This window comes from Pseudomonas sp. YJ42 (assembly GCF_047225135.1).
Classification (GTDB): Bacteria; Pseudomonadota; Gammaproteobacteria; order Pseudomonadales; family Pseudomonadaceae; genus Stutzerimonas; species Stutzerimonas stutzeri_E.
Genome location: NZ_CP178378.1, coordinates 4,628,162 through 4,740,066 on the forward strand (window position 1 = coordinate 4,628,162; position 111,905 = coordinate 4,740,066).

104 protein-coding genes and 4 pseudogenes (1 of these 108 cut by a window edge) are annotated in these 111,905 nt (G+C 61.1%); 62 read left to right on the plus strand and 46 right to left on the minus strand.

The features are described 5' to 3' along the window. On the plus strand, window positions 1–187 hold the 3' end of the coding sequence (locus ACL0K2_RS21495) for a thiolase family protein (RefSeq protein ID WP_413043389.1). The gene continues 998 nt to the left of window position 1, outside the view; 187 of the gene's 1,185 nt are visible here — the last part of the coding sequence; its start codon lies beyond the left edge, outside the window; the stop codon is at window positions 185–187. An 80-nt stretch (window positions 188–267) separates the two neighbouring features. Here ACL0K2_RS21495 and ACL0K2_RS21500 read toward each other — a convergent pair whose 3' ends face one another. After that, on the minus strand, window positions 268–1,659 hold the full coding sequence (locus tag ACL0K2_RS21500; protein WP_045161732.1) for a class II fumarate hydratase: 1,392 nt from the start codon (window positions 1,657–1,659) through the stop codon (window positions 268–270). Window positions 1,660–1,806: 147 nt separating this feature from the next. Here ACL0K2_RS21500 and ACL0K2_RS21505 point away from each other — a divergent pair, with 147 nt between their 5' ends. The 8 genes and pseudogenes from ACL0K2_RS21505 to ACL0K2_RS21540 all read left to right on the plus strand — a co-directional run bounded on the left by ACL0K2_RS21505 (window position 1,807) and on the right by ACL0K2_RS21540 (window position 9,809). Continuing rightward, on the plus strand, window positions 1,807–2,331 hold the full coding sequence (locus ACL0K2_RS21505; protein ID WP_045161386.1) for a DUF2059 domain-containing protein: 525 nt from the start codon (window positions 1,807–1,809) through the stop codon (window positions 2,329–2,331). Window positions 2,332–2,346: 15 nt separating this feature from the next. Further along, on the plus strand, window positions 2,347–2,646 hold the full coding sequence (locus ACL0K2_RS21510; RefSeq protein WP_045161387.1) for a BolA family protein: 300 nt from the start codon (window positions 2,347–2,349) through the stop codon (window positions 2,644–2,646). Window positions 2,647–2,792: 146 nt separating this feature from the next. After that, window positions 2,793–3,728, plus strand: coding sequence for a rhodanese-related sulfurtransferase (locus tag ACL0K2_RS21515; protein WP_413043390.1), 936 nt, complete (start codon window positions 2,793–2,795; stop codon window positions 3,726–3,728). A gap of 65 nt (window positions 3,729–3,793) precedes the next feature. Then, complete coding sequence (locus ACL0K2_RS21520) at window positions 3,794–4,426, plus strand: DsbA family protein (protein ID WP_239611993.1); 633 nt, start codon at window positions 3,794–3,796, stop codon at window positions 4,424–4,426. Continuing rightward, window positions 4,419–6,200 (plus strand): ABC transporter ATP-binding protein, encoded by a 1,782-nt coding sequence (locus ACL0K2_RS21525; RefSeq protein ID WP_045161390.1) that lies wholly within the window; start codon window positions 4,419–4,421, stop codon window positions 6,198–6,200. Before ACL0K2_RS21520 ends, ACL0K2_RS21525 begins: the two co-directional genes overlap by 8 nt. A gap of 1,120 nt (window positions 6,201–7,320) precedes the next feature. Beyond that, a pseudogene (locus ACL0K2_RS21530) lies at window positions 7,321–7,452 on the plus strand (HAMP domain-containing protein); the annotation flags it as partial. 144 nt (window positions 7,453–7,596) lie between these two features. Further along, window positions 7,597–8,310 (plus strand): methyl-accepting chemotaxis protein, encoded by a 714-nt coding sequence (locus tag ACL0K2_RS21535; protein WP_413044502.1) that lies wholly within the window; start codon window positions 7,597–7,599, stop codon window positions 8,308–8,310. A gap of 182 nt (window positions 8,311–8,492) precedes the next feature. Then, window positions 8,493–9,809 (plus strand): APC family permease, encoded by a 1,317-nt coding sequence (locus ACL0K2_RS21540; RefSeq protein ID WP_045161733.1) that lies wholly within the window; start codon window positions 8,493–8,495, stop codon window positions 9,807–9,809. On the opposite strand, the gene ACL0K2_RS21545 is transcribed toward ACL0K2_RS21540, so the two are convergent. Beyond that, a complete protein-coding gene (locus tag ACL0K2_RS21545) occupies window positions 9,810–10,850 on the minus strand; it encodes a metal-dependent hydrolase (protein ID WP_413043391.1) in 1,041 nt (346 codons plus the stop codon). It abuts the gene before it with no gap. Window positions 10,851–10,985: 135 nt separating this feature from the next. Between ACL0K2_RS21545 and arfB the strand changes: the two genes are divergently transcribed. After that, window positions 10,986–11,399 carry an alternative ribosome rescue aminoacyl-tRNA hydrolase ArfB gene (arfB, locus tag ACL0K2_RS21550; RefSeq protein ID WP_045161394.1) on the plus strand — a complete coding sequence of 138 codons (414 nt, stop codon included), beginning with the start codon at window positions 10,986–10,988 and terminating at the stop codon, window positions 11,397–11,399. A gap of 109 nt (window positions 11,400–11,508) precedes the next feature. Here the strand turns inward: arfB and ACL0K2_RS21555 are convergent, their stop codons facing one another. After that, complete coding sequence (locus tag ACL0K2_RS21555) at window positions 11,509–12,819, minus strand: MFS transporter (protein ID WP_045161395.1); 1,311 nt, start codon at window positions 12,817–12,819, stop codon at window positions 11,509–11,511. 281 nt (window positions 12,820–13,100) lie between these two features. Next, entirely contained in the window at window positions 13,101–13,991 is an 891-nt protein-coding gene (locus ACL0K2_RS21560) for a LysR family transcriptional regulator (protein ID WP_413043392.1), read from the minus strand. A gap of 122 nt (window positions 13,992–14,113) precedes the next feature. Between ACL0K2_RS21560 and ACL0K2_RS21565 the strand changes: the two genes are divergently transcribed. From ACL0K2_RS21565 to ACL0K2_RS21595, 7 genes are all read left to right on the plus strand, one after another. Continuing rightward, a complete protein-coding gene (locus ACL0K2_RS21565) occupies window positions 14,114–14,935 on the plus strand; it encodes a MaoC family dehydratase N-terminal domain-containing protein (protein ID WP_045161397.1) in 822 nt (273 codons plus the stop codon). A 132-nt stretch (window positions 14,936–15,067) separates the two neighbouring features. After that, the gene (locus tag ACL0K2_RS21570) at window positions 15,068–16,231 is read left to right on the plus strand and encodes an acyl-CoA dehydrogenase family protein (RefSeq protein WP_413043393.1); all 1,164 of its coding nucleotides are present in this window, start codon (window positions 15,068–15,070) and stop codon (window positions 16,229–16,231) included. 120 nt (window positions 16,232–16,351) lie between these two features. Next, entirely contained in the window at window positions 16,352–16,768 is a 417-nt protein-coding gene (locus tag ACL0K2_RS21575; RefSeq protein WP_045161399.1) for a VOC family protein, read from the plus strand. Then, window positions 16,765–18,117 carry an MmgE/PrpD family protein gene (locus ACL0K2_RS21580; protein ID WP_413043394.1) on the plus strand — a complete coding sequence of 451 codons (1,353 nt, stop codon included), beginning with the start codon at window positions 16,765–16,767 and terminating at the stop codon, window positions 18,115–18,117. Before ACL0K2_RS21575 ends, ACL0K2_RS21580 begins: the two co-directional genes overlap by 4 nt. 125 nt (window positions 18,118–18,242) lie before the next feature. Continuing rightward, window positions 18,243–19,448 (plus strand): CaiB/BaiF CoA transferase family protein, encoded by a 1,206-nt coding sequence (locus ACL0K2_RS21585; RefSeq protein ID WP_413043395.1) that lies wholly within the window; start codon window positions 18,243–18,245, stop codon window positions 19,446–19,448. A 44-nt stretch (window positions 19,449–19,492) separates the two neighbouring features. Next, complete coding sequence (locus tag ACL0K2_RS21590) at window positions 19,493–20,320, plus strand: HpcH/HpaI aldolase/citrate lyase family protein (protein WP_413043396.1); 828 nt, start codon at window positions 19,493–19,495, stop codon at window positions 20,318–20,320. Between the two features lie 57 nt (window positions 20,321–20,377). After that, window positions 20,378–21,367 carry a TRAP transporter substrate-binding protein gene (locus tag ACL0K2_RS21595; RefSeq protein WP_045161404.1) on the plus strand — a complete coding sequence of 330 codons (990 nt, stop codon included), beginning with the start codon at window positions 20,378–20,380 and terminating at the stop codon, window positions 21,365–21,367. Window positions 21,368–21,486: 119 nt separating this feature from the next. Here the strand turns inward: ACL0K2_RS21595 and ACL0K2_RS21600 are convergent, their stop codons facing one another. Both ACL0K2_RS21600 and ACL0K2_RS21605 read right to left on the minus strand, forming a co-directional pair. After that, a complete protein-coding gene (locus tag ACL0K2_RS21600) occupies window positions 21,487–21,894 on the minus strand; it encodes a PA2817 family protein (RefSeq protein WP_045161405.1) in 408 nt (135 codons plus the stop codon). 186 nt (window positions 21,895–22,080) lie between these two features. After that, window positions 22,081–24,528, minus strand: a complete 2,448-nt coding sequence (locus ACL0K2_RS21605) for an acyl-CoA dehydrogenase (protein WP_413043397.1) — start codon at window positions 24,526–24,528, stop codon at window positions 22,081–22,083. Between the two features lie 273 nt (window positions 24,529–24,801). Between ACL0K2_RS21605 and ACL0K2_RS21610 the strand changes: the two genes are divergently transcribed. From ACL0K2_RS21610 to queF, 3 genes are all read left to right on the plus strand, one after another. After that, window positions 24,802–25,734 carry an ABC transporter ATP-binding protein gene (locus ACL0K2_RS21610; RefSeq protein ID WP_045161407.1) on the plus strand — a complete coding sequence of 311 codons (933 nt, stop codon included), beginning with the start codon at window positions 24,802–24,804 and terminating at the stop codon, window positions 25,732–25,734. Then, window positions 25,731–26,510, plus strand: a complete 780-nt coding sequence (locus ACL0K2_RS21615; protein ID WP_045161408.1) for an ABC transporter permease — start codon at window positions 25,731–25,733, stop codon at window positions 26,508–26,510. Before ACL0K2_RS21610 ends, ACL0K2_RS21615 begins: the two co-directional genes overlap by 4 nt. Window positions 26,511–26,624: 114 nt before the next feature. Then, window positions 26,625–27,455 (plus strand): NADPH-dependent 7-cyano-7-deazaguanine reductase QueF, encoded by an 831-nt coding sequence (queF, locus tag ACL0K2_RS21620; RefSeq protein WP_045161409.1) that lies wholly within the window; start codon window positions 26,625–26,627, stop codon window positions 27,453–27,455. A 68-nt stretch (window positions 27,456–27,523) separates the two neighbouring features. Here the strand turns inward: queF and ACL0K2_RS21625 are convergent, their stop codons facing one another. Then, window positions 27,524–27,790: a DUF4404 family protein gene (locus ACL0K2_RS21625; RefSeq protein ID WP_045161410.1), complete on the minus strand. Its 267-nt coding sequence runs from the start codon at window positions 27,788–27,790 to the stop codon at window positions 27,524–27,526. Window positions 27,791–28,008: 218 nt separating this feature from the next. Between ACL0K2_RS21625 and ACL0K2_RS21630 the strand changes: the two genes are divergently transcribed. Continuing rightward, window positions 28,009–28,710 (plus strand): VacJ family lipoprotein, encoded by a 702-nt coding sequence (locus ACL0K2_RS21630; protein ID WP_045161412.1) that lies wholly within the window; start codon window positions 28,009–28,011, stop codon window positions 28,708–28,710. A 79-nt stretch (window positions 28,711–28,789) separates the two neighbouring features. On the opposite strand, the gene ACL0K2_RS21635 is transcribed toward ACL0K2_RS21630, so the two are convergent. Next, the gene (locus tag ACL0K2_RS21635) at window positions 28,790–29,089 is read right to left on the minus strand and encodes a PilZ domain-containing protein (RefSeq protein WP_239612004.1); all 300 of its coding nucleotides are present in this window, start codon (window positions 29,087–29,089) and stop codon (window positions 28,790–28,792) included. 204 nt (window positions 29,090–29,293) lie between these two features. On the opposite strand from ACL0K2_RS21635, the gene rssB reads away from it, so the two are divergent. Then, on the plus strand, window positions 29,294–30,478 hold the full coding sequence (rssB, locus tag ACL0K2_RS21640; protein WP_045161414.1) for a two-component system response regulator RssB: 1,185 nt from the start codon (window positions 29,294–29,296) through the stop codon (window positions 30,476–30,478). Then, window positions 30,475–30,957, plus strand: a complete 483-nt coding sequence (gene rssC, locus ACL0K2_RS21645) for an anti-sigma factor antagonist RssC (RefSeq protein ID WP_025241276.1) — start codon at window positions 30,475–30,477, stop codon at window positions 30,955–30,957. The genes rssB and rssC overlap by 4 nt, the downstream gene beginning before the upstream one ends. Here the strand turns inward: rssC and tal are convergent, their stop codons facing one another. After that, window positions 30,958–31,884: a transaldolase gene (gene tal / locus ACL0K2_RS21650; RefSeq protein WP_413043398.1), complete on the minus strand. Its 927-nt coding sequence runs from the start codon at window positions 31,882–31,884 to the stop codon at window positions 30,958–30,960. A gap of 124 nt (window positions 31,885–32,008) precedes the next feature. Then, on the minus strand, window positions 32,009–32,986 hold the full coding sequence (gene dusA, locus ACL0K2_RS21655; protein ID WP_413044503.1) for a tRNA dihydrouridine(20/20a) synthase DusA: 978 nt from the start codon (window positions 32,984–32,986) through the stop codon (window positions 32,009–32,011). Between the two features lie 523 nt (window positions 32,987–33,509). On the opposite strand from dusA, the gene ACL0K2_RS21660 reads away from it, so the two are divergent. Then, the gene (locus ACL0K2_RS21660) at window positions 33,510–35,660 is read left to right on the plus strand and encodes an FAD-dependent oxidoreductase (RefSeq protein WP_413043399.1); all 2,151 of its coding nucleotides are present in this window, start codon (window positions 33,510–33,512) and stop codon (window positions 35,658–35,660) included. 11 nt (window positions 35,661–35,671) lie between these two features. On the opposite strand, the pseudogene ACL0K2_RS21665 reads toward ACL0K2_RS21660, so the two are convergent. The 4 genes and pseudogenes from ACL0K2_RS21665 to imuA form a co-directional block, all read right to left on the minus strand. Beyond that, a pseudogene (locus ACL0K2_RS21665) lies at window positions 35,672–35,844 on the minus strand (Rieske 2Fe-2S domain-containing protein); the annotation flags it as partial. Window positions 35,845–35,874: 30 nt separating this feature from the next. Beyond that, complete coding sequence (locus tag ACL0K2_RS21670) at window positions 35,875–38,958, minus strand: error-prone DNA polymerase (RefSeq protein WP_413043400.1); 3,084 nt, start codon at window positions 38,956–38,958, stop codon at window positions 35,875–35,877. Next, complete coding sequence (locus tag ACL0K2_RS21675) at window positions 38,955–40,367, minus strand: Y-family DNA polymerase (RefSeq protein WP_413044504.1); 1,413 nt, start codon at window positions 40,365–40,367, stop codon at window positions 38,955–38,957. Before ACL0K2_RS21675 ends, ACL0K2_RS21670 begins: the two co-directional genes overlap by 4 nt. Window positions 40,368–40,374: 7 nt before the next feature. Continuing rightward, a complete protein-coding gene (gene imuA / locus ACL0K2_RS21680) occupies window positions 40,375–40,992 on the minus strand; it encodes a translesion DNA synthesis-associated protein ImuA (RefSeq protein ID WP_413043401.1) in 618 nt (205 codons plus the stop codon). 360 nt (window positions 40,993–41,352) lie between these two features. Here imuA and ccoN (ACL0K2_RS21685) point away from each other — a divergent pair, with 360 nt between their 5' ends. From ccoN (ACL0K2_RS21685) to rpsA, 11 genes are all read left to right on the plus strand, one after another. Next, window positions 41,353–42,789 carry a cytochrome-c oxidase, cbb3-type subunit I gene (gene ccoN / locus ACL0K2_RS21685; protein WP_239612010.1) on the plus strand — a complete coding sequence of 479 codons (1,437 nt, stop codon included), beginning with the start codon at window positions 41,353–41,355 and terminating at the stop codon, window positions 42,787–42,789. Between the two features lie 141 nt (window positions 42,790–42,930). After that, complete coding sequence (locus ACL0K2_RS21690) at window positions 42,931–43,512, plus strand: RBBP9/YdeN family alpha/beta hydrolase (protein ID WP_413043402.1); 582 nt, start codon at window positions 42,931–42,933, stop codon at window positions 43,510–43,512. Between the two features lie 68 nt (window positions 43,513–43,580). Further along, window positions 43,581–44,222: a peroxiredoxin gene (locus ACL0K2_RS21695; RefSeq protein WP_045161424.1), complete on the plus strand. Its 642-nt coding sequence runs from the start codon at window positions 43,581–43,583 to the stop codon at window positions 44,220–44,222. 237 nt (window positions 44,223–44,459) lie between these two features. Beyond that, window positions 44,460–45,536, plus strand: a complete 1,077-nt coding sequence (gene mtnA, locus ACL0K2_RS21700) for an S-methyl-5-thioribose-1-phosphate isomerase (RefSeq protein ID WP_045161425.1) — start codon at window positions 44,460–44,462, stop codon at window positions 45,534–45,536. A gap of 123 nt (window positions 45,537–45,659) precedes the next feature. Beyond that, entirely contained in the window at window positions 45,660–48,467 is a 2,808-nt protein-coding gene (gyrA, locus tag ACL0K2_RS21705; RefSeq protein ID WP_239612011.1) for a DNA gyrase subunit A, read from the plus strand. A 146-nt stretch (window positions 48,468–48,613) separates the two neighbouring features. Continuing rightward, a complete protein-coding gene (gene serC, locus ACL0K2_RS21710) occupies window positions 48,614–49,699 on the plus strand; it encodes a 3-phosphoserine/phosphohydroxythreonine transaminase (RefSeq protein ID WP_045161735.1) in 1,086 nt (361 codons plus the stop codon). Beyond that, window positions 49,699–50,796 (plus strand): prephenate dehydratase, encoded by a 1,098-nt coding sequence (pheA, locus tag ACL0K2_RS21715; RefSeq protein ID WP_045161427.1) that lies wholly within the window; start codon window positions 49,699–49,701, stop codon window positions 50,794–50,796. Before serC ends, pheA begins: the two co-directional genes overlap by 1 nt. A 104-nt stretch (window positions 50,797–50,900) precedes the next feature. Then, entirely contained in the window at window positions 50,901–52,010 is a 1,110-nt protein-coding gene (hisC, locus tag ACL0K2_RS21720) for a histidinol-phosphate transaminase (RefSeq protein WP_045161428.1), read from the plus strand. After that, on the plus strand, window positions 52,007–54,253 hold the full coding sequence (locus ACL0K2_RS21725; RefSeq protein ID WP_413043403.1) for a bifunctional prephenate dehydrogenase/3-phosphoshikimate 1-carboxyvinyltransferase: 2,247 nt from the start codon (window positions 52,007–52,009) through the stop codon (window positions 54,251–54,253). The genes hisC and ACL0K2_RS21725 overlap by 4 nt, the downstream gene beginning before the upstream one ends. Further along, window positions 54,250–54,936: a (d)CMP kinase gene (gene cmk, locus ACL0K2_RS21730; RefSeq protein ID WP_045161430.1), complete on the plus strand. Its 687-nt coding sequence runs from the start codon at window positions 54,250–54,252 to the stop codon at window positions 54,934–54,936. Before ACL0K2_RS21725 ends, cmk begins: the two co-directional genes overlap by 4 nt. 173 nt (window positions 54,937–55,109) lie before the next feature. After that, complete coding sequence (gene rpsA, locus ACL0K2_RS21735; protein WP_019339331.1) at window positions 55,110–56,795, plus strand: 30S ribosomal protein S1; 1,686 nt, start codon at window positions 55,110–55,112, stop codon at window positions 56,793–56,795. 151 nt (window positions 56,796–56,946) lie between these two features. On the opposite strand, the gene ACL0K2_RS21740 is transcribed toward rpsA, so the two are convergent. Then, a complete protein-coding gene (locus tag ACL0K2_RS21740) occupies window positions 56,947–57,390 on the minus strand; it encodes a MarR family winged helix-turn-helix transcriptional regulator (RefSeq protein ID WP_045161431.1) in 444 nt (147 codons plus the stop codon). Between the two features lie 79 nt (window positions 57,391–57,469). Here ACL0K2_RS21740 and ACL0K2_RS21745 point away from each other — a divergent pair, with 79 nt between their 5' ends. Both ACL0K2_RS21745 and ACL0K2_RS21750 read left to right on the plus strand, forming a co-directional pair. Further along, window positions 57,470–58,636, plus strand: a complete 1,167-nt coding sequence (locus tag ACL0K2_RS21745; RefSeq protein WP_413043404.1) for a PLP-dependent aminotransferase family protein — start codon at window positions 57,470–57,472, stop codon at window positions 58,634–58,636. A gap of 38 nt (window positions 58,637–58,674) precedes the next feature. Next, window positions 58,675–59,277 carry a glutathione S-transferase family protein gene (locus ACL0K2_RS21750; RefSeq protein ID WP_045161434.1) on the plus strand — a complete coding sequence of 201 codons (603 nt, stop codon included), beginning with the start codon at window positions 58,675–58,677 and terminating at the stop codon, window positions 59,275–59,277. A 45-nt stretch (window positions 59,278–59,322) separates the two neighbouring features. Here the strand turns inward: ACL0K2_RS21750 and folE are convergent, their stop codons facing one another. From folE to ACL0K2_RS21770, 4 genes are all read right to left on the minus strand, one after another. Beyond that, window positions 59,323–59,868: a GTP cyclohydrolase I FolE gene (gene folE / locus ACL0K2_RS21755; protein WP_025241301.1), complete on the minus strand. Its 546-nt coding sequence runs from the start codon at window positions 59,866–59,868 to the stop codon at window positions 59,323–59,325. Window positions 59,869–59,982: 114 nt separating this feature from the next. Beyond that, entirely contained in the window at window positions 59,983–60,540 is a 558-nt protein-coding gene (locus tag ACL0K2_RS21760; RefSeq protein ID WP_045161435.1) for a Smr/MutS family protein, read from the minus strand. A 92-nt stretch (window positions 60,541–60,632) separates the two neighbouring features. After that, a complete protein-coding gene (locus ACL0K2_RS21765; protein WP_045161437.1) occupies window positions 60,633–60,950 on the minus strand; it encodes a hypothetical protein in 318 nt (105 codons plus the stop codon). 84 nt (window positions 60,951–61,034) lie between these two features. Then, window positions 61,035–61,628 carry a cysteine hydrolase family protein gene (locus tag ACL0K2_RS21770; protein ID WP_045161438.1) on the minus strand — a complete coding sequence of 198 codons (594 nt, stop codon included), beginning with the start codon at window positions 61,626–61,628 and terminating at the stop codon, window positions 61,035–61,037. 188 nt (window positions 61,629–61,816) lie between these two features. Between ACL0K2_RS21770 and prmB the strand changes: the two genes are divergently transcribed. Beyond that, window positions 61,817–62,737 carry a 50S ribosomal protein L3 N(5)-glutamine methyltransferase gene (gene prmB, locus ACL0K2_RS21775; protein WP_413043405.1) on the plus strand — a complete coding sequence of 307 codons (921 nt, stop codon included), beginning with the start codon at window positions 61,817–61,819 and terminating at the stop codon, window positions 62,735–62,737. A gap of 36 nt (window positions 62,738–62,773) precedes the next feature. Here prmB and ACL0K2_RS21780 read toward each other — a convergent pair whose 3' ends face one another. Both ACL0K2_RS21780 and ACL0K2_RS21785 read right to left on the minus strand, forming a co-directional pair. Beyond that, on the minus strand, window positions 62,774–63,562 hold the full coding sequence (locus ACL0K2_RS21780) for a hypothetical protein (RefSeq protein WP_413043406.1): 789 nt from the start codon (window positions 63,560–63,562) through the stop codon (window positions 62,774–62,776). A 67-nt stretch (window positions 63,563–63,629) separates the two neighbouring features. Further along, entirely contained in the window at window positions 63,630–64,595 is a 966-nt protein-coding gene (locus ACL0K2_RS21785; RefSeq protein ID WP_045161441.1) for an alpha/beta hydrolase family protein, read from the minus strand. Between the two features lie 155 nt (window positions 64,596–64,750). Between ACL0K2_RS21785 and aroC the strand changes: the two genes are divergently transcribed. The 8 genes from aroC (at window position 64,751) to ACL0K2_RS21825 (ending at window position 70,050) form a co-directional block, all read left to right on the plus strand. Then, entirely contained in the window at window positions 64,751–65,842 is a 1,092-nt protein-coding gene (gene aroC / locus ACL0K2_RS21790; RefSeq protein WP_239612018.1) for a chorismate synthase, read from the plus strand. Window positions 65,843–65,932: 90 nt separating this feature from the next. Then, window positions 65,933–67,084 (plus strand): MFS transporter, encoded by a 1,152-nt coding sequence (locus ACL0K2_RS21795; RefSeq protein WP_045161444.1) that lies wholly within the window; start codon window positions 65,933–65,935, stop codon window positions 67,082–67,084. Next, window positions 67,081–67,701, plus strand: coding sequence for a methylthioribulose 1-phosphate dehydratase (locus ACL0K2_RS21800; protein WP_045161446.1), 621 nt, complete (start codon window positions 67,081–67,083; stop codon window positions 67,699–67,701). The genes ACL0K2_RS21795 and ACL0K2_RS21800 overlap by 4 nt, the downstream gene beginning before the upstream one ends. 87 nt (window positions 67,702–67,788) lie before the next feature. Next, the gene (locus ACL0K2_RS21805) at window positions 67,789–68,334 is read left to right on the plus strand and encodes a 1,2-dihydroxy-3-keto-5-methylthiopentene dioxygenase (RefSeq protein ID WP_045161448.1); all 546 of its coding nucleotides are present in this window, start codon (window positions 67,789–67,791) and stop codon (window positions 68,332–68,334) included. 2 nt (window positions 68,335–68,336) lie between these two features. Further along, window positions 68,337–69,020 (plus strand): acireductone synthase, encoded by a 684-nt coding sequence (gene mtnC / locus ACL0K2_RS21810; RefSeq protein ID WP_045161449.1) that lies wholly within the window; start codon window positions 68,337–68,339, stop codon window positions 69,018–69,020. A gap of 69 nt (window positions 69,021–69,089) precedes the next feature. Beyond that, on the plus strand, window positions 69,090–69,299 hold the full coding sequence (locus tag ACL0K2_RS21815; RefSeq protein WP_021207933.1) for a PLD nuclease N-terminal domain-containing protein: 210 nt from the start codon (window positions 69,090–69,092) through the stop codon (window positions 69,297–69,299). A gap of 3 nt (window positions 69,300–69,302) precedes the next feature. Continuing rightward, a complete protein-coding gene (locus tag ACL0K2_RS21820) occupies window positions 69,303–69,494 on the plus strand; it encodes a PLDc N-terminal domain-containing protein (protein ID WP_045161451.1) in 192 nt (63 codons plus the stop codon). Window position 69,495: 1 nt separating this feature from the next. Continuing rightward, window positions 69,496–70,050 (plus strand): histidine phosphatase family protein, encoded by a 555-nt coding sequence (locus ACL0K2_RS21825; RefSeq protein ID WP_080890567.1) that lies wholly within the window; start codon window positions 69,496–69,498, stop codon window positions 70,048–70,050. Here the strand turns inward: ACL0K2_RS21825 and ACL0K2_RS21830 are convergent. Then, a complete protein-coding gene (locus tag ACL0K2_RS21830; RefSeq protein ID WP_080890573.1) occupies window positions 69,947–70,954 on the minus strand; it encodes a DNA-3-methyladenine glycosylase family protein in 1,008 nt (335 codons plus the stop codon). The two genes, ACL0K2_RS21825 and ACL0K2_RS21830, sit on opposite strands and share 104 nt — an antisense overlap. A 164-nt stretch (window positions 70,955–71,118) precedes the next feature. Here ACL0K2_RS21830 and speE point away from each other — a divergent pair, with 164 nt between their 5' ends. Both speE and ACL0K2_RS21840 read left to right on the plus strand, forming a co-directional pair. Next, complete coding sequence (gene speE, locus ACL0K2_RS21835) at window positions 71,119–71,979, plus strand: polyamine aminopropyltransferase (RefSeq protein ID WP_045161453.1); 861 nt, start codon at window positions 71,119–71,121, stop codon at window positions 71,977–71,979. Window positions 71,980–72,337: 358 nt separating this feature from the next. After that, window positions 72,338–72,679, plus strand: a complete 342-nt coding sequence (locus ACL0K2_RS21840; protein ID WP_045161454.1) for a ribonuclease E inhibitor RraB — start codon at window positions 72,338–72,340, stop codon at window positions 72,677–72,679. A gap of 12 nt (window positions 72,680–72,691) precedes the next feature. Here ACL0K2_RS21840 and ACL0K2_RS21845 read toward each other — a convergent pair whose 3' ends face one another. Next, on the minus strand, window positions 72,692–73,648 hold the full coding sequence (locus ACL0K2_RS21845) for a LysR family transcriptional regulator (protein ID WP_045161455.1): 957 nt from the start codon (window positions 73,646–73,648) through the stop codon (window positions 72,692–72,694). A gap of 104 nt (window positions 73,649–73,752) precedes the next feature. On the opposite strand from ACL0K2_RS21845, the gene ACL0K2_RS21850 reads away from it, so the two are divergent. Beyond that, entirely contained in the window at window positions 73,753–74,508 is a 756-nt protein-coding gene (locus ACL0K2_RS21850; protein ID WP_045161456.1) for a sulfite exporter TauE/SafE family protein, read from the plus strand. A 21-nt stretch (window positions 74,509–74,529) separates the two neighbouring features. On the opposite strand, the gene ACL0K2_RS21855 is transcribed toward ACL0K2_RS21850, so the two are convergent. Then, window positions 74,530–75,918 (minus strand): MATE family efflux transporter, encoded by a 1,389-nt coding sequence (locus tag ACL0K2_RS21855; RefSeq protein ID WP_045161457.1) that lies wholly within the window; start codon window positions 75,916–75,918, stop codon window positions 74,530–74,532. A 121-nt stretch (window positions 75,919–76,039) separates the two neighbouring features. Between ACL0K2_RS21855 and pdxB the strand changes: the two genes are divergently transcribed. From pdxB to ACL0K2_RS21895, 8 genes are all read left to right on the plus strand, one after another. After that, window positions 76,040–77,185: a 4-phosphoerythronate dehydrogenase PdxB gene (pdxB, locus tag ACL0K2_RS21860; RefSeq protein ID WP_045161458.1), complete on the plus strand. Its 1,146-nt coding sequence runs from the start codon at window positions 76,040–76,042 to the stop codon at window positions 77,183–77,185. 115 nt (window positions 77,186–77,300) lie between these two features. After that, the gene (gene dnaX, locus ACL0K2_RS21865; protein ID WP_413043407.1) at window positions 77,301–79,346 is read left to right on the plus strand and encodes a DNA polymerase III subunit gamma/tau; all 2,046 of its coding nucleotides are present in this window, start codon (window positions 77,301–77,303) and stop codon (window positions 79,344–79,346) included. A 15-nt stretch (window positions 79,347–79,361) separates the two neighbouring features. Further along, a complete protein-coding gene (locus ACL0K2_RS21870) occupies window positions 79,362–79,688 on the plus strand; it encodes a YbaB/EbfC family nucleoid-associated protein (RefSeq protein WP_025241324.1) in 327 nt (108 codons plus the stop codon). A gap of 133 nt (window positions 79,689–79,821) precedes the next feature. Beyond that, a complete protein-coding gene (recR, locus tag ACL0K2_RS21875; RefSeq protein WP_045161461.1) occupies window positions 79,822–80,421 on the plus strand; it encodes a recombination mediator RecR in 600 nt (199 codons plus the stop codon). Between the two features lie 197 nt (window positions 80,422–80,618). Then, window positions 80,619–81,608 carry an ABC transporter substrate-binding protein gene (locus ACL0K2_RS21880; protein ID WP_045161462.1) on the plus strand — a complete coding sequence of 330 codons (990 nt, stop codon included), beginning with the start codon at window positions 80,619–80,621 and terminating at the stop codon, window positions 81,606–81,608. A gap of 96 nt (window positions 81,609–81,704) precedes the next feature. Continuing rightward, complete coding sequence (locus ACL0K2_RS21885) at window positions 81,705–82,448, plus strand: ABC transporter ATP-binding protein (protein WP_045161463.1); 744 nt, start codon at window positions 81,705–81,707, stop codon at window positions 82,446–82,448. After that, entirely contained in the window at window positions 82,448–83,221 is a 774-nt protein-coding gene (locus ACL0K2_RS21890) for an ABC transporter permease (protein WP_045161464.1), read from the plus strand. The genes ACL0K2_RS21885 and ACL0K2_RS21890 overlap by 1 nt, the downstream gene beginning before the upstream one ends. Window positions 83,222–83,231: 10 nt before the next feature. Next, complete coding sequence (locus ACL0K2_RS21895; protein WP_052679278.1) at window positions 83,232–83,939, plus strand: transporter substrate-binding domain-containing protein; 708 nt, start codon at window positions 83,232–83,234, stop codon at window positions 83,937–83,939. 28 nt (window positions 83,940–83,967) lie between these two features. Here ACL0K2_RS21895 and ACL0K2_RS21900 read toward each other — a convergent pair whose 3' ends face one another. From ACL0K2_RS21900 to hemN, 4 genes are all read right to left on the minus strand, one after another. Next, window positions 83,968–84,585 (minus strand): SCO family protein, encoded by a 618-nt coding sequence (locus tag ACL0K2_RS21900; protein WP_413043408.1) that lies wholly within the window; start codon window positions 84,583–84,585, stop codon window positions 83,968–83,970. A 2-nt stretch (window positions 84,586–84,587) separates the two neighbouring features. Next, window positions 84,588–85,136, minus strand: coding sequence for an adenine phosphoribosyltransferase (locus ACL0K2_RS21905; RefSeq protein ID WP_045161465.1), 549 nt, complete (start codon window positions 85,134–85,136; stop codon window positions 84,588–84,590). Window positions 85,137–85,146: 10 nt separating this feature from the next. Then, on the minus strand, window positions 85,147–85,881 hold the full coding sequence (gene fnr, locus ACL0K2_RS21910) for a fumarate/nitrate reduction transcriptional regulator Fnr (RefSeq protein ID WP_045161466.1): 735 nt from the start codon (window positions 85,879–85,881) through the stop codon (window positions 85,147–85,149). A gap of 95 nt (window positions 85,882–85,976) precedes the next feature. Next, window positions 85,977–87,359: an oxygen-independent coproporphyrinogen III oxidase gene (gene hemN, locus ACL0K2_RS21915; RefSeq protein ID WP_045161467.1), complete on the minus strand. Its 1,383-nt coding sequence runs from the start codon at window positions 87,357–87,359 to the stop codon at window positions 85,977–85,979. 191 nt (window positions 87,360–87,550) lie between these two features. Here hemN and nadE point away from each other — a divergent pair, with 191 nt between their 5' ends. Further along, window positions 87,551–88,378: an ammonia-dependent NAD(+) synthetase gene (gene nadE, locus ACL0K2_RS21920; protein WP_045161468.1), complete on the plus strand. Its 828-nt coding sequence runs from the start codon at window positions 87,551–87,553 to the stop codon at window positions 88,376–88,378. 57 nt (window positions 88,379–88,435) lie between these two features. On the opposite strand, the gene ACL0K2_RS21925 is transcribed toward nadE, so the two are convergent. The 12 genes from ACL0K2_RS21925 to ccoN (ACL0K2_RS21980) form a co-directional block, all read right to left on the minus strand. Further along, the gene (locus ACL0K2_RS21925) at window positions 88,436–89,164 is read right to left on the minus strand and encodes a sulfite exporter TauE/SafE family protein (protein ID WP_045161469.1); all 729 of its coding nucleotides are present in this window, start codon (window positions 89,162–89,164) and stop codon (window positions 88,436–88,438) included. After that, window positions 89,157–89,366, minus strand: a complete 210-nt coding sequence (gene ccoS, locus ACL0K2_RS21930; protein ID WP_239612028.1) for a cbb3-type cytochrome oxidase assembly protein CcoS — start codon at window positions 89,364–89,366, stop codon at window positions 89,157–89,159. The genes ACL0K2_RS21925 and ccoS overlap by 8 nt, the downstream gene beginning before the upstream one ends. Before the next feature lie 49 nt (window positions 89,367–89,415). Further along, window positions 89,416–91,860: a heavy metal translocating P-type ATPase gene (locus tag ACL0K2_RS21935; protein ID WP_413043409.1), complete on the minus strand. Its 2,445-nt coding sequence runs from the start codon at window positions 91,858–91,860 to the stop codon at window positions 89,416–89,418. Window positions 91,861–91,867: 7 nt separating this feature from the next. Then, the gene (locus tag ACL0K2_RS21940; protein WP_045161472.1) at window positions 91,868–92,371 is read right to left on the minus strand and encodes a FixH family protein; all 504 of its coding nucleotides are present in this window, start codon (window positions 92,369–92,371) and stop codon (window positions 91,868–91,870) included. Between the two features lie 11 nt (window positions 92,372–92,382). After that, a complete protein-coding gene (ccoG, locus tag ACL0K2_RS21945; RefSeq protein WP_413043410.1) occupies window positions 92,383–93,795 on the minus strand; it encodes a cytochrome c oxidase accessory protein CcoG in 1,413 nt (470 codons plus the stop codon). Window positions 93,796–93,931: 136 nt separating this feature from the next. Then, the gene (gene ccoP / locus ACL0K2_RS21950) at window positions 93,932–94,849 is read right to left on the minus strand and encodes a cytochrome-c oxidase, cbb3-type subunit III (RefSeq protein WP_045161474.1); all 918 of its coding nucleotides are present in this window, start codon (window positions 94,847–94,849) and stop codon (window positions 93,932–93,934) included. Beyond that, on the minus strand, window positions 94,850–95,032 hold the full coding sequence (locus tag ACL0K2_RS21955; RefSeq protein WP_413043411.1) for a cbb3-type cytochrome oxidase subunit 3: 183 nt from the start codon (window positions 95,030–95,032) through the stop codon (window positions 94,850–94,852). A gap of 6 nt (window positions 95,033–95,038) precedes the next feature. Then, a complete protein-coding gene (gene ccoO, locus ACL0K2_RS21960) occupies window positions 95,039–95,650 on the minus strand; it encodes a cytochrome-c oxidase, cbb3-type subunit II (RefSeq protein ID WP_045161476.1) in 612 nt (203 codons plus the stop codon). A gap of 12 nt (window positions 95,651–95,662) precedes the next feature. After that, window positions 95,663–97,090, minus strand: a complete 1,428-nt coding sequence (gene ccoN / locus ACL0K2_RS21965) for a cytochrome-c oxidase, cbb3-type subunit I (protein WP_045161477.1) — start codon at window positions 97,088–97,090, stop codon at window positions 95,663–95,665. Window positions 97,091–97,445: 355 nt separating this feature from the next. Beyond that, window positions 97,446–98,381, minus strand: a complete 936-nt coding sequence (ccoP, locus tag ACL0K2_RS21970; RefSeq protein ID WP_239612032.1) for a cytochrome-c oxidase, cbb3-type subunit III — start codon at window positions 98,379–98,381, stop codon at window positions 97,446–97,448. A gap of 99 nt (window positions 98,382–98,480) precedes the next feature. Continuing rightward, window positions 98,481–99,092, minus strand: a complete 612-nt coding sequence (gene ccoO, locus ACL0K2_RS21975; protein ID WP_045161479.1) for a cytochrome-c oxidase, cbb3-type subunit II — start codon at window positions 99,090–99,092, stop codon at window positions 98,481–98,483. A 10-nt stretch (window positions 99,093–99,102) separates the two neighbouring features. Next, window positions 99,103–100,527, minus strand: a complete 1,425-nt coding sequence (ccoN, locus tag ACL0K2_RS21980) for a cytochrome-c oxidase, cbb3-type subunit I (RefSeq protein ID WP_413043412.1) — start codon at window positions 100,525–100,527, stop codon at window positions 99,103–99,105. An 82-nt stretch (window positions 100,528–100,609) separates the two neighbouring features. Here ccoN (ACL0K2_RS21980) and ACL0K2_RS21985 point away from each other — a divergent pair, with 82 nt between their 5' ends. Then, window positions 100,610–101,293, plus strand: a complete 684-nt coding sequence (locus ACL0K2_RS21985) for an alpha/beta family hydrolase (RefSeq protein ID WP_045161482.1) — start codon at window positions 100,610–100,612, stop codon at window positions 101,291–101,293. A 78-nt stretch (window positions 101,294–101,371) separates the two neighbouring features. On the opposite strand, the pseudogene ACL0K2_RS21990 reads toward ACL0K2_RS21985, so the two are convergent. The 3 genes and pseudogenes from ACL0K2_RS21990 to acnA form a co-directional block, all read right to left on the minus strand. Beyond that, window positions 101,372–101,908 (minus strand): annotated as a pseudogene (locus ACL0K2_RS21990) (methyl-accepting chemotaxis protein); the annotation flags it as partial. 702 nt (window positions 101,909–102,610) lie between these two features. Next, window positions 102,611–102,940: pseudogene (locus ACL0K2_RS21995) on the minus strand (PAS domain-containing protein); the annotation flags it as partial. Window positions 102,941–103,126: 186 nt separating this feature from the next. Then, window positions 103,127–105,802: an aconitate hydratase AcnA gene (gene acnA / locus ACL0K2_RS22000; protein WP_045161484.1), complete on the minus strand. Its 2,676-nt coding sequence runs from the start codon at window positions 105,800–105,802 to the stop codon at window positions 103,127–103,129. A 300-nt stretch (window positions 105,803–106,102) separates the two neighbouring features. On the opposite strand from acnA, the gene rlmM reads away from it, so the two are divergent. Together rlmM and tusA are read left to right on the plus strand one after the other, a co-directional pair. After that, window positions 106,103–107,149 carry a 23S rRNA (cytidine(2498)-2'-O)-methyltransferase RlmM gene (rlmM, locus tag ACL0K2_RS22005; RefSeq protein WP_413043413.1) on the plus strand — a complete coding sequence of 349 codons (1,047 nt, stop codon included), beginning with the start codon at window positions 106,103–106,105 and terminating at the stop codon, window positions 107,147–107,149. A 64-nt stretch (window positions 107,150–107,213) separates the two neighbouring features. Continuing rightward, window positions 107,214–107,465 carry a sulfurtransferase TusA gene (tusA, locus tag ACL0K2_RS22010; protein ID WP_045161485.1) on the plus strand — a complete coding sequence of 84 codons (252 nt, stop codon included), beginning with the start codon at window positions 107,214–107,216 and terminating at the stop codon, window positions 107,463–107,465. A gap of 42 nt (window positions 107,466–107,507) precedes the next feature. Here tusA and ACL0K2_RS22015 read toward each other — a convergent pair whose 3' ends face one another. From ACL0K2_RS22015 to coxB, 3 genes are read right to left on the minus strand one after another with little or no spacing between them, the layout of a single operon-like run. Then, complete coding sequence (locus tag ACL0K2_RS22015; RefSeq protein ID WP_045161486.1) at window positions 107,508–107,867, minus strand: hypothetical protein; 360 nt, start codon at window positions 107,865–107,867, stop codon at window positions 107,508–107,510. After that, window positions 107,867–110,398: a cytochrome c oxidase subunit I gene (gene ctaD / locus ACL0K2_RS22020; protein WP_413043414.1), complete on the minus strand. Its 2,532-nt coding sequence runs from the start codon at window positions 110,396–110,398 to the stop codon at window positions 107,867–107,869. The genes ACL0K2_RS22015 and ctaD overlap by 1 nt, the downstream gene beginning before the upstream one ends. Beyond that, on the minus strand, window positions 110,395–111,288 hold the full coding sequence (gene coxB, locus ACL0K2_RS22025; protein WP_413044505.1) for a cytochrome c oxidase subunit II: 894 nt from the start codon (window positions 111,286–111,288) through the stop codon (window positions 110,395–110,397). The genes ctaD and coxB overlap by 4 nt, the downstream gene beginning before the upstream one ends. Before the next feature lie 147 nt (window positions 111,289–111,435). On the opposite strand from coxB, the gene ACL0K2_RS22030 reads away from it, so the two are divergent. Next, window positions 111,436–111,900, plus strand: coding sequence for a DUF2231 domain-containing protein (locus ACL0K2_RS22030; protein ID WP_045161488.1), 465 nt, complete (start codon window positions 111,436–111,438; stop codon window positions 111,898–111,900). Window positions 111,901–111,905 lie beyond the last annotated feature (5 nt).

A 111,905-nucleotide genomic window follows, 5' to 3' on the forward strand; every position in this document is an offset into this window, starting at 1 on the left:
CGACAACGCGAAGTTCAACGTCAACGGCGGCTCGATCTCCATTGGCCACCCGTTCGGCATGACGGGTTCGCGCACCACTGGCCATCTCATCCGCGAATTGCAGCGCCGCAACCTGCGTTACGGCGTGGTGACCATGTGCGTTGGCGGGGGCATGGGCGCTTCGGGCCTGTTCGAAGCGGTGCGCTGAGTCTTCTCCGCAAGCGCCAACAAAAAACCCGCGCCAGATAGCGCGGGTTTTTTATGGCTGATCGGCTCGCTGGTCAGCGTCTAGCTGCGACTGGATTCCAGCATGGTTTCCGGGCGCACCCACTGATCGAACTCTTCGTCTGTGAGATAGCCTAGCGCCAACGCAGCTTCGCGCAACGTGGTCCCTTCACCGTAAGCCTTTTTGGCAATCTCGGCTGCCTTGTCGTAACCGATATGCGGGTTCAGCGCGGTCACCAGCATCAGCCCACGCTCCAGATGCTCGGCCATGCGCGCGGCGTCCGGCTCCATTCCGACGATGCAGTGCGTATTGAAGTTGCGGCAGCCGTCGGCCAGCAGCCGGATCGACTCGAGCAGGTTGTGCACGATCACCGGTTTGAACACATTGAGCTGCAGATGCCCCTGGCTGGCGGCGAAGCCCACCGTCACGTCATTGCCCATCACCTGACAGGCGAGCATCGACAACGCTTCGCACTGGGTCGGATTGACTTTGCCCGGCATGATCGAGCTGCCCGGCTCGTTGGCGGGCAGCCGCACTTCAGCGAAACCGCCGCGTGGGCCCGAGCCCAGCAACCGCAGGTCGTTGGCGATCTTCATCAACGCGGTGGCCAAGGTTTTCAGCGCGCCGGAGAGAGCGACCAGCGGTTCATGCCCGGCCAACGCGGCGAACTTGTTTGGCGCTGAGACGAAGGGCAGGCCCGACAGTGCGGCCAGCTCGGCGGCGATCGCTTCGGCAAACCCGTGCGGCGCGTTAAGCCCGGTGCCGACAGCCGTGCCGCCCTGGGCTAGCTCGAACACTGCGGGCAGGGCGTGGCGAATCGCCTGCTCGGCGATATCCAGCTGGGCGACGAAGGCCGACAGCTCTTGACCGAAGGTCACCGGTGTCGCGTCCATCATGTGCGTGCGGCCGGTCTTGACCAACTGGCCGTGCCGCGCCGCCTGCTCGGCGATACCGCCAGACAGCTCGGCGATGGCCGGCAGCAGGTCGTGATGGACGGCCCGCGCGATGGCGATGTGCATGGCGGTCGGGAAACAGTCGTTGGAGCTCTGCGCGCGATTGACGTGGTCGTTGGGATGCACCGGGCTCTTGCCTCCACGCGCTCCGCCGGCGAGCTCATTGGCGCGTCCGGCGATCACCTCATTGACGTTCATGTTGCTCTGGGTACCGCTGCCGGTCTGCCAGACCACCAGTGGAAACTGGTCGTCGTGCTGGCCATGGAGCACCTCATCGGCCGCCTGCTCGATCAGGCGTGCGATATCCGGCGGCAGATCACCGATACGGTCGTTGACCCGCGCCGCAGCCTTCTTGATCAATGCCAGCGCGTGGCATACGGCAAGTGGCATTCGCTGATCACCGATGGCGAAGTTGATCAGTGAACGCTGTGTCTGTGCGCCCCAGTAAGCCTGTTCCGGTACTTCTACAGGGCCTAGGCTATCGGTTTCGGTGCGTGTCATGCCGTACTCCATCTATGAGGTCTTCCTGTTAGGTCGTCAGCTGATGGCACTGGTTCAATGGGTAGCCTGACTGTTCCTTGAGCGATTGGAACTCCGCGCGCAGAATGTGTCCATTGAGCTCATCCATCGTTCGGCAAGGATCATCCAATGCGCGCTCTTCATACTTCCGGGCTTCGTGCCTTCGGCCTTTGTGGCGTCCTGTCGATCACACTGCTCGCGGGGCATGCCAGCGCTGACAGCCGCAGCCATGCGGCTCAGGCTGAGCGCTTTCTCGAACTGGTCAATGCCGATCGTATCGCGGTACCGGTATACGCCCAGGTTCAGCAGATGTTCGCCGAGCGGTTCGCCCAGACCCAGGCGCCGGAAAGCAAACGAGGGTTGCTGGAAAGTTACCAGTCCAAGGCCGACGCGGCGCTGGATAAGGCGATCGGCTGGGAAGAGGTCAAGCCTGATCTGGTGGCACTGTACACCGAGACGTTCAGCGAGCCGGAGCTCACTCGATTGAATGAATTCTACGAATCCGAACTGGGCAAGAAGATGCTTACGCAGCTGCCGCAGCTCAACGCGCGTTCGGCGCAGGTGACCCAGACCAAGCTGCAGAATGCCGTGCCCCAAGTGAACAAATTGCTGGCTGAAATGACAGCCGAACTCGATACCCAGAAGAAGCCTTGAGGGAGCCTGTCAGGCATGTCCAAACTATTCGTCATTGAAAATACCCTGCAGGCAGCCCTGCAGCCCATGTATCTGCAGGTGCTGGATGAAAGCCACATGCACAGCCGTGGGCAGGAGACGCACTACAAGGCGGTGATCGTCAGCGAGCAATTCGCCGGCCTCAATGCGGTCAAGCGCCATCAGAAGGCATACGCCGCCATGGGCGAACTGATGCAGCAGATCCACGCGCTCGCGCTGCACACCTATACCCCCGAGGAGTGGGCGAAGCAGGGCGCAGCACCGGACTCTCCGGTCTGCGCCGGTGGACACAAATAAGCGCTGGGCAACCCACCTGGCTTTCGCTTGGTGCCTGATGCGTGTTTATTGATAGAATGCGCGCCGCGCCGGCTCACGCCGGCGTTGTCGTTTTCGCATTCCCGGTCCGCCCTTTACGTGGGTGACCACTGGAGGAAATTCCCCGCATGACCCAGAACATCGTCGTCGCGGCGCTGTACAAGTTCGTCTCCCTGCCGGACTACGTCGCGTTGCGTGAGCCCTTGCTCGAAACCCTCAATGCCAATGGCATCAAGGGTACTTTGCTGCTCGCCGAAGAAGGCATCAACGGCACGGTTTCCGGTACCCGCGAAGGTATCGATGCGCTACTCGCCTGGTTTCGCACCGATGTGCGCCTGGCTGACATCGACCACAAGGAATCCTATTGCGACGAACAGCCGTTCTATCGCACCAAGGTCAAGCTGAAGAAGGAAATCGTCACCCTCGGCGTGGAGGGCGTCGACCCCAATCAGCGTGTTGGCACCTACGTCGAGCCGCGGGACTGGAACGCACTGATCGACGACCCCGAAGTGCTGCTGATCGACACTCGCAATGACTACGAAGTGGCCATCGGCACGTTCGAAGGCGCGATCGATCCACAGACCAAATCCTTCCGTGAATTCCCCGACTACATCAAGGCGCACTACGACCCGACCAAGCACAAAAAGGTCGCGATGTTCTGCACTGGCGGCATTCGCTGCGAGAAGGCCTCCAGCTACATGCTGGGCGAGGGGTTCGAGGAGGTTTATCACCTCAAGGGCGGCATCCTTAAATACCTCGAAGAAGTGCCGCAGAAGGAGACGCGCTGGCGTGGCGACTGCTTCGTGTTCGATAACCGTGTGACCGTGCGCCACGACCTCAGCGAGGGTGATTTCGACCAGTGCCATGCCTGTCGCACACCGATATCGCTGGAGGACCGGCAATCGGAGCACTACGCTCCAGGTATCAGCTGCCCGCATTGCTGGAATACGCTCAGCGAGAAGACGCGCACCAGCGCGCGCGAGCGGCAGAAGCAGATCGAACTGGCGCTCAAGCGCAATCAGCCGCACCCGATCGGCCACAACTACCGCAAACAAGGCGCGTAGCCAAAGCCGCTTGGGCCAGATGACGGTGCGCAGTTTGCGCTCCACCCGATAGAACCGGAGCCCCTATGCGCACCCGACTGATCTATGTGATGGACCCGATGTGCTCCTGGTGCTGGGGCTTCGCGCCGGTGGTGCAGGCGTTGATTGCCCAGGCGCAGGCTCAGGGTGTCGGTGCCGATCTGGTGGTCGGCGGCCTGCGCCAGGAGCGCATCGCCATGGATCAGGCCGGCCGTGAACGCACCCTGTCCTATTGGCAGGCGGTGCACGAAGCGAGCGGGCAGCCGTTCAACTTCGATGCGGGGCTGCCGGACGGTCTGGTCTACGACACCGAGCCCGCTTGCCGAGCGCTTGTGGCGGCGCGCAGTCTCGATCCGCAGCTGGTTTGGCCACTCGTTGGGCTGATTCAGCGGGCGTTTTATGTCGACGGGCGCAACGTCACGATGCCGCCGGAATTGGTTGATCTGGCTGAGGCGGCAGGCATACCCCGTATCGAGTTCGCCGACCGTTTCGACTCTCAGGCGGTGCGCGATGCCACGGCGGCTGACTTCGACTGGGCGCGGAACCTCGGCATCGCCGGCTTCCCGACCTTGCTTGCCGAGCACAACGGTCAGCTGGCGCTGTTGACCAATGGCTTCCAGCCGCTCGACGTGCTGTCACCTCTGCTGGCGCGTTGGCTGGACCATAACGCCCATGCCTGATCAGCTCAGCTGGGCGGAGATCCGCCGTCTCGCGCTGCATCATCGCAAGGCGCTGATCCTCGCCAATCTAGTTGCTGTGTTGGCAACGCTGTGCAGTGTGCCGATTCCCTTGCTGTTGCCGCTGCTGGTCGACGAGGTGCTGCTGGGGCAGGGCGATACGGCGCTGCAGATAATGGACAGGTTTCTGCCGACGGGCTGGCAGACGGCGATTGGCTATATCGGCCTGATGCTCTGCGCGACGCTGCTGCTGCGCGCCTCGGCGTTGATTTTCAACGTGCTGCAGGCGCGATTATTCGCGCGGCTGTCGAAGGACCTGGTCTACCGCATTCGGGTGCGGTTGATCGAACGGCTCAAACGTATCGCGCTGAGCGAGTATGAAAGCCTTGGCGGCGGGACGGTCGCCGCGCATCTGGTCACCGATCTGGAGACCATCGACAAATTCATCGGCGAGACCCTCAGCCGGCTGCTGGTAGCGCTGCTTTCAATTGCCGGTACGGCGGCGATCCTGCTCTGGATGCACTGGCAACTGGCGCTGCTGATCCTGCTGTTCAATCCGCTGGTGATCTACGCCACGGTGCAACTGGGTAAACGCGTCAAACACCTGAAGAAGCTGGAGAACGACAGCACCTCACTGTTTACCCAAGCGCTCACCGAAACCCTGGATGCAATCCAGGAAGTGCGGGCCGGTAATCGCCAGGGTTTCTTTCTTGGTCGGCTTGGGCTGCGCGCGCGTGAAGTGCGCGACTACGCCGTGGCCTCGCAATGGAAGACCGACGCCTCCAACCGCGCCAGTGGCCTGCTGTTCCAGTTCGGCATCGACATTTTCCGTGCCGCGGCGATGCTCACCGTGTTGTTTTCCGACCTGTCGATCGGCCAGATGCTGGCGGTGTTCAGCTACCTCTGGTTCATGATCGGGCCGGTGGAACAGTTGCTCAATCTGCAATACGCCTTCTATGCCGCCGGCGGCGCGCTCAGCCGCATCAATCAGCTGCTGGCACGTGCCGATGAACCCCAATATGTCGGCGGACAGGACCCGTTCGTGGGGCGGGACACCGTTGACATCGACGTTCGTGGGCTGCGCTTCTCCTATCAGGACGAACCGGTACTCGAAGGTCTGGACCTTTCGATCGCCGCGGGTGAAAAGGTCGCCATCGTCGGCGCCAGCGGTGGCGGAAAAAGCACCTTGGTGCAGCTGCTGCTGGGCCTGTATCAGCCGCAAGCGGGACAGATCTGTTTTGCTGGAATCGATATCAAGCACATCGGCCTGGGTACGGTACGCGACAATGTTGCGGTGGTGCTGCAGCACCCTGCGCTGTTCAACGACACGGTGCGCGCCAATCTGCTGATGGGGCGCGAACGCGACGATCAGGCTTGCTGGCAGGCGCTGGAGATCGCGCAACTGGCCGAAACCATCCGTCAGTTGCCGGCGGGGCTCGACAGCATTGTCGGTCGTTCCGGCGTGCGCCTGTCAGGTGGCCAGCGGCAACGGCTGGCGGTGGCGCGGATGGTGTTGGCTGAGCCCAAAGTGGTGATTCTCGACGAGGCGACCTCCGCCCTGGATGCCGCCACCGAATATGCGCTGCATCAGGAGCTGAACCGTTTTCTGCAAGGGCGCACCACTTTGATCATCGCCCATCGCCTATCTGCGGTGAAGCAGGCCGACCGCGTCTTGGTGTTCGATGGTGGCCGCATCGCCGAGCAGGGCGACCATCTGCAGCTGATCGCCGACGGCGGGCTTTACGCCAAGCTTTATGGGCATCTGCAACAGCACTGAATGGGTGTTCCTGAAAACCACTGCACGTTCTGGCGATTAGATGGACTGATAGCTGGCTATTGGCTATCGACGCCTGGTTAAATCGCGCTGTTTTCGCGCTCAACTTTGGTCGATCACGGCCGACTTCATGACGTGCGCGTATTTTCAAGGGAATTCTCTGATGCAGTCTGTCGATATATTCACCAACCTTTCCGTGGGCAAAAAGTTGCTGTTCGGCTTTGCCATGGTGCTGCTGCTGACCCTGGGCGTCGCCGGTACCGGTTTCTTCGCCGTGGATTCGATTCTGATCCGCTCTTCTCAGACGAATCAGCTCGCCGCCATCAACGCCGCGATCCTCGCTGCGCGCGGTCAGGAGCGTGATTACGCCCTGACCCGCAGTGACGCATCCGCTGCGGCGCTGCGCGCCACGCTGGACCAGCTCAATCAACGGTTGGATGGGCTTTCCGCGATTTCTGATACTGACGAGCAGGCGTTGCTGCAGCGGATTCGAAGCGATGCAGCAGACTACGCTCAGCAATTCGACAACTATCGCGCGCTGATCGGCAAGGGCGTCGAGTTGCGCGGGAGCATGGGCGATGCCGCGCAGAAGAGTCGCGAGGAGTTCGAATACATCGAGCTGGACATGTACGACGCGGTCCGGGTGCTGCGCCTTGAAGGCGATCATCTGAAGGGCAGCGACCCGTTGACCCTTGCTGAAGCCGCTTCCGGCTTGACCAAGCGCATCCTCGATCTGCGCACATTCGAGAACGTTTTCCTCAGCAATAACGCCCAGGAGGCCGTCGATAGCTGGAACGAGACCTACGGCGATGTGACCAGGACCGGCGAAGGGCTGAAGACGTGGCTCAACGACGATCAGAAAGCCACCATGGATGGCGCACTCGCAGCGCTCGCCGCCTACGAACGGGCCTTTGCCGAGTTCCGTCGCAACCGCTCCGAGAGGATCGCCCTGGAAGGCACCATGGTCGCTCAGGCGCAGCGTGTGCTGGATACCGCCGACCAGGCTTTGGCGGGTGCCAACGAAGCGATGCAGGCTCAGCGCACCAGCGCTTACTTGCTGCTTGCAGTGATCACTGCCTTGGCCGTGATTCTCGGGCTGGGAGCGGCTATCGCCATCTCCCGCATGATCGTCCTGCCGCTACGCTACACCGTGCAGCTGGCGCAACGGGTCGCCGACGGCGATCTCACGCAGTCGGCTAAGGTCACGCGCCGCGATGAGCTTGGGCAGCTGCAGCAAACCATGTACGCCATGACGGAAAGTCTGCGTACCTTGATCGGCCGCATCGGCGGTAGCGTAGGGCAGATCGCCTCCGCCGCCGAGCAGCTGTCGGCGGTCACGGCGCAAACCAGTGTCGGTGTACAGAAGCAGCGTGAAGAGACGGATCAGGTCGCGACGGCGATGCATCAAATGGCCGCGACCGTGCAGGAAGTGGCACAAAATGCCGAGCAGGCGTCGTTGGCGGCACGTCAGGCTGATCAACAGGCTCGCCAGGGAGATCTGGTCGTCAAGGAAGCCATCGGTCAGATCGACAGCCTGTCCGGCGAAGTGGAGCATTCCGCGCATGCCATCGAAGAGTTGAACACCGAGAGTGGGCGCATCGGCAGTGTGCTCGAGGTGATTCGCGCGGTTGCCGAACAGACCAACTTGCTGGCGTTGAACGCGGCGATCGAAGCCGCCCGCGCAGGTGAGCAAGGCCGCGGCTTCGCCGTGGTGGCCGACGAGGTGCGCGCCTTGGCCCGTCGTACGCATGACTCCACCGAAGAGATCGAAGGCCTGATCGGCAATCTGCAGCGGGTCGCGCAGAAGGCCGTGGAGCAGATGCAGACCAGCCGTGAGCTGACCCAGCGTACTGTTGAATTGGCCAGCGAAGCCGGTATCGCACTCGGTCGTATCACCGACTCGGTGTCCACCATCGAGCAGATGAACCAGCAGATCGCCGCGGCGTCCGAGGAGCAGAGTGCGGTGGCCGAAAACATCACCGAGAGCGTAACCCGTGTGCGCGATATTGGTGAGCAGAGTGCCAGCGGTAGCGAGCAGACCGCTGGCGCCAGCGCCGAGCTGGCGCGTCTCGGTGTCGAACTGCAGGGAATGGTGGCGCGTTTCCGCACCTGATATCCGCGTCTTGTTGCAGCGAGGCCCCGATCATGTCGGGGCTTCGTCGTTTATGGCGCTGAACTCCTTCGAGGCTCCACCTATCTAGAACAGGAATGCGGCCCTGGTCGCACGCTGTGGAGATGCTCGATGAAGGTCGCGTCATTCCTCGCTGTCCGTTCCGGCGCCGGAGCGATCAGCCCATGAAAATCACTGCACGGGCCGCTGGCGAGTCTCGTCTGAAACAGGCGATCACCGGGCCGGCGCTGTTTCTGTTCATTCTCGGGGATGTCTTGGGCGCTGGCGTCTACGCGCTGGTGGGCAAGATTGCCGGCGAAGCGGGGGGCGCGGTCTGGGTGCCATTGCTGGTCGCCTTGGGGTTCGCGATGCTGACCGCGGCGTCTTACGCAGAACTGGTCAGCAAATACCCGAAAGCCGGTGGCGCAGCGGTGTTCGTGGAGCGCGCATTCGGCAAGCCGCTGCTGTCCTTTCTCGTGGGTTTCTGCATGCTCGCGGCTGGGGTGACCAGCGCCGCCGGGTTGTCTCTGGCGTTTGCTGGCGATTATCTGGGTGCCTTCGTCGATACACCGGCGGTGCCCACCGCACTGGCGTTCCTGGCCATCGTCGCGTTGCTCAATGCGCGTGGCATCAAGGAGTCGTTGGGGGCCAACGCGGTGATGACCGTCATCGAGGTGTCGGGCCTGTTGTTCGTCGTGGTACTGGCCGGCCGTTTCCTTTTGGGCGGGCAAGGTGAGCCGTCGCGCGTACTGGAATTTACGCCCGGTGTTTCGCCCGCCATTGCCGTACTGGGGGCGGCGCTGATCGCGTTCTATTCGTTCGTCGGTTTCGAGGTGTCCGCCAATGTCGCCGAAGAGGTCAAAGACGTTCGGCGCAACTATCCTCGTGCCTTGTTCGGCGCGCTCCTGGCGGCCGGGCTGGTCTACATGGGCGTCGGCATGGCCGCGACGGCAGTGCTTTCTCCGGCAACGCTGGCCGATTCATCCGCGCCTTTGCTGGACGTGGTACGAGCCACCGGTTATGCCGTGCCGGATTGGCTCTTCGCGGCCGTGGCGCTGGTGGCCGTTGCCAACGGCGCGCTGCTGACCATGATCATGTCCAGCCGTTTGGCCTATGGTATGGCCGACGAAGGGCTGCTGCCTGCGCCGCTGACCCGCGTTCTGCCAAAGCGGCGCACGCCCTGGCTGGCGATAATGGGAACGACCTTGCTGGCCATGCTTCTCACCGTGACCGGTACGCTGACGGCACTCGCCGAGACCGTGGTGCTGTTGCTGCTGTTCGTCTTCATGAGCACCAATGTGGCGGTGCTGGTGCTGCGCAAGGACAAGATCGCCGAGCCGCATTTTCGCACCCCGACCGTCCTGCCCCTGTTGGCGATCCTTTCCTGTGTGCTGCTGTTGTCCCAGCAAAGCGCGGGTACCTGGCTGCGTGCTGGGCTGTTGATGGCGCTTGGCGCCTCGCTCTACGGGATCGGCCACTGGCAGAAGCGGCGTCGACGCTAGTTAATGCCGATTCAGTTCCGCGGCCCACTCGGCTAACGGCAGGGCGGGTTGCTGCTGCCATATACGTTGCCAGATCAGCTCGAGCCGGCTCATATCGCCGCGCTCGGCGGGCAGCCGCTCGACGAAGGGGATCAACTGCCAGTCTTCGCCGCTGCGCTCGGCGAGGGCGAAGCGAAAGGGGTGAAAACCGGTCATGCCGAGCCGTAGGTCGGTCACCAGCAACTGACCGTCGATCTCGTCGTAACGCAGTACGCCGCCAGTGAACCACTGCAGCCGGGCATGTTGCGGCGACTCGCGCAGGACGTCGGCGAGCCGCGCGTCACGGTCGATGCGCACCAGCTCTGGCGGCTGGTCGTCGAACCAGCTCACCAGCGCTTCGTAGTAGTCGTCATCCTGGATGATGATCACACGCCAGAGCAGGCTGTTGAACGGCGTGGGCGCGCTGTACAGCTGGTTCGCCTGGAGACCGTGACTGGCCATCGTCTTTTCCACGCGCTGCTCGGCCATCTGTTTGCCGGCTAGCGTGAAGGCCAGATACAGCGACGTCACGACCAAGGCCAGGACAGGCACGCGAGGGCTGTGGCCCTTCAAACCGACGATCGCCCCGGCCAGCACCGCCAGCAGCAGGGGCACGCTGTACATCGGATCGATGATGAACACGCTGGACCAGGCCACCGGCGGCGTGGTCAACGGCCAGAACAGCTGGGTGCCGTAGCTGGTGAAGGCATCGAGCAGGACATGGGTCACCAGCACCAGCCAGACCGTTAGAAACAGGCGCATGCCGCTGTAGCCCGGGTCGGGTCGTACTCGCCGGGCCAGCCAGGTTAATGCGACGGCGAGCAGGCTGAGAACGAACATCGAGTGGCTGAAGCCCCGGTGATAGGTCATGTCGGCGACGGCATCACCGTAGTCGATCACCACGTCCAGATCGGGCAGCGTGCCCAGTACTGCGCCATACAGCAGTGCCTTGCGGCCCTGCCAACGGCCAAGCAACGACGCTTGAACGGTGGCACCGAGAAGGGCCTGGGTAATCGAGTCCATGCGGGTTTCCATCGGCTGTGAGCACGCTACAGTAGCCGAACCGGCCCACTTGCAGCGGCTCAAAATCTTATAAAAACATGTCCGTGCGGCTTGGCTGATGGACAATACCCGCTCACCTCAACCAGCGATGGGCCGATGCTCGAGATATCCAACAGCGTGCAGCTAGCCGACAGCGAGATCGAACTGACCGCCATTCGCGCCCAAGGCGCGGGTGGGCAAAACGTCAACAAAGTCTCCAGCGCATTGCACCTGCGCTTCGATATCAACGCGTCCTCGTTGCCCGATTTCTATAAGGAACGCCTGCTGGCGTTGCGTGACAGCCGGATAACCGGGGACGGCGTCATCGTTATCAAGGCGCAGCAGTACCGCACCCAGGAGCAGAACCGCGCCGATGCCTTGGAGCGCCTCGCGGAACTGATCCGCAGCGTGGCGAAAGTCGAAAAGGCGCGGCGCCCGACGCGGCCGACGCTGGGCTCGAAAAAGCGCCGTCTCGAAGGCAAGAGCAAGCGCGGCGCGATCAAGGCCGGGCGCGGCAAGGTGGATTTCTAAAAGGAGCCGGCATTGTGGGCAGGCGCGGCGTGTGGGTACCTGCGGTTTGCCAGGATGGTGGCCTGGCGCTAACCGTCCGGGTACCGGCTGGCGCTGGCCTCGCCGTCATTCAATGGGTGCCGGTGCGTGGCTCGACGATGGTTTCCTCGGGCAGGTCGTCGTCGATGTCCGACTCGGTGGCTGCGGTCTCGGTGGTATCGCCCTCCGGCGTGTCCGGCATCAGCTCCAACACCGTGTGGCTGGTACGCAGCATCGGTGTGAAGTGACCGTGCGGCTCGGTTACCAGATCGAACACCCGGCGTGAGCGGAAGTAGGAATAGATAGCCAGGAACGCCAGGGTCACGGCGAAGAATACCGGCAGCGCCTTGGGCCCGAAGACGCTCATCAAGCCACCAGCGACCACCGGACCGAAGGCGGCACCGAAGCCGTTGGCCAGCAGCAAGCCACTGGAGCCGGAGAGAATTTCGTCCGGGTGCAACTGGTCGACCATCTGCGCCACGGCAATGGAATAGATCGAAAAAGCCAGGCCGCCCCAGAGAAACATCATCCCCAACAGCAACGGGCCGGACGTCAGGGGTGTGATCAGGCCGCCGAGGATCGCGGCGATGGCCACGACCCAGAGCAGCACCAGGCGACGGTCATGCTTGTCGGAAAACAGCCCGATCGGCCATTGCAGCACGGCGCCCCCGAGGATGGTCACGCTCATCAGCAGGCCCACTCCGGATGCATCGAAACCGCTTTGCGATGCATAGACCGGTGCCAGTCCCCAGAAGCCGCCCAGGGTCAGACCCGAGACCCCGGCAGCCATTAGGGGGAGTGGGGCGATTCGTGCCAGTTGCAGCAGGTCGGTAGCCGGCATGTCCGGTTGCGCGGGTTGCGCCTGGCGGGTCAGGGTGATCGGCATCAACGCAGCGCAAATGAGGATGGCCGCCAGCGCGAACAGGGTGAAATTCATCGGGCTGTCGAGGCTCAACAGCTGCTGGGCGGCAGCCAGCGCACCGAGGTTGACGGCCATGTACAAGGCGAATACCTGGCCGCGTTTTTCGCCACTGACCTGGGCGTTGAGCCAGCTCTCGATGACCATGTACAGCGTGACCAGGGCTACGCCATAGAGCAGGCGCAACACCAGCCACACCCAAGGATTGACGATCAGCACGTGCATCAGCACGGCGACCGATGCCAGGGCCGCGTAGAAGGCGAAGGTACGAATGTGGCCGACGCGGCGGATCAACGACGGTGCGAGCCAGGTGCCGACGAGGAAGCCGGCGAAGTACCCCGACATCAGCAGACCAATCATTCCGGTGGAATAACCCTCGGCGATGCCGCGCAGCGTTAGCAGCGTGTTCAGCAGTCCGTGGCCGAGCAGTAGTAATGCAACGCCGCCCAGCAGCGAGCTGATGGGGGCAAACAAGGACGTCATGGCAAACAACCCTAAGCAAAAAATCCGTGAGGGCAGGCGGCCCGGCCAGGGCAGCTTGCCGTTATAAGCTTCTGAAAAACCTCGGCTAATCCATCATTGATGGTTTCAACGCATGCAGCTTGGGCAGCGCTTTTGTCCGAGGATTCAACACGAGGCGCATTTTCCAGCGAAGCGCCTCAAACCGTTACGTCGATCGCGTCCAGCTTGCTGTCCCACGGTCGCAATTGCGGCTGGGTGCAGGTCCAGACTCGCCGTTGATGCGTAAAGCTTGGCTCAAACTTTCAGCTTTGTCCTGGTAGAAGCGTTGCGATTAGCGCACGAACGCTTCCCGGCAGGGCGTCTAGATCGCGAACCAGGATGCTGCGCTCGCGGATGGCCCAGGGTTCGCCGAGCTCGATCAGCGCCAGTTGCATGGTGCGGCTGTGACGGCGCGCGGACGATTCCGGAATGATACCGACACCGACTCCCGCCTCGATCATCCGGCACACAGCCTCGAAACTGGAGAGCTGGATGCGCAGTGAAAGGGTGCCGCCGAGCTTCTCTACCTGATCCCGAAGAAAGGCCAGTAATGTGCTGCCTTCATGAAGCCCAATGTGCTGATAGCTCAGCGTCTGTCGCAGCGTGACCCGTTTTTCCACCGCCAGCGGATGTCCGAGTGGCACCGCCAGCAGCAGACGGTCAGTGCTGAAATGCAGAATCTGTAAGCCTTCAGCCTGTACCGGCCCGGCAATGATGCCCATGTCCGTGCTGCCATCGAGCACGCCACGCACGATGTCACGGCTCAGCCGTTCCTGCAGGTCGACGGTTACACCGGGGCGCTGCGAGAGAAAACCGGCCAGTATCTCGGGTAGAAACTCGGTGACCGCCGTGGTATTGGCGAAGATACGGATATGCCCAGTCGAATCGGTGCTGTACTCGGTGAATTCGCTCTTGAGATACTCCACCTGGCGCATGATCAGCCGGGCGTGTTGCAGCAGCTTGTGTCCGGCTGGCGTCAGTTCGACGCCCCGGCTGTCGCGATAGAGCAGACGGCTTTCCAGCTGACCTTCCAACGCTTTGATACGCGCGCTGGCGGCCGCCGGTGACAGGTGTGCGCGCCGCGCGCCCTGAGTCAGGCTAGGCGACTCGGCGATATGGATAAACAGGCGAAGATCGGCCAGATCGAAGTGCATTTTGAGGGACTCGGCGAAAGTTCGGCGTTCAGCATAGCCGAACGGTGGTTTTGTTAAATGCAGATTCTCGGAACGCCAGCTGAGTTGCATGCTACGGCGAAACAAGACAGCCGGAGCCGGTAATGACCGATGTAAATGCCTGGGTAGGCCGTACCGAAGAAGTGCATGACCAACTCAGCCGCAATCTGCTGATGCGCATTGCCGCGACTCTGGGAGAGCCGACTCCGGCCCATGGCGAGCCGCTGCCGGCGCTGTGGCAATGGTGTTTTTTTCAGGAACCGGTTGTTGAAAGCGGCCTTGGCGAGGACGGTCATCCGGCAAGAGGGGGCTTCCTGCCGCCGGCTGACAACCGCAATCGCATGTGGGCCGGTGGCCGTGTCGAGTTCATCGAACCACTCGCGGCGGGTGCCGAAGCCACGCGTGTATCCACCATCAAACAGGTCGAGGAGAAGCAGGGTCGCACCGGCGCGCTGCTGTTCGTCACTGTGCAGCACGACTATCTACAGGACGGGCGGCTGGCAATCCGGGAAGAGCAGGACATCGTCTACCGCGAACCCAGTCCGCCGAAGACCCGCAGCGGCGAGCCGATGGTAGCCGGCGATTGGCGTGAGGCGGTGACGCCGACGCCGACGCTGCTGTTCCGCTATTCGGCCGTTACCTTCAACGGCCACCGCATTCATTACGACTGGCCTTATGTCACCGAAGCCGAAGGTTATTCGGGGCTGGTCGTGCATGGCCCGCTGATCGCCACACTGAGTTTGCGTGCGTTCTGTCGCGCTCATCCAGAGGCACGTCTCAAGCGCTTTTCCTATCGCGGTCTGCGTCCGTTGATCGCACCACATCCTTTCGAAGTGGGCGGGCGCATCGTCGCGCCGGGCAAGGCCGAACTCTGGGCCGGCGATCACAAGGGCCTGGCGCAAAAAGCCGACGTGGAATTCGACTGAGTAACGAATCGTAGGGTGGATCGGGACGCGCAGTCGTCGCTTTTTACATCCACCGAAGGCCCTGGGCAGTGGATCGGTAAAGCGTGATCCACCCTCCGTCTGCCGCGACAACCAGAAGTAGTGAGAACCGAGATGACGCCGAACAAGAGCGAAGAACTGAATTTCATCCGTGAAGGCGTACGCGCACTCTGCGCCGAGTTCACGGCTGAATACTGGCGCAAGATCGACGAGCAGAAGGGCTTCCCGGAAGCCTTCGTCAGCGCCCTGACCGAAGCAGGCTGGCTGTCGGCGATGATCCCGGAAGAATATGGTGGCTCGGGGCTTGGCCTGGCCGAAGCCTCGGTCATCCTTGAAGAAGTGAACCGTTGCGGCGGCAACTCCGGCACCGTGCATGGGCAGATGTACAACATGTTCACTCTGCTACGAAACGGCAGCGATGAGCAGAGGCGTTACTACCTGCCCAAGCTGGCCAGCGGCGAGCTGCGCCTGCAGTCGATGGGCGTCACCGAACCCACCACCGGTACCGACACCACCAAGATCAAGACCACCGCGGTGCGCCAAGGCGACAAGTACCTGATCAACGGCCAGAAGGTCTGGATCTCACGCGTACAGCATTCGGATCTGATGATCCTGCTGGCGCGCACTACGCCGCTGGCCGAGGTGAAGAAGAAATCCGAGGGCATGTCGATCTTCCTGGTCGATCTGCGCGAGGCCATCGGCAACGGCCTGACCGTCCAGCCGATCGCCAACATGGTCAACCATGAGACCAACGAGCTGTTCTTCGACAATCTGGAGATTCCCGCCAGCAGCCTGATTGGCGAAGAGGGCAAGGGCTTTCGCTATATCCTCGACGGGCTCAACGCCGAGCGCACCCTGATCGCCGCTGAGTGCATCGGTGACGGTCGTTGGTTCATCGAGAAATCCGCCGCTTACGCTCGCGATCGGGTGGTCTTCGGCCGGCCTATCGGGCAGAACCAGGGCGTGCAGTTCCCCATCGCCGAGGCGCATATCGAGATCGAGGCCGCTGACCTGATGCGCTGGCGCGCCTGCGAGGAATATGACGCCGGGCTCAACGCCGGAGCGGCGGCGAACATGGCCAAGTACCTGGCGGCGAAAGCCAGCTGGGAGGCGGCCAACGCCTGCCTGCAGACCCACGGTGGATTCGGCTTTGCCAATGAATACGACGTCGAGCGCAAGTTTCGCGAGACCCGGCTGTACCAGGTGGCGCCGATTTCCACCAATCTGATCCTGTCTTACGTGGCCGAGCATCTGCTCGAACTGCCACGCTCGTTTTAACCGAGCCGAACGTAGCGTGGAAAACGGCGAAGCCTTTTCCACGCGTTTCGAACAGGCGACACGGTGGCGGAAAAGGCCTTACGACCATTTCCGCCAGAGGGCACGCGAAGGAGTCATGCCATGCAAATCGACCACCTCGACCATCTGGTCCTGACCGTCGCCGATATCGAGGCCACGCTGGACTTCTACACCCGCGTGCTCGGCATGCAGGTGGTGATTTTCGGCGAAGGCCGCAAAGCACTCTCGTTCGGTCAGCAGAAGATCAACCTTCACCAGGCCGGGCGCGAGTTCGAACCCAAGGCGGAACGGCCCACCCCTGGATCAGCGGATCTCTGTTTCATCGTCGCCACGCCGGTGGATGCAGTTGTTGCTCACCTCGAACGCCAGGGCGTAACGATCGTCGAGGGTCCGGTGCAGCGCACCGGCGCAACCGGGCCTATCCGCTCGGTATATGTGCGCGATCCCGATCTCAATCTCATCGAGCTATCCAACCGACTGGCCAATTCCTCGACCAACCCACTGGAGGCTGCGTCATGAGTCAGCATACCCAGGCGCTCACCGAATTCCTTGCCGGGCTGCGCTACGAGCAAATTCCCGATGCGGTGCTGGCGCGCACCGAAGACCTATTCCTCGACTGGTTCGGTTCAGCACTGGCCAGCGCGGGCTCGCATCCGATTCCGTTGTTCGAGAGTTATGCTGCCTGCATGGGCCCGGCTGATGGCCCGGCACGGATCTTCGTCAATCGCCGCGGCAGTTCTGCCTATTTCGCCGCACTGGTCAACGGGGCCAGCTCGCACCTCGTCGAGCAGGACGACCTGCACAACAGCTCGGTGCTGCACCCGGCAACGGTGGTGTTTCCCGCTGCACTGGCCGCCGCCCAGGATCTCGGCAAGTCCGGCCGCGAGCTGCTGCTGGCGTCGATCGCAGGCTACGAAGCCGGTATTCGCATCGGTGAGTTCCTCGGTCGCTCGCACTACCGGATCTTCCACACCACCGCGACCGTCGGCACCCTTGCGGCGGCCGTGGCAGTGGGCAAGCTGCTGAATTTCGATCAGCGACAGTTCAACCACCTGCTAGGAAGCGCCGGCACCCAGGCCGCCGGGCTCTGGGAGTTCCTCCGTGATGCTGCCGACTCCAAACAGCTGCATACGGCCAAGGCGGCCGCTGACGGTCTGCTGGCCGCCTACCTGACCGCCGACGGCCTGACGGGGGCGCAGGACATCCTCGAAGGCGAGCAGGGAATGGGGGCCGGAATGTCCAGCGATGCCGACCCGAGCAAGCTGTCGGACCGCCTCGGCACGCGCTGGGCGCTGGCGGAAACCTCCTTCAAATATCACGCCTCGTGCCGTCATACCCATCCGGCCGCCGATGCTTTGCTAGAGCTGATGCAGCGAGAAGGGCTCAAGGCAGAGGACATCGCCAGCGTCACCACCCGCGTGCATCAGGGTGCTATCGACGTGCTCGGCCGGGTGGTGGTGCCGCAGACGGTGCACCAGGCCAAGTTCAGCATGGGCACCGTGCTCGGATTGATTGCCCTGTACGGCAAGGCCGGGCTGACCGAATTCCATACTCACGCGCTCAGCGACACGCGTGTCGGCGAGTTTCGCGAGAAGGTTTCGATGCTGCTCGATCCCGAAGTCGATGGTGCCTATCCGTCGCGCTGGCTAGGCCGCGTGACGGTGCAGACCACGGACGGCCGCACCCTGAACGGGGCGATCGACGAACCCAAGGGCGATCCGGGAAACACCCTCAGCCGCGACGAGCTGGAAGACAAGTTTCGCCGCCTGGTGCAGTTCTCCGGTGCGCGAAGCGATGACGAGGCGGGCGTGCTGATCGACAAGGTCTGGCGGCTGCGCGAGCTGCAGCGGCTGGACGCGCTGGCCTGAATCGTAGGGTGGGTGATGGCGAGGCCTCACCCACCAGTGCAGCGCCAGCTTCGCAGAGAATTGAACCGACGCGTGGAAAAGGCTTCGCCGTTTTCCACCCTACGCCGAATTTGCAGGAACCGAACATGAACGACACCCAAGCCAAACCCCGCCCACTCGATGGCATCACCGTGGTTAGCCTCGAGCACGCCATTGCCGCGCCGTTCTGTACGCGTCAATTGGCGGACCTGGGTGCTCGGGTGATCAAGATCGAGCGTCCAGGGGCTGGAGATTTCGCCCGTGGTTACGACGAACGCGTCGATGGCCTGGCCTCACATTTCGTCTGGACCAACCGCTCCAAGGAAAGCCTAACGCTCGATGTGAAACAGGATGCTGCCGGCGAGGTTCTCGAACAACTGTTGAACAATGCTGATGTGTTGGTGCAAAACCTCGCACCTGGCGCTGCGGCGCGCATGGGACTGTCGTTCGAATCCTTGCACGAGCGCTTTCCACGGCTGATCGTCTGCGACATCTCCGGCTACGGCGAAGGCGGCCCTTACGAACAGAAGAAGGCCTACGACCTGCTGATCCAGAGTGAGGGGGGATTTCTCTCGGTCACGGGTGGCCCAGGCGAGACCGAGATGGCCAAGGCCGGTTGTTCAATCGCCGACATCGCCGCCGGCATGTATGCCTACACCGGGGTGCTGTCGGCATTGATGCTGCGTGACAAGACGGGCGAGGGCAGCCGGGTGGATGTGAGCATGCTGGAAAGCCTAGTGGAATGGATGGGCTACCCGTTGTACTACGCCTACGACGGCGCACCGCCGCCACCGCGTGCCGGTGCCGCCCACGCCACCATCTATCCCTACGGACCGTTCCCCGCCGGGGATGGCGGTACCGTGATGCTTGGCCTGCAGAACGAGCGCGAATGGCAGATGTTCTGCGACAAGGTGCTGCTGCGCCCTGAACTGGCCGTCGACGCGCGCTTTTCCGCCAATTTCAAGCGTTCGGAAAACCGCTCGGCGCTGCGCACGATCATTGTCGAGACGTTCTCGTCCTTGAGTGCCGAACAGGTGATCGAGCGCCTCGAAGCGGCTTCCATCGCCAACGCCCACGTCAATGACATGGCGGGCGTCTGGGCGCATCCGCAGCTCAAGGCCCGTCAGCGTTGGAGCGAGGTGGAAAGCCCGTCCGGGCGGTTGCCGGCGCTCCTGCCGCCGGGTCGCAATACCGCATTCACGCCGCGCATGGATCCGATTCCCGCGCTCGGCCAGCACACCGATGCACTGCTCGCCGAACTCGGCTATGCGCCAGCCGATATCCAGCGACTCCATGAGCAGGGTGCGGTGTAGCGCTGCGTATAGCCGTCAGAACTTTCAGACTACGAGACCTTTCCATGAACCCAGGCATCATCCGTTCCGCATTGTTCGTCCCGGCCACGCGCCCGGATCGAATCCCCAAGGCGCTGGCGACGGGGGCCGATGCGGTGATCGTCGATCTTGAGGACGCCGTCGCTGAAGGTCTGAAGGCTCAGGCGCGGGCCGATCTGGAGGCTTTTCTCGCGACCGATCCGTCTGCGCGGGTGCTGGTCCGCATCAACGCGCCGGGACATGCGCAGCAAGCCGAGGATCTGAAGCTGTGCGCCGCGCACCCAGGTGTTATCGGCGTGCTCCTGCCCAAGGTAGAGAGCGCTGATCAGGTCGCGGCGGTTGCGGCCGCTGGCAAGCCGGTCTGGCCGATCGTCGAAAGTGCCCGTGGGCTGGCTGGGCTGGCTGAAATAGCGGCGGCCGCCGGTGTCGAGCGTTTGTCTTTCGGGGCGCTGGATCTGGCGCTGGACCTCGGTCTTGCCAGCGGCACGCCGGCCGCTGAGCGCATCCTCGATCAGGCGCGCTATGCGCTGCTGCTGCATTCACGTCTGGCGAATCTGGCGCCACCGCTGGACAGCGTATTTCCGGATATCAAGAACCTGCACGGCCTCGCCCAGGCTGTCGCCGACGCCCGCGACATGGGCTTCGGCGGGCTGCTGTGCATCCACCCCAGCCAGGTGGCTGTGGTGCACGACACGCTGATGCCCGGCGCCGACGAACTGGCCTGGGCTCAACGCGTCCTCGCGGCCGGTGCGTCCGACGGCGGGGTCTTCGTGGTGGACGGGCAGATGGTCGATGCTCCGGTGGTCGGCCGTGCCCGCTGCCTGCTGCAACGTGCCGGGCGGGCGGTTCCCTGACCGTCGCCATCGCCTGCAAACGTACCAACCGACAAAAACAAAAGGGGTACTCGCAAAATGTTGAAAATCAGTCTCAAGGCGCTCGTATGCGCGCTTTCCGTCTCTTTCGTCGGCCTTGTTCAGGCGGAGCCGATCACCATCAAGTTTTCTCATGTCGTAGCGGACAATACGCCCAAGGGGCAGGGCGCCCTGCTGTTCAAGAAGCTCGCCGAAGAACGCCTGCCGGGCCAGGTCAAGGTCGAGGTCTACCCCAACTCGTCGCTGTTCGGCGACGGCAAGGAGATGGAGGCGTTGCTGCTCGGCGACGTGCACATGCTGGCGCCGTCGCTGGCCAAGTTCGAGCATTACGCCAAGGCAATCCAGATCTTCGATCTGCCGTTCCTGTTCGATGACCTGGCCGCTGCCGACCGCTTCCAGAGCAGTCCGCAGGGCCGGGCGCTGCTGACCGCGATGGAGGACAAGAACATCACGGGCCTGGCCTATTGGCATAACGGAACCAAACAGATGTCGGCGAACAAACCGCTGCGCGAACCGAGCGATGCACGCGGACTCAAATTCCGCGTGCAGGCGTCGCAAGTGCTGGAGGAGCAGTTCAAGGCGGTGCGCGCCAACCCGCGCAAGATGAGCTTCGCTGAGGTGTATCAAGGCTTGCAGACAGGGGTCGTGAATGGCACTGAGAACACCTGGTCGAACTACGAGAGCCAGAAGGTGCATGAAGTACAGAAGTACATCACCGAGTCCGATCACGGCCTGATCGATTACATGGTCATTACCAATACGCAGTTCTGGAAAGGTCTACCGGATGACGTGCGCAGCGAACTGGAGCAGGTCATGGTCGAGGTTACCGCCGAGGTGAATCGTCAGGCGGATGAACTCAACCAGAAGGCCAAACGCACCATTGCCGCATCAGGCAAGAGCGAAATCATCCAACTGACCCCGGAAGAGCGCGGCCAGTGGCGCGAGGCGATGCGACCGGTGTGGAAGAAGTTCGAAAACGAAATCGGTGCCGATTTGATCAAGGCAGCCGAGGCGGCCAACCAGCCGTAAATCGAATCGGAGCCGCATGCTGAGACATGCGGCTCCGATTCGGGTCGACAGATGGCTTGACGTTCGTGCGGTCCGCCCAATGTGCGTCGAGGTCGCGCCGAGCGGCGATGGCGGATAACTCAGTGCCGTGGACTCTCTTCCGGCATGCTCAGCAGCTGTTTTTCCATGTTCCAGTCGAACGGCTCGTCGTTCTGCTCGGCGTCGTAACGGCGCTCTTCCAGCTTCTGGAAGATTTCGATCTCCTCGTCCGGCATGAAGTGCAGGCAATCGCCGCCGAAGTACCACAGCAGATCGCGTGGGACCAGATGGGCGATCTGTGGGTAACGGTGGAACACCTGGCAGATCATGTCCTGGCCCATGTGCCGTTCTTCCGGCACGTTCTGTAGGTTCATGATCAGCTCGTCGAAGCGCTCGAGGAACAGCGCATGGCTTTCTTCCGATACCTGCTCGGTTTCACCCATGGCAAGCAAAATGCCACGCAGATGGGCCAGCAGTGCCAGGTTGTGATCGTGATAGGGGTTGGCCATGGTTCACCTGTGTCGGGTTGGGCGCGGGATTATAAGGCGCCGCGCGAGTTATTGGGGGCCTGTCCAATTGACTCGACAGCATCGGCTGGGTTCGGTGCAGGCGATGGAATGGCTGCCTTGCAAGGTGTCTACGGTGCGGTCCGCTGCGGCGTTACGGGGAGATTAGGCTCCCCGTGCGGTGATGGCTCAGCGGATTTTTCCGGGGCTCGGCTCCAGCTCCTCCTTGGCGAAGTCGTCGACGCTGATGACCTTGCGCCGCGCCGCTTCGGCGCGGGTCAGTAGCTGTGTTTCCTGCTCGTCGAGCACTCCGGCTGCCAGGGCCGCGCTGATCGGGTCTTGTCCGGCGGTGGGCTTGAATTCGCCTTTCTTGAGCGCCGCATGCAGCTTCTTCTGCAGCGGTTGCGCGCTAGCCAGTGTGTCGAAGGCGTCCCGCAGCGCGCCGAGGGCCTGATCGGTGCCCTGCGGGCGGTAGACCCCTTCGAGGATCTGCTCGAGAGCCGGGTCGCCTTCGGGACGTCCGAGGATAGCCGCCACCTCGGCTGCCAGCGCATCGGAAGGGCCTTTGTGCCGCGCGCCGAACGGGAAGATCAGGACCTGCAGCACACCGCCGAGCAAACGGTTGGGGAAGTTGGCCAATGTGCCGGCCAACGCCTGCTCCGCTTTGCACAAGCAATCCTCCAATGCCCAACGCAGCAGCGGTGCTTGCTCGGATGGATGGCCTAGGTCGTGATAGCGCTTGAGCGCGGCGGAGGCCAGATACAGATGGCTGAGCACGTCGCCGAGTCGTGCCGACAGGCGTTCGCGGCGCTTGAGTTCACCGCCCAGGAGCATCATGGAAAGGTCGGCGAGCATGGCGAAAGCGGCTGCAATACGGTCCAGCGCGCGGAAATACGGCCGGGTCAGGTCGGTGCCCGGTGCTTTGCCGAACAGGCCGAAGGTCAGCCCGAGCACCAACGTGCTGGCCGTGTTACTGACGGCGAAGCCGATGTGTTGCATCAGCAGGCTGTCGAATTTCTTCACCGCGGCGTCACGATCGGGTTCGTGAACCAGCTCCATCTCGCGCAGCACGAAGGGATGGCAGCGGATCGCGCCCTGGCCGAAGATCATCAGGTTGCGCGATAGGATGTTCGCGCCTTCGACGGTGATGGAGATCGGTGCCGAAAGCCACAGGCGGCCGAGGTAGTTGCTCGGTCCCATGATGATGCCCTTGCCGCCGTGAATATCCATGGCGTCGGTGACGCACTCGCGGCCACGTTCGGTCAGGTGGTATTTGAGGATGGCCGAGAGCACTGACGGCTTTTCGCCCAGGTCGACCGCATTGGCCGTCAGGATCCGGGCGCTGTCCATCAGCCAGGCGTTGCCGCCAATGCGGGCGAGGGGTTCCTGAATACCTTCGAATGCCGCCAGCGGCACGTTGAACTGCTCGCGAATCTGCGCATAGCGGCCACAGACGTAACTGCACGTCTTGGCGGCACTGGCACCGGTCGCCGGCAGCGAGATGGAACGACCGACGGACAGGCAGTTCATCAGCATCATCCAGCCTTTGCCGATCATGTCGCGTCCACCGATGATGGCTTCCAGCGGTACGAATACGTCCTTGCCCCAGTTCGGCCCGTTCATGAAGGCCGCGCCCAGCGGGAGATGACGGCGGCCGATCTCGACGCCGCCGGTGTCGGTTGGAATCAACGCCAGGCTGATGCCGAGTTCTTCCTCATCGCCGAGTAGATGCTCGGGATCGTAGGTCTTGAAGGCGACGCCCAGCAGCGTCGCGACCGGGCCGAGGGTGATGTAGCGTTTTTCCCAATTCAGGCGCAGGCCGATGACTTCTTCACCTTGCCATAGGCCTTTGCAGATCACGCCGCTGTCGTTCATCGCTCCGGCATCTGAACCGGCATAGGGGCCAGTCAGCGCGAAACAGGGGATGTCCGTGCCGTTGGCCAGGCGCGGCAGGTAATGGTTGCGCTGCTCCTCGGTACCGTAGTGCAGCAGCAGCTCGGCCGGGCCGAGCGAATTGGGCACCATCACGGTACTGGCGAGATCGCCGCTGCGGGTGGCCAGCTTCATCACGACCTGTGAGTGGGCAAAGGCTGAAAAGCCCTTGCCACCGTATTCCTTGGGAATGATCAGGGCGAAGAAGCCTTCGGCCTTGATGTAGTCCCAGGCTTCTTGCGGAAGGTCCAGACGCTGGCCGATGTCCCAGTCATTGACCATGGCGCACAGCGTTTCCGTGGGCCCGTCGATGAAGGCCTGTTCTTCCTCGGTGAGCGTCGCCTTGGGATAGCCGAGCAGGGTGTCCCAGTTGGGCCGACCGCTGAATAGCTCACCGTCCCACCAAACGCTACCGGCGTCGATGGCATCGCGTTCGGTGTCGGAAATCGGCGGTAGGACCTTCTTGAACCAGTCGAACATCGGACCGCTGAAATATTTGATGCGCAGGTCGGTGACCAGCAGCGGCACCGCGACGGCGATCAGCATGAGCCAGAGGATCAACATCAGCCAGGTCGGGGTTTCGTCGGCTGCGCCCATGAGCACCAAATACGCCGCAACGATGGCCAACGCGGGGACGGGTGAGACACGCAGATGGGCGATCACGGCGATGCCGAGCAGTAACACGAGCAACCAGAGCAGGGTCATGTGGTTTCCTTGTTCAGCGAATGGCGTCTTACTTGAGCATAGGCTCTGGATGTAACCCGGAAAAGAGACCGGTTGACGCGATGGGTATCAGATAATGACCGGAGCGGACAAGGCGAGTTCGGAATGACTGGAGTGGGGCACGGCGATCAGGATATCAGCCTCTGTGCTGGCGGTGGTTGCTCTCGTTCGTTCTGGTTGGAGTGATCCATCGGTTGCAATTGCGCCGCGGTGCCCTTATCTAATCTGAATCTCTCCGCGTTGTGTGCATTTTTTATGAGTACTGCTCTGTCCATTCGGCAGTTGACCAAGATTTACGGAAATGGCTTCGAGGCCCTCAAGGGTATCGACCTGGATGTGGCTGAAGGCGATTTCTTTGCATTGTTGGGCCCCAATGGCGCCGGAAAGTCCACCACCATCGGCATCCTTTCCACGCTGGTGAACAAGACGGGCGGAACGGTCAACGTGTTTGGCCATGATCTGGATCGCGATCCCTCCGGGCTCAAGCGTTGCCTGGGCGTGGTGCCGCAGGAATTCAATTTCAACCAGTTCGAAAAGGCGTTCGACATCCTCGTCACGCAGGCCGGCTACTACGGCATTCCATCCAAGGTGGCCAAGGAGCGTGCCGAGCAATATCTCAACCAGCTGGGCCTGTGGGACAAGCGCGATGTGTCTTCGCGCATGCTATCCGGTGGTATGAAGCGGCGTTTGATGATCGCCCGTGCGCTGATTCACCGGCCGCGTCTGCTGATCCTCGACGAGCCCACCGCTGGCGTGGATATTGAGTTGCGCCGTTCGATGTGGTCGTTCCTCACCGAGCTCAACCGCGAAGGCATCACCATCATTCTCACCACGCATTATCTGGAAGAGGCCGAGCAGCTGTGCCGCAATATCGGCATCATCGACCACGGCCAGATCGTCAAGAACACCAGCATGCGCGAGCTGCTCAAGCAGCTGCACGTCGAGACCTTCCTGCTGGACCTCAAGGAGTCGCAGCTCGTGCCGCCGGAGCTGGGCCATTACCCGGCGAGGTTGGTCGATCACCATACGCTTGAGGTACAGGTGGATAAAAGCCAAGGCGTCACCGACCTGTTTCGAATGCTCTCGGCCCAGGGCATCGAGGTGCTGAGCTTGCGCAACAAGACCAATCGGCTGGAGGAGTTGTTCGTTTCGATGGTGGAAAACAACCTGCCCAAGGTGGCCAAATGAACGCGGAATTCCGGCCCAATCTGGTTGCTCTGCAAACCATCGTCCATCGCGAGATTCGTCGTTACACGCGCATCTGGCCGCAGACCTTGCTGCCTCCCGCGATCACCATGGTGTTGTACTTCGTCATCTTCGGAAATCTGATCGGCGAACGGATCGGTGAGATGGGTGGTTTCACCTACATGGAATACATCGTGCCGGGGCTGATCATGATGTCGGTGATCACCAATTCCTACAGCAACGTGGTGTCGAGCTTTTTCAGCAGTAAATTCCAACGCTCTATCGAAGAACTGCTGGTTTCGCCGGTGTCGCCGCATGTGATTCTCATCGGTTTTGCGCTGGGCGGGATCACCCGCGGGCTAGCGGTTGCGTTGATCGTCACGTTGCTATCGATGTTCTTCACTGACCTGCAGGTCCATCATCTGGGCGTGACGCTGCTGGTGATCACGCTGACCTCGACGATCTTCGCTCTGGGCGGTTTCATCAACGCGGTGTTTGCGCGCAATTTCGATGACATCTCGATCATTCCGACCTTTGTGCTGACGCCCTTGACCTACCTGGGTGGTGTCTTCTATTCGATCACGCTGCTGTCGCCGTTCTGGCAGACCTTGTCGCTGGCCAACCCCATCCTGCATATGGTCAATGCGTTCCGCTACGGCATTCTCGGGGTATCGGACATCCGCATCGGGATCGCGATCAGCTTTATGGCGGTGGCTGCGGTAGTGATGTACCTGTGGTGCATCCGCTTGCTCAACAGCGGCCGTGGAATGCGTCAATAACTCATGAGGCTGGGCTCCCGCCTGGCCCGTGACGATGCCAGCGGGGGGATTGCGCGGTGATAAACGTGGCGGGAACCGATACACTTGCGGTCATTTTTCGTACAGGTTCCTTTCATGCAACACCCCGCCGAACTCTCGCCGCTGGGCAAGTCCAGCGCTTATGTCGCGACCTACAGCCCGGAGCAGCTATTTCCGATTCCCCGCGCGCCCAAGTGGGCTGAATTGGGGCTGACAGCCGACACCTTGCCCTATCGCGGCGTGGACATCTGGAATTGCTACGAGCTGTCCTGGCTGCTGCCGTCCGGCAAGCCCGTGGTCGCCATCGGTGAGTTCAGCATTCCAGCGGACTCGCCGAATATCATCGAATCCAAGTCGTTCAAGCTCTATCTGAACTCACTGAACCAGTCGGTGTTCGACAGCCGAGAGGCCCTTGTGGAGGTCATGACGAGGGATCTGTCGGCCGCGGCCGGCAAGCCGGTCGGCGTGCGCTTGCGGACGTTGGAGGAGGTTGCCCGGGAGGGGATTGCATCGCCGGCGGGGCGCTGCATCGATGAGTTGGATATCGCCATCGAACATTACGACTCGCCACGAGCCGATCTGTTGAGCTGTGACCCGGGCCGCCGGGTCGAGGAGTGCGTCTTCAGCCATTTGTTGAAATCCAACTGCCCTGTTACCGGTCAGCCAGATTGGGGGACGGTGGTCATCCAGTACCGTGGCGCGGCGCTGGATCACGGCAGTTTGCTTGCGTATCTGGTGAGCTTCCGCCAACACGCGGACTTTCATGAACAATGCGTGGAGCGCATCTTCCTCGACTTGCAGCGGTTGCTGACGCCGGAACAGCTGAGCGTCCATGCCCGCTATGTCCGCCGCGGTGGGCTGGATATCAACCCCTACCGCAGCACCGATTTCGACGCGCCGAGCAATGGACGGCTGGTCCGGCAATAACAGGCGAACGCTTGAGCGTGGTTCTCCACGCTCCTCGATGGCTTCGGGGTGGTTGGCTGCGTTTCCGCTCAGATTCCCATATTGGCCAACGTCTGCATGATGTTGCGCAATGTCATGGCGGTATTGGGATGGCTGACCTCGAAACGCTCCACCGCTAGGTTGACGCCATCGACCAGCGAGTCGTTCTGGTCCACCACGCCCTGGTTCGCCAGGCGAAGCTCGATGTCGTGGGCGATCGCCTGTAGCGATGCGCGCTCGTCTTCGGTCAGCGGTGTGTCCTGGGCCAGCTGACTACGCAACTCGGCAAGCTGCGACTGCAGATCATGTTCCGGCATATTGCATCCCTCTGTGGTTTCGGGGCGACGAGTCGCCAGCAATCGATAAATGAAGGGTAAACCAGCGGTTTGGCATTGTCTTTTCTTTGATGACACACAAAGCCGTGAAGTTCGTTGCCGTTCCGCATGTCCGGGCGCTGCCGGAAACGGATGGAAAGGATTTATACTGCTGCGCTTTGATGGGCAGACGCCACCATTCGAATAAGGGGAAGGCCGTGATGCGACTGATCGATAAGGACTGGATCGGATATTTCAGAATGACCCTCGTTGCGGCGCTGACGCTGGTTGGCGCTTCGTCTCTCCAGGCCGCTGAGGAAGATCCCTGGGAGGGCGTCAACCGTGTGGTGTTCAGGTTCAACGACACGCTCGACACCTATACCCTCAAGCCGCTTGCGCAGGGCTACCAGAAGGTCACGCCGAACTTTCTCGAAGACGGTATCGGCAACGTGTTCAGCAACCTTGGCGACGTGGTGGTGCTGACCAACGATTTGCTGCAAGGCAAAGTCCGTGATGCCGGCATCGACACGAGCCGCATCCTGTTCAATAGCACCTTCGGCGTGCTGGGCTTCTTTGACGTCGCGACCCGCATGGGCCTGCAGAAGAACGACGAGGACTTCGGCCAGACCCTGGGCGCCTGGGGGCTGGGCAGCGGCCCCTACGTCGTGCTGCCACTGCTTGGGCCGAGCACTGTGCGCGACGCGGCGGGGCGTGTACCCGATTCTTTCCTGCAGCCCTATCCCTACATGGATCACATCCCGACCCGCAACGTGACGCGCGCGGTGAACGTGGTTGACCTGCGCGCCGGTCTACTCTCGGCCGAGAAGATGATTACTGGCGACAAATACGTCTTCGTCCGCAATGCTTATTTGCAGAACCGTGAATTCCGCACAATGGACGGCCAGGTCGAAGACGACTTCTGATCGAGGCGGGCATCCTGGCCCGCTCTGTCAGCCCACGCATTGGGCCGTGGGGCCTGGAAATCATACATTCGTGACCCGCTTAGCTCATCGAAAGGATGGCCAGCCCCAGGCTCTGCCGCCCGTCTTCGTGGGTGTCGACCCGTACCACCTCGGTTTCCGCCTCCAGACCCTTCAGCTCCTTGTGTTCGGAAGGGATATGCACCTGAACCTTATCGCCGATTTGCAGGTGTGTCGCTGCAAGCACCTGCATGCCGGTGCTTGAAAGATCCTGGCCGATCGCGTCGTAGTGCTGCCCGTTATGGGTGAGGGTGATCGCGGTCTCGATCTGCATGCGGATGAAATCGCGTTTTTCGCTGTAGTCCCGATCACTCTGGGTCATTGTTTCGTCCTCTGAGTTCTGCTTGCGCTCGTTCTTATAACGCCCGCCAATTCGGCCTGTAAAGCACAGACGGAGCGGCGGTGCTCGGCTTGAAACGCAGTTCGTATGGGAGTACCGTCTGCGCCTTGAAAAGATCCCTTGCCCAGCGCCCGCGCGGGGCCGATGCTTTCGCCAATCATCCTGGCGATACCGCCTGGTAGGAACATGCACAACCCAAGCGCGACCCTGCTGATCATAGATGACGACGATGTGGTACGAGCCAGTTTGGCCGCCTATCTGGATGACAGTGGTTTCAAGGTCCTGCAGGCGCCCAATGGGCGGCGGGGCATGGAGCTGTTTGACGCCGAGCGTCCTGACTTGGTGATCTGCGATCTGCGTATGCCGCAGATGGATGGCCTGGAGCTGATCCGGCTGATCAGCGAGCGTCAGGTCGACCTTCCGGTTATCGTCGTGTCCGGCGCCGGTGTGATGAGCGATGCGGTGGAAGCCCTGCGTCTGGGTGCGGCCGATTACCTGATCAAGCCTCTCGAAGACCTGGCGATGCTGGAACATTCGGTTCGCCGGGCGCTCGATCGCTCACGCTTGCGCCTGGAGAACCGACGCTATCGTGAGCAGCTGGAAACGGCCAATCGCGATCTGCAGGCCAGCTTGCACCTGTTACAGGAAGATCAGGATGCTGGTCGCCAGGTACAGATGAACATGCTGCCGGTGACGCCGTGCAGCCTCGACGATTTCAACTTCGCCCATCAGATCATTCCGTCGCTTTACCTTTCCGGTGATTTCGTGGACTACTTTCGCGTCGACGAGCACCGCATCGGCTTCTATCTGGCCGACGTTTCTGGCCATGGAGCCTCTTCGGCATTCGTCACGGTCCTGCTGAAGTTCATGACCACGCGCTTGCTGTACGAGTCTCGGCGGGGCGGAACTCTGCGTGCGTTCAAGCCGTCCGAGGTGCTCGATCACATCAACCGTGGGCTGATCAACTGCAAGCTTGGCAAGCACGTGACGATGCTGGGTGGAGTGATCGACCAAGAGCGCAACGTGTTGCATTACAGCATCGGTGGGCACCTTCCGATGCCGGTGCTCTACACCGGCGAAAAGGCTAAATATCTCGAAGGGCGGGGCTTGCCGGTTGGCCTGTTCGTCGAGGCGACCTACGATAATTATGAAATCGAACTCCCGGAGTCGTTCAGCCTGACGCTGCTTTCCGATGGCATCCTGGACCTTTTGCCGGGCGACGCCCTCAAAGATAAGGAAGCAGGATTGCCCGGCCTGATTTGCGAAGCAGGCGGTACGCTGGAAGGACTTCAGCGAGTATTTGGCTTGGCCGATCTAGAGGATATGCCTGATGACATCGCGTTGCTGGTATTGAGCAGGAACCTTGCATGAGCACTGGTAAAATCCAGTTCGCTGAGCAGGACGGTACGTTCGTTCTCAAGTTCGTCGGCGAAATCCGCCTGACACTCTGCTCGGCGTTGGATGCAACGATCGAGAAGATTTTTTCGTCGCTGGATTTCTCATCGATTGTTATCGATCTCACCGAGAGCCGTAGCATCGACAGCACGACGCTTGGACTGCTGGCCAAACTCTCGATTCTCTCGCGACAGAAGGTCGGCATGTTGCCGACGCTGGTAACCACGCACGCCGACATCACCCGTCTGTTGCAGTCGATGGGCTTCGATCAGGTATTCAATATCGTCGACCAGCCGCTGCCATCGCCTGAACAGCTCGCTGATCTGCCGAGCCAGGACCAGTCGGAAGAAGTGGTGAAGAACAAGGTACTTGAGGCTCACCGCATCCTGATGAGCCTCAATGAATCCAATCGCGAGGCGTTTCGCGACCTCGTGACGGCGCTGGAACGCTCCTGATCAGCGCTTTGCCTTCAGCAGCGCCTCGAGCTTCTCCTGATCGCGCGCGAACTGGCGAATACCCTCGGCCAGTTTCTCTGTCGCCATCGGATCCTCATTCAATCCCCAGCGGAAGCCGTTTTCATCCAATGCGATGCGCGGCTCCGATGCGCGACCCGGCGAGAGCTTGCGCTCCAGCGGCCCTTCGTCCTGAGCCAGCTGGCTGAGCAGTTCGGGGCTGATCGTCAGGCGGTCGCAGCCCGCCAAGGCTTCGATTTGACCGGTATTACGGAAGCTCGCCCCCATCACCACGGTCTTGTAGCCGTGCGCCTTGTAATAGTCGTAGATACGGCTGACTGACTGCACGCCTGGGTCTTCATTGCCTGTGTAGTCTCGACCTTCGTTCTTCTTGTACCAGTCGTAGATGCGACCCACGAACGGCGAGATGAGAAACACACCGGCTTCGGCGCAGGCCACGGCCTGGGTAAAGCAGAACAGCAGGGTCAGATTGGTCTGGATGCCGGACTTTTCCAGGTGCTCGGCGGCACGGATACCTTCCCAGGTAGAGGCCAGCTTGATCAGTACGCGATCACGGGATACGCCGGCCTGCTCATACAGACCGATCAGGCGCTCGCCGCGCTGGACCATCGCTTCGGTATCGAAGGAAAGCCGTGCATCGACCTCGGTGGAAATGCGCCCGGGAATCAGCTTGAGCACTTCCTGGCCGACCGCAACGGCAAACAGATCGCAGCCCAGACCGATATCGCCAGCGCAGCGCGATATTGCTGAGTGCAGATGTTCGGCGTAGCGGGGCAGGGCAGCGGCCTTGAGCAGCAGCGATGGGTTGGTGGTGGCGTCTACCGGTTGCAGACGGGCAATGGCATCGAGATCGCCAGTGTCGGCGACAACGGTGGTGAACTGCTTGAGGTGTTCCAGCTTGGATGTCATGGGGGCGCTCTATCCTCTGAGTTGGCATGACCTTAACCCGAGGCCACCGAGCCGCTCAATAAGCGGATGGTTCGGGCGGACTGCACTTGGATTGAAAATGTACCCGGGTGTTCCTTGAATATTATCAGTGGCCTTCGAGCAGGCTGGTCGCCTGATCCAGCAGGGCCAAAGGCTCTTTGGCTTTGTGGATATCGACTGAGAGCAGTTGGCGAAAACGCCGTGCGCCGGGGAAGCCTTGGCCGAGGCCCAATACATGACGAGTGACGTGATGCATCGAACCGCCAGCATCTAAATGTCGCTGAATATAGGGTCGCATCCGCCGCAGCGCATCGGCGCGGCTGATGACAGGTTCCTGGCTGTTGAATAACCGGGCGTCCACCTGCGCTAGCAGATAGGGGTTGTGATATGCCTCGCGGCCGAGCATCACGCCATCGAAGCGTTGCAGATGCGCTTCGCATTCATCCAGTGTTTTGATCCCGCCGTTGAGGATGATTTCCAGATCCGGGAAATCCTCTTTGAGCTGGCCCGCGACGTCATAACGCAGGGGCGGGACTTCGCGATTTTCCTTTGGCGACAGCCCTTCGAGAATGGCAATTCGCGCATGCACGGTAAAGCTGCGGCAGCCAGCCTCGTGTACCTGGCCAACGAAATCGCAGAGCTCGGCATAGCTGTCGCGTCCGTTGATGCCGATTCGGTGCTTGACCGTTACCTCGATCCCGACGGCATCTCGCATCGCCTTTACGCAGTCGGCGACCAATGCCGGATGCCCCATGAGGCAGGCACCGATCAGATTGTTTTGCACGCGGTCACTGGGGCAGCCGACGTTGAGGTTCACTTCGTCGTAATTCGCCGCTTCGGCCATTTTCGCGCAGGCCGCCAGTTCCGCCGGTACACTCCCGCCGAGCTGTAGCGCGAGGGGGTACTCCACCTCGTCGTGACGCAGAAAGCGCTCGGCATCGCCATTGATCAGCGCGCCGGTGGTAACCATTTCGGTGTAGAGCAGGGCATGGCGGGAAAGCTGCCTCAGAAAATACCGGCAATGTCTGTCTGTCCAATCCATCATCGGTGCCACGGAGAAGCGACGGGACGGTGAGGGGCGCATGGTTGCCAGGTTTGGTGCAGATGTCAGCAGCATAGTCGATGTCTTTAGTCGGCCTGTCGGCCTGTTTCGCCCGTTGTTGCCTCTCGTGCACTGGGGTGCGGCTGTGTCGCAACGGAGCTGTGATGGGGACCCATGACGGCACGGCCGCTTAAAGGCGGCGGTATCGGATACATCGCGCCGATCAGGTCAAGCGCGAGGGTCGGCTAGTTTATCAAGAAAGTCTCATTGCATTGGCAGACGTCGCTCTGGCCGCCAACGACCAGACGGCCGGCAATGCGGCATCGGGATCTCGCAGTGCATTTGATCAATGCATGCAACTCCGGCTGGCACTGTCTCGCCAGGACCGCATCGTCTGTTAGGCCGTTGTGCTCGCATGCTGACCCCTATCGGAACGTCTAGGCGCGTCAAAGCTCCAATGCGTGAGCCATGAGAGCGCTTCATCGATGCATTTCTTCAGCAGTACCGCCAGTCTCCATTACGCCCTGTCTCAATTCGCGTCTGCTCCGTCGAGGACCGGGCGCGGATGAAAGTCAGTCGACTCATAATCCTGGCCATGCTCATCGCGGCGGTGGCGTGCTTTTTCATCTTCGATCTCGGCGAATACCTCACCCTCGAATCGATCAAATCGCACAGCGGTGCCTTGCATGGGCAGGTGCAGGCCCATCCGTGGTGGGCCCGTGGGACGTTCTTCGCTGTCTACGTCGCGCTGACTGCACTGTCGTTTCCAGGCACGGTAGTGCTGACGTTGCTCGCCGGTGCCCTGTTCGGGCTGTTGGAAGGCACGCTGCTGGTGTCCTTCGCGTCGAATGTCGGTGCGGTAATGGCGATGCTGATCAGCCGCTTCATGCTGCGCGACTGGATACAGAAACGCTTCGGCTCGCAGATCACTGGAATCAACAAGGGGCTGGCGCGTGAGGGCACCTTCTATCTGGTCTCGCTGCGGCTGATTCCCCTGGTGCCTTTTGTGCTGTTGAACCCGGCGCTAGGCCTGACCCGGGTAAGCATCTGGACGTTCTGGTGGACCACCCAGCTGGGTATGTTGCCGGGCAATGCCATCTACGTGAACGCCGGGCAGCAGTTGGTCCGGCTGCAATCGCTGTCCGGTATTCTGTCGCCGAGCATGATCGGTACGCTCGTGCTGCTGGCTGTGTTTCCGTTGCTGGCCACTCGGCTGCTGACGCTGTACAAGGCGCGCCAGGCGTACCGCGGCTGGCACAAGCCGAAATGCTTCGAGCGCAATCTGGTCGTGATCGGTGGCGGTACCGGCGGGCTGGCGACGGCGCGGATCGCCGCTTCCATGAAAGCGCGAGTGAGTCTGTTCGAGCGGCAGCGTCTGGGTGGCGTGGCGGTGCACGAAGGCAGCGTGCCGGCCAGGGCGTTGAGTCGCTCGGCAAATCTCACCCACGCGCTACGCCAAGGTCAGCGGCAGGAGAGCGGACAACGAGTCGAGGCGGCGGATTTCGCTGAGGTAATGGGTCGGGTGAGGCGGCTCGCCGATAAGGCGATGGGATGCCCTTCGGCCGAACATTACACTCGCCTGGGAGTGGAAGTTGTCATGGCCGAGGCCAGGTTGAGCTCGCCATGGACGGTCGAGGTGGAAGGCCGCACCCTGACCAGCCGCGCCATTATCATCGCCACCGGCAGCCGGCCGTGGATCCCGCCGATTCCCGGCCTTGACGCGGTGGAGCCGCTGACCTGCGATACTCTCTGGAGTCTGCACGAGCGCCCCGAGAGGCTGCTGATACTGGGCAACGGGGCTGGCGCCTGCGAGTTCGCCCAGGCTTTCCAGCGGCTAGGTTGCCAGGTCACTTTGGCCAGCGAGCGCGAGGCTTTGCTCGAGCAGGAAGATGCGGAAGCGGCACAGGCCGTGACCGCCGCATTGAATGCCGATGGTGTCGAATTGCGGCTCGGCTTGTCGCCGCTGCGCGTCGAGGTGGTCGAGGGCGAGCGCCGCCTGATCTGCGGTGCGAGAGACGAGGGCGAGCTGGCGCTGCCGTTCGATCGCGTGTTGCTGGCGCTGGGGCAAAGCGCCGATGTCGAGGGGCTAGGGCTGGACGCGTTGGGTCTGCGCTGCGGAGATGATGGCAGTCTCGAGGTCGATGAATACCTGGCGACCCGCTATCCGAACATCTATGCGGTAGGCAGCGTTGCTGGGCCGTATGGCGCGCCTCATGTGGCTGAGCATCAGGCCTGGTACGCCGCGGTCAATGCTTTGTTCGGCGGACTCAGGCGGTTCGCGGTTAGCGAGCGGGTCATACCGCATGCTGTCTTCACCGCCCCTGAGATTGCGTCGGTGGGGCTGACCGAGGCCGAGGCCCGAACGCTTGGGATAGAGTTCGACGTGATCCGGCTGGACCTGGGATCGCTGGCTGGTGCAGTCGCCGAAGGCACCGGTGAAGGCTTCGTCAAGGTGCTCACCGAACCGGGCGAGGATCGCATCCTTGGGGTCACCATCGTTGGCGAGCAGGCCAGCGAGACTCTGGCCGGATTCGTCGTGGCGATGAAGCACAAGCTCGGGCTGAACAAGCTTGCCGAGACCGTACAGCTCGGGGCCACGTTGGGTGAGGCCAGCCGGGTAGTGGCCGAAGCCTGGCGGCAGCAGCGCCGGCCGGCACGTACACTCGGCTGGGCCGAGCGTTTTAATCGATGGCGACTCGGAGGCAGTCGGCGTTGAACGGCGCCAGCTTAATGAGAACACCAGATCTGTCGTTTGCTCAGGGACTCATGGGCTGAGCCGTGAATCACTTCGCCGTCGAGCTGGAAATCGAGCCATGGCAGGGACAGTCCCAGGTGCGGTCGGCATTGTTCCAGGTCACGGTACAGCCCATGTGCGTGCAGGCCGCGGATACACCGTGCAGCCTTATCGGCGGGTGTCGAGAAACGTCGGATTATTGGAAATCCCGACTGCGTACATCCAGGCCGGTCAGCAGTGGCGTGAGGTCGCTCAGGCGCCCAGCGATGACGTGGCGTACGCCGCTCGCCGACTCCAGATGACCGTCGATTCGCAGCAGCTGCGAATGGATCAGGGCTCGCCGTTGGCGCTCGGCCAGATCGTGCCAAACCACCACGTTGATCATGCCGAACTCGTCTTCCAGGGTGACGAAGATCACGCCGCTGGCGGTTTGCGGACGTTGACGGCCTATCACCAGACCGGCCACGCTGACCAAACGGCCATGCTCAATGTCTGCCAGCTCGCGTGAACTGCGACAGCGCCGGCTTCGGAGCTGTTCGCGTAGCAAGGCCAGCGGGTGCGGGCCGAGCGTGGTGCCGAGGGTGGCGTAGTCGGTCAGCAGGTCCTCGCCGACCGTAGGCAATGGGAGGGGGATCGGCGCTTCCTGTTGCGCGCACTGGCCAGCGAACAGTGGCAGCTGTGTCTCGACCCCGGCTACTGCCCAGCGTGCCCGGTGGCGATGTCCAGCGAGGCCGCGCAGGGCGCCGGCATCGGCCAGTCGTTCGCGGGCGCGGGCATCCAGCTCGGCGCGCAGACACAGGTCATCGACATCGGCGAATGATTCAACCTGTCGTGCTGCCTCGATACGCCGCGCATCCGCTTCACGAAAGCCGCGCACCAGTCGCAGGCCCAGGCGGATCGCCGGTTGCTCGTTGGCAGTCGGTTCGAGGCTGCAATCCCAGCCACTGTGCTGGACGTCAACCGGGAAAATTTCCAGGCCGTGACGGCGGGCGTCCTGCAGTATCTGGTCGGGATTGTAGAAGCCCATCGGCCAACTATTGATCAAGGCGCAGGCGTAGGCGGCCGGTTCGTGGCATTTGAGCCAACAGCTAGCGTAGGTGAGCAGGGCGAAGCTAGCGGCATGGGATTCGGGAAAGCCATAGCTGCCGAACCCTTTGATCTGTTCGAAGATGCGTGCGATGAAGTCCGCCTCGTAGCCCTTGGCGAGCATGCGTTCGGTCAGTCGCTGGCGATGGGGCTCCAGGCCGCCATGACGCTTCCAGGCGGCCATGGATCGGCGCAACTCGTCGGCTTCGCCGGGCGTATATTCGGCGGCAACGATTGCCAGCTCCATCACCTGTTCCTGGAACAGCGGCACACCGAGTGTGCGCTCGAAGACCGGTTTCAATTCATCGGAAGGGTATTTCACCTCTTCTTCATCATTACGTCGACGCAGGTAGGGATGAACCATATCGCCCTGAATCGGCCCTGGGCGCACAATAGCGACCTGGATTACCAGATCGTAGAACTCCCTGGGGCGCAGGCGCGGAAGCATGGCCATCTGGGCCCGTGATTCGATCTGGAACACGCCGACAGTATCGGCACGGCTAATCATGTCGTAGGTCGCGCGGTCTTCCTGCGGCAGGCTGGCAATCGTCCAGCATGTGCCGCGATAGCGTTCGATCAGATTGAAACAGCGGCGCAGCGCACTGAGCATGCCGAGGGCGAGGACATCGACCTTGAGCAGACCTACGGCATCCAGATCGTCTTTGTCCCACTGAATCACGGTGCGCTCGGCCATGCTGGCATTTTCCACCGGCACCAAGGTTTCCAGCGCGTGCTCGGAAATGACGAACCCTCCCGGGTGCTGTGAAAGGTGGCGGGGGAAACCGATCAATTCGCCAGTCAGCACCAATACCCGGTGCAGCACCGGACTGCGCGGGTCGAAGCCTGCTTCACGCAAACGCGCGGCGTCAGGAATCCGGTCGCTCCAGCGTCCGCAGCAATCGGCCAGCGCGTTGATCTGATCCGGTGGCAGGCAGAGCGCCTTGGCAACGTCGCGCAAGGCGCCGGTGGCGTGGTAGGTGCTGACGACGGCGGTGAGCGCGGCCCGCTCACGGCCATAGCGGCGAAATACATACTGAATGACTTCCTCGCGGCGTTCGTGCTCGAAATCGACGTCGATGTCCGGTGGCTCCTTGCGCTCACGAGATAGGAAGCGTTCAAACAGTAGCCGGCTGCCTGCGCGTGCGGGGTCGAGTTCGGTGATACCCAACGCGAAGCACACAGTGGAATTGGCTGCCGAGCCACGGCCTTGGCAGAGGATTCCTTGTTTACGGGCCCACCGGACGAGGTCATGCACGGTTAAGAAGTAATTTTCGTACTTCAGTTCGGCGATCAGTTTCAGCTCATGCTCGATCTGCGCACGGTTCTTCGGCGTTACGCCATCTGGCCAGCGCCAGCGCGCGCCATCTTCGACCAGTTTGCGCAGCCAGGAAGTAGCGTTATGGCTCGCAGGCACCAGCTCATGTGGGTATCGGTATTCCAATTGGCTGAGATCGAACTGACAGCGCTCAGCGATGCGCAACGTTTCTGTGAGCAGCTCTGGCGGATACAGCTCAAGCAGTTCCTCGTATCGGCGTAGATGGCGTTCGCCGTTAGGGAACAAGTGGCGGCCGGCCTCAACTACCGGCAAGTGATGACGGACCGCGGTCATGCAGTCCTGCAGCGCACGGCGTCCTCGGGCATGCATATGCACGTCGCCGCAGGCTACCGCAGGCAGGTTCAGGCGGGTGGCCAGTGCCTTCCATTGGCGCAGGCGTAGCATGTCGTCTGGCCCACGGTGCAGTCCGATGCCCAGCCAGAGGCGCTCCGGAAATCGTTCGCGTAGCCAGCGGCCCTCGAGATCAGCCTCGGGTTGACCGGCAATCCAGATGGCCAGTAGTCCATCCAGTGGCTCGCTCAGGTCTTCGGCTAGAAGCCGGTAGCGACCTTTTTCGGCGCGACGGCGGGCGCGGGTGATCAAGCGGCACAAGGCCTGATAACCGGTGATGTTTTCCACCAGCAAAACCAGCTTGGGCCCGTCTTCGATCTGAATCTCACTGCCTATGATCAATGGCAGGCCGATATCCTTCGAAGCCTGCCAGGCCCGTACGATGCCGGCCAGGGTGCATTCGTCGGTGATGGCCAACGCTCGATAGCCGAGGCGGGCGGCGCGCTCGAAGAGTTCGCGGGCACTGGAGGCACCTCGCTGGAAGCTGAAGTTGGATAGGCAATGCAGCTCGGCGTAAGCGGTCATCATGCGAACCAGCCGTGCAACAGCAACGGCCCTCCATCCGTTGAGCGGAAGGCCCAGCCGCGCTGGCCGGTGCGGGTTTCCACCAGGTAATAGTCGCGGCGCACATCGCCGCCATCCCACCAGCCCGACTCGATGCGTTCGGGGCCGGCGAGAAGGCGCAGGGATGCCTCATACAATGGCTTCGGTTCGGCCAATAGCCAGCTGGGGCGCGGGCCGATGTCTGATGGCAACTCATTCCGAGTGGTGTGTTGCGGTTGCCAGGCGCATTCGGGGCGATGGTCGGCACGCGTGCAGAGCCCTTGCACGGCGTCGTCTCCCAGGCGGGCCCGCAGGCGCTCGCGTAGCTGCTCCCAAGGCAGCGACTGCTGCGGTCGTTCTTCGAATAACAGGCGGTGCTCAGGGACGAACGCTGGCAATTCATGCGCGACCAGGCGTATCGCCAGTGTCGGCGCCGGCAGTTGCATATGTTCCAGCCGACCACGCGTCAACTCGAACAGCATGGCCGGATCGCGCTCGGCACTGAGCAGGCCAACCGGTATCTGGCTATCGGTCAGGCTGCGGTGCTCCAGATGCAGGGTGAAGCGTTGCACTCCACTGTCGCGACCGGCTAGGTAGGCGGCAAGATCGGCGGTCAGGCGACGCAGCGGGAATAGCAATGCCTGGTGGGACTCGACTTCGAAGTTCAACTCGATCCGGGCATCGAAGCGGTCTGGCGGCCGGTAGAAGTCCAGCGCCAAGGGACGATGATCGAGCAGGGTATCGAGGTGCTTCAGTACTTCTGCCGGAAAGCGTCGCGCCAGACCCGCTCGTGGTAGCGCGAGCACCTGCCTCAGAGTCCGCAGGCCCATGCGCGCAAAGGCGGTCGTCACTTCGCGCGGCAGACCGATACGCTCGACCGGCAATGGGGCCAGCACGCTCTGCAGCGTCTCGGTATCCGTCACGGCCAGGCCATCATGTGCGTTGGCCAGTACCCGCGCAGCGGCGGGGTTCGGTGCCAGCGTAATACGGTGCTGAAAGCCCAAGGCATGCAGTTCCTCGCGCAGACGCGCTTCCAGACGCGGCCAGGGACCGAACAGAGCAAGGCTGGAGTGCACTTCCAGGAGCAGACAGCGCGGATAATGCAGGCTCACCTGGGAGCTGAAGCCGTAGGCCCAGGCAGCGAGGAATTGCTGCCAGCGCTCGATCGAAGCCAGGTCATATTCAGCCGTGGTGAAGTCGCGGGTCAGCGCCTGGGCGGCAATCAGCGATTGACCCGGTTTGAGGCCGAGCGACCGCGCCATCGGATTGACTGCCTGCAGCACTCGACGCTGCGGCGTTCCGCTCAACAGGGCCAGCGGTGCGTCGGCATCGCTACGGTTGCGTAGCACGCCATCCATGGCCAGTTGCGGCAGCAATATGCAGGCCCAGAGCATGACCATTTCAATGCCACGCTGTGGCAGGAATCGGGCGTGCCGGAGCCAGACCGCCACGGCACTTGAGTATCCGTAACTGCGCTGGCTGAGCCTCGACCGCCAAGCGCAGTGCCGCTGGCGAGGGGTTGATCGCCTCGCGCAGTGGACGGTAGGCGAAAGCCAGTGTCTGACCGGTCTCGGCGGCCACCTGCAGGCGACGCAGGGCGCGGTCTTCGGCCTGTTGCGGCCAACACAATACTGCGCCGCAGCTACCCGAACGCAGGCATTGCTCGGCAGCCCATAAGGCGTCACGGCCTTGAGTATTGACGATCGTCAACTGGCGCAGGTCGACACCGGCTGCCATCCAGGCCTGGGGATAGGGCACATATGGGGGCGCCACCAGCACCACGCGTTCACCGGCCATGGTCAATCGCGCCAGGGTCGGCCAGAGCAGGCGCAATTCGCCGATACCGCTCGTGGCAATCAACAGCTCGCTCAGTGCCGATTCCGGCCAGCCGCCGCCGGGCAGGACGGCATCCAGCGCGGCATGTCCGGTCGGCTGACTGCTGGTCGAGACGAAGCTGGACTGGCCGCGCCATAGGCGGCGCGCATCGAGCAGATGATTGAGGGCAACCACAGATGCCATGACGATGGGATCTTCCAAATACTGTATATGGATACAGTATTTGGGTTCGCCAAATGCCGGTCAAGTTGCGGGCGATGAAAAGCGCAGCGCCAGGCATCGGCGTCTGTGTCAGTGTCAGTGTCAGTGTCAGTGTCGAGGTTGCATTAATGACCAGAGAAACGACGTGGATCGCGCAAGACGAATGCGCGGCTTGGTGTGCGCGACACGTGCTTCTAGTTGTATAAATATAAATGCACTTAACGATGATGAATATTCGTTATAAGTATTTAAATCGATGCGACACACTGTTTGTCGCTCGCTCTGGCCGGCGACGCCCGCCGCTGATGGACGAGCTTTATTCATCTGTCTCCAGGAAATGTCATGGCTGATGCTGCAGTGCTCGATACACCCGATTACAACTACGAAGTCGTCCGTCGCTTCACCTTGATGACCCTGTTCTGGGGGGTGGTCGGAATGGGTATGGGTGCGTTCATCGCCGCCCAACTGGTCTGGCCAGAACTCAATTTCGGGTTGCCTTGGACCACTTTCGGGCGCCTGCGCCCGGTGCACACCAATCTAGTGATCTTCGCGTTCGGCGGCGGCGCGCTGTTCGCGACCTCCTTCTATGTGGTGCAGCGGACCTGCAAGGTGCGACTGATCTCCGACGGGCTGGCCAACTTCGTGTTCTGGGGCTGGCAGGCGGCGATCATGGCAATGCTGGTCAGCTATCCGTTGGGTATTACCTCTTCGAAGGAATACGCTGAGATGGAATGGCCGATTGCGATCTGGGTGACGCTGGTCTGGGTGGCCTATGCCTATCTGTTCATCGGCACGATCGCGCGGCGGCGAACCCAGCACATCTATGTTGCCAATTGGTTCTATGGCGCCTTCATCGTCGTGACGGCGATGGTCCATGTGATCAACCACATTGCCATCCCGGTGACCCTGTTCAAATCCTACTCGGCCTACTCCGGCGCCACGGATGCCATGATCCAGTGGTGGTACGGGCATAGCGTGGTGGGCTTCATCCTCTCGGTGGGCTTTCTCGGGATGATGTACTACTTCGTGCCGAAGCAGGCCGAGCGGCCGGTGTATTCCTATCGGCTGTCCATCGTGCATTTCTGGGCGATCATCAGCCTGTACATCTGGGCCGGCCCGCACCATCTGCACTACACCGCATTGCCGGATTGGGCGCAGAGCCTCGGTATGGCGATGTCGGTGGTGCTACTGGCGCCCAGCTGGGGCGGCATGATCAACGGCATGATGACGCTCTCCGGTGCCTGGCATAAATTGCGCACTGATCCGATCCTGCGCTTTCTGGTGGTTTCCCTGGCGTTCTACGGCATGTCGACCTTCGAGGGGCCGATGATGGCCATCAAGACGGTCAACGCATTGTCGCACTATACGGACTGGACCATCGGCCACGTGCATGCCGGTGCGCTGGGCTGGGTCGCGATGATCTCCATCGGCACGCTCTACCACATGATTCCAAAACTCTGGGGCCGCGAGCAGATGCACAGCGTCGGGCTGATCAATGCGCACTTCTGGCTGGCCACCATCGGCACCGTGCTCTACATCGCCTCGATGTGGGTCAATGGCATCACTCAGGGTCTGATGTGGCGTGCGATCAATGAAGACGGCACGCTGACGTATTCCTTCGTCGAGGCGCTGGAGGCCAGCCATCCCGGCTATGTGGTGCGACTGATTGGCGGCGGCACCTTCGTTCTGGGCATGCTGCTGATGGCCTATAACGCCTGGCGCACCGTGCGCGTAGCGGACCGGCGTGCAGTCGAGGTAACTGTCATGCAGGTCGTCTAATGGGCAGCTTCTTCCGTTGATCGATCATTGACGTTGCTTGAGAAGAAATTTAATTAGGTTATAAATAAATAATTTCTTATTCTTTTATGTGAGCTGCGCGAGTGGCTAGACTGGCTTCCATCATTTCGGAGGCACACCTCGATGCGCAGCGAATCGATCCGTTATCTGATAGTGCCGGGCTGGAAAGGCTCGCCTGCCGCTCACTGGCAAAGCCATTGGCAACGCAGCCTTCCAAACAGCGCCAGGGTGGAGCAGTCCGATTGGCTACACCCTCGCCGCGAAGACTGGATCGCCGAGCTGGATCGCAGCGTGGCAATGAGCACGCAGCCGATCATCCTCATCGCGCATAGTCTGGGTTGCGTTACCGTCGCCCACTGGGCCGCACAAGCTTCGATGGATACATTGCAGCGGGTTCGTGGCGCGTTGCTGGTCGCGCCAGCGGATGTGCAGCGTGAGGGATGCCCCGACGCCCTGCGCGATTTCGCGCCGATTTCCCGTCAAGCATTGCCATTTCCCAGCCTGCTGGTCGGCTCCGACAGCGATGCCGCAGCGACAGCCGACCGATCCATCGAGCTGGGCCAGAATTGGGCAAGTGATACCGTCATTCTCCGTGGCGTCGGGCACATCAATACGCAATCGGGCCATACCCATTGGACGTCGGGTTTCGCCTACCTGTACCGCCTGCAAAATCGAATCGCTCAGCAGGCCCGCAAAACGGCCTGACGCTGGTAGCAGGAACCCGGTCGCCCATTGCGACCGCCATCAGTAGCATGCATACGAGGAAAAAAGACATGAGCATCCGTCTCGGCGACATCGCCCCCGACTTCGAACAGGATTCCAGCGAAGGCCGCATTCGCTTTCATGAATGGCTTGGCAGCAGCTGGGGCGTGCTGTTTTCTCATCCGGCCGACTTTACGCCAGTCTGCACCACCGAGCTGGGTTTCACCGCCAAGCTTAAAGACGAGTTCGCCAAGCGCAACGTCAAAGCCATTGCGCTTTCAGTGGATCCGGTCGATTCGCATGTGAAGTGGATCGATGACATCAACGAAACCCAGAACACGCGAGTCAACTTTCCGATCCTGGCTGATGCCGACCGCAAGGTGTCCGAGCTGTACGACCTGATTCACCCCAATGCCAACGACACGTTGACGGTTCGTTCGCTGTTCGTCATCGATCCGAATAAAAAGGTGCGATTGACCATTACCTACCCGGCTAGCACTGGGCGCAACTTCAACGAAATTCTTCGTGTGATCGACTCCCTACAACTGACTGATAACCACAAGGTCGCGACGCCGGCCAACTGGCAGGACGGCGACGAGGTGGTCATCGTGCCTTCGCTGCAGGACGAGGAAGAGCTCAAGCAGCGCTTCCCGAAGGGCTACCGCGCGGTGAAGCCTTATCTACGTCTCACCCCACAACCGAATCGCGAATAGGTACGCCACATCACAGCAATCGGCTGCCTCGATCGGCCTTTGCTTGTGCTGGAAAAATCAGTCGATTAGGATTCGCGCCCGGGTATGGGGCGTGAGTGTCATATCACTCCGCATGACCCTTTCGAATGTTGAAGCCCGGTTCGGAGACGACCGGGCTTTTTTGTGCCGGCCCGCAATCTGTACGGACCGGTTCCGCCCCTGAATGTCAGGGGATCAGTGAACAATGAGGGGATTGCCATGCGCGAACGCTTGCTGGCCGCGGAAAAAGTGAAGGCTATCGAGTGGCAGAACGGGCAGTTACGTTTGCTCGACCAGCGCAAGTTGCCGCTGGAAGAGATATGGCATTCCTACGATTGCGCTGCTGCTGTCGCCACGGCCATCCGCGAGATGGTCGTGCGGGGCGCTCCGGCGATCGGCATCAGCGCGGCGTATGGCTTGGTAATGGGGCTCAAGGCTCGGCTCACCGAAGGCGGCGACTGGCGTACGGCGTTGGAAGCGGACTTTGAAGTGCTTGCCGATTCGCGTCCGACTGCTGTCAATCTATTCTGGGCGCTGAATCAGATGCGCGAGCGACTCGACCGTTTGAAGCCGGGCGAGGATCCGCTGACAGCTGCCGAGGCACAAGCCGTCTCCATTCACGACAGCGATCGCGAAGCCAATCTGACCATGGCGCAATTCGGTGTCGATCTGATCCGCAAGCATCAGGGCAATCCGCAAAACCTACTCACTCACTGCAATACCGGTGCACTGGCTACTGGTGGCTTCGGAACCGCGCTCGGTGTGATCCGTGCGGCGCATCTGGAGGGGCTTGTCGAGTGCGTTTATGCCGATGAAACCCGTCCCTGGTTGCAAGGCTCGCGTCTGACCGCCTGGGAGCTTGCTGGAGAGGGCGTGCCGGTCACATTGAATGCTGACTCGGCCGCTGCGCATCTTATGAAGACGCGTGGCATTACCTGGGTAATCGTGGGGGCCGACCGAATCACGGCCAACGGCGACGTTGCCAACAAGATCGGCACCTATCAGCTCGCCGTGCTCGCCATGCATCATGGCGTGCGGTTCATGGTGGTGGCGCCCAGTTCGACCATTGACATGGAGCTGGAAGCCGGCGACGACATTCCCATCGAGGAACGTGCCGGCAGCGAGTTGTTGGAAGTCAACGGCCAGCGGTTCGCGGCGGAAGTCGATGCGTTCAATCCGGTATTCGATGTGACGCCGGCGGACCTCATCGACGCCATCGTGACCGAAAAGGGTGTGGTCGAACGACCGAATGCGGCCAAGCTCGCCGCTTTGATGAGCCGCAAACGACTCCATTGATTACTTTAGGCAAACCCGGGGATCTCTTCTCGGGTGTGCATCCTGGAGCCTCTGGCTCGCCAGCTGTGATACCATCCCGCGCTTAATCGCAGGACCCTGCTGACTACAAGGAACCAGGCTTCCATGGGCGAACTGGCCAAAGAAATCCTCCCGGTCAATATCGAAGACGAACTCAAGCAGTCCTATCTCGACTACGCCATGAGCGTAATCGTCGGACGGGCGCTGCCGGATGCGCGCGACGGATTGAAGCCCGTACATCGCCGTGTGCTTTTTGCCATGAGCGAACTGGGTAACGACTGGAACAAGCCATACAAGAAATCCGCCCGTGTGGTCGGTGATGTGATCGGTAAATACCATCCTCACGGCGACTCGGCGGTATACGACACCATCGTGCGGATGGCGCAGCCTTTCTCGTTGCGCTACATGCTGGTCGATGGCCAAGGCAACTTCGGTTCGGTGGACGGCGATAATGCCGCCGCCATGCGTTACACCGAAGTGCGGATGGCCAAGCTGGCGCACGAACTGCTGGCCGATCTGGACAAGGAAACCGTCGATTGGGTGCCCAACTACGACGGCACCGAGCAGATTCCGGCGGTCATGCCGACCAAGATCCCGAACCTGCTGGTTAACGGTTCCAGCGGTATCGCCGTGGGTATGGCGACCAATATTCCGCCGCATAACCTCGGCGAGGTCATCGATGGCTGCCTAGCGCTGATCGAGAACGCCGACATCACCATCGACGAACTGATGCAGTTCATCCCGGGTCCTGACTTCCCCACCGCCGGCATCATCAACGGCCGCGCCGGTATCGTCGAGGCCTACCGCACCGGTCGCGGACGCATCTACATGCGGGCGCGCTCGATCATCGAAGACATCGACAAGGTCGGTGGGCGTCAGCAGATCGTCATCACCGAGCTGCCTTATCAGCTGAACAAGGCGCGTCTGATCGAGAAGATCGCCGAGCTGGTTAAAGAGAAGAAGCTCGAAGGCATCACCGAGTTGCGCGACGAGTCCGACAAAGACGGCATGCGCGTGGTGATCGAGCTGCGTCGCGGTGAAGTGCCTGAGGTCATCCTCAACAATCTCTACGCCCAGACCCAGCTGCAGAGCGTGTTCGGCATCAACGTGGTGGCACTGATCGACGGCCAGCCGCGCACGCTGAATCTCAAGGAACTGCTCGAGGCCTTCGTTCGCCATCGCCGCGAAGTGGTCACCCGCCGGACCGTCTACGAGCTGCGCAAGGCGCGCGAGCGTGGGCATATCCTCGAAGGTCAGGCGGTCGCGCTGTCCAACATCGACCCGGTGATCGCCCTGATCAAGGCCTCGCCGACCCCGGCCGAGGCGAAGGAAGCGTTGATTGCCGAGGCCTGGGAATCGAGCGCCGTCGAGTCGATGGTCGAGCGTGCTGGTGCCGACTCCTGCCGCCCAGAGGGGCTTGATCCGCAGTACGGTCTGCGTGATGGCAAGTACTACCTGTCGCCGGAACAGGCTCAGGCCATTCTTGATCTGCGCCTGCACCGTCTGACGGGGCTGGAGCACGAGAAGCTGCTCAGCGAGTATCAGGAGATCCTGACCCAGATTGGTGAGCTGATCCGTATCCTTACCGATCCCGTGCGCCTGATGGAGGTCATCCGCGAGGAGCTCGAAGGCGTCAAGCGCGATTTCGGCGATGCGCGTCGCACCGAAATTCTCGAGGCGCGACTGGATCTGACCCTGGCCGATCTGATCACCGAGGAAGAGCGCGTCGTCACCATTTCCCACGGCGGCTATGCCAAGTCCCAGCCGCTGGCCGCCTATCAGGCGCAGCGCCGCGGCGGACGCGGCAAGGCGGCGACCGGCGTCAAGGAAGAGGATTACGTCGAGCATCTGTTGGTTGCCAACAGCCACACGACCCTGCTGCTGTTTTCCAGCAAGGGCAAGGTCTATTGGCTCAAGACCTATGAGATTCCGGAAGCCTCGCGCACCTCGCGCGGACGTCCGCTGGTCAACCTGCTGCCGCTTTCCGAAGGCGAGCACATCACCGCTATGCTCCAAGTCGACATTGAGGCTGCACGTCAGCAGCAGCTGAATGGCGAGGACGATGTCGAGGATGCGGAAATCATCAGCGAAGCCGATGAGGCGGAAGAGTCGCTCGACGGCGAAGAATCCGACGAGTCGATAGACGAGCCGACCGGCACCTACATCTTCATGGCGACAGCCAAGGGCACAGTGAAGAAGACTCCGCTTTCCCAGTTCAGCCGTCCGCGCAGTGTCGGTCTGATCGCGCTCGGCCTGGAGGAGGGCGATACCCTCATCGCTGCTGCGGTTACCGACGGGGCGCGTGAAGTCATGCTGTTCTCCGATGGCGGAAAGGTGATTCGCTTCAAGGAGAAGCATGTCCGCACCATGGGCCGTACTGCTCGTGGCGTTCGAGGCATGCGTCTGCCTGAAGGGCAGCGTCTGATCTCCATGCTAATCCCTGAGCCTAATGCGCAAATTCTCACCGCCAGCCTCAACGGCTACGGCAAGCGCACTGTGATCGATGAGTTCCCGCGCCGCGGTCGTGGTGGTCAGGGCGTAATCGCCATGGTGACCAACGAGCGCAACGGCCCGCTGGTCGGCGCCGTTCAGGTGCAGCAGGGCGAGGAGATCATGCTGATTTCCGACCAGGGCACGCTGGTGCGTACCCGTGTCGATGAGGTGTCGTCGCTGGGCCGTAATACCCAGGGCGTGACGCTGATCAAACTGGGCAAGAACGAGCATCTGGTTGGCCTCGAAAGGGTTCAGGAGCCCTCCGAGGAAGACGTACTGGAAGACATCGAGGCGGTTCTCGATGACGAGGCGCTGGACAAGGAAATGCCTGTCGTCAGCACCGAGCCCAGCGAGGACGAGCTGCTTGGCGGAGGCGGAGACGTACCGCCGGACGTGGTGCCTACCGACGACGAAAACTGATTCGGACGACATGCGAAGCCTTCGGTCTTCGCATGTCGGTATCGAACGGAAACCCGCTGCGGGTGAAGGGATTGCAAGCGCTGTACCTGAGCGCCTTGGCGACGGGCGGAGCGAGCATGGTATCGACCGTTTTTGAGAGTACGAAGATGAGCAAACGCGCCTTTAACTTCTGCGCAGGTCCCGCCGCGCTCCCTGAGGTCGTGCTGCAGCGCGCCCAGGCCGAACTCCTGGATTGGCAGGGGCGGGGCCTGTCTGTGATGGAAATGAGCCATCGCAGCGATGAATACACGGCGATTGCCGAAAAGGCCGAGCAGGACCTGCGCGACCTGCTGAGCATTCCGTCGAATTACAAGGTGCTGTTCCTCCAGGGCGGTGCCAGCCAGCAGTTCGCCGAGATCCCGCTGAATCTGCTACCTGAAGACGGCGTTGCCGATTACATCGATACGGGCATCTGGTCGCGCAAGAGTATCGAAGAGGCCAAGCGCTTCGGGCATATCAATGTGGCTGCCAGCGCCAGATCCTACGATTACTTCGCCATCCCCGGGCAGAACGAGTGGAATCTGCGCGCCGATGCGGCCTATGTGCACTACGCCAGCAACGAAACCATCGGTGGGCTGCAGTTCGACTGGATACCGGAACTTGGCGACACTCCGCTGGTGGTCGACATGTCTTCGGACATCCTTTCGCGTCCGCTGGACGTGTCGCGATTCGGTCTGATCTACGCTGGCGCGCAGAAGAATATCGGCCCGTCGGGGTTGGTGGTGGTCATCGTTCGCGAGGACTTGCTGGGTCGTGCGCGTTCCAGCTGCCCGACCATGCTCGATTACAAGATCGCCGCCGACAACGGCTCCATGTACAACACGCCGGCAACCTTCTCTTGGTACCTCTCTGGGCTGGTGTTCGAGTGGCTGAAGGAGCAGGGCGGTGTCGAGGCGATGGAGCGGATCAATCGCGCCAAGAAAGACCTGCTCTATGGTGCTATCGACGCCAGTGATTTCTATTCCAACCCGATCGCCACGAATGCCCGCTCGTGGATGAATGTGCCGTTCAGGCTGGCCGATGAGCAGTTAGACAAGGTTTTCCTGGCCGGTGCCGATGCCCGTGGACTGCTCAACCTGAAAGGCCATCGCTCGGTGGGCGGCATGCGTGCTTCGATCTATAACGCGGTTGGCCTGGATGCCGTCGAGGCGCTGGTGGCCTACATGCGTGAGTTCGAGAAGGAGCACGGCTGATGAGCGATGCCGACCGACTGAAGGCGCTGCGTGTACGCATCGACAGTCTCGACGAGAAAATTCTCGAGCTGATCAGCGAGCGTGCCCGCTGCGCTCAGGACGTGGCTCGGGTCAAGACTGCCTCCCTGGCCGAAGGCGAGGAGGCAGTGTTCTATCGTCCCGAGCGTGAAGCCTGGGTGCTCAAGCACATCATGGAGCTGAACAAGGGACCGCTGGACAACGAGGAGATGGCGCGCCTTTTTCGCGAAATCATGTCGTCCTGCCTGGCGCTGGAGCAGCCGCTGCGGGTCGCTTATCTCGGCCCGGAAGGCACCTTTTCGCAAGCGGCAGCGCTCAAGCACTTCGGGCATTCGGTGATCAGCAAACCGATGGCGGCGATCGACGAGGTGTTTCGTGAAGTGGTGGCCGGTGCGGTCAATTTCGGCGTGGTGCCGGTGGAAAACTCCACCGAGGGCGCCGTCAACCACACCCTCGACAGCTTCCTCGAGCATGACATCGTCATCTGCGGTGAAGTCGAGCTGCGAATCCATCATCACCTGCTGGTGGGTGAGACGACCAAGACCGACCGCATCACTCGCATCTACTCGCACGCCCAGTCGCTGGCGCAGTGCCGCAAATGGCTGGATGCGCATTATCCGAACGTCGAGCGTGTCGCGGTTTCCAGCAATGCCGATGCAGCCAAGCGCGTCAAGAGCGAGTGGAACTCCGCTGCGATCGCGGGGGACATGGCCGCTCAGCTTTACGGCTTGAGCAAGATTGCCGAGAAGATCGAGGACCGCCCGGATAACTCCACGCGTTTCCTGATCATTGGCAACCAGGAAGTGCCGCCCACCGGCGACGACAAGACTTCGATCATCGTTTCCATGCGCAACAAACCGGGTGCGCTGCATGAGCTGCTGATGCCGTTCCATTCCAATGGCATCGATCTCACGCGGATCGAAACTCGCCCTTCACGCAGCGGCAAATGGACCTATGTATTCTTCATTGACTGCATCGGTCATCACCAGGATCCGCTGATCAAGGATGTGCTGGAGAAGATCGGGCGCGAAGCGGTGGCATTGAAGGTGCTGGGCTCTTATCCGAAGGCGGTACTTTAAAAAGCAGCTGGAAGCCGGATGCCGAAAGCTGGAAGCCGTGAGCAACGCCGAGTGCTTCAGGTTTCGAGTTCAGGCTCAGGCTTTCAGCTCCAGCGGAGCTGAACATGTCCTGTGATTTCCTCGCCCTGGCTCAGCCAGGTGTACAAAAGCTGTCGCCTTACGTGCCGGGCAAGCCGGTGGACGAACTGGCGCGCGAGCTCGATCTTGATCCTGCAACGATCGTCAAGCTGGCCAGCAACGAAAACCCGCTGGGCCCCAGCCCCAAGGTCATCGAGGCGATCAAGGCGCAGCTCGGCGAGCTGACCCGCTATCCCGACGGCAACGGCTTCGTACTGAAGCAAAAGCTGGCCGAGCGATATGGCGTCGGCATCGAGCAGGTGACGCTCGGCAACGGTTCCAATGACATTCTCGAGCTGGTCGCGCGCGCCTATCTGGCGCCTGGCCTCAATGCGGTCTTCAGTGAACATGCGTTTGCGGTCTATCCGATTGCTACACAGGCCGTGGGTGCACGAGCGAAGGCTGTTCCGGCCCGTCAATGGGGACACGATCTCGAGGCCATGCTGGCGGCTATCGACGAAAATACAGGTGTCGTATTCATCGCCAACCCCAACAACCCCACCGGTACCTGGTTCGACGCGGATGCGTTGGGTAGCTTTCTTGCCTGCGTTCCCGAGCGCGTTCTGGTCGTGCTGGACGAGGCGTATATCGAGTACGCCGACGGCGGTGAACTGCCGGATGGATTGACGTTTTTGGCCTCGCATCCCAACTTGCTGGTTTCACGAACCTTCTCAAAGGCCTTTGGGCTGGCGGCGCTGCGGGTAGGCTATGCGATCTGTTCGGCGCGGATCGCCGATGTGCTCAATCGCGTGCGTCAGCCGTTCAATGTCAACAGCCTGGCGATTGCGGCCGCCTGTGCCGCGCTCGACGATGATCGCTATCTGGCCCAGAGCAGGGCTTGCAACACGGCTGGCATGCTCCAGCTCGAAGCGGGCTTCAGGCAGCTGGGGCTGGACTGGATTCCCTCGAAAGGCAATTTCATCGCGGTCGATTTCGGACGCGATGCAGCGCCGATCAACCAGGCTTTGTTGCGCGACGGCGTCATCGTGCGGCCGGTTGCAAGCTACGGAATGCCGACATTTCTGCGGGTTTCCATCGGCACCGAAGCGGAAAATACCCGTTTTCTAGATGCCCTGCGCAAGGCGCTCGGACGTTGAGCCGAAATGTCGAGCGGCTCTCCGATGCGCCAAAGGTACGGCGTCTGGTCGTGATCGGGTTGGGGCTGATCGGAGGCTCGTTCGCCAAGGGGCTACGTGAAGCCGGCCACTGCGCTGAAGTGGTTGGCTTCGATCTCGATCCCCGCTCCCGGGCGTTGGCTGTCGAGCTCGGTGTGGTGGATCGCTGTGCAGCCAACCTCGTTGATGCCTGCCAGGGGGCGGACGTCATTCAGCTCGCAGTCCCGATCCTGGCAATGGAACGTCTACTCACGGAGCTTGCGGCGCTCGATCTCGGAGATGCAGTGCTGACCGACGTCGGCAGCGCCAAGGGTAATGTGGTGCGCTGTGCCCGCGAGCAGTTCGGACAGATGCCGCCGCGCTTCGTGCCGGGCCATCCGATAGCCGGCTCGGAACAGAGCGGTGTTACGGCTGCCCAAAGCACGCTTTTTCGACGTCACAAGGTGATCCTGACACCTGTGGCGGAAACCGATCCAGCTGCGCTGAAACTTGTCGACAGTCTGTGGCGTGCACTGGGGGCTGATGTCGAACACATGGAGGTTCGATATCACGATGAAGTTTTGGCGGCTACCAGCCATCTGCCGCACCTGCTGGCATTTGGGCTGGTGGATTCGCTGGCGAAACGCAACGAGAATCTCGAAATATTCCGCTACGCGGCGGGTGGATTTCGTGATTTCACCCGAATAGCGGGTAGTGATCCGGTGATGTGGCATGACATCTTTCTCGCCAATCGTGAGGCGGTGCTGCATACGCTGGACGATTTTCGTGCCGACCTCGATGCGCTGCGCGCTGCGGTCGATGAAGGAGACGGGCATACCTTGTTGGGCGTGTTTACGCGCGCCAGGGCAGCCCGAGAACATTTCAGCAAAATACTGGCTCGCAGAGCCTATGTGGACGTTATGCATTCCAAAGATCTGATCTTCCTTGCCAACCCTGGCGGCAGCCTCAGCGGTCAACTGCGTGTGCCGGGCGACAAATCCATATCCCACCGTTCGATCATGCTCGGCTCGCTTGCTGAAGGCACCACCGAGGTAGAGGGGTTTCTCGAGGGTGAAGATGCCCTCGCAACCATCCAGGCATTCCGCGACATGGGCGTGGTCATCGAAGGGCCGAATCAGGGGCGCGTGACGGTCCATGGCGTTGGCCTGCATGGTTTGAAGCCGCCGCCAGGCCCGATCTACCTCGGCAATTCCGGGACCTCGATGCGTCTGCTGTCCGGCTTGCTCGCCGCCCAGTCGTTCGACACCACCCTGACCGGTGACGCTTCGCTATCCAAGCGACCAATGAATCGTGTGGCCAAGCCGCTGCGCGAAATGGGCGCGGTGATCGAGACCGCAGCCGAGGGGCGCCCACCGGTGACCATCCGTGGCGGCCAGAAACTTTCAGGAATGCAGTACGTAATGCCGATGGCCAGCGCTCAGGTCAAATCCTGCCTGCTCCTGGCAGGGCTGTATGCGGCAGAAAAAACCTCGGTCACCGAGCCAGCACCGACGCGGGACCATACCGAGCGGATGTTGCGAGGTTTCGGTTATCCGGTACAGGTAGAAGGCAATACCGCTACGGTCGAATCGGGTCATACGTTGCGTTCGACTCATATCGAGGTGCCAGCCGATATTTCCTCCTCGGCCTTTTTTATGGTGGCAGCCAGCATCGCGCCGGGTTCGGACATTACCCTGGAACATGTCGGGATCAACCCGACGCGTACCGGCGTTATCGATATTCTCAAGCTGATGGGTGCCAGCATCGAGCTGACCAATCTGCGTGAAGTGGGCGGTGAGCCGGTTGCCGATATCCGTGTGCGTGCGGCGCAGCTCAAGGGTATCGACATTCCGGAAAGTCTCGTCCCGCTGGCGATTGACGAATTCCCGGTGCTGTTCGTAGCTGCCGCCTGCGCAGAGGGTCGGACCACCTTGCGGGGTGCCGAAGAGTTGCGGGTCAAAGAGTCCGACCGTATTCAGGTCATGGCCGATGGTCTGCAGGCGCTGGGCGTGAAGGCCACACCGACGCCGGATGGGATTATCATTGAGGGCGGCGGCCCCATCGCGGGTGGCGAAGTCTGGGCGCACGGTGATCATCGGATAGCAATGTCCTTCAGCGTTGCTGCGCTTCGGGCCAGCGCACCGATCCGCATTCATGACTGCGCTAACGTGGCGACTTCGTTCCCGAACTTCCTTGCGCTGGCCGAGCGGGCCGGAATGCGGGTGGGTGTGGAGGGTAATTCATGATCAGCCAGATCCCAGTCATCACCATCGACGGCCCGAGCGGGTCCGGCAAGGGTACGGTTGCGGCGTTGTTGGCGGCGAAACTGGGGTGGAACTTTCTCGATTCCGGTGCGCTTTACCGTTTGCTGGCTTTTGCTGCCCGTAATCATGGTGTCGACCTGACCAACGAGGAGGCGCTCAAGCTGCTGGCAGCTCACCTGGATGTGCAGTTCGGTGCAGCCAAAAGCGGCCATGGCATGCAGATCATTCTCGAGGGCGAAGACGTCACCCTCGCGATTCGCAACGAGCAGGTCGGCGCCGGAGCCTCGCAGGTCGCTGCATTACCGGTGGTGCGTGAGGCGCTGTTGCAGCGCCAGAAGGCGTTCCGCGAACCGCCCGGGCTGGTCGCGGACGGCCGAGACATGGGGACCGTGGTTTTTCCTGACGCACCCTTGAAGATATTTCTCACTGCCAGTGCGGAGGAAAGAGCTCGTCGCCGTTTCCTGCAGTTGAAGGACAAGGGTGATGATGTTAATCTCGCGAGTCTTCTTGATGAGATACGGGTTCGCGATGAGCGCGACACCCAGCGTGAAGTGGCTCCGCTGAAGCCAGCAGACGATGCGGTACAGCTGGATTCCACGGATCTTTCCATCGAGCAGGTGTTAGGACAGATTCTGAGCGAAGTCGCCAAGCGCGATTTCGCCTGATGATCGGCCGCCGCGAGGCGGCCATGACGGTTCCTGAGGTTCAGGGCTGTTAACAAGGAGGCATGTGGGAGACCAGATCTAGTCCCGCAGGCCTTTTTTTATATGAATGAACCCACTTCTATCTGGGATGTGGAGATTGGGCGGATCCTCGCCCGAAAACAGCAGGAATAAACATGAGCGAAAGCTTTGCAGAACTTTTTGAAGAAAGCCTAAAAACCCTCGACATGCAGCCGGGTGCGATCATCACCGGCATCGTGGTCGACATCGATGGTGACTGGGTCACTGTCCATGCCGGTCTGAAGTCAGAGGGCGTCATCCCGGTCGAGCAGTTCTACAACGAGCAGGGCGAGCTGACCATCAGCGTGGGTGACGAAGTTCACGTTGCGCTGGACGCGGTTGAAGATGGCTTTGGCGAAACCAAGCTGTCCCGCGAAAAAGCCAAGCGTGCAGAGTGCTGGATTGTTCTGGAAGCGGCTTTCGCAGCTGAGGAAGTGGTCAAGGGCGTTATCAACGGTAAGGTTAAGGGCGGCTTCACTGTCGACGTTAACGGCATCCGTGCGTTCCTGCCAGGTTCCCTGGTTGATGTTCGTCCAGTGCGTGATACCACCCACCTGGAAGGCAAGGAACTCGAGTTCAAGGTCATCAAGCTCGACCAGAAGCGCAACAACGTTGTCGTTTCCCGTCGTAGCGTCCTGGAAGCCGAGAACAGCGCCGAGCGCGAAGCGCTGCTGGAATCGCTGCAGGAAGGCCAGCAGGTCAAGGGTATCGTCAAGAACCTCACGGATTACGGCGCATTCGTCGATCTGGGCGGCGTCGATGGCCTGCTGCACATCACCGACATGGCCTGGAAGCGCATCAAGCATCCGTCGGAAATCGTCAATGTTGGCGATGAGATCGACGTCAAGGTGCTGAAGTTCGACCGCGAGCGTAACCGCGTATCGCTGGGTCTGAAGCAGCTGGGCGAAGACCCATGGGTTGCCATCAAGGCCCGTTACCCGGAAAACACCCGTGTCATGGCCCGCGTTACCAACCTCACCGACTACGGCTGCTTCGCCGAGCTGGAAGAGGGTGTCGAAGGTCTGGTACACGTTTCCGAAATGGACTGGACCAACAAGAACATTCACCCGTCGAAGGTCGTACAGGTCGGCGACGAAGTGGAAGTCATGGTTCTGGACATCGACGAAGAGCGTCGTCGTATCTCCTTGGGCATCAAGCAGTGCAAGTCCAACCCGTGGGAAGACTTCTCTGGCCAGTTCAACAAGGGCGACCGCATCTCCGGCACCATCAAGTCGATCACCGATTTCGGTATCTTCATTGGTCTGGACGGCGGCATCGACGGTCTGGTTCATCTGTCCGACATCTCTTGGAACGAAGCTGGCGAAGAAGCCGTGCGTCGCTTCAAGAAGGGCGACGAGCTGGACACCGTCATCCTGTCGGTCGATCCGGAGCGTGAGCGCATCTCCCTGGGCATCAAGCAGCTGGAAGACGATCCGTTCTCCAACTACGCCGCTGTCAATGACAAGGGCAGCATCGTTCGCGGTACTGTGAAAGAAGTTGACGCCAAAGGCGCCATCATCGACCTGGGCAACGATATCGAAGCGACCCTGAAAGCCTCTGAAATCAGCCGTGACCGCGTTGAAGATGCGCGCAACGTCCTGAAAGAAGGTGAAGAAGTCGAAGCCAAGATCATCAGCATCGACCGTAAGAGCCGCGTCATCAGCCTGTCCATCAAGTCGAAAGACGTTGAGGACGAGAAGGATGCGATGAAGGAGCTGCGTACCAAGCAGGACGTAGAGCCGGCTGCCGGTCCGACCACCATCGGTGATCTGATCCGCGCGCAAATGGAAAATCAGAACTAAGTTAGTTCTGTGATCCATTGAAAAAGGGCGACTTCGGTCGCCCTTTTTTGTAGGCGCTTTTCGTGTCGATCAGCTCTTCGCTTCGTTGCATCCTGCCGCTAAAGCGTTCGGAGGCGACTGGTTGTACGTCCAGCCGGGCGCGCTGTGCGGTTCAGTCTCGAACAGTGCTGGCCGCTAGCGCCTGATTCACCGCCAACCAACCGGCTACCGCTTCTTCACCCATTTGCTTGAACGTCCGCTCGAGCAGGCGCACCTGTTCCCGCCGGAGCGCCTGTTCCAACTTGGCCCCTTCGGCAGTGAAGCGCAGCATGCGCTTGCGTTTGTCCTCCTCCGCGGTTCTGCTTTCGACCAAATGCATCTCGATAAGCTGTCGCAGCGGAATGTTCAGTGCCTGCTTGCTTACGCCCAGATAGCCGAGCAGCTCCTTGACGCTGAGGTCAGGGTAGCTGGCGATGAAGAACAGAATGCGGTGGTGCACCCGGGACAGCCCGCGGCGTGCGAGCATTTCGTCCGGCTTGGCGGTGAAAGCCTGATAGCCGAGAAAGAAACTTTCCATGATTTGGCGTTGAATCGTGCTTTTTTTTAGGTCAGTCATATTGACGTATTCACGACCGTAGGCGTAATTTTGGTCAAGTAGTTTGACTTATTTTATTACTTCCTGCATCTGGTGCCCCATGGCTTTCTCCGAACGTGTCGACCGCCTGAAAAGCTCGCTGATCCGTGAAATTCTTGCTGCTGCTCAGCGCCCCGAGGTGATGTCGTTTGCCGGAGGGCTGCCTGCCGAGTCGATGTTGCCCAAGGTCGAATGGGCGCAGATGCCGGCGAACATGGGGCAGTACGGCATGAGCGAGGGTGAGCCGGCGTTACGCGAAGCGATCGCCGCCGAAGCGCGCGAGCTCGGTGTCGATTGCTCCGCCAGCCAAGTCCTTATCGTCAGTGGTTCTCAGCAAACGTTGGATCTCGCATCAAAGCTGTTCATCGACGTCGGCACAGAGGTGCTGCTCGAAGCCCCGACCTATCTTGCGGCGCTTCAAATCTTTCAATTGTTCGGTGCCGACTGTCTGGCGGTGCCGCAGGAGGCCGACGGTCCATCGTTGGTCGCGTTGCGCCAACGGCTGGAGCAGCACAAGCCAGCGTTCGCCTACCTGATCCCGACTTTTCAAAACCCCTCCGCGGTGCGTTACAGCGAAGAAAAACGCGATGCGGTTGCGGCTCTACTCGACGAGTTCAATGTAGTCCTGATCGAGGATGAGCCTTATCGCGAACTGGTTTTCGACGAAAGCAGCGCCAGGCCCATCGTCAGCCGCATGCGCAAGGCAAGCTGGATATACACCGGTACGGTCTCCAAGACTTTGCTGCCAGGGCTGCGGGTGGGTTACCTGATCGCAACGCCCGATCTTTTCCCTTACTTGCTGCGGCTCAAGCAGTCGGCTGACCTGCACACCAACCGCATTGGTCAGTGGCAGGCGCTGCAGTGGCTTGGAAGCGAGCAATATCGTACGCACCTAAGGGAGCTACGCCGCTTCTATCGTCTGCGCCGTGATGCAATGCAGGCCGCGCTAACGGAGCACTTTGGCGACCTGGCCGACTGGCAGATCCCGCAGGGCGGTCTGTTCTTCTGGTTGCGGCTGAAATGTCCTGTGGATACGCGAACGCTGCTCAATCCTGCCCTCGAACAGGATGTGGTATTCATGCCGGGCGAGCCATTCTTCATCGATCCCGAGCAAAACCTGGGGTATCTGAGGTTGAATTTCAGCCATGTTGCCCCGGACCGGCTGGATGAAGGCGTGTGCCGGCTAGCGAAGGTGATTCGCGGGTGCGAGATAGCCGATGCGGCCTAATCAAGGTATTGATGCTTGCGTTGCCCAGGAGGGAGGAGATGTACAAGGTTTACGGCGATTATCGTTCAGGCAACTGCTACAAAGTGAGATTGATGCTGCATCTGCTCGGTCGAGATTATGAGTGGGTACCGGTGGATATTCTTCGTGGCGAGAGCCGCGAGGAAGCGTTTCTGAAGAAGAACCCCAACGGCAAGATTCCCGTACTGGAGTTAGAGGACGGCACCTGCTTGTGGGAGTCGAATGCGATCCTCAATTTCCTCGCGGATGGATCCGAGCTGTTGCCCACGGATCCGCGTCTGCGCACTCAGGTTCTACAGTGGCAGTTCTTCGAGCAGTACAGTCATGAGCCGTTTATCGCCGTAGCGCGATTCATCAAGGTTTATCTGGGCCTGCCCGATGATCGCCTCGATGAGTATGCGGCCAAGCAACTGGATGGTTATCGAGCGCTGGATGTCATGGAGCAGCAGCTGCAGCGCACGCCGTTTCTGGTTGGCGATCGCTACTCGATTGCGGATGTAGCGCTATATGCCTATACGCACGTGGCTGAAGAGGGTGGCTTTTGGCTGGCCAGGTACCCTGCGATCTGTGCCTGGCTGCAGCGCGTTGCAAGCCATCCGCGGCATGTGGGCATGTACGAATAAAAGAAGACGAGAGGAGGTCTGGAGGCTGGCGAGCCTCCAGCTGGACTACTTCACCAGGCCGAGGAACTCGCTGCGGGTGGCCGCGTTCTCGCGGAATTGGCCGAGCATGACCGAGGTGACCATCGAAGAATTCTGCTTCTCGACGCCACGCATCATCATGCACATGTGCTGGGCCTCGATGACGACTGCCACGCCCCAGGCGCCCGTGACCGTTTGAATCGCTTCGGCGATTTCACGCGTGAGATTTTCCTGAATCTGCAGTCGGCGAGCGTACATGTCGACGATGCGCGCGACCTTCGAGAGTCCGAGCACCTTGCCGTTGGGCAGATAGGCAACGTGAGCCTTGCCAATGAACGGGAGCATATGGTGCTCGCACAACGAGTACAGTTCGATGTTCTTCACCAGAACCATTTCGCTGTTGTCGGAGCTGAACAGCGCACCGTTGGTGACTTCCTCGAGTGTCTGCTGATAGCCCTTGCACAGGTACTGCATGGCTTTGGCTGCGCGCTTGGGCGTATCGAGCAGGCCCTCGCGGTTGACGTCCTCACCCAGCTGGCCAAGGATCGCGGTGTAATGTGTTTCCAGGGACATATGACTACCTGTCAGGCGTGCAAGAAAGCGCGAATGCGAAGGTTAGGGGGTCGGCCGCTGGGCTGCAAGCGGCACGCGGCACCAATGAGCGGATCGAGAAGCCTGACGCTATGCTTACTCGTCGCGTCCTTCGAGCATGGTTCGTTTGAGAATCACATAAACGGCGCCGGTACCGCCATGCCTTGGCAGACATGAGGTGAAGCCGAGCACTTGGGGATGCTGGCGTAGCCAAGTGTTGACGTGGCTCTTGATCAGGGGGCGCTTGCCGTCGATTCGCGCCGCCTTGCCGTGGGTGACCCGCACGCAGCGGATCTCGAACTTGCACGCTTCGGCGAGAAAATCCCAGAGCAGCTCGCGGGCTTTCTCGACGCTCAGTCCATGCAGATCCAGGCTGCCTTCGAAGGGGATCTGACCAGCCTTGAGCTTGCGCATCTGGCTGTCCTGAACACCGTCGCGCGCCCAGTAGAGCTCATCCTCTGCGGCGACATCGATGACGAATTGGTCGGAAAGCCCGTCGATTCTGATTTCGCTGCCGCTGATCACTGCATTAGCTCGCCGAGTGGCCATCTGCGCTTTGTTGCCGCGTGGTTTGCCGGTGTCCGCGCGGTCGTGTTCGATCGGCTTGACGCCGCGAACCGCCGACTTAAATAAAGAAAAATCATCTTCTTGCATGGGGCCTCCGCATTTGCGGGCGATTTTACCCCAAAGTTTTTGTCATCACCGCTTCTCCGGCGCAGGCGGGTCCGGGCGATGCGGCTGCGCAATCAGCGCCTGTTCTTCAGTTTGGGGGACAGGCTCAGACCGCCGGGTTCATTCAAGCGTCGACGAACGCGGCGCCGGATGAACATGCCGAGCATGAGTAGGATCAGGCCGAGGATGATCAGTGTCACGGCCGCTTCGCGATCCAGCGCCAAGTTGGCTAGTGCCTCGTTGTCGCTGAACAGGGGTATTGCGCCGGAGCCGGTCATGAGCAAGCCGAAAACGATCAGCAACAGGCCGAGCGCTGCTCCGAGGCGTGCGCCCCAGCTACGCTGTTGGCGAGGCCGGAGGCGGCGTGCATCGAATCCATCGGTTCGTTTCATTCCGGTTACCTCGTCAGAGCTGGCTATGACCGGGACTGTCCGGTCAGGTTCATCATGTCGGGTAACGCTTTGCGGCTCGAAGGCTTAAGTCAGTGCTCCAGCATCGGTCACGCAAACGGCGAAGTTGTCCGCGAGGATGGTCATTTCCATGCGATGCACCTGTGCCGCGTCGATCGCACCGTCTCCCATCGGCAGATCACGGGTGGCGCAGGCCTTGTCGACCAGGGTGCAGCGATAGCCATAGTCTTTCGCCGCGCGGACTGTGGTGCTCACGCTGGAGTGGGTCATGAAACCGCAGACGATGAGGTCCAGTCGCCCATGCTGCTGTAGCAGTTCGTGCAGTTTGGTGCCGGCAAAGGCATTGGGTAGCGTTTTGCCAATCACGGTTTCGCCGGGAAGCGGAGCCGCCTCCGGCATGATCTGACCGCGTAGCCCTTGTGGATCAAAGAGCCCGCCTGGAATACCGAGATGATGAACATGCACGACGGGGGCGCCAGCCTCGCGGGCCGTGGCCAACAAAGTGCTGATTTCCTCGAGCGCTGAGTTCAGGTTCGGTAGTGCGAGGGTCCCTGTCCGATATTCTTCCTGAACGTCAATGACCACAAGGGTCGCGTTAGCCAGAGTCGCCGGTGCATAACTGCGGCCACTGAGCTGAAGCATGGTCTGTGGCTTGGACATGACTGACTCCTTGTTTTGAGAGGGGCATGATTGTGGCGCCAGTTGAGCGATATGTGAACAGCCCAAGGTAATGAATTCGCCATCTGAATCGGCGATGACAGGCAATAAGCCACTACGGCCGCCAGATTACGCTGAGAAACTCTCGGGACCATCGGCTAAACTTCCGTGCTTTTGACAGGAGATGATTCGTGACCGCTTCGCTTTCCCGCTTGCGCACCTTGCGTGACCACATTCGCTGGGCGGTCAGCCGCTTCCATGCCGAGCAACTGTTCTTCGGACACGGCACGGACAACGCGTGGGACGAGGCTCGTCAGCTGGTGCTCGGCGCTCTGCATTTGCCTTGGGAAATGGCTGATAGCTATCTCGATTGTCGTCTTGAAGATGATGAGCGGGAGCATCTGCAGGGTTTGTTGCGCCGGCGGATCGAGCAGCGTGTGCCCACCGCCTATCTGCTTGGACAGGCCTGGTTCTGTGGGCTCCCATTCATCGTCGACGAGCGTGTACTGATTCCACGCTCACCGATTGGGCAATTGATCGAGCGCCGCTTCGAGCCCTGGCTCGCGCAGAACCCCGCGCGAATTCTCGATCTCTGTGCTGGCTCCGGTTGTATCGGCATTGCCTGCGCCTATGAGTTCCTCGATGCCGAGGTGGTGTTGGCAGACCTGTCCTTCGACGCGCTCGAAGTGGCCAACCGCAACATCGAGCAGCATGGGCTGGAGGACCGGGTCTATACGGTGCAGAGCGACGGATTCAACGGCTTGCCGAAGCAGCGCTTCGACCTGATCGTATCCAACCCGCCTTACGTCGATGCCGAAGACTTTGCCGACATGCCCGAGGAATACCATCATGAGCCGGCGTTGGGGCTGGCCTGCGGCGAGGATGGGCTGGATCTGGTGCGGCGCATGCTGGCCGAGGCCGCGGATCACCTCACCGAAACCGGCTCCCTGATCGTGGAGGTCGGTAACAGCCAGGTGCATGTAGCGGCGCTTTATCCCGAAGTGGATTTCACCTGGCTGGAATTCACCGACGGTGGCCATGGCGTGTTTCTGCTCGCCGCGAACCAGTGCCGCGAGCACCAGGCACTGTTTCGCGAGCGGCTCAAGGGATAGCAGAAGCAGGCGCCCTCACACTGGGTGGCGGTGCGGTCAGCGGGTCGCGATCCATATCAGCAGTCCCGCCTGGAAAAGCGCGAATGCAATGAGGCAAGCGATGGTGAACCTGAGGCCGCCATCTTCGCGGCGGAATCTGTTCAGACGTTCCTGCATGTCGCGGATCGTGCTTTCCTGCTCCAGCAGGTTGCGATCGGCTTGTTCGAGCATTGCCGCGGCGTCCGTCAGCTCGATGATCTGTACTTTGTCGTTGTTCCAATCAGGGCGCAACGTGCTGACCCGAGGGGCCCCGTAGGTTGCCTTGAGTTGCTGAGGGTCTGCATACAGCACTTCGAAACCCTGGCTCAGCAGGCAATGGTCGCGTCGCAGGCGCATGTCATTGCCGGTTATGTCCTTCGTCGGGAGTGCACCGCCTTCCACCAGATAGTGCGCCCAGCGTTTTTGCGCCCAGAGCGCTCCCTGCGCCAGGAGAAAGCGTCCGAGGCCGCGGTTGGCCGGCTCCAAGTGCAGACCGGAGTCGGGGCCGAAGCGCACCTCCTTGGCACGATGATCCGCCCAGATTTCCAGAACGTTGTGCTTCTTCGAGAGGATCTGACCGGGCAATCGGACGAAAAGCCGCAACAGGCTTTGCTGTTGTGTGTGCCGCTCGATCTGGGCCAGCTCAACGAACCTCAGCGGCCGCGTACCGGTATCTCTGTCGGTGGGCAATGGCGACAGGCGCAGCAATCGAAAACGATCCGGAGCAAGAGTTGCCCAAGGATGCGGCTGCGGTGCGGCGGGCGTTTGGGCCTCACTGTCGGTTGGTGCTGGTGAGCTATCGGTCATGTCGGCGTCCTGGGCCTGTGCGGTCGAGTCGTTGCGGCAGGCACGGAGCGTATCGGCCGACGGATGACTAACTGGATGGTGGCAATACGCTATGTTTGTGCAGGAATTGGCTGATCTGCTCAGGCAGGGCATGTGCGATGGGCAGTTCGGGTTGGTTGTAGGATGCCCTCTGCCGGTCGCGCTCCATCGGAACGATGCGCAGGACATGGTTCATTCCTGGGATCAGCACCAACTCGGCGTCTTCCCTGGCACGCTGCAAGGCGTAGGCATCGTCGCGTCCAACCTGGATGTCATGCGTTCCCTGGATGATCAGCGCAGGCGCCGTCGTGCTGGCGAACGCCCCGGCTGGATCCTGATCGAACAGGGTGATCAGATAGGGCTGTACGCTCGGACGGAACAGGACTTGCAGTGCCTCCGGCACCTGCTCGTGCGTGCGTCCCGCCTTGATCTCGTCGATCAGGTACTGCGCGGTCGCCAGTAGCGGTGGTGGCAGACGTCCCTGTAGCTGTTCGCGTAACAGCAGGTCGATGGGCACGCCGCTGCCTGCAATGCTGATCAATGCGTCGGGTTTCACGACAGGCTCCGCCAGGCTGGCAATCAATGCGCCCTCGCTGTGGCCGATCAGCACAACCTTGGAGAAACGCGGGTCCGCCTTCAACAATCTTGTCCAGGCTACCGCATCCGCGACATAGCGATCCACGCTCAACTGACGCTCGTCTGGCGCCGCCGCCAGACTCCGGCCAACCCCGCGCTTGTCATAGCGCAGGCTAGCCATACCCCGTCTGGCAAGCGCTTGTGCCAATCGCTTGAGGCTATCGTTACGGCCCATGGGATTGTTGCCGTCGCGGTCGGTGGGGCCCGATCCGGCGATCAGCAGGGCAACCGGCAAGGGTTCGGCGGTCTTCGGCAGGAGCAGGCTGCCATGCAGGTTGCCATCGGACACATGCAGGGTCATCGCCTGGTGCAGCAGGGTCTGGGCCTGGGTATGGGGCGTGAGCATGGCGAGGAAAGTGAGCAATAAGAGGAAACGCATGAGCAGGAAATCAACCGTCGGCGGAGCGGGTTGGATACGAGGCGAGCGGATTGGTTCGCCGATCAGCAGTATGCGCCGCCGTGAGGGGCGGTGAAACCTGCAGCGGCTCGGGTATACTTCCGGCCCCTGTTTAGGTCGATCGCGGAGCGCCCTGCATGTCCGGCAACACATACGGCAAGCTGTTCACCGTCACCACTGCTGGCGAAAGCCATGGTCCGGCGCTGGTCGCCATCGTCGACGGTTGCCCTCCAGGGTTGGAACTGACCGTTGAGGATCTGCAGCGAGACCTCGATCGACGCAAGCCCGGCACCAGCCGACATACCACCCAGCGCCAGGAAGCGGACGAGGTGGAGATTCTCTCCGGGGTGTTCGACGGGCGCACCACCGGTTGCCCGATCGGCTTGCTGATTCGCAACACCGACCAGAAGTCCAAGGATTACTCGGCCATCAAGGACCAGTTTCGTCCTGCCCATGCCGACTATAGCTATCACCATAAGTATGGTCTGCGCGATTACCGGGGCGGTGGACGCAGCTCGGCGCGCGAAACGGCGATGCGCGTCGCCGCCGGTGCCATCGCCAAGAAGTACCTGGCGACCCTGGGTATCCAGGTGCGCGGCTACATGAGCCAGCTCGGACCGATCGATATTCCATTCAAGAGCTGGGACAGCGTCGAGCAGAACGCTTTCTTCAGTCCCGACCCGGACAAAGTGCCGGAACTCGAAGTCTACATGGACCAGTTGCGACGCGATCAGGACTCGGTCGGTGCGAAGATCAGCGTCGTCGCCGACGGTGTCCCGCCCGGTCTTGGCGAGCCGATCTTCGATCGCCTGGACGCCGACCTGGCGCATGCCCTGATGAGCATCAACGCCGTCAAGGGCGTGGAGATCGGTGCCGGTTTCGCCAGTGTCGCCCAGCGCGGGACCGAGCACCGTGACGAGATGACCCCGGAAGGTTTCCTGTCGAACAATGCCGGCGGCGTGCTGGGCGGCATCTCTTCCGGTCAGCCGATCGTTGCGCATCTGGCGCTCAAGCCGACGTCCAGCATCACCACGCCGGGACGCTCGATCGATACCGACGGCAATCCGGTGCAAGTCATTACCAAAGGCCGACACGATCCCTGTGTCGGTATCCGCGCCACGCCAATCGCCGAAGCGATGATGGCCATCGTGTTGCTGGATCATCTGTTACGCCACCGCGGGCAGAATGCCGACGTGCTAGTGGGCACGCCGGTGTTGGGGCAAATCTGAGCATGAAGCTGGAATTTTGAAGCTGGACGATGACCCAAGCGCTCGCTCCGGTATCGAATTGCTTTGCTTTCAGCCCATGGCTTCTCGCTTATGACTGCTGCTCTTCCGTACTGGCGCCTGTCCGGCTTCTATTTTTTCTACTTCGCGCTGCTCGGCTCAGCCGCGCCCTTTCTCGGACTGTACTTCGACCACCTGGGCTTCGCCGCCGAGCGTATTGGCGAACTGGTCGCCATCCCGATGCTGATGCGCTGTCTGGCGCCGAATCTGTGGGGCTGGCTTGGTGACGTCACGGGGCGACGGCTGGCGATCGTGCGCATCGGCGCGCTCTGTACGCTGCTCTCGTTCGGTCTGATCTTCTTCAGCAAAAGCTACGCCTGGCTCGCGTTGGTGATGGCGCTGCATGCGTTCTTCTGGCATGCCGTGCTTCCGCAATTCGAAGTCATCACCCTGGCCCACCTGCGTGGGCAGGCGTCCCGCTACAGCCAGATCCGCCTGTGGGGCAGTGTCGGTTTCATCGTTGCGGTGGTGGGGCTTGGTGCGTTGTTCGAGCGGCTGAGCCTGGATATCTATCCCATGGCGGTGATGGTGGTGATGATCGGCATCCTCATCAGCAGTGCGTGGGTACCCAATGCCGTGCCCGAGCAGCGACCGGAGCTGGCCGGGCAGGGCGGCTTTGTCCGTCAGCTCTGTCGTCCGGGTGTGCTGGCGTTCTTCACCTGTGTGGGGCTGATGCAGGTCAGCCATGGGCCTTATTACACCTTTTTCACCATTCATCTCGAGGCGCTCGGATATGGTCGAAGCACCATCGGGCTGTTGTGGGCCCTGGGTGTAATTGCCGAGATTCTGATTTTCCTGGTGATGGCCAACTTGTTGGCGCGCTTCTCGTTGCGCCAGGTTCTGGCGGCAAGTTTCGTGCTGGCGGCAATACGCTGGCTGTTGCTGGGCACGCTGGCCGATTATCTGGGCGTGCTGCTGGTGGCGCAACTGATGCACGCGGCGACGTTTGGCAGCTTTCATGCAGCTGCGATCCATTTCGTTCAACGCAGCTTCGGTCACCGGCAGCAAGGGCAGGGGCAAGCGCTGTATGCAACGCTGGCCGGCGTCGGTGGGGCGCTGGGTGCGCTTTACTCCGGCTATAGCTGGGCCAGCCTCGGCCCGCTATGGACCTTCGCTATCGCCAGTCTGGCGGCACTGGCCGCAGCCGTTATCATTGTCATCCCCAAGCAGGAGAACCGGGCATGACCGCCATTCGTGAACACTTGTCGCAGGCCATCATCGACGCGGGCCATTTTCTCTATGGCCGCGGCTGGTCGCCGGCAACCAGCAGCAACTATTCGGCGCGTCTGACCTGCAGCGAAGCGCTGCTGACCGTTTCCGGCAAGCACAAAGGCCAATTGACAGTCGATGACCTGCTGGCCGTCGATATGGAGGGCCGCAGCCTGGAAGCGGGCAAGAAGCCATCGGCCGAGACCCTGCTGCACACTCAGCTGTATCGCTGGAAGCCGGAAATCGGTGCCGTGCTACACACTCACTCGGTCAACGCTACCGTGCTTTCGCGCCTTTGCCTGAGCGATTCGCTGGTGTTCGCCGACTACGAGCTGCAGAAGGCATTCAGCGGCATCGCGACCCACGAATCCCAGATTTTGGTGCCGATTTTCGACAACGACCAGGACATCGATCGACTCGCCTCACGCGTTCAACCCTGGCTCGACGAGCATCCCGATTGCGTCGGTTATCTGATCCGTGGGCACGGTCTGTATACCTGGGGCGCACAAATGAACGACGCACTGCGGCAAATCGAGGCGTTCGAGTTTCTGTTCGAATGTGAATTAAAGATGCGCACCCTGCAGCGGGTGTAAGCCTGCACCTATTTTTGTCGCACGCAGCGCGTGTCCGAATAACCGATGACAGGTCCGGGACAGCCATTCCCGCCGGAGACAACCACCATGAGCATCCTCAGCGTTTATCAGGACAGTGTTCCCGAGCAGCCACTCAAGGTTCTCACTCACGTCGACGACATCGCCGCCACACTGGCCGAGGTCGGTGTGCATCTCGAGCGCTGGGAAGCCAGCGCGCCGATTGGAGCCGGTGCCAGTTCCGAAGAGGTGATTGCCGCCTATCGTCCGCAGATCGACCGGCTGATGAGTGAGCGCGGCTACGTCACCGTCGATGTGATCAGCCTGAACAGCGATCACCCGCAGAAGGCCGAACTGCGAGCCAAGTTCCTCGAAGAGCACCGCCATGCCGAAGACGAGGTGCGCTTCTTCGTCGCCGGCCGCGGGCTCTTCACATTGCACATCGAGGACAAAGTATATGCCGTGCTGTGCGAAAAGAACGACCTGATCTCCGTGCCAGCCGGTACCCGGCACTGGTTCGATATGGGGGAGAATCCGCACTTCGTTGCCATCCGCCTGTTCAACAATCCCGAGGGCTGGGTTGCGCAATTCACCGGTGAAGATATCGCCGGCCGCTTCCCACGGCTGGAGGACTGAAGATGCCGATCAAAGCCATCCTCACCGATATCGAAGGGACTACCAGTGCGGTGAGCTTCGTCTTCGACGTGCTGTTTCCTTATGCCCGTGAGCATTTGCCAGCGTTCGTTCGCAATCATTCGGCAGAACCCGCCGTGGCGGAGCAGATAGAGGCGGTACGGCGTGAGAGTGGTGAGCCGGAAGCGGGCATCGAGCGCGTCGTTGAGATACTGCTGGAGTGGATTGCCGCCGACCGCAAGGCGACGCCGCTGAAAGCGCTGCAAGGCATGGTCTGGGCCCAAGGCTATCGCGCCGGCCAGCTCAAGGGCCATGTCTATCCGGATGCGGTGCAGGCGTTGCGCCGCTGGCACGAGCAGGGATATGCGCTGTACGTGTATTCCTCCGGATCGATTCAGGCGCAGAAGCTGATTTTCGGCTGCGCCGAGGTGGGTGATCTGACACCGTTGTTCTCCGGTTATTTCGACACCGGCAGTGGTCACAAGCGCGAGGCCGATTCATACGGGCGAATCGCTGCCGCTATAGGCCTTCCGGGCAATGAAATCCTGTTCCTATCTGACGTGGTGGAAGAGCTGGATGCCGCACGTGAGGCGGGTATGCACACCTGCGGTCTGGTTCGCGAGGGCGGCGAGCTGGCCGGGCACGTGGCGGTCGACAGCTTCGAAGCGATCGATCCGGCCGGCTACTGAGCGGATCGCCTGAACCCTCAAACCGCCCAGGCATCCTAATTACGAACTCACCGTAATTGGAGTCTTGTCATGACCGATGCCTTCGGCGGTATTTTCGGCCTGCTTATCCTGGCACTGGATATCTGGGCCATTGTCAGCGTACTGCGTAGCGATAGCACCACCGGCAAAAAGGCCCTGTGGGTGTTGTTGATCGTCATCCTGCCGGTTCTGGGGCTGATCATCTGGGGCATCATGGGGCCCCGCGGCAATCGCCCCGATGACCGGAACTTGAGGCCCTGACACGTGGAGAGCTGGAGCACGCTGCTGGCCCTGATCGTGCTGGTCGCTGACGCGCTGGCGATCTTCCAGGTCTGGCGCAGTCGTATCGAGGTGGGACGCAAGATCATCTGGAGTCTGGTTGTCGCGTTGCTACCAGTCGTGGGGTTGATCATGTGGTTCGTTGCGGCTGGGCATTTCGGTAAGGTCAGGTTGTAACGTGCGTGCGCTGGTCGTCGCCTTGCTGCTATCAGGGGCGTTTGGTGCGTTCGCTGAAGAGGACGCAGCTTGGTCAATGTTGCGTGAGGGAAGAGCGGTGCTGATTCTGCGTCACGCCACGGCGCCCGGATTCGGCGATCCGCCCGACTTTGTGCTTGGGGATTGCACCACTCAGCGCAATCTGGACGAAGCGGGGCGGTTGGAGGCGCAGCGCTGGGGCGACTTGCTTCGCAAGAAAGGTCTTTCCAACGCGAGAGTGCTCAGCAGTCGTTGGTGCCGGGCATTGGAAACCGCGCAGCAGATGGGGCTGGCTTCGGTCGAGCCGTTGCCGGCGCTTGATTCGTTCTTCGCCGAGCCAGGCCGAGAGGCCGCGCAGACCGCTGCGTTGCGCCAGCGGCTCGATTCACTGCCAGCGGCACTGCCCGTGGTGCTCGTGACTCATCAGGTCAACATTACCGCGCTGACCGGCATCTTTCCCCGTTCCGGTGAGGGCTTGATCCTGGCTCTGCCACTCGGCGATCCACCCCGGGTGCTGGCGAGGATCGCACCGCCTTAGCCTCCTTGTGCTTGGGCTCCGGCAAGGCGCTGCCGTAGTTCTGCCAGATGTGCACGGCGGCGTAGGCCCGCCAGGGTCGCCAGGCTTGCGAGCGGGCCAGCAACTGTCTGGCAGTGATGCCTTGGGGGCCCCATAGCGGCGCCTTGAGCAGGCCAAGGTCGGCCACCGGAAAGGCGTCCGCTTCGCCGAACCCGCGCAGGGCGATGTACTCGGCCGTCCACGGACCGATTCCCGGTAGCGCGCAGAGCCGCTTGACCAGCTCGTCCGCGCCGTCCCCGATGTGAAGTTCGAGCGCACCATCGGCCACCGCTGCGGCCAGGCGCTGCAAGGTCGCAACGCGTTTTCCGGGCATGCCGATATTCTCCAGCTGGGCGCTGGCTATGGCTTGCGGGCTGGGAAACAACCGGAGCGTGGCACCAGCTCCACATACGGCTACCTGGGGCAATTCCTCGCCGAGCCGTTCCACCAGACGCCGGGTGATGGTCACCGCGGCCTTGACCGTGACTTGCTGGCCGACGATGGCTCGCACGGCTTGTTCGAAAGGGTCGAACGCAGAGGGCAAGCGCAATCCGGGGTTAGCGGTGACCAACGGCCCGAGCAGCGGATCGTCAGCGAAATGCCGCGCGATGACCGCCGGATCGGTGTCGAGGTCGAACATCCTACGAACCCGGATCGCCAGCTGGGCGGCATGCTCTTGTAGCGAATCGCTGAGCGTCAGCTCGAGCACAGTTTGTCCGGGTAATGGTCGAACACTGATCCAGCCAGCGCTGTTGCCGGCCCGCACGGTGCGGCTGTAGCACTCGGAATCGAGCGCCTCCACGCCGGGTAGCAAGCGCAGGGCGAAATGCTGGTGAAATTGCGACCAGCTCCAAGGGGCGAGGTAAGGCAGGTAAAAGGGCGTCATGGTTCGACGATAGCCAGCATTGATGGGGTTGTCTTCACCGAACGCGCTTTGAAAGTAGATGGTTCCACCTGTCATATGACCAAAGTAGAATGCGCCTCTTTGCCGACGTACGAGCGTACGGCTTGCGCCGCTCGTCTGTTAGCTATCCATCCGGGAGAACACCCATGAGCGACTATCAGGAAACTCTCTACGAGGGATACGGCCAGCGCTTCAGGATCGACAAGATGCTGCACGAAGTGCGCACTGAGCATCAGCATCTGGTCATTTTCGAAAACGCCCGCATGGGCCGCGTCATGGCGCTCGACGGGGTGATCCAGACCACCGAGGCGGACGAGTTCATCTATCACGAGATGCTCACCCACGTACCGATCCTGGCCCATGGCTTGGCGCGGCGCGTGCTGATCATTGGTGGTGGTGACGGCGGCATGCTGCGCGAAGTCGCCAAGCACCGCGATGTCGAAAGCATCACCATGGTCGAGATCGACGGTACCGTGGTCGAGATGTGCAAGGAGTTCCTGCCGGAGCATTCGAAAGGGGCGTTCGACGATCCGCGGCTGAACTTGGTTATTGATGACGGTATGCGCTTCGTTGCGACCACCGAGGAAAAGTTCGACGTGATCATTTCCGATTCGACCGATCCCATCGGGCCGGGCGAGGTCCTGTTCTCGGAGAACTTCTACCAGGCATGCCGCCGCTGCCTCAACGATGGCGGCATCCTGGTCACGCAGAACGGCACCCCCTTCATGCAACTTGCCGAAGTGCAGACAACCGCTAAGCGCATGACCGGGCTGTTCCCCGACTGGCACTTCTACCAGGCTGCGGTTCCCACCTACATCGGTGGGGCCATGACCTTCGCCTGGGGCGCCTGCGACTCGGCCAGCCGCAAACTGCCACTGGAAACCCTCTGCCAGCGTTTCGCCGGTAGCGGCATCGTCACCCGTTATTACAACCCGCACATCCATCTCGGCGCGTTCGCGCTACCTCAATATGTATTGCAGGCCATCAACAAGCCCAGCAACAGCTAAACTGCCTCGTGCGCTGCGACTTTTTTGCAGCGCACCTGGATCGGTTCGGACGGCGTAGCGCCCGCCGCGACTCGACGCACCCATTGCGGTGACGATGCATACGCCGTATGTTCGAAGCGCGGCTGCGTACCATAGGCAATGTCCGAGCGCGTCTGGCACGGACGCGGTATCGCGGCTGGATCGAACTCCCAGGCGCCGCAGAGGCCTATTAGAAATACCGCAAGGTTTATACCGCTTCGGGCTTCCGATTAACGAGGCAACCCACGGCTGGCGCTGTCCAGTCGGTATCCGCAACGAGGCAAAACAAAGGCTATCCATTCCTGAAATCGTTCATCCATGAGTGAGAGGAGGTTGTTTTATGAGTACCACCTTCCATGAGGATGTAAGCGGCAACGTGCTTCTGAGGATGAAAGAGGGCGGATTCGATTTCTCCCGCGTCCATCCGATAGAGTTCTATGCCGTGTTTCCCGACCGTGAACGTGCCTGCGCGGCCGCCAGCAATTTTCGTGGCGAATGCGTCAATGCTCAGATTGCCCCCCGTGACGACGGCGCCTGGGACCTCCAGGTCAGCAAGGTGATGTATGCCACTTTCGACGGTATCGGTGACTTCGAACAGGACTTGGAGAACCTGGTCGAGCCGCTGGGTGGCGTGGTCGATGGCTGGGGCGTGACGCAGGAACTTTCAGGCTGCGCTGTCTGATCATCGATTCGCTCAACCAAAACCGAGTCCGCTTTGCAGTGCCTGGTCCCAAGGTGGGACCGGGCCAAAGCGGCTTTTCAGGAATTCCAGCAGCAGCCGGCTGCGAGAGTCGGCTTCCCGAGTCAGTCGCAGGGCATAAATACCGCTTGGCTCCGGCGTTGGCAGGCCTTGTTCGCAGAACAACGGCAGCAGTTCGCCACGGAGCAGGTGGTCGCTGACCAGCCAGGTCGGAAGATGCGCAATACCCAGTCCGGCCAAGGTGCCGCAAAGCAATGCCTCTGCATTGTTCGCAACCATGCGCAGGCGTCTCGGGCGCAACAGTTGTCGTTTGCCCTCATGCTCGAACCGCCATGCATGCGGCGGCGCCAGCGCATCCCAGTCCAGCCCGTCATGTTCCGGCAGCTCCGCAACGCTCTGCGGTCTACCCCGTCTTTGCAGGTAGTTCGGACTGGCGCAGAGGATACGTAACAGCGGCGCCAGAGGCGTTGCGACCAGGCGCGTGTCGGCCTGCGGGCCGATGCGCAGCACCAGGTCGACCTCACCCAGATGCTCACCTTGCAAGTCGACGAAGCTGTCGATCAATCGCAGCTGAATGTCCACGCCGGGGTAGGCTTGCAGGAAGTCGGCCAGCGCGGGCGCCAGATGGCGCCGTCCGAAGGGAGCCGGTGCATCGATGCGGATACGACCTTCCGGCGCACTTTGCAGCGACGTCATTTCCGCCCGCGCCAGGTGCAGTTCATGGACGATGCGTCTGGCGCGCTCGGCAAACGCCTGTCCGGCGGCGGTGGGCTTGATCGAATGCGTGCTGCGGCTGACTAGCTGACAGGCGAGTGACCTCTCCAGCGAGTCGATGCGGCGCGCGACGGAAGAGGGCGTGAGAGCATGCAGGCGGGCCGCGGCCGAGAAGCTGCCGGTATCGAGCACGTCGAGAAACAGTCTGAACTGGTCTGTGAGGGCAGTGGTATCCATAGGGGTTGCTCGGTTATGCGGAAATCGCAAAGCCATTGTGCACATCTGTGCGTATACCTGCCAGGCGCCGCTGAGTAGCATGGCGGTTTTGTCGGGAAGCAATCATGGACTTCGTCGGATTCGGGCTGAACACGGTATTGGGTCTGGTGTTGGGAACCCTTGGTGGCCTGTTCGGGATCGGCGGTGGGCTGATTGCAATTCCGGTGTTGGGCGTGCTGTTCGATCTGGACCAGCAGGTTGCGCAAGGCACGGCGCTGGTAATGGTGGTGCCTAACGTTCTGCTCGCGATCTGGCGTTATCACCAACGCAACCGAATCGACCCGCGCCACGCCGCAGCGTTGGGCGTCGCCAGTTTCGGCTTCGCCATCGCCGGCGCGGCGGTCGCGGTATCTCTGGATGCTGGGCGTATGCGTATCGCCTTTGTCGGCTTTCTCGTTGCCTTGGCTATCTACACCCTAACGCGTGTTTTCTTTCGTCCGCATCCCGGCGGGACCGAACTGCGTCACCCCTGGCCGTGGCTGGGCGTGTTGGGCGCTGGTGCCGGGGCGTTGGGCGGATTGTTCGGCGTCGGTGGCGCGGTGCTTGCTACGCCGGTGCTCACCGCCGTATTCGGTACTTCACAGGTCGTGGCGCAGGGGCTTTCATTGTCGCTGGCAGCTCCCAGCACCGCGGTCACCTTGTTCGCCTATGCGACCCATGGGCAGGTCGACTGGGCTCTGGGATTACCGCTCGCCATCGGCGGTCTGCTGAGCATCAGCCTTGGCGTCAGGCTGGCGCATGCACTGCCGGAACGCCTGCTTCGTCTGCTGTTCAGCGGCTTTCTGCTGGCGAGCGCGGTCATGCTGGCGCTGGAGGTGTGAGTGTGTCGAGTCGGGCCGCTGCTACGCGGTGACCCGACACGGCTGTCGGTGGATCTCGCGACGGGCACTGCGCACCAGGCGGATGGTCAGGAGTATCGCGGCGCAACTCAAACCGGCGATCAAGCCCTGCCATAGGCCCGCCGGGCCGCTCGGGTCGCCGAACCTGTCGGTGAGGCCGAGCACGTAGCCCACCGGTAAACCGATCCCCCAGTAGGCGAAGAGCGTGAAAATCATCGTCATGCGCGTGTCCTGGTAGCCGCGCAGCGCACCTGCCGCAGTAACCTGCACCACATCTGAGAACTGGAACAGCGCGGCATAAAAGAACAGGCTGGCAGCGACCGCGATAACCGCCGGATCGGTGGTATAGATTCGGGCGATCTGCTCGCTGAACAGCAGCATGCTACCCGCCGAGAAGCAGGCATAGGCCAGGCTCGATACGATCCCTAATCCGGCGACGAAACGTGCGTCTCGCGGTGCGCCGCGCCCGAGCGCTTGGCCGATGCGGATGGTGATGGCCATCCCCAGCGACAAAGGAATCATGAAGATAAGCGAGGTGAAGTTCAGCGCAATCTGGTGCCCGGCGACGACGGTCGCTCCCAGACCGCCAATCAACAAGGCGATGACCGAGAAGATGCTGGCCTCGGCGAAGACCGCAACGCCGATCGGCACGCCAACCGAAAGCAGGCGACTCAGCACCGACCATTGCGGCCAATCGAAACGGGCGAATAGCCGGCTTGACTGGTAATACTCGGCTCGCCGCACCCAGAACAGCATGGCCAACAACATGAAACCCATGACCAGCGCTGTCGACCAGCCGCAGCCAACGCCGCCCATGGCTGGCAGGCCCAGCTTGCCGTAGATGAAAATGTAGTTCAGCGGGATATTTAGGGTCAGCGCGAGAAGACCCACCACCATGCTTGGTCGGGTGTGACCGAGCCCGTCGCTGAAACAGCGCAGCACCTGATACAGAGCCACCGCCGGAAAACCGCAGGCGACTGCCCGCAAGTAGGCCATGGTGGGATCGATCAGCGCCGGCTCGACTTGCATCAGATGCAGCACCGGTTCGGCATTCCACATCAGCAGCGCGAACAGCGATCCGATACCGAACCCCATCCACAGCGCCTGCCGGACCAGCGGCCCGATCTGTTCATGCTGACTACTGCCGAAGCGCTGAGCGACGTTGGGCGTGGTCGCCAGAATGACTCCGGTCACCAACAAGAACACTGGAACCCAGATGGAGTTGCCCAAGGCGACCGCGGCAAGATCACGCGGGCTGACACGCCCGGCCATCAGCGTGTCGACGAAACCCATGGCGGTGTTCGCTAGTTGGGCGATCATCATTGGTAATGCGAGGGCAAAGAGCGTGCGCAGTTCTACGCGGACTCGTCTGAGTTTCAACTCAGTGGGCATTGCGTGTTTTCCGGATTGTATACAGAAGCGGACTAGTCTACGCCGCGAGAGTGGCGCTCGGGAAGGCAGCAGAGCGGCTCGACGCGGTCTAGAATGGGCCGATCAATGACGGAGCCCGCTAATGCGTATTCTTGCCGACGAAAACATTCCATTGGTCGAAGCCTTTTTTGCAGAGCATGGCGAGATTCGACGTATGCCGGGCCGAAGCATCAATAGAGCAGCGCTCGAACAGGCTGAGGTGCTGCTGGTTCGTTCCGTCACCCGGGTCGACCGCGAGCTTCTGGAAGGGAGCGCCGTGCGCTTCGTAGGCACCTGCACCATCGGTACGGACCATTTGGACGTCGATTACTTCGAAGAGGCAGGTATCGATTGGGCGAGTGCGCCGGGATGCAATGCCCGTGGTGTAGTCGACTACGTACTCGGCAGCTTGTTGGCGCTGGCCGAGGGGGAAGGTGTGTCACTGAGTGATCGCCGTTATGGCGTGGTTGGGGCCGGAGAAGTCGGCGGCAGGCTGGTGAAAGTTCTGCGTGGCCTGGGTTGGGATGTACGTGTCTGCGATCCACCGCGCCAGGCGCGCGAGATCGGTGAGTTCGTCGGCCTGGATGAAATACTCGAAGAGTGCGACGTCATCAGTCTGCACACACCGCTGACGCTGGAAGGCGAACATTCGACGTTCCATTTGTTCGATAGCGCTCGCCTGTCGCAGTTGCGTCCCGGCGCTTGGTTGATTAATGCCGCCCGTGGTGCGGTCGTCGATAATGCCGCCTTGCGCGAACTGCTGGCCCAAAGGCCAGACACCCAGGCCGTGCTCGATGTCTGGGAGGGGGAGCCGCAGGTCGATGTCGAACTGGCGGAGCTCTGCTGGATCGCGACACCGCATATCGCCGGCTACAGCCTGGACGGCAAGCTGCGCGGAACGGCCCAGATCTATCAGGCGTTTTGCGCCAGTCGAGGTCTGGAGCCTAAAGTCGCACTGTCCGAATTGATGCCTGTTACGCCGCTTCGGGGGCTCTTATTCGATGCCTCGGCCGAGCCCGGCGACGTCTTGGCGACGATCTGCCGAGCTATCTACGACCCACGCAGGGATGACGCTGCCTTTCGCCGCAGCTTGTGCGAGGGTGAAGAGCAGCGTCGGATCGGCTTCGATCAGCTACGCAAGCAATACCCGCAGCGTCGAGAAATAGACAGCTTGCAGATCCAGATCAGCTCCAGCCAGCCGCAGCTGGAACAGCTGGTGGGAGCCCTCGGGGCGACCTTGAAGCGCTGATCGGGCTTTGTCCGCGATTGCGATGCACATTCGGGTTCCGGGCGACAGGCCGGATGCAATTTGCGGCCTGCTCCGCTAGCATTACCCGTCCTCTGCTTTATCCCGCGATGGTGTTATGAGTTATCAGGTACTAGCCCGTAAATGGCGTCCGCGCTCGTTCCGCGAAATGGTCGGGCAGACGCACGTGCTCAAGGCCCTGATCAATGCGCTGGACAGCCAGCGCCTGCACCATGCCTACCTGTTCACCGGCACGCGCGGGGTCGGCAAGACCACCATCGCGCGAATCATCGCCAAGTGCCTCAATTGCGAGACCGGCATCAGTTCCATGCCCTGTGGCGAATGCTCGGTCTGCCGAGAGATCGACGAGGGCCGTTTCGTCGACCTGATCGAGGTTGACGCTGCAAGCCGCACCAAGGTCGAGGATACCCGCGAGCTTTTGGACAATGTGCAGTACGCACCCAGCCGCGGTCGCTACAAGGTCTATTTGATCGACGAAGTGCACATGCTGTCGTCGCATTCGTTCAATGCGCTGCTCAAGACCCTCGAAGAGCCGCCGCCCCACGTCAAGTTTCTGCTGGCCACGACGGACCCGCAGAAGCTGCCGGTGACCATCCTCTCGCGCTGCTTGCAGTTCTCGCTGAAGAACATGCCTCCCGAGCGCGTGGTCGAGCACTTGACCCATGTGCTCGGTGTCGAGCAGGTGCCTTTCGAGGAAGATGCCCTCTGGTTGCTGGGGCGCGCCGCCGACGGCTCGATGCGCGATGCCATGAGTCTGACCGATCAGGCTATCGCATTCGGTGAGGGTAAGGTGCTCGCGGCCGATGTCCGCAGCATGCTGGGAACTCTCGATCACGGGCAGGTGTATGGCGTATTGCAGGCGCTGTTGGAAGGCGATGCCCGGGCGCTGCTGGAGGCGGTTCGCCATCTTGCCGAACAAGGGCCTGACTGGGGCGGCGTTCTGGCGGAAATACTCAACGTGCTACACCGTGTCGCTGTCGCTCAGGCGTTGCCGGACGCGGTAGACAACGGCCAGGGCGATCGTGATCGGGTGTTGGCGCTGGCGCAGGCACTGCCGGCCGAGGATGTACAGTTCTATTACCAGATGGGTCTGATCGGTCGACGTGACCTGCCGCTGGCACCCGATCCGCGCAGCGGCTTCGAAATGGTCCTGTTGCGCATGCTCGCGTTCCGGCCTGCCGATAGCGAAGACGCGCCGCGAACATCACTAAAGAGCTTGGGGATCAGTCCGGCCACGACTGATTCCAGAACAACGGATGTGGCCGGTACAGCGGCATCGGCTGTACCGGTTCGTGATCCGGTTGTAGTGCCGAAGGCACCCGCGCAGCCTGCTGCCGTTACCCCTCAGCCCGCTCAGCAGGCAGAGCCGCGGCCCGCTTCGGCAGCCGCCGTTCCTGCTCCAGAACCGTTATCCACTACGAGTGCCGTGCCGGTTGATGCGACACCCGAGCCCACAAAGCCGGAACCTGTTCCGCCGGTTGTCGATGTGCCTTGGAACGAACCGCCCGTTACGCCGCCGGTCGCGGTGGAAAGCGAGGCCCTGGAACAAAGGGTCGAGCCCATTGGCGAGCCGGAGCATCTGGCTGCAGTGGTCGAGGTAAGCGAGCCGGACGATGACGAGCCGCCGTTGACCGACGAGGACTATTTCGAGGTTGAAACCCAGGCCGAGGCTTATCTCGATGGGCTGGACGATCTGGCGTTGGAGCCGCAGGCCGTCGAGCCGGCGCCCGCGGTTCAACCTGCGACCGGCTTGGCTGCCGAGTGGCTCGATATCTATCTGAAGCTTGGCTTGGGCGGTCTGACCGGCAGCATTGCGGCCAACTGTACATTGATATCCATAGATGGCGATCGCTGGCTCATGCACTTGGATCCGGCGCAAAGTGCTCTGTTCAATGCGACTCAGCATCGGCGCTTGAACGATGCGTTGAATCAATACCACGGGCGCACATTGCAACTCGATATCGAGCTGCAGACACCGCAACAGGAAACGCCTGCCCAGGCCGCTGCACGCCGCCGCGGCGAGCGTCAGCGAGCGGCAGAGCAGTCGATCCAGACCGACCCCGTAGTGCAGCAACTGATGCAACAGTTCGCCGCAGTTATTCGCGACGGTACCATCGAACCCGTAGAACACTCCGAACCCTGATCCGAGGTAGATCCCATGATGAAAGGTGGCATGGCCGGCCTGATGAAGCAGGCGCAGCAGATGCAGGAAAAAATGCAGAAAATGCAAGAGGAGCTCGCCAACGCTGAGGTAACCGGTCAATCCGGTGCCGGCCTGGTGAGTGTCGTGATGAACGGTCGACACGACGTCAAGCGCGTCAGCCTGGACGACAGCCTGATGCAGGAAGACAAGGAAATTCTCGAAGACCTGATTGCCGCTGCGGTGAATGACGCGGTGCGCAAGATCGAGCAGAACAGCAAGGAAAAAATGGCGGGCATGACCGATGGCATGCAGTTGCCACCGGGCTTCAAAATGCCTTTCTGATCCAGCCCGGGTGTCGCTCTGACACCCGATCGGCGGACCATGCGAGCCGTGAAACCGCCAGGATCAGGCGGTCTTCACGGCTCGAGGCCCGGCCGTCCTGTCTCCTCGTATCATCCCCGCTCCGGTGAATTCCATGTCTTTCAGCCCGCTTATTCGTCAACTTATCGATGCGCTGCGCGTTCTGCCTGGTGTAGGGCAAAAAACCGCTCAGCGTATGGCACTGCAAATGCTTGAGCGTGACCGCAGCGGCGGGCTCCGATTGGCCCAGGCGTTGACTCGAGCGATGGAAGAGGTGGGCTATTGCCAGCAATGTCGTACGCTGAGCGAGGAGGCACTCTGTCCGCAGTGCGCCGACCCGCGGCGGGATGACTCACTGCTGTGTATCGTGCAAAGCCCGGTGGATGTGTTCGCCGTAGAACAGACAGGGTTTCGCGGCCGCTACTTCGTTCTCAAGGGGCATTTGTCCCCACTCGATGGCCTCGGCCCCGAAGCTATCGGCATTCCCGAACTCCTGGTGCGCGTGGCTGAAGGTAATTTCAGCGAGGCGATATTGGCAACCAACCCGACCGTAGAAGGCGAGGCCACTGCCCATTACATCGCGCAGTTACTGATCCCGAAGGGATTGACGCTCAGCCGTATTGCGCACGGTGTACCGCTGGGTGGCGAGCTCGATCTGGTCGATGGCGGCACCCTTGCTCACGCGTTGGCCGGGCGAAAGACCATCACGCTGTGATCATCGTGACGGAGAGCGGGCCGGGCCCAGCAGACATGAACTTATAACTCTGGGTTAGTGGCTTATGGCTGCTAAGTAGTGCCTACCCCAAAGAACTTCGTGTAAAGTTCTAAGCCAGAAATGCTTAATAACCAAAACTTATTACATGCTTGATTTTGGTTATATAGCTAATGATGCCTACGAACTTGAGGTCGATGATGAAGGCTAGACACTGGCTGGTTTCCGCATTGTTGCTGTTGAGCACCTTCGCGCACGCACAAGAAACGTTCAAGGTCGGCTATATCCGTGTCATGGATGATGCCCAGGCGATGGTTGCCTACGAAGGGGGGCTGTACAAGAAGCATGGCCTTGATGTCGAGCTGGTCGAGTTCAGCTCCGGTACCGATTTGATCAAGGCCATCATCGGTGGCCAGTTGGATACAGGGGTTCTCGGGTTCACCAATGCGGTTGCATGGGCCTCGAAGGGCGCTGATCTTAAAGTTGTTGGTGGTGCACAGCAGGGCTACCACTCGATCGTGGCGCGTGAAGGTAGTGGCATCGAGAAGATCAATGACCTGAAGGGCAAAATTCTCGCCTCTCAGAAAGAGGGCAGCACAGCCGACGCAGTCCTGCGCGGCGTGACGCTGAAAGCCGCCAACCTTGCTCCGAGTGAGGTGAACATCATGGGCACCAGCCCGGCGGTGGCGGTGCAGTCCCTTGTTTCAGGGCGTGCCGATGCAGCGTTCCTCTTCGAACCCTATGATCGCATCGCTCAACTCGTGGCTCCTGTGAAGCAGATCTACGAGATTGGCGAGGTCTGGCCATTTCCCTGCATGGTTGTAATCACTTCCGGCGAGACCTTGGAGAAGCGCAAGGAGGCGGTGTGGCAATCGCTGGACGCCCAGCGAGAGGCGATCGACATGCTGGAAAATCAGCCGGCCGAAGCGGCGAAGCTCATCGCTGACTACTTCATTGCCGAACCGACGCTCAAGACCCTCAATCGTGGTGACCTGCCTCGCGAAGTGGTCATTGAAGAAGCCATCGCCACTCAGACCTTTAGCGCCAAGCTGGGCAGCGAGGACCTGGAGCGTATCCAGGAACTGGCCGACATCCTTCAGGATCTCGGGTCGCTCAAGACCCGCGATGGTAAACCGTTCGACACCAGCGCCATCCTCGACCTTTCCTGGCAGCAAGCTCGCGAACTCTAAGGTCGGCAGCAGATCGTTCCATACACTGCCCGGCCTTAGTGCCGGGCAGTGTCATTCAAGCCCTTCAGTTGGGCAGTTTTTGAGGTCTTCAACGCGATGCAGCTCAGGTTTGAAGAAGTAGACAAGCATTTCGGGCAGCTCGAAGTCATCAAGGGCTTCAATGGTGAATTCGCTCAAGGCGAGCTGGTTGCCCTGGTAGGGCCTTCCGGTTGTGGCAAATCGACACTTCTACATCTGGTTGCCGGGCTGGAGAACCCCACGGCAGGGCGGGTGCTGGCCGATGGTAAGAAAATACCGGGCCCAAGCCCCCGACGGACTCTGGTGTTTCAGGAGCATGCGCTGTATCCCTGGCTCTCGTTGCAGGCCAACGTCGCCATGGCTCTGGAGTTGCAGGGGGTGGCCAAGACCGACGCGTTCGAGCAGGCAAAGGCCTGGCTCGCCCGAGTGAGTCTGGACGGGTTCGAACATTACTATCCGCATCAGGTTTCCGGCGGCATGCGCCAGCGCACCGCATTGGCTCGTGCTTTTATCGCCAAACCGGAAGTGCTGCTGCTGGATGAGCCCTTCGGCGCGCTCGATGCACTGACGCGCATGGCCTTGCAGGACGTGCTGCGTGAGCTGATCGATGAGCACCAACCCACCGTACTGCTGGTGACCCATGACGTTGACGAAGCACTGTACCTGGCCGACCACGTACTGGTGTTCAGCGCGCGTCCGGCACGGGTGCTGAAAACCTTCAATTTCACCCATTGCGAGAAGAGCCACGATCTGTCCGAATTCGCTGCCGAGCGGCGCGAGATACTTCGGTTGTTGGGTATCAAGACGGAGGTAGGGCACTGATGAGCCAGGGACGTCGTCTTACCGGTCCGAAAAAATACTTTGCCGTTGTGCTGGCTGTTCTGTTCATTCTGCTGATCTGGCAGATCGCGGCCTGGAGCCTGCCGGCGTTTCTGATGCCGGGAATTCCGGTCGTTTTCGAGCGATTGCTTACCACGGTTCAAGAGCCTGTGTTCCGTGAGGGGCTATACGGCAGCATGAGTCGGCTGGGCAGTGGGTACAGCTTTGCATTGCTGTTCGGTATCGGGTTCGGTTTGGTGGGAGGTGTGCTGTTTTTCTTCCGCGAAATCCTGCGCTCGGCCATCGTGATTCTTCAATCGATTCCCTCGATCGCCTGGGTGCCGTTGTTTCTCATCGTGATGGGATTCGGCAATCTACCCATCATCGTGGTGGTCGCCTTGGCGGCGTTCTTCCCTATGGCGTTGTCTGTGATGAATGCCACCGAAAGTGTGCAGCCAGTCCATGTTGCCGCCGCTCGGGTAATGGGGGCATCGCGCTGGCAATTGCTGCGACGGGTCTATCTGCCAGCGGTCATGCCGGAGCTGATCACTGGCGCGCAGCTGGCCTTCGGTAACGCGTGGCGGGCGCTGATCTCGGCGGAAATGCTGATCGGCTTTGGTCAGGGCCTAGGACGCTCGCTTGCCTATTCCGGCGAGATTGCCGATATGGCAGGGGTGATGATGAACATCCTGGTCATCGCCATTCTCGCGACCCTGATCGATCAGGTCGTGTTGGAGAAATTCAAGCAACGTATGCTGCGCTACCAGTACGTTTGAGAGGTGCGCCGTGAAGTCATGGCTGCTGTGGCTGATGCTCCTGTTGATGGTCCCTGTCAGCTCTTTTGCGGCGCCTTTGCACGCGCTACTGATTGGTGAATATCGACCGCTCAAGGCGACAGAAGCGGAGCCGGTGACCGATGGATTCGAGGCCTTATGGCTTGCTCGCTTGGGTGAGTTGCTGGGTAGCGATATCGCTCTGGTCGACCCAGGCGCGCGGGCCGATCTCAAGGTTGGAGCGACCGCCTCGGGCGCGGTCTACTACGCCAGCGAGCTTGCAGGGCTGACGGCAGCCGACACGGGACCTGCCAAATGGGCGGAGCTTGCTGGTAGGCCGTTTTGTGTCGCGGCGGGCAGCCCACATGCCAAGGTCGTTGCCTCTCGCTTCGGTGCTCATGCCCGCGCTTTTCCCAGCACTGCGCAAGCGCTGATCGGTTTGAAACTCGGTGAATGCCAGGCGGTGGTAGCTGATCGTCTATTGCTGCAGCAGATCGCCGCTCTTCCCGAATGGCGTCGCTATAACCGGCTGCTGCCCGGATTAGAAGAAGCCGTTTTGCCTTTGCGAGTCGAGGCGGATGACGTGACGCTGCAGCAGCGGATCGAGCAGGCCGTTTCATCCAACCGAGGAAGACAGATGCTGGCCGACGTCACTCAGCACTGGGTTGATGAGGTCGCCTTCCAGGCCTATGTATTGGCCGACACACTGGATTGCCACTAAGGTCTGCTGAGCGCCTGTTATCCCAAGATCACTCGGCTTCGATTACCTGCGACAGAGCTTGGCGCAGGCCATCCAGTTTAAGTGGGGTGCGAATGTACCCGCGCAGCTTGCCCTCGGGGCTGACAATCGCCAGGTTACCGCTGTGACTGACGCTGTAATCGCCCTCGGTATTCTCTGCGGGGATGAACGGGAGGCCCAGCGCCTTGGACAGTTCTTGCAGTTGCCTCATGTCGCCGGTCCAACCTTTGAATCCTGCTCGGTAATAGCCGAGATAGGTACGCAGCGCCTCGGGAGTGTCCCGGGCCGGATCGGCGCTGACCAATATCAATTGGAGCTGATCGCTGATAGAGGGCGGTAACTGGCCGAACAGGCGGCGCATGTCACTCAGCGTCGTAGGACAGATATCCGGACAAGCAGTGAACCCGAAAAACAACAGATGCCAGCGGCCGCGTAGCGAATCGGTCGCGACGGCCTGGCCGTGCTCGTCCACGAATTCCAGGTTCGGCAGCTGCCGTTCACGCGGAAGGAGCAACAGGTTCGCCTCATCGAGCAAGGCGTTGCGGTCGAGCCCAAAGGTAGCCGGACAGAAGGCCAGCAGACCCAGCAGCGCTCCGCTGCGGATGGTCGCAGCCGCCGTGCGAAACACGCCTAGCGCTCGTTCAGCTCGAATGCGGTCAGCGTGAACGTGGGGATGCCCATGTCCTGCAACTTGCGCGAGCCACCCAACTCAGGCAGGTCGATGATCGCAGCAGCTTCGTGAATATGAGCGCCCATGCGGCGAACCAGCTGAGCAGCGGCAACCAGCGTGCCGCCGGTTGCAATCAGGTCGTCCAGCAGTAGCACCGAATCACCTTCGCAGAGGCTGTCTGCATGCACTTCGAGGTAGGCTTCGCCGTATTCGGTGCGATAGGAGGCAGCCAGCACGTCGGCCGGGAGCTTGCCTTTCTTGCGGAATAGAATCAGCGGGCGGTTCAGCTCGTAGGCGATGATCGAGCCGATGATGAAGCCGCGGGCATCCAGCGCTCCGACATGGCTGAAATCACTTTCGACATAACGCTGGATCAGGCTGTCAGCCACCATGCGCAGGGCTTTGGGCGACTGCAATAGCGGGGTGATATCCCGAAATATCACGCCTGGTTTCGGAAAATCCGGGACCGGGCGTATCAGCGTCTTGATCGAGAACTCATCGAAAATCATACGGACCCCACTACGCGTCCATGTTTCCGCCCGCCAGGGCGCATAACCGAATGGAGTCAAGGATACGAACTTCCTTGCCTTCGGCTTCCAACAGGCCGTTCGCCTGACAGCGAGTGAACACGCGGGAGACGGTCTCTACCGCCAGCCCCAGGTAGCTGCCGATTTCGTTGCGAGACATGGGTAGACGGAACTGGTTGGCCGAAAAGCCACGCGCACTGAAGCGGGCCGACAAGTTGATCAGAAAGGTCGCGATGCGTTCATCGGCGGTTTTCTTCGACAGCAGCATCATCATCTGCTGATCATCGCGAATCTCACGGCTCATGATGCGCATCAGCTGGCGGCGCAGTTGAGGCAGCAGCACGCTGAGCTCATCGAGGCGATCGAAAGGAATTTCGCAGACCGAGGTCGTTTCAAGCGCTTGTGCGGATACCGGATAGGTTTCTGTATCCATGCCGGAAAGCCCGACCAGCTCGCTAGGCAAGTGGAAACCCGTGATCTGCTCTTCGCCGGCGTCCGTGACGCTGAACGTACGCAGGGCCCCGGAGCGAATGGCGAACACGGAACTGAACGCATCGCCCTGACGGAAAAGCATCTCACCTTTTTTGAGTGGACGCCCGCGCTTGACGATGTCATCCAGCGCCTCCATATCCTGCATGTTCAGAGAGAGCGGAAGGCACAGGCCGGAAAGACTGCAATCCTTGCAATGAGGTTGCGGCAGCTTGCGGGCCTTGATCGACTCGGACATTGGCGTTCCTGAAAAACCTTACGGGACGCGCAAGATTAACTCAGGCACGGGACATAGGCCAATTGGCACAAGGGTCGCAGGTCGGTTTTTAAGGATTAGATGGCTTGGGAAAGACGCGGAGCGGAGCGTACAGACAGGTAACGGTCGAACAGCATGCACACCGAGTGGGCCAATAGACGTCCGGTTGGCGGGATGACAATGGCGTCATCCTGCAGTTGAATGAGGCCATCGGCGGCCATCTGCTCCAGGGCTGGCCAGATCGTCTCGAAGTATGTCTTGAAGCCGATCCCATGGTCCCGCTCGATTTCTTCGAAGTGCAGCTCGAAATTGCACGCCAGTGCCTGAATCACCCGGCGTCTGATGTGATCGTCTTCATTGCAGCGCAGTCCGCGAACCGTTGCCAATTGACCCTGGTCCAGCGTCTGTTGGTAGAGGGTGATATCGCTGTTGTTCTGGCAGTACAGGTCACCAATCTGGCTGATCGCCGAAACGCCCAAGCCGATAAGATCGCAGTAGCCGTGGGTGGTATAGCCCTGAAAGCTGCGTTGCAGTTTGCCGTCTTCTTGGGCCATCGCCAGTTCGTCGTCAGGCAGGGCGAAATGATCCATGCCGATATAACGGTAACCGGAACGGGTCAGCCGTTCCGTGCTGTGTTGCAGCATCGCCAGCCTGTCCGCCGACGCCGGGATGTCTGCGGCGTCGATTCGTCTTTGTGTCATATACCGTTCAGGGGCATGCGCATAACTGGATACGGTTACGCGGTCCGGTTGCAGGGCAATGACAGCATCCACTGTTTGCGCGAAACGTTCCGGCTTCTGTAGCGGCAATCCATAGACGAGATCAATCTGTATCGTTCGGTATTGCAGGGTTCGAGCGGCTTCGATGATCGTCTGGGTCTGCTCGAACGTCTGCACTCGATTGATGGCCCGCTGCACCGCCGGATCCAGGTCCGGCAGGCCGATGCTGACGCGGTTGAATCCGAGCTCGCGTAATAGCCCGAGGGTCGGCCAGTCCGCATCACGCGGATCGATCTCGATGCCGAAGTCTGCGTGATCGTCGTCCTGCAGACTGAACTGCTTGCGCAGGTGAGCCATTAACTGTCGCAATTGCTCATGGCTTAAGAAGGTCGGTGTGCCGCCACCGAAAAATAACTGTTCGACCACCTGATCAGCGCCGAGGTGACAGGCGATCATCTCGATTTCCTTTTCCAGGCGCTGCAGATAAGAAGACGCTCGTCCGCTATCGTCGGTGATGACCTTGTTGCGCCGGCAGTGGTAGCAGACGCTGGCGCAGAACGGTAGATGAACGTATAGCGAAAGCGGCCGGCTGGCATGCCGGCTGCGACGCAGCGCGTGCAGCAGGTCAAACGAACCCAGGCTGCCGCTGAACTGGAATGGCGACGGGTATGACGTATAGCGTGTCCCGGGCTGATCGTAACGATGGATCAGATCGGCATCCCAGCGAATGGCGTCGAACATCTTACGTTCTCGGTTGACTGCGGTGACGGGATTCTAGGATGCACGCCGCCACGCAGACTTGACCTGTATCAAGCGAGCTCGGACCGGCAGCGGACGCCGGACCGGTGGGCGCAGGAGGAGATTTATTCGCTGGATTGTGGTCGATTAGTCAAACTAGGATCCCGAATCGTCCACTCGCACAGGAGAACTCCATGCACAGCCGCCAGCAAGAGATCGCTGCCGCCCTCAACGTTTGCTCGCCCTTCGACGGCCCTGCCGCTGTACAGGCTGAGATCGACCGGCGTGTCGCCTTCATACAGTCATGCCTGCGCGAGTCTGGCCTCAAGACGCTGGTTCTGGGAATCAGCGGTGGCGTCGATTCGACCACTGCCGGCATGCTCGCGCAGCGTGCGGTCGAAGGCATGCGTGCCGCTGGAGAAGGAGACGATTACCGCTTCATCGCCGTCCGCCTGCCGTATCAGGTTCAGCACGACGAAGACGAGGCGCAACTGGCGGTCGATGCGATCAAGCCGGACGAATGCCATACGGTGAACATCGGCGCCGCTGTGCAGGGATTGTCGCGAGCGACCGAGGCGCTGGAGGCGCTGACGCCCGAGAAGCGCGACTTCGTGCTGGGCAATACCAAGGCGCGGATGCGCATGGTGGCTCAGTACACCATTGCCAATGCACGCCAAGGCTTGGTCATCGGCACCGATCATGCGGCCGAAGCAGTGATGGGATTCTTTACCAAGTTCGGTGACGGTGCCTGTGATCTCACGCCCCTGGCTGGCTTGGTCAAACACCAGGTCAGAGAGCTGGCCGCCGCCTTAGGGGCGCCTGAGCAATTGGTGAAGAAAGTCCCTACGGCCGACCTGGAGGAGCTTTCGCCCGGCAAGCCGGACGAAGACGCGCATGGCGTGTCCTATCGGGATATCGATGCCTTTCTGCAGGGCCAGTCTGTGCCAGACGAGGCGGCTCGCATCATCGTCGACACCTACGACAAGACCGCGCACAAACGTCAGCTACCTAAAGAGCCCTGACGGATCGAGGCCAGGGGCACGCTTGTCGGACATTGCCGGTATGCCCTGAGCGTGCCGCTAATGGTGAAGATGTGCGGGCGCCTGCTGTTGGGGCGCATGAGTGCCGTGGCCCATGAGCCATTCTTGATGTGGGCCTGGCAATGTCCACAGGCCGAACACAATCACCATGGTTCCGCCGAGCATGCGCACGCCGCGTTTGCGTAGCATGGCAGTTAGGCGATCGGCAGCCAGGCCGGTGGCCAGGAGCACGGGCCAGGTGCCGATACCGAATGCCAACATTAGCAGTGCACTGTCCAGTGCGTTGCCCTGGCTTGCTGCCCAGAGCAAGGTGCTATAGACCAACCCGCAAGGCAACCAACCCCAGAGGGCGCCCAGCAACAGTGCTCGCGGCAGGCTCCTGACCGGCATCAGCCGGCTGGCAAATGGCTGGATATGGCGCCACAGGCCCCGCCCCAGCGCTTCGATACGCGTCAGGCCGCTCCACCAGCCTGCCAGATACAGGCCCATGCTGATCATCAGGAGCGCGGCTACGACGCGCAGCGCCATGGCGGCAGGGCTGTTGGCGACCGCCCAGCCGGCCAGCCCGATGAGCAGACCGGCACTGGCGTAGCTGAGGATTCGACCCAGGTTATAGGCGACCAGCAGGCGCAGGCGTCTGCCCCTTTGCTCCGGTGGAATCGCCATGGTCAAAGCACCCATCAACCCGCCGCACATGCCCAGACAATGCCCTCCGCCGAGCAGGCCGAGGACCAGGGCAGACACTAGCAGTGGCAGCAGTTCAGCCACGATCGGTTTTCCCTTTGTCGCTGCCGCCATCCGCCTGCTCGACGCCGGCGCGGTGCTTGGGATCTTCCTCATCGAACAGGATGCTATGAGCGGGGCCGTCCAGATCATCGTACTGACCGCTGTCGACTGCCCAGAAAAAGACCCAGATGGCCAAGGCGACCAGAACCACGGCGACGGGAATCAGAATGTAAAGTGCGGCCATATGAGCCTCCAGAGCGTTACGGCAAGGCAGGGCGGACCAAGCGAGGCTTTTATCCTACGCTAGCCAGGGCTGGCTGATGGTGGGCGGAAGGACTCGGCAGTCGGGTCAGCCGCAAGGCGTTCAGTACCACCAGCAGCGAGCTCGCCGACATACCCAGGGCTGCCCATAGCGGGGTAACCCAGCCGATGGCGGCAAATGGCAGAATCAGGCCGTTGTAAAGACTCGCCCAGGCCAGGTTTTCGATGATGATTCGACGGCTGCGACGGGCCACGGCGAATGCCTGCACCAAGCTGTCGAGACGGTTACTGAGCAGGACCGCGTCGGCGCTGGTCTTGGCCAGATCGGTCGCCGAACCCATGGCCACACTGATGTTCGCAGCCGCCAGCACCGGTGCGTCATTGACGCCGTCACCCAGCATCAACACGCGACGGCCTTCGGCTTGCAGCCGTTGCAGGTGGGTGAGCTTGTCGGTCGGGGTCATCCCGCCATGTGCTTCGGCGATGCCGAGCTGGCGAGCGACCTCATCCACCATCGGCGAGCTGTCACCGGATAGCAGGACGGTTTTCCAGCCACGACGTCTGCACGCATCCAGTAGTGCGGGCGCGTCCTCGCGCAGGCGATCCTGGAGTACCAGCCACGCCAGCGGTCCCTGCATGTCGCCCAGCAGCAGCCATTGGCCATGGTCGCCCGGAATAGCCGGGGCAGTACCGGCGTAGCCGGCGGCAACGAAGTCGGGCTGACCAATGCGCAGGACGCGTCCATCGACCGAGCCCTGCAGACCCAGCCCGGGGACGTTGTCCACTGCATCGGCTGCTTGCGGCGCTCGGCCGAACGCTTTGGCGATCGGATGCTCGGAGCGGTTCTCCAGCGCGGCAGCCAGCGCTAGGCAGGCGTCGCCATCCAGGTCGGCCAGGGGGCGAACCTCGCTCAGGGTCAGGCGCCCTTCGGTCAGGGTACCGGTCTTGTCGAAAATCACCGTGTCAATGTGATTGAGTCCCTCGAGCACGTGCCCGCGAGTGAGCAATAGGCCAAGCCGGTGCAGCGTTCCGGTCGCTGTGGTCAATGCCGTTGGGGTCGCCAGCGACAACGCGCAGGGACAGGTGGCAACCAACAAGGCGAGAACGATCCAGAACGCGCGTTGCGGATCTATCTGCCACCAGACGAAGCCGACTACGGCGGCGGTCAGCAGCACGATCAGCAGGAACCACTGTGCGACCCGGTCGGCCAGTTCGGCCAGTCGGGGTTTGTCCGACTGGGCGCGTTCGAGCAGAGTCACGATGGCGGACAGGCGGGTGCCGTCGCCCAGAGCACCCACCTCGATGATCAGGCCGCCCTCAACGTTGAGGGTGCCGGCGGTGACGGTGTCACCGGTGCCTCGTGCCTGTGGCAGATATTCCCCGGTGAGGACCGATTCGTCGATGCTCGATTGTCCATGGACGATACGACCATCGGCCGGGATCAATGCGCCAGGATGCACCAACACGCGATTGCCGAGCTGCAGCTCGCTGAGCAAAATGCGCGTCGTTTGGCCGTCTTCAGAGAGTTTCAGACAGGACGTCGGCAACAGGTTGACCAATTGCGCGGTCGCCGCGGCGGTGCGTTCCCTTGCACGGCGCTCCAGGAAGCGCCCGGCGAGCAGAAACAGCGCAAACATACCTACTGCGTCGAAATACAGATCGCCCTGGCCGGTCACGGTCGACCAGATGCCTGCGACGTAGGCGCCGCCGATGGCCAAGGAAACCGAGACATCCATGGTCAGATGGCGGGTGCGTAGATCCCGTAGCGCGCCCTTGAAGAAGTCGGTACAACAATAAAAAACGATAGGGGTGGTCAGCAGCAGGGCGGTCCAGCGAAGAATGCTGGCCATGCCTGGCGAGAGGTCGATGTTGAACTCTGGCCAAGTCGCCATGGTTGCCATCATGACCTGCATCCAGAGCAACCCGGTCACTCCCAGTTGACGCATGCTGCGACGGTTTTCCTGTGCGAGGCGCTCTGCCGCCTGGTCGGCCTGGTAGGGATGCGCGGCGTAACCGATGCGTCGGAGCTCAGCGAGCAGCTCGCTGAGCGGCAGGGCGGCATCGCTCCAGCGGACCCGCAGGCGGTGATTGGACAGGTTCAGGCTGGCCTCGGCAATTCCGTCGAGTCCGCGTAGATGTTTCTCGATCAGCCAACCGCAGGCGGCACAGCTGATGCCTTCGATCATCAGGGAGGTGCTGGCCAGTTCGCCTTCGTGCTGCACGAATGGCTGCTGCACGTCCTTGCGATCATAGAGGGCCAACTCTTCGGCGAGTGCCTGTGGCAGAGCGTCGGGATTGATGGAGGCGTCGCTACGATGCAGGTAGTAGCTTTCCAGTCCGCCCTGAACTATCGCTTCTGCGACCGCCTGGCAGCCAGGACAACACAGCGCCCGCTGCTCGTTGAGCACGCGGGCGTGGAAGGCGCTGCCAGCAGGAACAGGAAGCCCGCAGTGGTAGCAGGGAGTAGGACTCGCCATCGACCGATCAGTGGCTCAGCTTGAGCGTTTGGCCGCTTACGATTTCCTTTTCCTCGAACAGGCGCCAGTCCTGGTCGCCCTCTCGGCCGAGTAGCTCGACGAAACGTCTACCGGTGACCGGCTCCTGCATTTGCCCCTGGTAGAAGCCATCACCCTGGGGCTGGAGCACAATGCGGCGATCGCGCTCGGGCTGAGTGGGGGAGATCAGATTGAGCACCAGTTGCTGCGGCCCGCTGTGACCGCTCAGTTGCACCTCGGCCAGCCCTCGCGCGTCGTTCAGGACGATATTCGCCTGCATTTGCAGGCGCTCGGCGAGCTTCTCGCGCTCCAGTGACTGGTTAATACCCTTGCCGGCATCGTAATAATTGTCCGAGACCAGGGTGTCGGAATTGCGGATCGCGATGGTCAACATCGAGGTGCCGAGGATGACCGAGAGCAGCAGGATGCCAATGACGAACCAGGCCCAGAACTGGGTATACCAACGGGTGTTTTCGAGGTCGGGATTGCTCATGTACTACCTGTTCAGCGAATGCTTGGGCCGATAAAACGGCTTTCTGCTTCGTCTTCGATTGCGGAGTCGTCTGCCGATCTGATGTGGAAGACGATGTCGTTGGTGCTCGATGGAAGTTGTTCCGGTGCGACCGAGAGCTCCACCGGAACGGTGACCAGCTCACCGGCCTCGGCACGGATTTCGCGACGCCCCTCGTATTGCAGGCCATCAAGACCGGTGGCCTCGATGATGAATGTCTGCTCGTTCTGCGCCTTGTTCATGACCTTCAGCGTATAGACGTTCTCGATTCTGCCTTGCTCGTTCTCGCGATACAGCACCCGATCCTTGAGCACATCGAGCTTGACCAGGGAGCGATCGCTCACCGCGTAGCCGAACACGCTCATCATCGCGATCAGCGCGACGGCGTAACCGATCAGGCGTGGCCGCACGAGGTGGGTCGTCTGTCCGGACAGGTTGTGTTCGGTGGTATAGCTGATCAGCCCGCGCGGGTAGTTCATCTTGTCCATGATAGTGTCGCAAGCGTCGATACAGGCCGCGCAGCCGATACATTCGATCTGCAGACCGTCACGAATGTCGATGCCGGTGGGGCAGACCTGGACGCACATGGTGCAGTCGATGCAGTCGCCGAGGCCCATGGCCTTGTAGTCGGCGTCCTTCTTGCGGGGTCCACGGCGCTCGCCGCGGCGCGGATCGTAGGAGACGATCAGGGTGTCCTTGTCGAACATCACGCTCTGGAAGCGCGCGTAGGGGCACATGTAGATGCACACCTGCTCGCGCAGATAGCCGGCGTTGCCATAGGTCGCCAGAGTGAAGAAGCCCACCCAGAATGCCGCCCAGCCGCCAACCTGAAGTGTGAACAGATCCGGCACCAGTTCGCGGATTGGCGTGAAGTAACCGACGAACGTGATGGCAGTGGCCAGCGACACGGCCAGCCAGATGGCATGCTTGCCGATCTTGCGGGTGAGCTTGTTGGCACTCATCGGCGCTTTATCGAGCTTCATGCGCTGATTGCGATCACCCTCGGTGACCTTTTCCGCCCACATGAACACCCAGGTGAACACGCTTTGCGGGCAGGTGTAACCGCACCAGACGCGACCGGCGAATACGGTGATGAAGAACAGGCCGAAGGCACAAATGATCAATAGCGCGGAGAGCAGGATAAAGTCCTGCGGCCAGAACGTTGCGCCGAAGATGTAGAACTTGCGCTCGGGCAAATCCCAAAAGACCGCCTGACGCCCGTTCCAGGTCAGCCACACGGTTCCGAAATAGAGAATGAACAGCAGCGCGCCGCCGACGAGTCGCAGATTGCGAAACAGGCCGGTGAAGGAGCGGGTGTAGATTTTTTCGCGAGCAGCGTAAAGGTCGGTAGACGAGGCGACCTTGGCAGGAGGGGTTACATCATGAACGGGGATTTGCTCGGACATCGAATACGTACCACGGCGGAGGGTGAGTGTCCCGGTCGATACGTGCCGGCCGGGATCTTTTGCTTACCTGCTGCGAATGGTACGCCTCGATTGTTGATATCAGGTGCGACCGTCGGTCGCGCCTGAATCAGTCGGATCAGTTCTCCGACTTCTGCGAGAGGCTGTACACATAAGCGGCCAGCAGGTGCACTTTGTCGTTGCCAAGGTGTTCTTGCTGGGCTGGCATGCGCCCGTTTCGACCGTAGCGAAGCGTCTGCTGAATCTGTCCGAAGCTCGAGCCGTACAGCCAGATATTGTCGGTCAGATCGGGCGCGCCCATTGCCTGAGTGCCTTTGCCTTCAGGGCCATGACAAGCTACACAGTTCGTCGCGAAGATTTTTTGACCCTGCTCAATATCGGCGCTGATGCCCTCGGGAACGTCACGGCCGGACAGGCTCCGAACGTAACCGGCAACGTTGCGAATGCCTTCCTCGCCCAGCACATCGCGCCAGGCCGGCATGGCTGCCTGACGGCCTTCCATGATGGTGGTTTTGATGGTTTCAGGCGCGCCACCATACAGCCAGTCGTTATCGGTCAGGTTAGGGAAGCCATAGGCGCCTTTGGCGTCAGAGCCGTGGCAGACGGAGCAGTTGGAGGCGAACAGTCGTCCCCCCATTTTCAGGGCCTGCGGGTCCTGGGCAACTTCTTCGACCGGCATCGCCGCGAACTTGGCGTACAGCGGACCGTATTGCTCGTTGGCCTTGTCCACTTCGCGCTGCCATTCCTTGACTTGGGTCCAGCCGCCCTCATAGCCGGGCAGGAGACCTTTCCAGTTGCCGAGGCCCGGGTACAGGGCGAGATAGCCAAGGGCGAAGATCACGGTGGCGACGAACAGCATGAACCACCAGCGTGGGAGCGGATTGTCATACTCCTCAATGCCATCGTAGGAATGGCCAACGGTTTCTTCGGTACTGTCGTGGCGTTGTCCCTTGCGAGTCGCGAGCAGCAGCCAGACCAGTGCGGCAATGGTCCCCAGGCTCAACAGGGTGATGTACCAACTCCAAAACGTGGTCATTTATTTCTTACTCCTGGAAGCTTCTTCTTCACGCTTCTTGGTGTCGGGCTCATCTGCGAAGGGCAGGTTGGCGGCTTCATCGAAGCTTTTCTTGCGCTTGCTGCTGTAGGCCCATAGCACGACGCCAACGAAGGCGACGAAAACCAGAACGGTGCCCAGACCGCGGAGAGTCCCGATATCCATCGTGCGTTACCGTTTGTTGGTGAGTGCAGTGCCAAGTACTTGCAGGTAGGCGACCAGGGCATCCATTTCGGTTTTGCCCTTGACCGCGTCCTTCGCACCGGCGATGTCTTCTTCGGTGTAAGGCACGCCCACGCTGCGCAAGGCTTCCATCTTCTTGGCTGTGTCCTTGCCGTCGAGGCTGTGCTCGACTAGCCAGGGGTAAGAAGGCATCTTCGATTCAGGCACAACGTTGCGCGGGTTGTAGAGATGCGCGCGGTGCCAATCGTCGGAGTAACGGCCGCCGACGCGGGCCAGGTCCGGACCGGTGCGCTTGGAGCCCCACAGGAACGGATGGTCGTAGACGCTTTCGCCCGCGACGGAGTAGTGGCCGTAGCGCTCGGTCTCGGCGCGGAACGGACGGACCATCTGCGAATGGCAGCCAACGCAGCCTTCGCGGATATACAGGTCACGACCTTCCAGCTGCAGCGCGGTGTAGGGCTTCATGCCTTCCACCGGCTCGTTGACCACGTCCTGGAAGAACAGCGGGACGATCTGGGTCAGACCGCCGATGCTCACCGCCAGGACCATGAACAGGGTCAGCAGACCGACGTTCTTTTCAAGTATTTCGTGATTCTTCATTTATTCGTTCCCTCAGGCGATCTGCGCGGCAGCTTCGAGTTCAGCCGGCTTGGCGGCACGCACGGTGCGCCAGGTGTTGTAGGCCATCAGCAGCATGCCGGAGAGGAAGAATGCACCGCCCAATGCGCGAACCATGAAGCCAGGATGGCTGGCCTCCAACGCTTCGACGAAGGAATAGGTCAGGGTGCCGTCTTCGTTGATCGCACGCCACATCAGGCCCTGGGTAATGCCGTTGACCCACATCGAGGCGATGTAGAGCACGGTGCCGATGGTGGCCAGCCAGAAGTGCGCGTTGATCAGACCGATGCTGTACATCTGTTCACGGGCGAAGACTTTCGGAATCAAGTGATAGATGGCGCCGATGGAAATCATCGCCACCCAGCCGAGGGCGCCGGCGTGTACGTGGCCGATGGTCCAGTCGGTGTAGTGGGATAGCGCGTTGACGGTCTTGATGGCCATCATCGGACCTTCGAAGGTCGACATGCCGTAGAACGCCAGGGAGACCACCAGGAAGCGCAGGATCGGATCGGTGCGCAGCTTATGCCAGGCGCCGGACAGGGTCATCATGCCGTTGATCATGCCGCCCCAGCTCGGTGCCAGCAGGATGATCGACATCACCATGCCCAGGCTTTGCGCCCATTCAGGCAGTGCGGTGTAGTGCAGGTGGTGCGGACCGGCCCAGATGTACAGGGTGATCAGCGCCCAGAAGTGAACGATCGACAGGCGATAGGAATAGACCGGACGGCCAGCCTGCTTGGGTACGAAGTAGTACATCATGCCCAGGAAGCCGGTGGTCAGGAAGAAGCCCACGGCGTTGTGGCCGTACCACCACTGCACCATCGCATCGGTCGCGCCCGAGTAGATCGAGTAGGACTTGAACCAGGTAACAGGTACTTCCAGGTTATTGACGATATGCAGCATCGCCGTCACCAGGATGAAAGCGCCATAGAACCAGTTGCCTACGTAGATGTGGGCAGCCTTGCGCTTCATGATGGTGCCGAAGAAAACTACCGCATAGCTAATCCAGACGATAGCCAGCAGGATGTCGATAGGCCATTCCAGCTCAGCGTATTCCTTGGAGCTGGTGAAGCCCTGCGGCAGTGTGATCACGGCCAGAACGATGACCGCTTGCCAGCCCCAGAACGTGAAGGATGCGAGTCCGTCGGAGAACAGGCGGGTCTGGGAGGTCCGCTGAACCACATAGAAGGACGTGGCCATCAATGCACAACCGCCAAACGCGAAAATCACTGCGTTGGTGTGCAGCGGGCGCAAACGACCGAAGCTGGTCCAGGGCAGGTCGAAGTTGAGTTCAGGCCACACCAGCTGTGCGGCGATAAACACACCTAGGCCCATTCCGATAATTCCCCACACCACCGTCATGATGGCGAATTGGCGAACCACCTTATAGTTATATGCAGTCTCACTTATTGCTGTGCTCATGCAAGGCTTCCACGCTAAAGGCATATCAAGGGGCAAAAACGGCGGCAAGTATGGAGAAAGGAGGGGGGCAATGCAATCGACGCCCAGGCCATCTCGTGCCGTTCGGACCCTGATCCCAAGCGTTTTCCATGCTCTTTGCAGGGTCGTTTATCACATCATGCCGATGTGCTGAATCGAGGGTTTCGCCTTGTAGTTCTGCGGGGGTTCGGCGAGTGGCAAGACTATAGAAGGAGTCAGGCTGATGGGCAAAGATGGCAGAGGCTGGACGGTCTGCGACAGAGCGTCGCACTGCCACCTTTTGGGGCGGGAATTGATACAGAACAGGGCGGTACGACCTACCGCCCTGTAAGAGGTTTTACTGCTTCGCCAGGCGTTCTGGGTGTTGCGAAAGGCTGTACACGTAGGCGGCCAGCAAGTGCACTTTGTCGTTCCCCAGATACTGTTCCTGCGCCGGCATCTGACCGTTGCGTCCGTGACGAATGGTCTGTTGCAGCTGCGGCAGGCTCGAACCATAGATCCAGCCGGCGGGGTTGGCCAGGCTCGGCGCGCCCAATGCGGCTGTGCCTTGACCGTTAGCGCCATGACAGACCGAACAGGTCTGCGCATACACCTGGGCACCTGCTGCCATATCTGCATCACTGCCTTCCGGCAGGGGCAGACCGGCCAGATCAGCGCGCACATAGGCTGCGACATTCTTCACGCCGTCTTCACCGATGACCTGTCCCCATGCCGGCATCGCCGCAACGCGACCGTGGAGGATTGTCGCCTTGATGGTTTCCGCGTCGCCACCCCAGCGCCATTCACTGTCCGCCAGGTTGGGGAAGCCGTTCGCGCCTTTGGCATCGGAGCCGTGACAAACCGAGCAATAGTTGGCGAACAGACGACCGCCGATCTTCAAGGCCCGTTCGTCTTGGGCGACCTGCGCGACTTCCATAGCGGAGTACTTGGCGAAGATCGGGCCGAATTTCGCATCAGCCTGGTCGACTTCGTGCTGCCACTGCTTGGTTTGGGTCCAACCGCCCTCGTAGCCTGGGAGTACGCCTTTCCAATTGCCCAGGCCGGGATAAAGCACCAGATAGAGAATGCCGAACACCAGCGTGCCGATGAACAGCATGAACCACCACTTGGGTAGCGGGTTGTCATATTCTTCGATGCCATCGAAGGAATGACCCATGGTCTTGTCGGTCGTGCCGGCGGACTCGCCCTTGCGGGTGGCGAAGATCAGCCAGAACAGAGCGACAATGGTGCCCAGCGTCAGCAGGGCGATGTATCCACTCCAGAAAGCGTTCATTTGTTACTCCTGGACAGCCCGAACGCTCGAACTGCCCGCGATGTTAGGTCCCTGACGGCTGCCCCTGCAGCGCGTCGTTCTCGATAGCCTGGTGTTGTGTCAGCGCTTGTTCTGCAGCGCGGTGCCGAGCACTTGCAGATAAGCCACCAGCGCGTCCATCTCGGTTTTGCCCTTGACGGCAGCTTCGGCGGAGGCGATGTCCTCGTCGCTGTAGGGCACACCAACGGCGCGCAGCGCTTTCATTTTCTTGGCGGTGTCCTGGCCATCGAGCGTGTCCTCCACCAACCATGGGTAGGAGGGCATCTTCGACTCGGGCACGACGTTGCGCGGGTTGTAGAGATGCGCGCGGTGCCAGTCGTCGGAATAGCGGCCGCCGACGCGGGCCAGGTCCGGGCCGGTACGCTTGGAGCCCCACAGGAAGGGATGGTCATAGACGCTCTCGCCGGCCACCGAATAGTGACCGTAGCGCTCGGTCTCGGCGCGGAATGGGCGGATCATCTGCGAGTGGCAGCCAACGCAGCCTTCGCGGATATACAGGTCACGACCTTCCAGCTGCAGCGCGGTGTAGGGCTTCATGCCTTCCACCGGTTCGTTGACCACGTCCTGGAAGAACAGCGGCACGATCTGGGTCAGGCCGCCGATACTTACCGCCAGCGCCATGAACAGGGTCAGCAGACCGACGTTCTTTTCGAGTATTTCGTGCTTCTTCATTATCGATTCCTCAGGCGATCTGCGCGGCGGCGGCGTATTCGGCTGGCTTGGAGGCACTTACCGTGCGCCAGGTGTTGTAGGCCATCAGCAGCATGCCGGCGAAGAAGATCGCACCGCCGATCATGCGCACCACGAAACCGGGGTGACTGGCTTCCAGTGCTTCGACGAAGGAGTAGGTCAGGGTGCCGTCTTCGTTGATCGCGCGCCACATCAGGCCTTGGGCGATGCCGTTGACCCACATCGAGGCGATGTAAAGCACGGTGCCGATGGTGGCCAGCCAGAAATGTGCGTTGATCAGGCCGATGCTATGCATTTGCGGCCGGCCGAAGACTTTCGGGATCAGGTGATACAGCGCGCCGATGGATACCATGGCAACCCAGCCGAGGGCGCCGGCGTGTACGTGGCCGATGGTCCAGTCGGTGTAGTGGGACAGCGCGTTGACGGTCTTGATGGCCATCATCGGACCTTCGAAGGTCGACATGCCGTAGAACGCCAGAGAGACCACCAGGAAGCGCAGGATCGGGTCGCTGCGCAACTTATGCCAGGCGCCCGAGAGAGTCATCATGCCGTTGATCATGCCGCCCCAGCTCGGTGCCAGCAGAATCAGCGACATCACCATGCCCAGGCTCTGCGCCCAGTCCGGCAGGGCGGTGTAATGCAGGTGGTGCGGGCCGGCCCAGATATAGACGGTGATCAGCGCCCAGAAGTGGACGATTGACAGGCGATATGAATACACCGGACGTTCGGCCTGTTTGGGTACGAAGTAATACATGATGCCGAGGAAGCCGGCAGTCAGGAAAAAGCCCACCGCATTATGGCCGTACCACCACTGCACCATGGCGTCGGTGGCACCGGAGTACAGCGAGTACGACTTCATCGCGGTGACCGGCACTTCCAGGTTGTTGACCACGTGGAGCAGCGCGACGGTCAGGATGAAGCCGCCAAAGAACCAGTTACCTACATAGATGTGCTTGACCTTACGGGTGGCCAGGGTGCCGAAGAACACCACCGCGTAGGACACCCAGACGATAGTGATCAGGACATCGATAGGCCATTCCAGCTCGGCGTACTCCTTGGAACTGGTGTATCCCAGCGGCAGGCTGATTGCGGCCAGCAGAATGACCAATTGCCAGCCCCAGAAGGTGAAGGCCGCCAGCTTGGGTGCGAATAGCGTGGTCTGGCAGGTGCGCTGGACGGAGTAGTAGGAGGTCGCGAACAATGCGCAGCCACCAAAAGCGAAAATCACCGCATTGGTGTGCAAGGGTCGCAAGCGACCGAAGCTGGTCCAGGGCAAGTCGAAGTTGAGAAACGGCCAGGCCAATTGCGATGCGATGAGAACGCCGAGCCCCATCCCGACGATTCCCCACACCACCGTCATGATGGCGAATTGGCGGACCACCTTATAGTTGTAGGCGGTACTGGTTGCTGTGTTCATGTATGGGCTTCCATCCACGGTAGTGAGCATGTTTTTGTTGCGCTGAGCGGGACATTTCTTTCGATCGAAAGCGAGGGCAAGGATGGGCAAAGGGCAAATGGCCGGTATTGACGCCGATCAATACTCACAGGGCGGTGAAATTCCGTTCGTCCGGGTCGATCAGCCGCAGGGGGGAGCTCGCAGCAGCCTGATCCTGGCGCATGGCGCGGGCGCGCCGATGGACAGTCCCTTCATGCAGCAAATCACCGAGCGGCTTGTAGCCCGGGGCATTGCGGTGTTCCGCTTCGAGTTCGCCTACATGGCCGAACGGCGGGCGACCGGGCGCAAGCGCCCACCCAATCCGCAAGCGCAGCTGTTGCAGCAGTGGCGGGGGGTATACCAATCGGTGCGACAGCAAACCGCAGGGCGCCTAGCGATCGGTGGCAAGTCGATGGGGGGACGGATGGCGAGCCTGCTGGCCGACGAACTGAAGGTCGAGGCACTCGTGTGTCTGGGGTATCCCTTCTACGCTGCGGGCAAGCGGGAAAAGCCCCGTGTGGCGCATCTAGCCGAACTGCGCACGCCCACCCTGATCATCCAGGGTGAACGCGACGCGCTGGGTGATCGGAATACCGTCTCCGGCTATTCGCTGTCACCCGCGATTCGTTTCCATTGGCTGACGGCAGCCGATCATGATCTCAAGCCGCTCAAGAAGTCAGGGCTGACCCAGGAACAGCACCTGGACAGTGCCGCGGACGTCGTCGCGGCGTTCTTGCTCCGCCGCTGATGGCATCAGTGGAAAGTAGAACGCCCGTCGCAGTCCTGCGAGCGGGCGTGTCGTGTGGCGGCAGGGCCAGGCTCGCATTCAGCGGTTGAAACGCTCCACCAGCGAGTACTGCGATTGCGCCGTGGCGGCCAAGCCCTCGGAAAGTAGCGCCGAGCTCTGTGCATCTCCCGATGTCTGATCGGCGAGGCGAGCAATGTTGCTGACGTTGTGGCTGATCTCCTCGGCAACCGAACTCTGCTGCTCGGTTGCCGAAGCAATTTGCGACGTCATGTCGATGATGCGTTCTACTGCCGTAGTGATGCCCGAGAGCGCCTTGTCCGAATCGATCATCCGTTCTACGCCACGGTTCGCCTGTGCACGGCCTTGCTCCGTCGTCTCGACGGCCTGGCGCGCCTGTAGCTGAAGCTTTTCGATCAATTGATGGATCTGACCCGTGGCGGCAGAGGTGCGCTGGGCTAACTGGCGGACCTCGTCGGCGACCACTGCGAAACCACGGCCGCTTTCCCCGGCACGGGCCGCTTCGATGGCCGCGTTTAGCGCGAGCAGGTTGGTCTGGTCGGCGATGCTTTTGATCACGTCGACCACGGTACCGATCTCATCGCTGTTCTGTGCCAGCTCCGCCACCGCATCGCCGGTTTCCTTCACGGCATGAGCCAGCAGCTCGATAGCCTTGCGGGTTTGGCCACTGATTTCCTGCCCTTGGGCAGCAAGCCGGTTGGCTTGCTCGGTGGCCTCTGCCGCCAGGGCCACGTTGCCCGCGACTTCCTGGGTCGTCGCGGCCATCTGGTTAATGGCCGTGGCGACCTGTTCGGTTTCGTGATGTTGACGAGCCAGACCATCCGAGCAGCTGTGTGCCAACTCATCGGCCTGTTTGGCCTGCTGCTGTAGTTGTACAGCGCTGTCCTGCAGGCGAGTCAGGCAAGTTTTCAGGCGCGCATGTTCGCTGAGCATCGCCATTTCCAGGCGGGCTTCAACGCCATGGCTGTCGGTGTACATCTGTGCGATCAGAGGATCGCTGGTGGATTGCTCGGCCAGGCGCACCAGACGGTTCACCCCGCGCATCTGCCAGTGACGCCCAGCGAGGCCCAGTGGCACGGAAAGCAGCGCGGCCAGCGCAAAGCCCCAAGCATGATCGAACCATGTACCGATCATGAACCCGATCTGGCTGATGACGATGAAGGGTAGCCAGTTGATCGCAACCGGCATCCACTTGTCGCGCTGCGGTACACCGCTCTTGCCGGCGTTGAGGCGCGCATAGAGTGCTTCGGCGCGCTGCACCTGTTCGCGTGTGGGCTTGGTGCGGACCGACTCATAGCCGATGACGGTGCGCTGCATGTCCAGCACCGGCGTTACGTAGGCATTGACCCAGTAGTGGTCGCCGTTCTTGCGTCGATTCTTGACGATGCCCATCCAGGATCTGCCGTCCTTGAGCGTGGCCCACATGTGCGCGAACACGGCGGATGGCACATCGGGATGACGGATCAGATTGTGTGGAGAGCCGATAAGCTCGCTGCGCTCGAAGCCGCTGACTTCGGCAAAGATGTCATTGCAATAGCTGATTTTGCCTTTCAAATCGGTTGTGGAAATCAGCCGTTGCTGGTCGGGGAACGCATATTCGCGCTGGGTGATGGGCTGGTTGTTTCGCATTGGGTACGCCTGGCAGTTCGGGGAGGGCTGGTGCGTGTCTTTCTTGTAACGTGGTCGGCTGACCAACTTTTTTAACGGCCGGCCACTGGATAAATTGAGCGCGGTTCGACAGATGGCCCGCTCAGAGCGAAACGCCCGCGGCAGCTGGGCTGCGAGCGGGCGTTTTGGTGTTACAGGTGACGGGTTTCAGGCTGCGATCAGCTGTCTCAACACATAGTGCAGGATTCCGCCTGCCTTGAAGTACTGCACCTCGTTGAGCGTGTCGATGCGGCAGAGCACCTGGAAGTTATCCCGCGAACCGTCTGCGCGCTGTATATCCACGGTCAGCAGCTGGCGGGGTTTGATATCGGCGCCCAGGCCACGAATAGAGAGCTGCTCATTGCCAGTCAGGCCCAACGACTGCCGGGTCTGATCGCCGACGAACTGTAGCGCCAGCACGCCCATACCGATCAGGTTGGATCGGTGGATGCGCTCAAAGCTTTCCGCAATCACCGCCTTGACGCCGAGCAGGTTGGTGCCCTTGGCGGCCCAATCCCGACTGGAGCCGGTGCCGTATTCCTTCCCGGCAACCACCACCAGCGGCACGCCTTCAGCTTGATAGCGCATCGCCGCATCGTAGATCGACATCCGCTCGCCGCTGGGTTGATGAAGCGTATTGCCGCCTTCTTCGCCGCCCAGCATCTCGTTCTTGATGCGGATGTTGGCGAATGTGCCTCGCATCATCACTTCATGATTGCCCCGACGCGAGCCGTAGGAATTGAAGTCTTCCGGTTTCACCCCCAGTTGCTGCAGATACAGTCCGGCTGGTGAGCTGGCCTTGATGTTGCCGGCTGGCGAGATGTGGTCGGTGGTGATGGAGTCGCCAAACAGCGCCAGGATGCGCGCATTTTCAACATCTTTCGGCGGTGCCGGCGGCTGGCCGATGTCTTCGAAGAACGGCGGGTTCTGCACGTAGCTCGAATTATTGTTCCATTTGTAAGTATCGCCTGCGGTCACGGCAATAGATTGCCAATGCTCATCGCCACTGAACACGTCCGCGTAACGTGTACGGAACATCTGGCCATCGATCTTGCTGACGGCTTCGTTCACTTCGGCGCTGGTGGGCCAGATGTCCTTGAGATAGACCGGACGATTCTGTTCGTCGTAACCCAGCGGGTCCTTGTCCATATTGATTCGCGTGGTGCCGGCCAGCGCGAACGCCACGACCAAGGGTGGCGAAGCCAGCCAGTTAGCCTTGACCATCGGATGCACGCGCCCTTCGAAGTTGCGGTTGCCAGACAGTACCGAGGAGACGATCAGGTCGTTCTCGGTGATCGCCTGGCCGATCGCGTCGGGTAGCGGACCGGAATTACCGATGCAGGTGGTGCAGCCATAACCGACCAGGTTGAAGCCGAGTTGGTCCAGATAGGTCGTCAGGCCGGCGCGCTCCAGATAATCAGTGACCACCTTGGAGCCTGGCGCGAGCGAGGATTTAACCCAGGGCGCGCGTTTCAGGCCGCGCTCGAGTGCCTTCTTGGCCACCAGGCCGGCGGCCATCAAGACGTTCGGGTTGGAGGTGTTGGTGCAGGAGGTAATCGCGGCAATCACCACCGCGCCGTGTTTGAGATCGAAGCTTTCGCCGACGACAGGCACCGCCGTGTCTGCATGCTGAATCTTGCCGCTGGTTTCCAACAGAAGATCGAAGCTGGCACCGATGTCACCCAGCGAGACCCGATCCTGAGGACGCTTTGGCCCCGCGAGGGAGGGCTGGACCTGACCGAGATCGAGCTCCAGCGTAGCGGTGAACACCGGGTCCGGTGAGTTGCTGTCGCGCCACATGCCCTGCGCCTTGCTGTACGCCTCGACCAGAGCGATGCGGTCCGGATCTCGGCCTGTCAGGCGCAAGTAATCGATGGTGATCTGGTCCACCGGGAAGAAGCCGCAGGTGGCGCCGTATTCGGGCGCCATGTTGCCGATTGTAGCGCGATCGGCGAGCGGAAGATGATCCAGGCCCGGGCCGAAGAACTCGACGAATTTCCCCACCACGCCGTGCTTGCGCAGCATCTGCGTGACGGTGAGCACTAAGTCGGTAGCCGTGACGCCTTCGTTGAGCTTGCCAGTCAGGCGCATGCCGATGACTTCGGGGATCAGCATCGACACCGGTTGGCCGAGCATCGCCGCTTCCGCTTCGATACCGCCCACGCCCCAGCCCAGTACGCCGAGGCCGTTGATCATGGTGGTGTGCGAATCGGTGCCGACCAGGGTGTCCGGATAGGCGATGGTTTCTCCATCCTCTTCTTTCGTCCAGACCACCTGACCCAGGTATTCGAGATTGACCTGATGGCAAATGCCGGTACCCGGCGGTACCACGCGGAAGTTGTCGAAGGCCTGCTGGCCCCAGCGCAGAAACTCGTAGCGCTCTCCGTTGCGTTGCATTTCGATCTCGACGTTCTGCGCGAACGAGCTGTTGCTGCCGAAGCGGTCGACCATCACCGAGTGATCGATGACCAGGTCCACGGGTGACAGTGGGTTGATGCGCTGAGGGTCAGCACCGGCACGTGACACCGCATCGCGCATGGCCGTCAGGTCGACCACTGCGGGAACACCGGTGAAATCCTGCATCAGCACCCGCGCGGGGCGATACTGGATTTCGCGTTCCGATGTGTGAGTCTTCAACCACACCGCCAATGAAGTGAAATCGTCGGTGCGTACCGTGACGTCATCTTCCCAGCGCAACAGGTTTTCCAGCAGCACCTTGAGCGAGGTCGGTAGGCGGCTGATGTCGCCAAGCTGCTTCGCCGCTTCGGGGAGGCTGAAGTAGTGATAGGTTTTGCCGTTTACATCGAGGCTTCGTCGGCAATTCAGGCTGTCCAGGGATGGCATTCGTCTCTCCTTGTGCCCGCACGGTCGGGCTGGCTGAGTAGGGAGCGGTCTGTTGAAGCTAGCCCTTGGCGAATCATTTCGCCACGAACGGGCCGCCGATCCAGTTGGCAATGGAATCCGGGCCAAGGCATCGAGTGATGTACAGCAGGCAATGCCGTATGCGGCCGCAATTATTCCGAGGTGACTGTTCACTGGACCGGGGCAGTAAGCCCCGGGTTCCCCAGTCGGCTATCATGCGCGGCTTTGGTCGCAGAGCGCTTCGACGCTATTGCACCTTCGCGCGACAACAGGGTTCGTACCATGAATACATTGCTGCTGCATTGCCGCTCAGGCTTCGAAAACGAAGTCTGCGCCGAGATCAGCGACCAGGCCGCCCGACTGAGCGTGGCCGGCTACGCCAAGGCGAAACCGAACAGTGCCTGCGCCGAGTTTATTTGCAGCGAGCCGGAACAAGCGCAGCGCATGATGCGCGGCGTGCGCTTCGCCCGCTTGATCTTCGTTCGGCAATGGGCGCGTGGCGAGCATCTGGCATTGCCAGAGACCGACCGTATCGGCGTATTGCTCGAACACCTCAAGACCTACCCAGTATGCGGCAGCGTCTGGCTCGAGGTGCTGGATACCAACGACGGCAAGGAACTGTCGAACTTCTGCCGTAAGTTCGAGGCCCCGTTACGCAAGGCGCTGACCAAAGCCGGGCGGCTGGTCGATGGCCCGGGGCCGCGCCTGCTGCTGACTTTCAAAAGTGGTCGCGAGGTATTTCTTGGCATTGCCGAGGCAGAGAACAGCGCCATGTGGCCAATGGGCATTCCCCGTCTGAAGTTCCCTCGGCAGGCGCCGAGCCGCTCGACACTGAAACTGGAAGAGGCCTGGCACCACTTCATTCCCCGTGACCAGTGGGATACGCGATTGGCGCCTGGGATGACCGCAGTGGACCTGGGTGCCTCGCCAGGCGGCTGGACTTGGCAGTTGGTCAACCGGGACATGGAAGTGATGGCGGTGGATAACGGTCCGATGAACGAGGAATTGCTCGAATCCGGTCTGGTCGGCCATTACCGAGCCGACGGGTTCGCTTTCCGTCCGAAGCGGCCGGTGGACTGGATGGTCTGCGATATCGTCGAGAAGCCGGCTAAGAATGCCGCCCTGCTGGAAACCTGGATCGGTGAAGGTTTGTGTCGAGAGGCGGTGGTCAACCTCAAGCTGCCAATGAAACAGCGTTACGCGGAGGTGAAGCGTCTGCTGGAACGCATCGCCGATGGGCTTGCCGAACGAGGGGTGAAAGCGAGCATTGGCTGCAAGCAGCTTTACCATGACCGCGAGGAAGTGACCTGCCATTTGCGTCGCCTGTGACGCGGCAGCGGGTGACCGCATGATCTGTCTGGGCGACAATGCCGTTCTGTTTTAGGAGCCTGTGATGTCTCAATCTGCTGAACTGTCTGCCGACGCGGTGCTCGATGCCAGCGGCCTGAACTGTCCCGAGCCAGTGATGATGCTGCACAACAAGGTGCGCGGACTCGGCGGCGGCGAACTGCTCAAGGTGATCGCAACCGATCCGTCCACCCAGCGTGATATCCCCAAGTTCTGCGTGTTTCTCGGGCACGAGCTGGTGGAGCAACAGATCGAAGAGGGCACCTATCTCTACTGGATCCGCAAGAAGACCGACTGAGCGTGCTGCTCGGTCTGAAACCATCGCCGGGTTGTCGTTCGGTCAGACGCAGGGCGGCAAGAAAGCCAGCTGAAGCCCGACGAATACCGTCGCCAACGCGGCGATGAAATGAATTCCCGATGCGACCTTGGTGACGAATACCTGCCGCTCATTGAGCTCATGCGGCTTGCGCGACAGCTTCCAGGACCGACGGCCCAACCAAAGCAGCAGCGCGACCACCATCAGCGTGAACACGCCGAAACTGGCGTTCAGCCAATTGAAGATGTCCTGACCCGGGTCCGGCGGCGCGATCGAGCAGACCACGGCCTGCGAGCCGTACATGGTGGCGAACCAGAAGCTCCAGATGGTCAGCCCGAATGGGATCTGCATCGGATGGAAAATCGAGGTGCGGCGGTATTTCATCAGGCACCTCCCACGGCCGACGGGAACAGAGCGATCGCCGCATAAGCACTCCAGACCACCCCCAGGTTGTAGTACCAGAGTTGCTCGACCACCACCGGTTCGTAGGGCGCCTTCTCACCGACATAACCGTAATGTGCCCGTAGCATCTGTAGCAGCGTGCAGATCGCCGCGAGCCCACAATGGATCAGGCTGTAGGCGAGGATCACGAAGATCACCGCATCGTGGGCGGTTTCGGTGATTCGCAGATTGGCGCCCAGCAATACCCACAGCAGCATGCCGAACTGGACCACGCCGATCGCGGCAACCATGCCCAGATTGCTCTGCAACCGGGTGTTGTCGCCCCGACGAAGCCGCGCCGGTATACGGCGCATCCATAGCGTCCCGATCGTCAGCACAATGGCACTGGCCAACATCAGCCAGGTGTTGAGGTCGGATCGCTGCGGAACCTGCCATTCCGGCGAAACGGTCCACAGGTAGAACCAGCCGAACAGCAGCGACAGATACAGGGTGGCGTTGGCCAGCAAGGTGACGCCCATGCCCCACAATCCCGGACCGTCGAAGGTGCGCGAGTGCAGCGGGGGTTCGCCCGGCTGGGTGTGTGCGTCCGGAGCGGCCGCCGGGTGCGCGCCGTTTTCCCATGACCAGCGCAAAAGCACGACCAGCGTTACGAGGGTGGCAATGAGCGCGACCCAGTAGAACTTGTTCAACAGGCTCAGGCATAGCACGGCGAGAAATACCGAGGCCACGAACGGCCACCAGCTGTTGCCCGGCAAATGAATGATTTCCCGCGCCTCGCCAGTCAACGGATCCGAACCCCAGGTTTCCCGTCGACCGTGATCGATCGTGGTCAACGCGTGTTCGCCACGCGCAATGCTCTTCGGCAGTCCCGGGTCTTTCCACAGAGGATGCCGGTCGGTGATATCCGGTAGGCTGACGAAGTTGTACGGGCTCGGTGGCAGGGCCGTGGCCCATTCCAGCGTGTCGGCGTTCCAGGGATTCTCTTTTGCCGGCTGACCGAAGCGGAAATGCAACACGATGTCGAGCAGGATGGTGCCGATGCCGATCGCCATGACGAAGCTGCCAATCGACGAGACCAGGTTAGGTATGTCCCAGCCCAGGCCCGTGTCGTAGGTATAGACCCGACGCGGCATGCCCAGCAGGCCTGTCCAGTGCATGATCAGGAAGGTGGTGTTGAAGCCGATGAACACCAGCCAGAAGCCCCAGCGGCCCAGGCGCACCGAGGGCATGCGCCCTGAAAAGTGCGGCAACCAATAATAGAGGCCGGCCATCAGTGGGAAGAACATGCCGCCGACCAGCACGTAATGCATGTGTGCCACTACGAAATGGGTGTCATGCACCTGCCAATCGAAGGGCACTAGGGCCACCATGACACCGGTCAGGCCACCGCAGACAAAGACGATCAGAAAGCCGACCAGCCAGAGCATAGGCACGTGATAGACCGGCTTGCCCAGCCAGAGCGTGGCGACCCAGGCGAAGATCTGCACCCCGGTGGGGATTGCCACCAGCATGCTCGCCGCGGAAAAGAAGCCCAGCGCCAGCGCCGGAATGCCCACCGTGAACATATGGTGTACCCAGAGCCCGAAGCTGAGAAAACCGGTGGTCAGCACGCCGAGCACCACCCAGCGATAACCGACCAAGGGCCGTTGGCAGAACACCGGCAACAGCGTCGAGACGATGCCCGCTCCGGGTAGGAAGATGATGTACACCTCGGGATGGCCGAACAGCCAGAACAGATGCTGCCAGAGCACTGGATCGCCGCCCTTGGCGGTGTCGAAGAAGGGCAGGCCGGCGGCGCGCTCCAACTCCAGCAGAATGCTGCCCAGGATCAGCGGTGGGAAGCCGAACACGATCATCAGCGCCATGACCAGGATGTACCAGGCATAAAGCGGCATCTTATGCAGCGCCATGCCATTGGTGCGGGTGCGCAGGATCGAGACCACCAGCTCGACGCCGGCGCTGACCGCGGAGATCTCGACGAAGGTGATGCCCAGCAACCAGAAGTCCGAATTCACCCCCGGCATGTGCGAAGAGCTGGAAAGCGGTGTGTACATGAACCAGCCGGCTTTCGGCGCGACCCCGAGAAACACGCTGGACAGCAGAATGATGCCGCCGAACAGGTAGCAGAAGTAGCCGAGCGAGGAGAGCCGCGGGAAGATCAGGTCGCGCGCGCCGATCATTTTCGGGATGAGATAGACCGCCAGGCCTTCCATCATCGGCACGGCGAACAGGAACATCATCACCGAGCCGTGCATGGTGAAGACCTGGTTGTAGACGTCGGGCTCCATCAGCACATAGCCGGGCATGGCCAACTGGGTGCGGATCAACATCGCCATCAGCCCGCCGATCAGGAAGAACACACCGCCGGTGATCAGAAAGCGCAGGCCGATGCTGGTGTGATTGACGATGGTCAGTGCGCGCCAGCCGCGTGGGTTGCCCCAGACGTCGTTGAACTGGTCGTGGAGCTGATCGGGATCGGTAGACGGGGCGCTGCCCCTGAACGAAGCATTCATGGCGCGAGCGTCTCCAGCCAAACAGCGATCTGGTCGAGGGTTTCCGGCGGAACGTCGTCGTGCGCCGGCATGCCATTGCCGAATTTGAGTTCCTTGTGCTCACGCAGCCAACGACGCAGACCTTCGCGGTTGTTTTCGATTACCCCGGCACCCAGGCTGGGGCGGGTGGCGAGGTCGGTTAGGTCCGGCGCACGATTGCCATCGGTAATGCCTGCAACACGATGACACTGGCCGCAGCGATCGTTGAACACCTGACCGGCCGCACCCGGTGCGCGCTGCTCGAATGTCAGGTTTTTCCTGGCGGCGATCCAGGTCTCGAAGTCGGCCGCTTGCTGGGCCTCGACATGGAGTTTCATATGTGTGTGCTGGAGACCGCAGAACTCCGAACATTGGCCGTGGAAGATCCCGGCGTGCCCGGCCTCGATGCGAATCACATTGGTGCGTCCCGGAAGCATATCCATCTTGCCGCCAAGTCTGGGGATCCAGAATGAGTGGATGACGTCGGCGCTGGTGACCTGAACGTCGATCAGCCGGCCAGCCGGAATGATCAGCTGGTTCGCTGTGGTTACGCCGCTGTCGGGGTAATGGACCTCCCACCACCATTGATGGCCGGTGACTCGCACCTTCAGCGGTTGCTCGCCTTCCACCGGGAGGGGCAGCATGCTGCGGCCAGTCGGGATGCCAACTATCAGCAGTACGATAATGCTCAGGCTAGGCAGGACGATGCCGCCACCAATGACCCAACGGCGGTTGAGTCGTATCGCCTGTTCCTCGCTGGTCTGGCGTGGCTCGCGGGCCAGCGCATAGATCCAGATCGCAGTGACCGCCACCAGCACCAGGCTGGCGAAGCCGAACATGCCCCACCAGACGTTGGCCACCTGCCGGGCCATGGGGCTGGCCGGATCGAGGGTGGAAAGTGGGCCACCGCAGCCGGTCAACGAAGGAACTGCCAGCGCCAGCGTGGTCCATTTCAAGAGACGGCCGGCACGTTCGAGCGGTTGCGTGGCCCGTCCCCCTTTCTGACGTTGGAGTGCCGGATGGCCAAATCCCAATATTCGATTCATAGCCGCGCCGCTATTGCCGGGCATCCTCTGCACCCGATGTTGATTCATTTCCCGGTTGCGGCTTTGACTGGCCTGCTGCCGGTCGATCTCGCCCATCTCTGGACGTTGGACGATTTTTGGTGGCGTGCCGGGCTCTGGCTGGCTGGCGTGGGTGCACTGGGAGGCTGGGTCGCGAGCATTTTCGGGCTGATCGATCTGCTCACGGTGCGTGAGATTCGACTGAAGATAACCGCCTGGTGCCATGCGATCCTGGCCGTGATGATGCTCTCGCTGGCCTCGCTCAACTGGCTGTTGCGTTTTCAGAACAAGGGAGGCGGCATGGAGCTTTGGGCTTTGTATCTGTCGGCCGTCACCGCGGCGCTGATCGCCCTGGCTGCCTATCTCGGCGGACGGTTGGTGTACGAGCACGCCGTCGGGGTCGACGTGGAAAAGGTCTGATCCGG

What these genes read in the sequence shown, in the direction of transcription:
- ACL0K2_RS21805 (WP_045161448.1), top strand. Translation starts at nt 67,789, where the DNA reads ATGAGCATCCTCAGCGTTTATCAGGACAGTGTTCCCGAGCAGCCACTC.
- hisC (WP_045161428.1), top strand. Translation starts at nt 50,901, where the DNA reads ATGTCCTGTGATTTCCTCGCCCTGGCTCAGCCAGGTGTACAAAAGCTG.
- speE (WP_045161453.1), top strand. Translation starts at nt 71,119, where the DNA reads ATGAGCGACTATCAGGAAACTCTCTACGAGGGATACGGCCAGCGCTTC.
- ACL0K2_RS21560 (WP_413043392.1), bottom strand. Translation starts at nt 13,991, where the DNA reads ATGCACTTCGATCTGGCCGATCTTCGCCTGTTTATCCATATCGCCGAG.
- serC (WP_045161735.1), top strand. Translation starts at nt 48,614, where the DNA reads ATGAGCAAACGCGCCTTTAACTTCTGCGCAGGTCCCGCCGCGCTCCCT.
- aroC (WP_239612018.1), top strand. Translation starts at nt 64,751, where the DNA reads ATGTCCGGCAACACATACGGCAAGCTGTTCACCGTCACCACTGCTGGC.
- ACL0K2_RS21660 (WP_413043399.1), top strand. Translation starts at nt 33,510, where the DNA reads ATGAAAGTCAGTCGACTCATAATCCTGGCCATGCTCATCGCGGCGGTG.
- ACL0K2_RS21880 (WP_045161462.1), top strand. Translation starts at nt 80,619, where the DNA reads ATGAAGGCTAGACACTGGCTGGTTTCCGCATTGTTGCTGTTGAGCACC.
- ACL0K2_RS21985 (WP_045161482.1), top strand. Translation starts at nt 100,610, where the DNA reads ATGGGCAAAGGGCAAATGGCCGGTATTGACGCCGATCAATACTCACAG.
- ACL0K2_RS22030 (WP_045161488.1), top strand. Translation starts at nt 111,436, where the DNA reads ATGGCCAAATCCCAATATTCGATTCATAGCCGCGCCGCTATTGCCGGG.
- ACL0K2_RS21675 (WP_413044504.1), bottom strand. Translation starts at nt 40,367, where the DNA reads ATGCTCTGGGCCTGCATATTGCTGCCGCAACTGGCCATGGATGGCGTG.
- ccoP (WP_045161474.1), bottom strand. Translation starts at nt 94,849, where the DNA reads ATGACCACGTTTTGGAGTTGGTACATCACCCTGTTGAGCCTGGGGACC.
- ACL0K2_RS21595 (WP_045161404.1), top strand. Translation starts at nt 20,378, where the DNA reads ATGTTGAAAATCAGTCTCAAGGCGCTCGTATGCGCGCTTTCCGTCTCT.
- hemN (WP_045161467.1), bottom strand. Translation starts at nt 87,359, where the DNA reads ATGTTCGACGCCATTCGCTGGGATGCCGATCTGATCCATCGTTACGAT.
- queF (WP_045161409.1), top strand. Translation starts at nt 26,625, where the DNA reads ATGCAACACCCCGCCGAACTCTCGCCGCTGGGCAAGTCCAGCGCTTAT.
- gyrA (WP_239612011.1), top strand. Translation starts at nt 45,660, where the DNA reads ATGGGCGAACTGGCCAAAGAAATCCTCCCGGTCAATATCGAAGACGAA.
- ACL0K2_RS21780 (WP_413043406.1), bottom strand. Translation starts at nt 63,562, where the DNA reads ATGACCGATAGCTCACCAGCACCAACCGACAGTGAGGCCCAAACGCCC.
- ACL0K2_RS21885 (WP_045161463.1), top strand. Translation starts at nt 81,705, where the DNA reads ATGCAGCTCAGGTTTGAAGAAGTAGACAAGCATTTCGGGCAGCTCGAA.
- ACL0K2_RS21635 (WP_239612004.1), bottom strand. Translation starts at nt 29,089, where the DNA reads ATGACCCAGAGTGATCGGGACTACAGCGAAAAACGCGATTTCATCCGC.
- ACL0K2_RS21575 (WP_045161399.1), top strand. Translation starts at nt 16,352, where the DNA reads ATGCAAATCGACCACCTCGACCATCTGGTCCTGACCGTCGCCGATATC.
- ccoN (WP_045161477.1), bottom strand. Translation starts at nt 97,090, where the DNA reads ATGAGCACAGCAATAAGTGAGACTGCATATAACTATAAGGTGGTTCGC.
- ACL0K2_RS21515 (WP_413043390.1), top strand. Translation starts at nt 2,793, where the DNA reads ATGACCCAGAACATCGTCGTCGCGGCGCTGTACAAGTTCGTCTCCCTG.
- recR (WP_045161461.1), top strand. Translation starts at nt 79,822, where the DNA reads ATGTCTTTCAGCCCGCTTATTCGTCAACTTATCGATGCGCTGCGCGTT.
- ccoP (WP_239612032.1), bottom strand. Translation starts at nt 98,381, where the DNA reads ATGAACGCTTTCTGGAGTGGATACATCGCCCTGCTGACGCTGGGCACC.
- dnaX (WP_413043407.1), top strand. Translation starts at nt 77,301, where the DNA reads ATGAGTTATCAGGTACTAGCCCGTAAATGGCGTCCGCGCTCGTTCCGC.
- ccoG (WP_413043410.1), bottom strand. Translation starts at nt 93,795, where the DNA reads ATGTCCGAGCAAATCCCCGTTCATGATGTAACCCCTCCTGCCAAGGTC.
- ACL0K2_RS21890 (WP_045161464.1), top strand. Translation starts at nt 82,448, where the DNA reads ATGAGCCAGGGACGTCGTCTTACCGGTCCGAAAAAATACTTTGCCGTT.
- arfB (WP_045161394.1), top strand. Translation starts at nt 10,986, where the DNA reads ATGCTCGAGATATCCAACAGCGTGCAGCTAGCCGACAGCGAGATCGAA.
- nadE (WP_045161468.1), top strand. Translation starts at nt 87,551, where the DNA reads ATGCACAGCCGCCAGCAAGAGATCGCTGCCGCCCTCAACGTTTGCTCG.
- ACL0K2_RS21870 (WP_025241324.1), top strand. Translation starts at nt 79,362, where the DNA reads ATGATGAAAGGTGGCATGGCCGGCCTGATGAAGCAGGCGCAGCAGATG.
- pheA (WP_045161427.1), top strand. Translation starts at nt 49,699, where the DNA reads ATGAGCGATGCCGACCGACTGAAGGCGCTGCGTGTACGCATCGACAGT.
- cmk (WP_045161430.1), top strand. Translation starts at nt 54,250, where the DNA reads ATGATCAGCCAGATCCCAGTCATCACCATCGACGGCCCGAGCGGGTCC.
- acnA (WP_045161484.1), bottom strand. Translation starts at nt 105,802, where the DNA reads ATGCCATCCCTGGACAGCCTGAATTGCCGACGAAGCCTCGATGTAAAC.
- ACL0K2_RS21740 (WP_045161431.1), bottom strand. Translation starts at nt 57,390, where the DNA reads ATGACTGACCTAAAAAAAAGCACGATTCAACGCCAAATCATGGAAAGT.
- ACL0K2_RS21695 (WP_045161424.1), top strand. Translation starts at nt 43,581, where the DNA reads ATGAGCATCCGTCTCGGCGACATCGCCCCCGACTTCGAACAGGATTCC.
- folE (WP_025241301.1), bottom strand. Translation starts at nt 59,868, where the DNA reads ATGTCCCTGGAAACACATTACACCGCGATCCTTGGCCAGCTGGGTGAG.
- ACL0K2_RS21855 (WP_045161457.1), bottom strand. Translation starts at nt 75,918, where the DNA reads ATGCCCACTGAGTTGAAACTCAGACGAGTCCGCGTAGAACTGCGCACG.
- ACL0K2_RS21585 (WP_413043395.1), top strand. Translation starts at nt 18,243, where the DNA reads ATGAACGACACCCAAGCCAAACCCCGCCCACTCGATGGCATCACCGTG.
- tusA (WP_045161485.1), top strand. Translation starts at nt 107,214, where the DNA reads ATGTCTCAATCTGCTGAACTGTCTGCCGACGCGGTGCTCGATGCCAGC.
- ACL0K2_RS21590 (WP_413043396.1), top strand. Translation starts at nt 19,493, where the DNA reads ATGAACCCAGGCATCATCCGTTCCGCATTGTTCGTCCCGGCCACGCGC.
- ACL0K2_RS21510 (WP_045161387.1), top strand. Translation starts at nt 2,347, where the DNA reads ATGTCCAAACTATTCGTCATTGAAAATACCCTGCAGGCAGCCCTGCAG.
- ACL0K2_RS21765 (WP_045161437.1), bottom strand. Translation starts at nt 60,950, where the DNA reads ATGAAACGAACCGATGGATTCGATGCACGCCGCCTCCGGCCTCGCCAA.
- ACL0K2_RS21505 (WP_045161386.1), top strand. Translation starts at nt 1,807, where the DNA reads ATGCGCGCTCTTCATACTTCCGGGCTTCGTGCCTTCGGCCTTTGTGGC.
- ACL0K2_RS21795 (WP_045161444.1), top strand. Translation starts at nt 65,933, where the DNA reads ATGACTGCTGCTCTTCCGTACTGGCGCCTGTCCGGCTTCTATTTTTTC.
- mtnA (WP_045161425.1), top strand. Translation starts at nt 44,460, where the DNA reads ATGCGCGAACGCTTGCTGGCCGCGGAAAAAGTGAAGGCTATCGAGTGG.
- ACL0K2_RS21570 (WP_413043393.1), top strand. Translation starts at nt 15,068, where the DNA reads ATGACGCCGAACAAGAGCGAAGAACTGAATTTCATCCGTGAAGGCGTA.
- mtnC (WP_045161449.1), top strand. Translation starts at nt 68,337, where the DNA reads ATGCCGATCAAAGCCATCCTCACCGATATCGAAGGGACTACCAGTGCG.
- ACL0K2_RS21750 (WP_045161434.1), top strand. Translation starts at nt 58,675, where the DNA reads ATGTACAAGGTTTACGGCGATTATCGTTCAGGCAACTGCTACAAAGTG.
- ACL0K2_RS21690 (WP_413043402.1), top strand. Translation starts at nt 42,931, where the DNA reads ATGCGCAGCGAATCGATCCGTTATCTGATAGTGCCGGGCTGGAAAGGC.
- ACL0K2_RS21770 (WP_045161438.1), bottom strand. Translation starts at nt 61,628, where the DNA reads ATGTCCAAGCCACAGACCATGCTTCAGCTCAGTGGCCGCAGTTATGCA.
- ACL0K2_RS21785 (WP_045161441.1), bottom strand. Translation starts at nt 64,595, where the DNA reads ATGCGTTTCCTCTTATTGCTCACTTTCCTCGCCATGCTCACGCCCCAT.
- fnr (WP_045161466.1), bottom strand. Translation starts at nt 85,881, where the DNA reads ATGTCCGAGTCGATCAAGGCCCGCAAGCTGCCGCAACCTCATTGCAAG.
- ACL0K2_RS21615 (WP_045161408.1), top strand. Translation starts at nt 25,731, where the DNA reads ATGAACGCGGAATTCCGGCCCAATCTGGTTGCTCTGCAAACCATCGTC.
- ACL0K2_RS21565 (WP_045161397.1), top strand. Translation starts at nt 14,114, where the DNA reads ATGACCGATGTAAATGCCTGGGTAGGCCGTACCGAAGAAGTGCATGAC.
- ACL0K2_RS21520 (WP_239611993.1), top strand. Translation starts at nt 3,794, where the DNA reads ATGCGCACCCGACTGATCTATGTGATGGACCCGATGTGCTCCTGGTGC.
- ctaD (WP_413043414.1), bottom strand. Translation starts at nt 110,398, where the DNA reads ATGAATGCTTCGTTCAGGGGCAGCGCCCCGTCTACCGATCCCGATCAG.
- ACL0K2_RS21625 (WP_045161410.1), bottom strand. Translation starts at nt 27,790, where the DNA reads ATGCCGGAACATGATCTGCAGTCGCAGCTTGCCGAGTTGCGTAGTCAG.
- rssC (WP_025241276.1), top strand. Translation starts at nt 30,475, where the DNA reads ATGAGCACTGGTAAAATCCAGTTCGCTGAGCAGGACGGTACGTTCGTT.
- ACL0K2_RS21600 (WP_045161405.1), bottom strand. Translation starts at nt 21,894, where the DNA reads ATGGCCAACCCCTATCACGATCACAACCTGGCACTGCTGGCCCATCTG.
- ACL0K2_RS21955 (WP_413043411.1), bottom strand. Translation starts at nt 95,032, where the DNA reads ATGGATATCGGGACTCTCCGCGGTCTGGGCACCGTTCTGGTTTTCGTC.
- ACL0K2_RS21940 (WP_045161472.1), bottom strand. Translation starts at nt 92,371, where the DNA reads ATGAGCAATCCCGACCTCGAAAACACCCGTTGGTATACCCAGTTCTGG.
- ACL0K2_RS21830 (WP_080890573.1), bottom strand. Translation starts at nt 70,954, where the DNA reads ATGACGCCCTTTTACCTGCCTTACCTCGCCCCTTGGAGCTGGTCGCAA.
- ccoN (WP_413043412.1), bottom strand. Translation starts at nt 100,527, where the DNA reads ATGAACACAGCAACCAGTACCGCCTACAACTATAAGGTGGTCCGCCAA.
- ACL0K2_RS21935 (WP_413043409.1), bottom strand. Translation starts at nt 91,860, where the DNA reads ATGGCGAGTCCTACTCCCTGCTACCACTGCGGGCTTCCTGTTCCTGCT.
- ACL0K2_RS21555 (WP_045161395.1), bottom strand. Translation starts at nt 12,819, where the DNA reads ATGACGTCCTTGTTTGCCCCCATCAGCTCGCTGCTGGGCGGCGTTGCA.
- ACL0K2_RS21760 (WP_045161435.1), bottom strand. Translation starts at nt 60,540, where the DNA reads ATGCAAGAAGATGATTTTTCTTTATTTAAGTCGGCGGTTCGCGGCGTC.
- ACL0K2_RS21535 (WP_413044502.1), top strand. Translation starts at nt 7,597, where the DNA reads ATGCATCAAATGGCCGCGACCGTGCAGGAAGTGGCACAAAATGCCGAG.
- rpsA (WP_019339331.1), top strand. Translation starts at nt 55,110, where the DNA reads ATGAGCGAAAGCTTTGCAGAACTTTTTGAAGAAAGCCTAAAAACCCTC.
- ACL0K2_RS21845 (WP_045161455.1), bottom strand. Translation starts at nt 73,648, where the DNA reads ATGGATACCACTGCCCTCACAGACCAGTTCAGACTGTTTCTCGACGTG.
- ACL0K2_RS21745 (WP_413043404.1), top strand. Translation starts at nt 57,470, where the DNA reads ATGGCTTTCTCCGAACGTGTCGACCGCCTGAAAAGCTCGCTGATCCGT.
- dusA (WP_413044503.1), bottom strand. Translation starts at nt 32,986, where the DNA reads ATGCGCCCCTCACCGTCCCGTCGCTTCTCCGTGGCACCGATGATGGAT.
- ACL0K2_RS21580 (WP_413043394.1), top strand. Translation starts at nt 16,765, where the DNA reads ATGAGTCAGCATACCCAGGCGCTCACCGAATTCCTTGCCGGGCTGCGC.
- ACL0K2_RS21540 (WP_045161733.1), top strand. Translation starts at nt 8,493, where the DNA reads ATGAAAATCACTGCACGGGCCGCTGGCGAGTCTCGTCTGAAACAGGCG.
- rssB (WP_045161414.1), top strand. Translation starts at nt 29,294, where the DNA reads ATGCACAACCCAAGCGCGACCCTGCTGATCATAGATGACGACGATGTG.
- ACL0K2_RS21840 (WP_045161454.1), top strand. Translation starts at nt 72,338, where the DNA reads ATGAGTACCACCTTCCATGAGGATGTAAGCGGCAACGTGCTTCTGAGG.
- ACL0K2_RS21800 (WP_045161446.1), top strand. Translation starts at nt 67,081, where the DNA reads ATGACCGCCATTCGTGAACACTTGTCGCAGGCCATCATCGACGCGGGC.
- ACL0K2_RS21670 (WP_413043400.1), bottom strand. Translation starts at nt 38,958, where the DNA reads ATGATGACCGCTTACGCCGAGCTGCATTGCCTATCCAACTTCAGCTTC.
- ccoS (WP_239612028.1), bottom strand. Translation starts at nt 89,366, where the DNA reads ATGGCCGCACTTTACATTCTGATTCCCGTCGCCGTGGTTCTGGTCGCC.
- imuA (WP_413043401.1), bottom strand. Translation starts at nt 40,992, where the DNA reads ATGGCATCTGTGGTTGCCCTCAATCATCTGCTCGATGCGCGCCGCCTA.
- ACL0K2_RS21630 (WP_045161412.1), top strand. Translation starts at nt 28,009, where the DNA reads ATGCGACTGATCGATAAGGACTGGATCGGATATTTCAGAATGACCCTC.
- ACL0K2_RS21850 (WP_045161456.1), top strand. Translation starts at nt 73,753, where the DNA reads ATGGACTTCGTCGGATTCGGGCTGAACACGGTATTGGGTCTGGTGTTG.
- ccoO (WP_045161479.1), bottom strand. Translation starts at nt 99,092, where the DNA reads ATGAAGAAGCACGAAATACTCGAAAAGAACGTCGGTCTGCTGACCCTG.
- ccoN (WP_239612010.1), top strand. Translation starts at nt 41,353, where the DNA reads ATGGCTGATGCTGCAGTGCTCGATACACCCGATTACAACTACGAAGTC.
- ACL0K2_RS21525 (WP_045161390.1), top strand. Translation starts at nt 4,419, where the DNA reads ATGCCTGATCAGCTCAGCTGGGCGGAGATCCGCCGTCTCGCGCTGCAT.
- ACL0K2_RS21905 (WP_045161465.1), bottom strand. Translation starts at nt 85,136, where the DNA reads ATGATTTTCGATGAGTTCTCGATCAAGACGCTGATACGCCCGGTCCCG.
- coxB (WP_413044505.1), bottom strand. Translation starts at nt 111,288, where the DNA reads ATGGCCCGGCAGGTGGCCAACGTCTGGTGGGGCATGTTCGGCTTCGCC.
- rlmM (WP_413043413.1), top strand. Translation starts at nt 106,103, where the DNA reads ATGAATACATTGCTGCTGCATTGCCGCTCAGGCTTCGAAAACGAAGTC.
- pdxB (WP_045161458.1), top strand. Translation starts at nt 76,040, where the DNA reads ATGCGTATTCTTGCCGACGAAAACATTCCATTGGTCGAAGCCTTTTTT.
- tal (WP_413043398.1), bottom strand. Translation starts at nt 31,884, where the DNA reads ATGACATCCAAGCTGGAACACCTCAAGCAGTTCACCACCGTTGTCGCC.
- ACL0K2_RS21610 (WP_045161407.1), top strand. Translation starts at nt 24,802, where the DNA reads ATGAGTACTGCTCTGTCCATTCGGCAGTTGACCAAGATTTACGGAAAT.
- ACL0K2_RS21545 (WP_413043391.1), bottom strand. Translation starts at nt 10,850, where the DNA reads ATGGACTCGATTACCCAGGCCCTTCTCGGTGCCACCGTTCAAGCGTCG.
- ACL0K2_RS21500 (WP_045161732.1), bottom strand. Translation starts at nt 1,659, where the DNA reads ATGACACGCACCGAAACCGATAGCCTAGGCCCTGTAGAAGTACCGGAA.
- ACL0K2_RS21605 (WP_413043397.1), bottom strand. Translation starts at nt 24,528, where the DNA reads ATGACCCTGCTCTGGTTGCTCGTGTTACTGCTCGGCATCGCCGTGATC.
- ccoO (WP_045161476.1), bottom strand. Translation starts at nt 95,650, where the DNA reads ATGAAGAATCACGAAATACTTGAAAAGAACGTCGGTCTGCTGACCCTG.
- ACL0K2_RS22015 (WP_045161486.1), bottom strand. Translation starts at nt 107,867, where the DNA reads ATGAAATACCGCCGCACCTCGATTTTCCATCCGATGCAGATCCCATTC.
- ACL0K2_RS21815 (WP_021207933.1), top strand. Translation starts at nt 69,090, where the DNA reads ATGACCGATGCCTTCGGCGGTATTTTCGGCCTGCTTATCCTGGCACTG.